The 115,343-nt window shown below is 35.0% G+C and carries 97 protein-coding genes, 5 pseudogenes, 2 riboswitches and 3 other annotated features (2 of these 107 running past the window's edge); of the genes and pseudogenes, 75 read left to right on the top strand and 27 right to left on the bottom strand.

Features of this window, described 5'->3' with window-relative positions:
• The 4 genes and pseudogenes from nhaC to fumC form a co-directional block, all read left to right on the top strand.
• Positions 1–136, top strand: the 3' portion of a protein-coding gene (gene nhaC, locus ACX5JI_RS12635; RefSeq protein WP_459501392.1) for a Na+/H+ antiporter NhaC. 1,268 nt of this gene lie to the left of the window's left edge; the window shows 136 of its 1,404 coding nt (coding positions 1,269–1,404); the start codon falls outside the window, past its left edge; the stop codon is at positions 134–136.
• Between the two features lie 373 nt (positions 137–509).
• The gene (locus ACX5JI_RS12630; protein ID WP_459501391.1) at positions 510–857 is read left to right on the top strand and encodes a hypothetical protein; all 348 of its coding nucleotides are present in this window, start codon (positions 510–512) and stop codon (positions 855–857) included.
• Between the two features lie 250 nt (positions 858–1,107).
• Positions 1,108–1,212 (top strand): annotated as a pseudogene (locus ACX5JI_RS12625) (TerC family protein); the annotation flags it as partial.
• A gap of 147 nt (positions 1,213–1,359) precedes the next feature.
• Positions 1,360–2,748, top strand: a complete 1,389-nt coding sequence (gene fumC, locus ACX5JI_RS12620) for a class II fumarate hydratase (RefSeq protein ID WP_459501390.1) — start codon at positions 1,360–1,362, stop codon at positions 2,746–2,748.
• 233 nt (positions 2,749–2,981) lie between these two features.
• Here fumC and ACX5JI_RS12615 read toward each other — a convergent pair whose 3' ends face one another.
• A complete protein-coding gene (locus ACX5JI_RS12615) occupies positions 2,982–3,602 on the bottom strand; it encodes a hypothetical protein (protein WP_459501388.1) in 621 nt (206 codons plus the stop codon).
• 274 nt (positions 3,603–3,876) lie between these two features.
• Between ACX5JI_RS12615 and ACX5JI_RS12610 the strand changes: the two genes are divergently transcribed.
• Complete coding sequence (locus ACX5JI_RS12610; RefSeq protein ID WP_459501387.1) at positions 3,877–4,641, top strand: DUF2087 domain-containing protein; 765 nt, start codon at positions 3,877–3,879, stop codon at positions 4,639–4,641.
• A gap of 92 nt (positions 4,642–4,733) precedes the next feature.
• Positions 4,734–6,143: an MATE family efflux transporter gene (locus tag ACX5JI_RS12605; RefSeq protein WP_459501386.1), complete on the top strand. Its 1,410-nt coding sequence runs from the start codon at positions 4,734–4,736 to the stop codon at positions 6,141–6,143.
• 66 nt (positions 6,144–6,209) lie between these two features.
• Here ACX5JI_RS12605 and ACX5JI_RS12600 read toward each other — a convergent pair whose 3' ends face one another.
• Positions 6,210–6,908 carry a Type 1 glutamine amidotransferase-like domain-containing protein gene (locus ACX5JI_RS12600; RefSeq protein ID WP_459501385.1) on the bottom strand — a complete coding sequence of 233 codons (699 nt, stop codon included), beginning with the start codon at positions 6,906–6,908 and terminating at the stop codon, positions 6,210–6,212.
• A gap of 198 nt (positions 6,909–7,106) precedes the next feature.
• Positions 7,107–7,250, top strand: a riboswitch (cyclic di-AMP (ydaO/yuaA leader).
• A gap of 109 nt (positions 7,251–7,359) precedes the next feature.
• Between ACX5JI_RS12600 and kdpA the strand changes: the two genes are divergently transcribed.
• The gene (gene kdpA / locus ACX5JI_RS12595) at positions 7,360–9,027 is read left to right on the top strand and encodes a potassium-transporting ATPase subunit KdpA (protein WP_459501384.1); all 1,668 of its coding nucleotides are present in this window, start codon (positions 7,360–7,362) and stop codon (positions 9,025–9,027) included.
• A 76-nt stretch (positions 9,028–9,103) separates the two neighbouring features.
• Here kdpA and ACX5JI_RS12590 read toward each other — a convergent pair whose 3' ends face one another.
• Positions 9,104–9,649 (bottom strand): helix-turn-helix domain-containing protein, encoded by a 546-nt coding sequence (locus ACX5JI_RS12590; protein WP_459501382.1) that lies wholly within the window; start codon positions 9,647–9,649, stop codon positions 9,104–9,106.
• A gap of 150 nt (positions 9,650–9,799) precedes the next feature.
• Between ACX5JI_RS12590 and dsdA the strand changes: the two genes are divergently transcribed.
• On the top strand, positions 9,800–11,146 hold the full coding sequence (gene dsdA, locus ACX5JI_RS12585) for a D-serine ammonia-lyase (protein ID WP_459501381.1): 1,347 nt from the start codon (positions 9,800–9,802) through the stop codon (positions 11,144–11,146).
• Positions 11,147–11,510: 364 nt separating this feature from the next.
• Positions 11,511–12,758, top strand: coding sequence for a DUF445 domain-containing protein (locus tag ACX5JI_RS12580; protein ID WP_459501379.1), 1,248 nt, complete (start codon positions 11,511–11,513; stop codon positions 12,756–12,758).
• Positions 12,759–12,802: 44 nt separating this feature from the next.
• On the opposite strand, the gene ACX5JI_RS12575 is transcribed toward ACX5JI_RS12580, so the two are convergent.
• The 4 genes from ACX5JI_RS12575 to ACX5JI_RS12560 are packed head-to-tail and all read right to left on the bottom strand — an operon-like array spanning position 12,803 to position 15,804.
• Entirely contained in the window at positions 12,803–13,759 is a 957-nt protein-coding gene (locus ACX5JI_RS12575; RefSeq protein ID WP_459501378.1) for a LiaF transmembrane domain-containing protein, read from the bottom strand.
• Positions 13,756–14,826 (bottom strand): hypothetical protein, encoded by a 1,071-nt coding sequence (locus ACX5JI_RS12570; protein WP_459501377.1) that lies wholly within the window; start codon positions 14,824–14,826, stop codon positions 13,756–13,758. The genes ACX5JI_RS12575 and ACX5JI_RS12570 overlap by 4 nt, the downstream gene beginning before the upstream one ends.
• On the bottom strand, positions 14,819–15,262 hold the full coding sequence (locus tag ACX5JI_RS12565; RefSeq protein WP_459501376.1) for a magnesium transporter CorA family protein: 444 nt from the start codon (positions 15,260–15,262) through the stop codon (positions 14,819–14,821). The genes ACX5JI_RS12570 and ACX5JI_RS12565 overlap by 8 nt, the downstream gene beginning before the upstream one ends.
• On the bottom strand, positions 15,259–15,804 hold the full coding sequence (locus tag ACX5JI_RS12560) for an RNA polymerase sigma factor (protein ID WP_459501602.1): 546 nt from the start codon (positions 15,802–15,804) through the stop codon (positions 15,259–15,261). Before ACX5JI_RS12560 ends, ACX5JI_RS12565 begins: the two co-directional genes overlap by 4 nt.
• 218 nt (positions 15,805–16,022) lie before the next feature.
• Here ACX5JI_RS12560 and ACX5JI_RS12555 point away from each other — a divergent pair, with 218 nt between their 5' ends.
• From ACX5JI_RS12555 to ACX5JI_RS12530, 6 genes are all read left to right on the top strand, one after another.
• Positions 16,023–16,661, top strand: coding sequence for a response regulator transcription factor (locus tag ACX5JI_RS12555; protein WP_459501601.1), 639 nt, complete (start codon positions 16,023–16,025; stop codon positions 16,659–16,661).
• A 4-nt stretch (positions 16,662–16,665) separates the two neighbouring features.
• Positions 16,666–17,769, top strand: a complete 1,104-nt coding sequence (locus ACX5JI_RS12550; protein ID WP_459501375.1) for a sensor histidine kinase — start codon at positions 16,666–16,668, stop codon at positions 17,767–17,769.
• Between the two features lie 272 nt (positions 17,770–18,041).
• Entirely contained in the window at positions 18,042–18,980 is a 939-nt protein-coding gene (locus ACX5JI_RS12545; protein ID WP_459501374.1) for an ABC transporter ATP-binding protein, read from the top strand.
• Positions 18,981–19,009: 29 nt separating this feature from the next.
• The gene (locus tag ACX5JI_RS12540) at positions 19,010–20,119 is read left to right on the top strand and encodes an ABC transporter permease (RefSeq protein WP_459501373.1); all 1,110 of its coding nucleotides are present in this window, start codon (positions 19,010–19,012) and stop codon (positions 20,117–20,119) included.
• A gap of 1 nt (position 20,120) precedes the next feature.
• Positions 20,121–21,266 carry an ABC transporter permease gene (locus ACX5JI_RS12535; protein ID WP_459501372.1) on the top strand — a complete coding sequence of 382 codons (1,146 nt, stop codon included), beginning with the start codon at positions 20,121–20,123 and terminating at the stop codon, positions 21,264–21,266.
• A 109-nt stretch (positions 21,267–21,375) separates the two neighbouring features.
• Positions 21,376–22,587 carry a phospholipase D-like domain-containing protein gene (locus ACX5JI_RS12530; protein ID WP_459501371.1) on the top strand — a complete coding sequence of 404 codons (1,212 nt, stop codon included), beginning with the start codon at positions 21,376–21,378 and terminating at the stop codon, positions 22,585–22,587.
• A gap of 90 nt (positions 22,588–22,677) precedes the next feature.
• Here ACX5JI_RS12530 and ACX5JI_RS12525 read toward each other — a convergent pair whose 3' ends face one another.
• Together ACX5JI_RS12525 and pyrH are read right to left on the bottom strand one after the other, a co-directional pair.
• Positions 22,678–23,109 (bottom strand): GNAT family N-acetyltransferase, encoded by a 432-nt coding sequence (locus ACX5JI_RS12525; protein ID WP_459501369.1) that lies wholly within the window; start codon positions 23,107–23,109, stop codon positions 22,678–22,680.
• Between the two features lie 220 nt (positions 23,110–23,329).
• Positions 23,330–24,073 (bottom strand): UMP kinase, encoded by a 744-nt coding sequence (gene pyrH, locus ACX5JI_RS12520; protein ID WP_459501368.1) that lies wholly within the window; start codon positions 24,071–24,073, stop codon positions 23,330–23,332.
• A gap of 515 nt (positions 24,074–24,588) precedes the next feature.
• On the opposite strand from pyrH, the gene ACX5JI_RS12515 reads away from it, so the two are divergent.
• The 8 genes and pseudogenes from ACX5JI_RS12515 to ACX5JI_RS12480 all read left to right on the top strand — a co-directional run bounded on the left by ACX5JI_RS12515 (position 24,589) and on the right by ACX5JI_RS12480 (position 37,204).
• Entirely contained in the window at positions 24,589–25,860 is a 1,272-nt protein-coding gene (locus ACX5JI_RS12515) for a cation:dicarboxylate symporter family transporter (protein WP_459501367.1), read from the top strand.
• Positions 25,861–25,883: 23 nt separating this feature from the next.
• The gene (gene aspA / locus ACX5JI_RS12510; RefSeq protein WP_459501365.1) at positions 25,884–27,323 is read left to right on the top strand and encodes an aspartate ammonia-lyase; all 1,440 of its coding nucleotides are present in this window, start codon (positions 25,884–25,886) and stop codon (positions 27,321–27,323) included.
• Positions 27,324–27,375: 52 nt separating this feature from the next.
• The gene (malS, locus tag ACX5JI_RS12505; RefSeq protein WP_459501600.1) at positions 27,376–29,109 is read left to right on the top strand and encodes an oxaloacetate-decarboxylating malate dehydrogenase; all 1,734 of its coding nucleotides are present in this window, start codon (positions 27,376–27,378) and stop codon (positions 29,107–29,109) included.
• Positions 29,110–29,186: 77 nt separating this feature from the next.
• A complete protein-coding gene (locus ACX5JI_RS12500; protein ID WP_459501364.1) occupies positions 29,187–30,488 on the top strand; it encodes an ATP-binding protein in 1,302 nt (433 codons plus the stop codon).
• A gap of 4 nt (positions 30,489–30,492) precedes the next feature.
• A complete protein-coding gene (locus ACX5JI_RS12495; protein ID WP_459501363.1) occupies positions 30,493–31,425 on the top strand; it encodes a response regulator in 933 nt (310 codons plus the stop codon).
• A 129-nt stretch (positions 31,426–31,554) separates the two neighbouring features.
• A pseudogene (locus ACX5JI_RS12490) lies at positions 31,555–31,731 on the top strand (LysE family transporter); the annotation flags it as partial.
• Between the two features lie 279 nt (positions 31,732–32,010).
• The gene (locus ACX5JI_RS12485) at positions 32,011–33,684 is read left to right on the top strand and encodes a ribonuclease J (RefSeq protein ID WP_459501362.1); all 1,674 of its coding nucleotides are present in this window, start codon (positions 32,011–32,013) and stop codon (positions 33,682–33,684) included.
• A 307-nt stretch (positions 33,685–33,991) separates the two neighbouring features.
• Positions 33,992–37,204, top strand: a complete 3,213-nt coding sequence (locus ACX5JI_RS12480; RefSeq protein ID WP_459501361.1) for an SNF2 helicase associated domain-containing protein — start codon at positions 33,992–33,994, stop codon at positions 37,202–37,204.
• Positions 37,205–37,496: 292 nt separating this feature from the next.
• Here the strand turns inward: ACX5JI_RS12480 and ACX5JI_RS12475 are convergent, their stop codons facing one another.
• A complete protein-coding gene (locus tag ACX5JI_RS12475) occupies positions 37,497–37,631 on the bottom strand; it encodes a DUF3934 family protein (protein WP_017152329.1) in 135 nt (44 codons plus the stop codon).
• Positions 37,632–38,107: 476 nt separating this feature from the next.
• Positions 38,108–38,369 (top strand) — a binding site (T-box leader).
• A gap of 71 nt (positions 38,370–38,440) precedes the next feature.
• Here ACX5JI_RS12475 and asnA point away from each other — a divergent pair.
• From asnA to cyoE, 7 genes are all read left to right on the top strand, one after another.
• A complete protein-coding gene (gene asnA / locus ACX5JI_RS12470) occupies positions 38,441–39,424 on the top strand; it encodes an aspartate--ammonia ligase (protein WP_459501360.1) in 984 nt (327 codons plus the stop codon).
• Between the two features lie 429 nt (positions 39,425–39,853).
• A complete protein-coding gene (locus ACX5JI_RS12465) occupies positions 39,854–41,326 on the top strand; it encodes a spore germination protein (protein WP_459501599.1) in 1,473 nt (490 codons plus the stop codon).
• Positions 41,313–42,416 (top strand): GerAB/ArcD/ProY family transporter, encoded by a 1,104-nt coding sequence (locus ACX5JI_RS12460; protein ID WP_459501359.1) that lies wholly within the window; start codon positions 41,313–41,315, stop codon positions 42,414–42,416. The genes ACX5JI_RS12465 and ACX5JI_RS12460 overlap by 14 nt, the downstream gene beginning before the upstream one ends.
• Positions 42,413–43,540: a Ger(x)C family spore germination protein gene (locus ACX5JI_RS12455; protein ID WP_459501358.1), complete on the top strand. Its 1,128-nt coding sequence runs from the start codon at positions 42,413–42,415 to the stop codon at positions 43,538–43,540. Before ACX5JI_RS12460 ends, ACX5JI_RS12455 begins: the two co-directional genes overlap by 4 nt.
• Before the next feature lie 432 nt (positions 43,541–43,972).
• Positions 43,973–44,863: an ABC transporter ATP-binding protein gene (locus ACX5JI_RS12450; RefSeq protein WP_459501357.1), complete on the top strand. Its 891-nt coding sequence runs from the start codon at positions 43,973–43,975 to the stop codon at positions 44,861–44,863.
• A gap of 37 nt (positions 44,864–44,900) precedes the next feature.
• Positions 44,901–46,421 (top strand): hypothetical protein, encoded by a 1,521-nt coding sequence (locus ACX5JI_RS12445; RefSeq protein WP_459501598.1) that lies wholly within the window; start codon positions 44,901–44,903, stop codon positions 46,419–46,421.
• A 274-nt stretch (positions 46,422–46,695) separates the two neighbouring features.
• Positions 46,696–47,613, top strand: coding sequence for a heme o synthase (cyoE, locus tag ACX5JI_RS12440; RefSeq protein ID WP_459501356.1), 918 nt, complete (start codon positions 46,696–46,698; stop codon positions 47,611–47,613).
• A gap of 153 nt (positions 47,614–47,766) precedes the next feature.
• Here the strand turns inward: cyoE and ACX5JI_RS12435 are convergent, their stop codons facing one another.
• The 3 genes and pseudogenes from ACX5JI_RS12435 to ACX5JI_RS12425 form a co-directional block, all read right to left on the bottom strand.
• Positions 47,767–48,855, bottom strand: a complete 1,089-nt coding sequence (locus tag ACX5JI_RS12435; protein WP_459501355.1) for a sensor histidine kinase — start codon at positions 48,853–48,855, stop codon at positions 47,767–47,769.
• Positions 48,852–49,571 (bottom strand): response regulator transcription factor, encoded by a 720-nt coding sequence (locus ACX5JI_RS12430; RefSeq protein WP_459501354.1) that lies wholly within the window; start codon positions 49,569–49,571, stop codon positions 48,852–48,854. The genes ACX5JI_RS12435 and ACX5JI_RS12430 overlap by 4 nt, the downstream gene beginning before the upstream one ends.
• Before the next feature lie 143 nt (positions 49,572–49,714).
• Positions 49,715–50,068: pseudogene (locus tag ACX5JI_RS12425) on the bottom strand (ACT domain-containing protein); the annotation flags it as partial.
• A gap of 99 nt (positions 50,069–50,167) precedes the next feature.
• Here ACX5JI_RS12425 and ACX5JI_RS12420 point away from each other — a divergent pair.
• Positions 50,168–51,430 carry an MFS transporter gene (locus tag ACX5JI_RS12420; RefSeq protein ID WP_459501352.1) on the top strand — a complete coding sequence of 421 codons (1,263 nt, stop codon included), beginning with the start codon at positions 50,168–50,170 and terminating at the stop codon, positions 51,428–51,430.
• Positions 51,431–51,474: 44 nt separating this feature from the next.
• Here ACX5JI_RS12420 and ACX5JI_RS12415 read toward each other — a convergent pair whose 3' ends face one another.
• Positions 51,475–51,936: a YozF family protein gene (locus ACX5JI_RS12415; protein WP_459501351.1), complete on the bottom strand. Its 462-nt coding sequence runs from the start codon at positions 51,934–51,936 to the stop codon at positions 51,475–51,477.
• A gap of 251 nt (positions 51,937–52,187) precedes the next feature.
• On the bottom strand, positions 52,188–52,517 hold the full coding sequence (locus ACX5JI_RS12410; RefSeq protein ID WP_459501349.1) for a hypothetical protein: 330 nt from the start codon (positions 52,515–52,517) through the stop codon (positions 52,188–52,190).
• Positions 52,518–53,031: 514 nt separating this feature from the next.
• On the opposite strand from ACX5JI_RS12410, the gene ACX5JI_RS12405 reads away from it, so the two are divergent.
• Positions 53,032–53,571, top strand: coding sequence for a PadR family transcriptional regulator (locus ACX5JI_RS12405; protein ID WP_459501348.1), 540 nt, complete (start codon positions 53,032–53,034; stop codon positions 53,569–53,571).
• A gap of 30 nt (positions 53,572–53,601) precedes the next feature.
• Complete coding sequence (locus tag ACX5JI_RS12400) at positions 53,602–55,350, top strand: MFS transporter (RefSeq protein WP_459501347.1); 1,749 nt, start codon at positions 53,602–53,604, stop codon at positions 55,348–55,350.
• A 74-nt stretch (positions 55,351–55,424) separates the two neighbouring features.
• On the opposite strand, the gene ACX5JI_RS12395 is transcribed toward ACX5JI_RS12400, so the two are convergent.
• Positions 55,425–56,264, bottom strand: coding sequence for an NAD-dependent epimerase/dehydratase family protein (locus tag ACX5JI_RS12395; RefSeq protein ID WP_459501597.1), 840 nt, complete (start codon positions 56,262–56,264; stop codon positions 55,425–55,427).
• Between the two features lie 112 nt (positions 56,265–56,376).
• On the opposite strand from ACX5JI_RS12395, the gene ACX5JI_RS12390 reads away from it, so the two are divergent.
• The 3 genes from ACX5JI_RS12390 (at position 56,377) to ACX5JI_RS12380 (ending at position 59,985) form a co-directional block, all read left to right on the top strand.
• Positions 56,377–57,726: an aminotransferase-like domain-containing protein gene (locus ACX5JI_RS12390; RefSeq protein WP_459501346.1), complete on the top strand. Its 1,350-nt coding sequence runs from the start codon at positions 56,377–56,379 to the stop codon at positions 57,724–57,726.
• Positions 57,727–57,957: 231 nt separating this feature from the next.
• Positions 57,958–58,521 carry an undecaprenyl-diphosphatase gene (locus tag ACX5JI_RS12385; protein WP_459501345.1) on the top strand — a complete coding sequence of 188 codons (564 nt, stop codon included), beginning with the start codon at positions 57,958–57,960 and terminating at the stop codon, positions 58,519–58,521.
• 180 nt (positions 58,522–58,701) lie between these two features.
• On the top strand, positions 58,702–59,985 hold the full coding sequence (locus ACX5JI_RS12380) for an MFS transporter (protein ID WP_459501344.1): 1,284 nt from the start codon (positions 58,702–58,704) through the stop codon (positions 59,983–59,985).
• A 227-nt stretch (positions 59,986–60,212) separates the two neighbouring features.
• Here ACX5JI_RS12380 and ACX5JI_RS12375 read toward each other — a convergent pair whose 3' ends face one another.
• From ACX5JI_RS12375 to ACX5JI_RS12365, 3 genes are all read right to left on the bottom strand, one after another.
• Positions 60,213–60,851, bottom strand: coding sequence for a LysE family transporter (locus ACX5JI_RS12375; RefSeq protein WP_459501343.1), 639 nt, complete (start codon positions 60,849–60,851; stop codon positions 60,213–60,215).
• Complete coding sequence (locus ACX5JI_RS12370) at positions 60,844–61,611, bottom strand: YqcI/YcgG family protein (RefSeq protein ID WP_459501341.1); 768 nt, start codon at positions 61,609–61,611, stop codon at positions 60,844–60,846. Before ACX5JI_RS12370 ends, ACX5JI_RS12375 begins: the two co-directional genes overlap by 8 nt.
• Before the next feature lie 579 nt (positions 61,612–62,190).
• Positions 62,191–63,012 (bottom strand): YwqG family protein, encoded by an 822-nt coding sequence (locus ACX5JI_RS12365; protein ID WP_459501340.1) that lies wholly within the window; start codon positions 63,010–63,012, stop codon positions 62,191–62,193.
• Positions 63,013–63,137: 125 nt separating this feature from the next.
• On the opposite strand from ACX5JI_RS12365, the gene ACX5JI_RS12360 reads away from it, so the two are divergent.
• The 7 genes from ACX5JI_RS12360 to ACX5JI_RS12330 all read left to right on the top strand — a co-directional run bounded on the left by ACX5JI_RS12360 (position 63,138) and on the right by ACX5JI_RS12330 (position 72,920).
• The gene (locus ACX5JI_RS12360; RefSeq protein WP_459501339.1) at positions 63,138–63,929 is read left to right on the top strand and encodes a polyphosphate kinase 2 family protein; all 792 of its coding nucleotides are present in this window, start codon (positions 63,138–63,140) and stop codon (positions 63,927–63,929) included.
• Positions 63,930–64,473: 544 nt separating this feature from the next.
• Entirely contained in the window at positions 64,474–65,733 is a 1,260-nt protein-coding gene (gene hflX / locus ACX5JI_RS12355) for a GTPase HflX (protein ID WP_459501338.1), read from the top strand.
• A 330-nt stretch (positions 65,734–66,063) separates the two neighbouring features.
• Positions 66,064–67,638, top strand: a complete 1,575-nt coding sequence (locus ACX5JI_RS12350) for a Vga family ABC-F type ribosomal protection protein (RefSeq protein WP_459501337.1) — start codon at positions 66,064–66,066, stop codon at positions 67,636–67,638.
• Between the two features lie 240 nt (positions 67,639–67,878).
• Entirely contained in the window at positions 67,879–69,087 is a 1,209-nt protein-coding gene (locus ACX5JI_RS12345) for an MFS transporter (RefSeq protein WP_459501336.1), read from the top strand.
• A gap of 15 nt (positions 69,088–69,102) precedes the next feature.
• Positions 69,103–70,020, top strand: coding sequence for a cysteine synthase A (cysK, locus tag ACX5JI_RS12340; RefSeq protein WP_459501335.1), 918 nt, complete (start codon positions 69,103–69,105; stop codon positions 70,018–70,020).
• 125 nt (positions 70,021–70,145) lie between these two features.
• Complete coding sequence (locus tag ACX5JI_RS12335) at positions 70,146–70,970, top strand: DUF4037 domain-containing protein (RefSeq protein ID WP_459501333.1); 825 nt, start codon at positions 70,146–70,148, stop codon at positions 70,968–70,970.
• Positions 70,971–71,059: 89 nt separating this feature from the next.
• Positions 71,060–71,281, top strand: a binding site (T-box leader).
• Between the two features lie 301 nt (positions 71,282–71,582).
• On the top strand, positions 71,583–72,920 hold the full coding sequence (locus tag ACX5JI_RS12330) for a sodium-dependent transporter (protein WP_459501332.1): 1,338 nt from the start codon (positions 71,583–71,585) through the stop codon (positions 72,918–72,920).
• Positions 72,921–72,976: 56 nt separating this feature from the next.
• Here ACX5JI_RS12330 and ACX5JI_RS12325 read toward each other — a convergent pair whose 3' ends face one another.
• The gene (locus tag ACX5JI_RS12325; protein ID WP_459501330.1) at positions 72,977–73,675 is read right to left on the bottom strand and encodes a polysaccharide deacetylase family protein; all 699 of its coding nucleotides are present in this window, start codon (positions 73,673–73,675) and stop codon (positions 72,977–72,979) included.
• Between the two features lie 327 nt (positions 73,676–74,002).
• Between ACX5JI_RS12325 and ACX5JI_RS12320 the strand changes: the two genes are divergently transcribed.
• From ACX5JI_RS12320 to speB, 3 genes are all read left to right on the top strand, one after another.
• Positions 74,003–74,266 carry a CD3324 family protein gene (locus ACX5JI_RS12320; RefSeq protein ID WP_459501329.1) on the top strand — a complete coding sequence of 88 codons (264 nt, stop codon included), beginning with the start codon at positions 74,003–74,005 and terminating at the stop codon, positions 74,264–74,266.
• Positions 74,267–74,409: 143 nt separating this feature from the next.
• A complete protein-coding gene (locus tag ACX5JI_RS12315) occupies positions 74,410–75,048 on the top strand; it encodes a FusB/FusC family EF-G-binding protein (protein WP_459501328.1) in 639 nt (212 codons plus the stop codon).
• A 217-nt stretch (positions 75,049–75,265) separates the two neighbouring features.
• Positions 75,266–76,210, top strand: a complete 945-nt coding sequence (gene speB / locus ACX5JI_RS12310) for an agmatinase (RefSeq protein ID WP_459501327.1) — start codon at positions 75,266–75,268, stop codon at positions 76,208–76,210.
• 72 nt (positions 76,211–76,282) lie between these two features.
• Here speB and msrA read toward each other — a convergent pair whose 3' ends face one another.
• Positions 76,283–76,822 (bottom strand): peptide-methionine (S)-S-oxide reductase MsrA, encoded by a 540-nt coding sequence (msrA, locus tag ACX5JI_RS12305; RefSeq protein WP_459501326.1) that lies wholly within the window; start codon positions 76,820–76,822, stop codon positions 76,283–76,285.
• A 482-nt stretch (positions 76,823–77,304) separates the two neighbouring features.
• Positions 77,305–77,550 (top strand) — a binding site (T-box leader).
• A 106-nt stretch (positions 77,551–77,656) separates the two neighbouring features.
• On the opposite strand from msrA, the gene ilvD reads away from it, so the two are divergent.
• Both ilvD and ilvA read left to right on the top strand, forming a co-directional pair.
• The gene (ilvD, locus tag ACX5JI_RS12300) at positions 77,657–79,330 is read left to right on the top strand and encodes a dihydroxy-acid dehydratase (protein ID WP_459501325.1); all 1,674 of its coding nucleotides are present in this window, start codon (positions 77,657–77,659) and stop codon (positions 79,328–79,330) included.
• A gap of 33 nt (positions 79,331–79,363) precedes the next feature.
• Positions 79,364–80,626: a threonine ammonia-lyase IlvA gene (ilvA, locus tag ACX5JI_RS12295; protein ID WP_459501324.1), complete on the top strand. Its 1,263-nt coding sequence runs from the start codon at positions 79,364–79,366 to the stop codon at positions 80,624–80,626.
• Positions 80,627–80,666: 40 nt separating this feature from the next.
• Here ilvA and ACX5JI_RS12290 read toward each other — a convergent pair whose 3' ends face one another.
• A complete protein-coding gene (locus ACX5JI_RS12290; RefSeq protein ID WP_459501323.1) occupies positions 80,667–81,737 on the bottom strand; it encodes a CapA family protein in 1,071 nt (356 codons plus the stop codon).
• A gap of 400 nt (positions 81,738–82,137) precedes the next feature.
• Here ACX5JI_RS12290 and ACX5JI_RS12285 point away from each other — a divergent pair, with 400 nt between their 5' ends.
• The 3 genes from ACX5JI_RS12285 (at position 82,138) to ACX5JI_RS12275 (ending at position 85,177) form a co-directional block, all read left to right on the top strand.
• Entirely contained in the window at positions 82,138–82,851 is a 714-nt protein-coding gene (locus ACX5JI_RS12285; protein ID WP_459501322.1) for a DUF554 domain-containing protein, read from the top strand.
• Positions 82,852–82,908: 57 nt separating this feature from the next.
• A complete protein-coding gene (locus ACX5JI_RS12280; RefSeq protein WP_459501321.1) occupies positions 82,909–83,778 on the top strand; it encodes a GNAT family N-acetyltransferase in 870 nt (289 codons plus the stop codon).
• 184 nt (positions 83,779–83,962) lie between these two features.
• A complete protein-coding gene (locus ACX5JI_RS12275; protein WP_459501320.1) occupies positions 83,963–85,177 on the top strand; it encodes a multidrug efflux MFS transporter in 1,215 nt (404 codons plus the stop codon).
• 80 nt (positions 85,178–85,257) lie between these two features.
• Here ACX5JI_RS12275 and ACX5JI_RS12270 read toward each other — a convergent pair whose 3' ends face one another.
• Entirely contained in the window at positions 85,258–86,019 is a 762-nt protein-coding gene (locus ACX5JI_RS12270) for a DODA-type extradiol aromatic ring-opening family dioxygenase (protein ID WP_459501319.1), read from the bottom strand.
• 201 nt (positions 86,020–86,220) lie between these two features.
• Between ACX5JI_RS12270 and ACX5JI_RS12265 the strand changes: the two genes are divergently transcribed.
• From ACX5JI_RS12265 to ACX5JI_RS12240, 6 genes and pseudogenes are all read left to right on the top strand, one after another.
• Entirely contained in the window at positions 86,221–87,144 is a 924-nt protein-coding gene (locus ACX5JI_RS12265; protein WP_459501318.1) for an alpha/beta hydrolase, read from the top strand.
• A gap of 61 nt (positions 87,145–87,205) precedes the next feature.
• Positions 87,206–87,808, top strand: coding sequence for a pentapeptide repeat-containing protein (locus ACX5JI_RS12260; RefSeq protein ID WP_459501317.1), 603 nt, complete (start codon positions 87,206–87,208; stop codon positions 87,806–87,808).
• A gap of 370 nt (positions 87,809–88,178) precedes the next feature.
• Positions 88,179–88,392, top strand: a pseudogene (locus ACX5JI_RS12255) (YunG family protein); the annotation flags it as partial.
• Between the two features lie 230 nt (positions 88,393–88,622).
• Entirely contained in the window at positions 88,623–89,948 is a 1,326-nt protein-coding gene (locus ACX5JI_RS12250; protein WP_459501316.1) for a bifunctional S-methyl-5'-thioadenosine deaminase/S-adenosylhomocysteine deaminase, read from the top strand.
• A gap of 183 nt (positions 89,949–90,131) precedes the next feature.
• Entirely contained in the window at positions 90,132–91,760 is a 1,629-nt protein-coding gene (locus tag ACX5JI_RS12245) for a peptide ABC transporter substrate-binding protein (RefSeq protein ID WP_459501315.1), read from the top strand.
• Positions 91,761–91,986: 226 nt separating this feature from the next.
• Positions 91,987–92,142 (top strand): annotated as a pseudogene (locus ACX5JI_RS12240) (M23 family peptidase); the annotation flags it as partial.
• A 248-nt stretch (positions 92,143–92,390) separates the two neighbouring features.
• Here ACX5JI_RS12240 and ACX5JI_RS12235 read toward each other — a convergent pair.
• The gene (locus ACX5JI_RS12235) at positions 92,391–93,689 is read right to left on the bottom strand and encodes an Nramp family divalent metal transporter (RefSeq protein ID WP_459501314.1); all 1,299 of its coding nucleotides are present in this window, start codon (positions 93,687–93,689) and stop codon (positions 92,391–92,393) included.
• Between the two features lie 613 nt (positions 93,690–94,302).
• Between ACX5JI_RS12235 and trhO the strand changes: the two genes are divergently transcribed.
• Positions 94,303–95,277, top strand: a complete 975-nt coding sequence (gene trhO / locus ACX5JI_RS12230; protein ID WP_459501313.1) for an oxygen-dependent tRNA uridine(34) hydroxylase TrhO — start codon at positions 94,303–94,305, stop codon at positions 95,275–95,277.
• Positions 95,278–95,340: 63 nt separating this feature from the next.
• Here trhO and ACX5JI_RS12225 read toward each other — a convergent pair whose 3' ends face one another.
• Positions 95,341–95,802, bottom strand: coding sequence for a YfbM family protein (locus tag ACX5JI_RS12225; RefSeq protein ID WP_459501312.1), 462 nt, complete (start codon positions 95,800–95,802; stop codon positions 95,341–95,343).
• A gap of 284 nt (positions 95,803–96,086) precedes the next feature.
• Here ACX5JI_RS12225 and panE point away from each other — a divergent pair, with 284 nt between their 5' ends.
• The 11 genes from panE to ACX5JI_RS12170 all read left to right on the top strand — a co-directional run bounded on the left by panE (position 96,087) and on the right by ACX5JI_RS12170 (position 109,463).
• Positions 96,087–97,001, top strand: a complete 915-nt coding sequence (panE, locus tag ACX5JI_RS12220) for a 2-dehydropantoate 2-reductase (RefSeq protein WP_459501311.1) — start codon at positions 96,087–96,089, stop codon at positions 96,999–97,001.
• A gap of 307 nt (positions 97,002–97,308) precedes the next feature.
• Positions 97,309–97,794 (top strand): GNAT family N-acetyltransferase, encoded by a 486-nt coding sequence (locus ACX5JI_RS12215; RefSeq protein WP_459501310.1) that lies wholly within the window; start codon positions 97,309–97,311, stop codon positions 97,792–97,794.
• A gap of 315 nt (positions 97,795–98,109) precedes the next feature.
• A riboswitch (cyclic di-AMP (ydaO/yuaA leader) is annotated at positions 98,110–98,255 on the top strand.
• A gap of 145 nt (positions 98,256–98,400) precedes the next feature.
• On the top strand, positions 98,401–100,227 hold the full coding sequence (kimA, locus tag ACX5JI_RS12210; RefSeq protein WP_459501309.1) for a potassium transporter KimA: 1,827 nt from the start codon (positions 98,401–98,403) through the stop codon (positions 100,225–100,227).
• 593 nt (positions 100,228–100,820) lie between these two features.
• Positions 100,821–101,969 carry a non-hemolytic enterotoxin subunit A gene (nheA, locus tag ACX5JI_RS12205; RefSeq protein ID WP_459501307.1) on the top strand — a complete coding sequence of 383 codons (1,149 nt, stop codon included), beginning with the start codon at positions 100,821–100,823 and terminating at the stop codon, positions 101,967–101,969.
• A 41-nt stretch (positions 101,970–102,010) separates the two neighbouring features.
• Entirely contained in the window at positions 102,011–103,222 is a 1,212-nt protein-coding gene (gene nheB / locus ACX5JI_RS12200) for a non-hemolytic enterotoxin subunit B (protein WP_459501306.1), read from the top strand.
• Positions 103,223–103,349: 127 nt separating this feature from the next.
• A complete protein-coding gene (nheC, locus tag ACX5JI_RS12195; RefSeq protein ID WP_459501305.1) occupies positions 103,350–104,429 on the top strand; it encodes a non-hemolytic enterotoxin subunit C in 1,080 nt (359 codons plus the stop codon).
• A gap of 178 nt (positions 104,430–104,607) precedes the next feature.
• Entirely contained in the window at positions 104,608–105,546 is a 939-nt protein-coding gene (gene deoR, locus ACX5JI_RS12190) for a DNA-binding transcriptional repressor DeoR (RefSeq protein WP_459501304.1), read from the top strand.
• A gap of 178 nt (positions 105,547–105,724) precedes the next feature.
• A complete protein-coding gene (gene deoC / locus ACX5JI_RS12185; protein ID WP_459501303.1) occupies positions 105,725–106,396 on the top strand; it encodes a deoxyribose-phosphate aldolase in 672 nt (223 codons plus the stop codon).
• 112 nt (positions 106,397–106,508) lie between these two features.
• On the top strand, positions 106,509–107,690 hold the full coding sequence (locus ACX5JI_RS12180) for a NupC/NupG family nucleoside CNT transporter (RefSeq protein WP_459501302.1): 1,182 nt from the start codon (positions 106,509–106,511) through the stop codon (positions 107,688–107,690).
• A 36-nt stretch (positions 107,691–107,726) separates the two neighbouring features.
• Complete coding sequence (locus ACX5JI_RS12175; RefSeq protein WP_459501301.1) at positions 107,727–109,028, top strand: pyrimidine-nucleoside phosphorylase; 1,302 nt, start codon at positions 107,727–107,729, stop codon at positions 109,026–109,028.
• A 39-nt stretch (positions 109,029–109,067) separates the two neighbouring features.
• The gene (locus tag ACX5JI_RS12170) at positions 109,068–109,463 is read left to right on the top strand and encodes a cytidine deaminase (RefSeq protein WP_459501300.1); all 396 of its coding nucleotides are present in this window, start codon (positions 109,068–109,070) and stop codon (positions 109,461–109,463) included.
• Between the two features lie 150 nt (positions 109,464–109,613).
• Here the strand turns inward: ACX5JI_RS12170 and ACX5JI_RS12165 are convergent, their stop codons facing one another.
• Positions 109,614–109,844: a DUF896 domain-containing protein gene (locus tag ACX5JI_RS12165; RefSeq protein ID WP_459501299.1), complete on the bottom strand. Its 231-nt coding sequence runs from the start codon at positions 109,842–109,844 to the stop codon at positions 109,614–109,616.
• A 507-nt stretch (positions 109,845–110,351) separates the two neighbouring features.
• Here ACX5JI_RS12165 and ACX5JI_RS12160 point away from each other — a divergent pair.
• The 6 genes from ACX5JI_RS12160 to ACX5JI_RS12135 all read left to right on the top strand — a co-directional run bounded on the left by ACX5JI_RS12160 (position 110,352) and on the right by ACX5JI_RS12135 (position 114,958).
• Positions 110,352–111,257: a LysR family transcriptional regulator gene (locus ACX5JI_RS12160; protein ID WP_459501298.1), complete on the top strand. Its 906-nt coding sequence runs from the start codon at positions 110,352–110,354 to the stop codon at positions 111,255–111,257.
• 43 nt (positions 111,258–111,300) lie between these two features.
• On the top strand, positions 111,301–112,134 hold the full coding sequence (locus tag ACX5JI_RS12155; RefSeq protein WP_459501297.1) for a YitT family protein: 834 nt from the start codon (positions 111,301–111,303) through the stop codon (positions 112,132–112,134).
• Between the two features lie 273 nt (positions 112,135–112,407).
• A complete protein-coding gene (locus tag ACX5JI_RS12150) occupies positions 112,408–113,487 on the top strand; it encodes a glycosyltransferase (RefSeq protein WP_459501596.1) in 1,080 nt (359 codons plus the stop codon).
• 74 nt (positions 113,488–113,561) lie between these two features.
• Complete coding sequence (locus tag ACX5JI_RS12145) at positions 113,562–113,876, top strand: alpha-helical endospore appendage domain-containing protein (RefSeq protein ID WP_459501296.1); 315 nt, start codon at positions 113,562–113,564, stop codon at positions 113,874–113,876.
• A gap of 225 nt (positions 113,877–114,101) precedes the next feature.
• On the top strand, positions 114,102–114,416 hold the full coding sequence (locus ACX5JI_RS12140) for an alpha-helical endospore appendage domain-containing protein (protein ID WP_459501295.1): 315 nt from the start codon (positions 114,102–114,104) through the stop codon (positions 114,414–114,416).
• A 227-nt stretch (positions 114,417–114,643) separates the two neighbouring features.
• Complete coding sequence (locus tag ACX5JI_RS12135; RefSeq protein WP_459501295.1) at positions 114,644–114,958, top strand: alpha-helical endospore appendage domain-containing protein; 315 nt, start codon at positions 114,644–114,646, stop codon at positions 114,956–114,958.
• Positions 114,959–115,268: 310 nt separating this feature from the next.
• Here ACX5JI_RS12135 and ACX5JI_RS12130 read toward each other — a convergent pair whose 3' ends face one another.
• Positions 115,269–115,343: the 3' end of a hypothetical protein gene (locus ACX5JI_RS12130; protein ID WP_459501294.1), read on the bottom strand. Its footprint extends 477 nt past the window's final position; 75 of the gene's 552 nt are visible here — the last part of the coding sequence; the start codon falls outside the window, past its right edge; it ends in the stop codon at positions 115,269–115,271.

Genomic DNA, 115,343 nt, shown 5'->3' with positions numbered 1-115,343 from the left:
AGGTGTTGCAACATTATCATATATTCCATTCATGTGGATGAGTTTTGTGTCATTAGCGCTAGCTGTTATATACGGATATACAGGGAAGTTCATTTGGTATGTGGATGATGCTGAAAAAGGAAAGCAAGCGTCATAATATAAGAAAAAATCATCCTTTGCGTATAGCAGAGGATGATTTTTTTATAAACTATATGATAGATAAACTGCTGAAAAAATAAAATTCCCATAATCGATGAAGTTAAATAAAAACCAAATGAGATATACGGATTGAAATAACAAATAAGATATGTTTTTTCAGCAAACCATTTTAATAGGATACACTATTGTAATTGATATGGTTGAATGTTTAGTGGTTTTATAGGAGGAATCATCGGTAAGCTATAAGAATTTCGCAGAAAAATCATCTTTTTTTATTTCTTCATTCGACAAAACATAACAAATTATTACGACTCAGTTTGTTATGTTTATTTGGAAATTATGCACTTTTTACGTATTGGAGGGCGTATAGGTTGAAAAGACGTACGGTTGAATTGGTAACAGGACTAGTTGCTTCTATAGTAGGAGCTTGTATATCAGTTTTGCTTTTTATTATGTATGGTTTTAGGTCAGTTATTGATGATTCTTGGAAAACTCAAGTCAATGGAGCGCTCGTGGTTGTTTTTATACAGATTTTAGCTATTGTTATTTCTTGTTGTGTCAATAAAATGAACAATAGGCTATATGGAAGTGTAATGATTATTATTGGTATTATCTCTGTATATTTTTCATTTGATGCATTGTTATTTCCAGGAGTTTTATATATTGTTTCTGGATGCTTAGCGTTTAGATCACTAGAAAATACATCAGATGAAAAATAAAATGTAAATAAAGGAATCAGGATATCTATTATGATGTTCGATAGTATTATGTAAGAAGATTGTGAGGTCTGAACACTTCGGCAAAATATAAAGCTATCCCTTTCGTTGATTGTTAGAAATTTTTATCTTATAGTACTAAGTCAACCCGTAAGTTCAATGCGAATTTACGGATTGTTTCGTTTCTGGTGATATTCGTATATTTCCCCTATCAAAAAGCAAAATATATAGTATCAAAAATAGGAGGAGAAATATGACTGAATCGCTACTGCTGGAGTATGGGGGAATTATATTAATTCTTATCGCACTAGAAGGAGTGTTATCTGCAGATAATGCTCTTGTACTAGCGATTGGTGTTTGTGGTTGTTTTTTATCCCCTGATCCATCTGAAACATAATTTTTTAAATATAGAATTATGAATAAATAATAATGAGAATCCTTATCGTTTGAAGAAAAGTCTGTTACAATAAAAATGTAGCGATTATATTTTCAAGGGGATGAAAACATGGAATACAGAATTGAGAAAGATACATTAGGAGAAATGCAAGTTCCAGCTGATAAATTATGGGCAGCACAAACGCAGCGCAGTAAAGAAAATTTTCCGATTGGAACAGAGCATATGCCGCTTGAAATTGTGCAAGCATTTGCAATTTTAAAGAAAAGCGCAGCCATTAGTAATCAAAAATTAGGAAAGTTATCAGACGAAAAGGCGACTGCAATTGTAGAAGCAGCTGATGAAATTTTAGCAGGAAAATGGAATGAACATTTCCCGCTTGTTGTATGGCAAACAGGTAGTGGTACACAATCGAATATGAACATAAATGAAGTAATTGCCAACCGTGGGAATCAAATTTTAAATAAAAAAGGACTTGATGTACATATTCATCCAAATGATGATGTGAATATGTCTCAAAGTTCAAATGACACATTCCCAACAGCGCTTCACGTTGCTTGTGTACTTGCAGTGGAAAATCACGTGCTACCGGCAATTACAACATTAAAAGTAACATTAGAGAAAAAAGTAAATGAGTTTCAAGATATTATTAAAATTGGCCGCACACATCTACAAGATGCAACGCCATTAACGTTAGGTCAAGAAATTAGCGGTTGGCACCGTATGCTTGAAAAAACAGAGCAGATGGTTGCAAATAGCAATACATATATGAAAGAACTTGCTATTGGTGGTACTGCAGTTGGAACGGGAATTAATGCCCACCCTAAATTTGGTGAGATGGTGACAGCGGAAATTAGTCAGTTTACAGGAAAACAATTTGTGTCTGCACCGAACAAGTTTCATGCGCTAACAAGCCATGATGAAGTTGTGTTTGCGCATGGTGCCTTAAAAGCGTTAGCAGCTGATTTAATGAAGATTGCAAATGATGTGCGCTGGCTTGCGAGCGGTCCACGTAGTGGTCTTGGTGAAATTATTATTCCGGCGAATGAGCCAGGAAGTTCTATTATGCCAGGTAAAGTAAATCCAACACAAAGTGAAGCGTTAACAATGGTTGCAGCGCAAGTTATGGGAAATGACGCAACAATTGGATTTGCAGCGAGTCAAGGTAACTTTGAGCTAAACGTATTTAAGCCAGTAATTGCATATAACTTCTTACAATCCGCTCGTTTATTAGCTGATGCAACAGTGTCGTTTAATGATAAATGTGCAGTTGGTATTGAAGCAAACGAAGAAGTGATTAATCAAAATGTAAATCGTTCTTTAATGCTTGTTACAGCATTAAATCCACATATTGGGTATGAAAACGCAGCGAAAATTGCGAAGCATGCTCATAAAGAAGGATGGACGTTAAAAGAAGCTGCATTACAATCAGGATTATTAACAGAAGAACAGTTTGATGAAATTGTAGATCCGAAGAAAATGATCGCTCCAAAAGAATAATGTGAATGATAGAAGCCAAGATTTCTAAGTTTAGAGTCTTGGCTTTTTATTTAGATTAAAGCTAGATTATAAATCTTGTAGCAGTTGAACCCACTCTTCATTAGGTAAAGATAAATTATCAGGTTTGTACACTCCTTTTTAATAAAAAAGTAACATTTCTTTTTATTTTTTGCTCTTTAATTCCTTCCCCATAAAAATAAGCTAACTCGAGATCAGTTAGCTTGAGGAAATCATCAATACTTAAATTGTGGTTCTGTTTGTAGATAATAGCCATTTCTTACATGGCCAGTCCAGTTCGCAAAAAACTGTCTCCATGAAACACTACTGAAAAATGAATCTATAGATTGCGTTTCAGAATTCCAGTCTAAAATTAAAAACGGTGCATTTCCTAACTGCCAAATTCCTCTGTTTACATCAGTACCAACTTCTCGGATTAGTAAGAGTGGGAGTCCGTATTGATATCCCATTGATGGTTCAATTTGAGAAAAAGGAGTTCCTTCCCAAAAAGGCTCTGTAGGCTGAAATGCCCCTACATTTGTTCTAATTCCTTGTACAAAAAATCGTTGGAAGTTTACTGCAACTAAACCATAGCTTGATAAAATCATTCTTCTTATACTCGTTAGCGGTGGCTCTGGGTATTGATCACTACGTGGTATTGTACGAGGGAAAAGAAGAGCTTGTTCAATTTCAAAGATGAGCCTGTCTAAAAATTGTTGTTGTAGTTGGTTTAAGGTATTTACGGTACTTAAAAATATCGGAATGCGAAACGCTTGGTCCATAGCAGTTTGAAGTTTTGCAGACGCAAATACACCCTGTTCACTGTTTACATAGGGGCTACTATTTGTATTTTCCATTAGCATGTCTCCTTTCTTAAGTAATAATAGTATATGTAACGTTAAAGTTGAGGATTGGACATTTCGATCGAACGCTAGTCATCCAGTTTTGCTAAGGAAAGATACAATTTTTCATTACGAATAATGGATGAACAAACATTTTTAAAATTGTTTGCTAATTGGGTAAACGAAATGTTGTAAAGTTTATTTTGTTTGTGGTAAGATGATGGGGGAATAATAAACGATGTTATAGTTTGTTTATATTTAAAATAAACTAGTTGGAGGTTTGTTTAGAATGAACGATATTTCGGAAAAGTTTTGGAATGCTTCAGTTGAAGAATTAAAAAAAGGTTATGTATTTGAAGAGAGTGCAGAAGAATACATTTGTTTAGCTTGTGGCGAAGCGTTTATGAAAGGTGTTATTTATCAAGATCATAATGTGTTATATGAAGCAGAGAAATTTACACAGTTGCATATTGAACAGGAACACACATCTATGTTTGATTATTTATTAAATCTTGATAAGAAATTCACAGGTTTAACGGACTTACAAAAGAAGATGGTACAGTTTTTTTATATGGGTTTAAATGATAAAGAAATTGTTAAAGAATTAGATGGCGGAAGCACATCAACAATTCGAAATCATCGCTTTACATTACGAGAGAAGATGAAACAGGCTAAGGTGTTTTTAGCGCTGATGGAGTTGTCAGAAGAAAAATCGAAGGTACAATCTAAGTTTTTGCCAATTCATCGAACAGCTACAATGGTTGATGACAGATATAATATTACAGAAGAAGAGAATCATGAAGTGTTGAAGCTGCACTTTACGGAAGGATTAGATGGACCGCTTGTTAAATTTCCGAAGAAACAGAAACGAAAGCTTATCATATTGAAGCATTTAGTGAAAAAGTTTGATAGTAATGAGAAGTATACAGAAAAAGAAGTGAATGAGATTTTAGAAAATGTGTATCCAGACTTTGTGACTTTGAGAAGATATTTAATTGAATATGGTTTTCTGGATCGAACAGCTGATGGAAGTAAATATTGGGTTAAGTTATAAGAAAAAGACTAAGGATAGGGGAAGAAATGCTTGGATGAATAGCAACTATATGGAGAGCGTGGATAAACTCTTAATAAAAGGAGAAGTGGAAAGTGAAAGAATCTATAGATAACAATAAAGAAGGTGTGGAACCACAGAATCAGGAGAAGGAACGGAAACCGATATGGAAAACAATGTCCATGTTTTTAGTTCCGTTGCTTTTAAGCAATGTATTACAGTCAGTTGGACAATTGTTCGGGATGGTAGTAGTAGGACGATGGCTCGGCGTAAATGACTTAGCTGCCATTTCTGCGTTTTTTCCGTTGTTCTTTTTGCTTATTTCCTTTGTAATTGGAATTGGATCGGGCAGTTCTATTTTAATCGGGCAGGCATTTGGTGCTCGTAATGAAGATCGTGTAAAAGCCGTTGTTGGTACAACACTTACATTTACATTTATAATGGGAACCATTTTAGCGATAGTTGGAAGTATATTTGCAATGGATATTATGCGTTTTATGGGGACACCAGAAAATATTATTGATATGAGTGTTCACTATGCGCGTATTTTATTTATTTCAATGCCAGTATTATTTTTGTATTTTGCATATACGACCTTTATGCGAGGTACAGGAGATTCCAAAACGCCATTTTACTTTTTAATTGTCAGTACAGTATTAAATATGGTATTATTACCGGTCCTGATTTTTGGTTGGTTAGGAGTTCCGAAGTTTGATGTTTACGGAGCAGCTTATGCTTCTGTCATATCAACGATTATAACGTTTGTTGTTATGCTTATTTATTTAAAGAAGAAAAATCATCCATTGCAATTGGATGAGGGAGTACGAAAATATCTTCGTATGGACTTGGAGTTATTAAAGTTATTACTACGCCTTGGTATTCCAGCGAGTATTAATATGATATTAGTTTCGCTATCTGAGATTGCAGTTATTGCATTTGTAAATCGTTTCGGTTCTGATGCGACTGCAGCGTATGGAGTTGTGAACCAAGTAGCAAGTTATGTCCAAATGCCCGCGGTGAGTCTTGGCATTACCGTATCTATCTTTGCTGCACAATCCATTGGTGCGAATCAATTTGATAGGCTGCAGAAGGTTGTTCGAGCAGGAATTGTGATGAACTATATTATCGGTGGTGTATTAATTTCTCTTATTTATTTGTTTTCACGAGAGATCTTGTCGTTATTCTTAACAAGTTCAAGTACAATCGAAATTGCACACAGTTTAGTAATGATTACACTGTGGAGTTATTTAATTTTCGGTCACGCACAAATTATTGGTGCGACAATGCGAGCAAGTGGAACCGTATTATGGCCGACTGTTATCGGTGTTGTTTCAATTTGGCTTGTGGAAGTTCCTGTTGCCTATTACCTTTCATATTACACAAGTCTTGGTATAAAAGGGATATGGATTGGATATCCGGCAGCATTTATTGTGAGCTTACTTTTACAATACGGATATTATAAACTTTCATGGAAGAAAAAACGGATTACGCGACTTGTGAGTTAAATAGGAAACAAATAAAAGTGTCCCTTAGCCTTCTAGTTTAGGGACACTTTTATTATATGTGCGTACTCATAAATAACTTTTTAAAGTTACATCAAAATGGTGTCTCATAAGTTTTCCATTATACATATAGAATTCCCATGCTTTCTCTGGATCTCCGATAATCTCAAAGGAATTTTCGGTTATATATAAAGCACAGTTATCTTCTAAAGCGATTCCTTCTATATTACGTGCATGGTTTTGTAAGAATAAATGGAAAGCAGTTGCTCGATCTGGTTGATTGTAGTGGGGACAAAAGTGTTTGTTTAGTGTATTCCAGCCATTGCTTTCTATATAGCCTTCTCCCTTATAGTTAGAACGAATTCCAGTTGTAAACCAGCACATAGCACCAGCGCTATATCCCGCAATGAACGTCCCGCCTTGCAGGGCTGCTATTAACTTCTCGTCTATTTTGTTTTCTTTCCACTTTTCCAGCATAGTGATATAATTTCCTCCGCCGAGATAGATGAAATCGGCAGAATGAATCATTTCACTTACTTCTACTTCGTTAACATTTTCTTTTATACAGCGCAGAATGTGAACATCACACCGTAACTGCTTTTCAAATGTTTCTCTAAAGTCTTTTATATACCCTTCATCGTCATTACTTGCTGTTGGGATAAATAATATTTTTGGAGATTGTTTTCCAGTTAACTCGATAAGTCGTTGATTAATATGGAAATGATCTGTTTGTTCAAAGTAACCTCCACCAATTACAGCTAACTTCATAATGAAGCACCACCTAATAGAGTTTTGTTACTTGTAGAATTTCGCTGTAGAAGAGTTTCATTCCTGCTGTAACAATTCATATTTACAGCAGGAATGAAGAAGTTTATATTATTTAAATATTTCATCTTTTCTTTCTTTACAACGATCATTTAGAAGAGTATATTAACAATCAGAATAGCTCAATATAGATTTTTCAGCCAAATATAATCGCTTAATCCACTTTAGGAGCGGGGGAACCGAATTTGTGCATGTGTCACTAGGGGTGAATCCTTTTTATAGGTAGGGCTACTCTCAAGGTCCGAATCCGACAGCTAACCTCGTCAGCGTTTTGAGAGGGGGGACTTGTGTGTAAAAAACACTAGGTGCAACCTGGTGTTTTCTTTTTATTCTCTTAAAGGTAAAAAATAACATTTTTTTATTGCGTGTAATAGAAAGAGAGAGGAGAAAAAGGATGAACTGGCTTACAAGTCTAATTACAATTGGCTTATTCGTAATTGTTGCAAAACCAATGGGAGATTATATATACAATGCTTTTCAGAGGAAGGAAGGGCTTCAAAGGGTATTTGGTCCCTTGGAAAAAATATTATTTAAAGTTGCTGGGATTAAAGGACATAATCAAAGCTTCAAGAAATATATGCTGTGTTTGATCATTACAAATTGTTTCTTTATTTTTTCTGTTTATTCTATATTTCGATTACAAGGGTTTCTGCCGTTAAACCCTAATCATTTTATGGGCTTAGAACCAACATTAGCTTTTCATACAGCAATTACATTTATGACAAACGCTAATTTACAGCACTATGGAGGAGAGAGTAGTTTATCCAATTTCTCTCAAATGGTGGGCGTAACGTTCATGATGTTTGCGGCACCTGCAACTTCAATGGCGGTTGGTATTACGTTTATTCGTGTGTTAGCGGGTAAAAGAATAGGTAACTTTTTTGTTGATTTTGTACAATCGATTACAAGAATATTATTGCCAATTTCATTTGTGGCATCGCTCATATTTATATTGTTAGGAATACCACAAACACTTGATTCAACAGTCATTGTGAAAACATTAGAAGAGGGAGTGCAAGCAATTCCTCGTGGCCCAGTAGCGTCTTTACTTTCTATTAAAGAACTTGGTGACAATGGAGGAGGTTTTTTTGGAACAGTTTCTGCACATCCTTTTGAAAACCCTAATATGATGAGTAACGTGCTGCAAATGATGTTACAAATGTTAATTCCAATGGCCTTTCCTTTTGTATATGGAAGAATGGTCGGCAATCGGAAACAAGGTAAAATATTTTTTGTAGCAATGCTTATTCTTTTCGTCATTGGATTTTGTACGCTTGCTATATCTGAATTAAAGGGGAACCCATTATTAAATCAATTAGGGTTAGAACATTCACAAGGAAATATGGAAGGGAAAGAAACACGGCTTGGTGTTATATCATCTGCTTTATATGCAACTGTTACAAGTGCTTCTGGAACAGGCGGTGTAAATACAACGCATGATACATTAACACCAATTGGCGGGATGGTTCCACTTATAAACATGCTGTTAGGTACTGTGTTTGGAGGAATTGGACTAGGGTTTATAAATATTATCATGTATGCGATGATTACTGTATTTTTAGCCGGACTCATGGTGGGGCGTACACCGGAGTTCCTTAATAAAAAATTAGAGGGAAAAGAAATGAAATTAATAGCGATTACAATTGTATCTCAGCCATTACTGATTCTTGGGGCTGCAGCGCTTGCATTTTCTACTCATCTTGGAACAGATGCAATTTCTAATCCTGGTTTTCATGGTTTGACACAAGTTATATATGAGTATACATCGTCTGCCGTTAACAATGGATCTGGATTTGAAGGACTAAAAGATAATACACCATTTTGGAATATCTCATCAGGAATTGTTATGTATATTGGTCGGTATTTCGGTGTAATTACAATGCTTGCTGTTGCAGTGGGGCTCAAAAAGAAAAAGATTGTACCTGAGACTATAGGAACATTCCGAACTGATAATCGGTTGTTTGGTGGGATTTTATTAGGCACTATATTTATAATCGGTGCACTCACATTTTTGCCAGTGCTCGTACTTGGACCAATCGCTGAATTTTTGACTATATCATAACTGCGTTGCATTAAAAAAGAAGGGCAATACATATTACGTATGTATCGCCCTTTTACTCTGTTTTTAGCTGGGTGTGTTAGAAGATAGGTGGAGTAACTGAAAATAAGACAATGGCATTTTGATTAAAATTATTTACCCATTTATGTTTGAAATACGCTGGTATTTTTACACTATCACCAGTTTCTAATATATACTCTTCTTCATCTAAATACACCGTAATTTTTCCTTCTAAAACAAATGCTAATTCTTCTCCTTTATGCTCTAGAAGACTTTCCGAGGAAGAATTGTTCGGAGGTACAGTCATAATTGTTGTTGCTAAAGTTCCTGTGAAATCTGGTGATAACAATTCATAGGATAAATTATCAATAATCATTTTTTTTCGTTTATTGGAACGTACGATGAGATCGTCTGTATTTGTTTCTTCTAGTAAAAAACTAAATGTCGGAACATCAAGCGCTTTAGCTAATACTTTCAATGTTTGGATGGAAGGATTAGCGGAACCACGTTCAATTTGACTTAGCATAGACGGTGTAATTTCAGCCATCTTTGCTAGTTCTTTACTACTTAAGCCTTTTTCTTTTCTTTGTTTTTCGATTTTTTTACCGATATCTATATTTTCCATAGTTTATTCTCCTTTATAACAATTTAATTATATTTAAAATAATTAAATTAAAATTAACATAAAGTTATTTTTTTGTGTTAAACTGTATTAAAATTAATTTAATTATAATTTATTATACAACTGGCTACAAGGAGATAAGGAGGAAGAGAAATGAAGGGGCTAGAGGAATTGAGAGAACAACATCCGCTATTAAACAATTTAATTGTATTGGATGAAACATTTTGGTTAAATCCAAATATTAGGAGGTTCCAAACAGCGATACAAGCTTCTCCGCTTACAAAGGACGATGTAAAAGATGCTGAAGAGAGATTAAAGCGTTTCGCACCATATATTGCAAAAGTGTTTCCAGAAACGAAAGGAACAAATGGAATTATAGAATCACCTTTAGTGAAAATACCGTCTATGAAACGTTCTTTAGAGAAAACTTATGAGCAATCTATATTAGGGGAATTATTACTAAAATGTGATAGTCACCTTCCGATATCGGGTTCAATCAAAGCTAGAGGTGGCATTTATGAAGTGTTGAAACACGCGGAAAAATTAGCTTTTCAGCACGAAATGTTAACGGAGCAAGATGATTATTCAATTTTAGATAGTGATAGATTTAGAGACTTTTTCGCAGCGTTCTCTATTGCGGTAGGATCAACTGGGAATTTAGGGCTTAGTATCGGTATTATGAGTGCTAAGTTAGGCTTTCATGTAACAGTTCACATGTCAGCTGATGCAAAGCGATGGAAAAAAGATTTACTAAGAAGTAAAAATGTAACGGTTATTGAATATGAAGCAGACTATAGTAAAGCAGTAGAAGAGGGGAGATTGCAAGCAGATGCAGATCCTCATTGTTACTTTGTTGATGATGAAAATTCTCATGATTTATTTTTAGGGTACGCAGTGGCAGCGTCTCGATTGCAAAAACAGTTAGAAGAGTTAGAGATTGTAGTAGATGAAGAACATCCTTTATTCGTTTACCTTCCGTGCGGAGTAGGTGGTGGACCTGGGGGAGTAGCATTTGGTTTAAAGTTATTGTATCAAGACAATGTCCATTGCTTCTTTGCCGAGCCTACTCATTCACCATGTATGTTACTTGGTTTAATGACTGGGCTTCATGATAAAATCGCGGTTCAAGATATTGGTATCGATAATGTAACAGATGCGGATGGTCTTGCGGTAGGAAGGCCATCTGGATTTGTTGGCAAAACGATGGAACCATTTTTAAGTGGGAATTATACAGTTAGTGATGAAGAGCTGTATAAGTTGTTAAAAGAGCTTGCTAATACAGAAAAAATTTACTTAGAACCTTCTGCACTAGCAGGGATGATAGGGCCGGTCAAATTATGTAAAGAAGGAAAAGAGTATTTGCAAAAGCATCATGTAACAGAAAAAGTAAGGCAAGGTACACATATCGTTTGGGGAACTGGTGGTAGTATGGTTCCTAAAGAAGTGATGATGCAATATTATCAAAAGGGTTTGCATGTAGCGTTAGAGGAACGAAAGTAATAAAAGCTGAGGCTTGTCGGGAAACAGGGGCTAGGGGGCTCCTGTTTTTTTGCGTTTTTTGCTGGTTAGTCGATATTCTGAATAACCGGCATATTTAAATTTGAGCCGATAAAATTTCATTCACCACTTCATACGAACAATTCTTGTCTTTTTCATTTTCATTTAAATAAGATTACCGCTAATATTGGATGGAAATCAGTTTAATTTACTGTATATTAAAAGAGCCATTCTAATAAAAGCTAAAATTCTTTGTTATTTTTAGCGCGGTTCATTATAGTATAAGTATAAGCTTTTCTAAAATATAAAGGATTACTAATATAATAAAGAAGCTTCATTTTACATAACAAGAGGATGTGTATAGACAATGTCACTACAGTCAAAATATTTAGCGGGTATTTCCCTTGGTGTAATGGGGGTAGGATTCGCAGCGACCATTCCATTCCAAGGTTCAATGATCGGTACAATTGCACAGGGGGGATTTGAAGCGGGATTAGTTGGTGGACTCGCCGATTGGTTTGCGGTTACGGCTTTATTCCGTCATCCGATGGGGATTCCAATTCCGCACACAGCGCTGCTTCCTAAAAACCGAAAGCGGGTTACAAAAGGGCTCATTTCGACACTGGAAAACGAGTGGCTAACGAAGGAAAGTATAACAAGTAAAGTGAAAGAAATGCAGTTATCGCAAATGGTGTTACAGATAGCAGAAAGAGAATTGCAATCTGATGCTGTGAGAAAAGGGATTGTTACAATTGCTGAAAAAGCGATTCTCCAAATTGATACCGAAAAATTAGCTATTGTCATTGAAAAAGAATTAAAAACATATTTACATACAGTCAATACAGGAAATATACTAAAAGTCCTGATTGACCAATTGGTTGTACAAGAATACGATGAAAAAACACTTGATTATATGTTAGTCAAAGCGAAAGAATGGACAGCGCAAGATGAAGCACGTTATCAGCTCGGAAGCTTAGGGATGAAAGCGATGGAAAATATAAAGGTAGATGGATTTTTACAGTTTACTCTTAAATCGTTCATGAATATTGTAGATGAAGATAAAATCGGAGGGATTTTGCAGAAGTTTGTAATTAGTAACATAAGTAGTTTGCAGGATCATGATAATAGTACGAGACAGCTTATATTAATGAAACTTCGTCAAGAGCTTATTCAGGTTAAGGAAAATGAAGCAGTATTACGAGAATTAGAAAAGTGGAAAGAAAACTGGATCACAAATTGGAATGCTGCTGAGAAAATAACAGAATTGCTAGGACAGGCACAAGAAAAAGCAGTTACTTTTATTAAAAAAGAAGAATTTGCAGATAGATACCTTCTTCCATTTTTAACGGAACAAATGAACAAAGTGAAAGAAGAGCCGGTAACTGTTCAAAAAATGGAAGACTGGTTACAAAAGCAAATTGTAAAACTTGTTGAAAACAATCATTCTAAGATCGGAAAGCTTGTACAAGAAAATCTTGATAAATTAGATGATAAAATGCTCATCGAAATGATTGAAAATAACGTTGGGAAAGATTTGCAATGGATTCGTGTGAATGGTGCGGTTTGTGGGTTTATGATTGGAATAGCTTTAGAGGGAATTAAAGCACTTATATGAAAAAAACTTCCACATGATATGAATGTGGAAGTTTTTTTCGACTTTTACTGTTCTAGAATGCTCATGTCTATATGATAAGCTTTTTGAATGTTTAGCTGGTATGTACCGTTACCAGTTTTTATTGTATTTTTGTACCATTGTTCTTTCTCGCTTGATTCGGGCTTCTCTTCTGAAGAATTATTTTCTCTTTTCGTTAGTTCTTCTACATGTTCCCAAGGTAGATTTCCATGCGCTTCTTTTTGATTTGTTACCGCAGATAGTGTGATATCGCTATCTTTTACAAGATGAACAGATACGTTTGAACGTTCTTGTACAGACCAATTATTTTGTAATTGGCCTGGGTAAAGAGAGAGTTCTCGTTCAGAACTGCGAATTTCCACATTTTTATTTTGCGGGAGGACAAGTGTTGCTGTCATTTTTGACTGTGACGCAAAGAATTTATGGTGAACAGGTAATGGTTTTACTGTTACATACATCGTTTCACCAACTGTTTGAACCGTCATGAAATCGTCTTGTTGTAATTTGTCCTTTTCATTTTCTTTCATAGTCATTTCATATGTTCCTAATAAATGTACTTTATTACTATTACTCCCTTCTATTGTAAGAGGATGATTACTCGTATTAACAACAACCTTTTTAATAGAGTCAGGAATGTCATGTTGTACTTCTGGGATGTTATTCGTTTGTTCGGTTGTATCGATAGAATAACGAATTTCTTCTAGTAATCCAGTGGATAACAAGAAAGAGAAGGCAATGCCAATCGTTCCTAACAGGCCAATAAAGAAAATGCTAAATATATCATATTTAATAATAGGCTGTTCTTTTTTAGAGAATGTAACATATAGTAAAATTTCGATGCCAAGTACAATGAATAAAATGGGCCACCATGCTGTTAAATGATCAAATGTTTGTGTACCCTTTATCGTTGAAAATAATAAGAAACAACCTAATGTAATAATTGAAATCCCCATAGATATCGTTCCAACACGCCATGTTCTCATTCTTTCGCACCGCCTTTTTTCTCTTTATTTCCTAGTAATAATTTAAAGCCACCACCAATTAAAAGAAGAGCAACGATAGATGTTTGGAAATAGCGATAATATAGTTCGCTAAGATGAACATGAAATATAGCAGCGAAATAATCATCTAAAATAGGAAGGAGAGTTTGATCTAATAAATAGTAGCTTCCTAATGCGACAAGTCCAATGCCGAGCCATTTTTGATGATTAATAAAATAGTCAATAATAGGTGTGTCTTGTAAGTCTTCTTTTCCGTATTTGGCGGTTTGCTGTAATGTATCAAAAAAACTATAAAACCAAATGATAGGTACTAAAAATAAGAAGGCTGATAACCTTAATAGATCAAGCAAATAAATAGAAAGTAAAAAGGCTGCCATGAGCTGAAGGCCACGGCGTTGTAACCCTAAGTACATATGGCCTGCGCCAGGGAACATCGCTAAAATAGAAGCGAAAGTTTTACTTTTTTTTCCTTGTTCTCGGTGCTCTTCAAACTCTTCAAAAATGGTGCGATCAATTAATAGTTCACCGCGTTCTTTTTTTTGTAGTTGCTGAACGGCATCGAAGAAATTATAAATCCATAAAACAGGTAATGTAGCGAGAAAAATAAGGAAGCTTTCTTGAGATGTTAATAGTGTAACGAATATAATCATGCTACCTAAACCTGTAAAAGCGACTAAAAATGTAAGTCCTCGCTGCATAAGTCCTAATTGGAAATGACCAAGTCCAGGGATAATGGACAAGAGAATGATGTAAAATCGTTCGCTTTCTCTATCCGCTTCTGGTGTGTGTTCCTTCTCTTGTTTCCGTGATTGATTCATGATAGAAATAATTAAGTCTATTAGATTTATTGCCCAGACAACCGCTAATAGAAATAGGAGAAGAAAAACAATTCCATGATTTCCAAGGAGGACCGTAAAACCTACCGCAGCGATAAATAATAATAAAGATCCTCCGGCATAGATAATAAAACGTCCAATCTTCTTTAAATATAAATGACCAAGCCCAGGAATTAGCCCTAAAACAAGTGCTAAAAAGGGATTTTTATTCATGTTTTGAACCTCCATTCGTTTTGGATGTATGCAAAGTTTTGTTCAAAAATTGTTGCGAGATTGAAGTCTCATTGTGTTTAGAAGATTTTTCAAAATTAGATGTTGCTGCGAAAATATAATGGAATAGACCACTTACCATAAAAATGAGTGTAGCTGCCGTTGCAATTATGTAGTGAATGAGCGTACGTTGTAGCTGTTTCGACGGTATTATTTCATCAGATTGTAAAGTTTCAAAATTAATTTGTTCCATAACGCCGTTTGTAAATGAATCATCATGTATCATTGGAAGGTTTTCAGTTTGCTCATCAATACTTTCCATGTAACGTGCTAAACAATGCTCGCATTCATAAAGGTGTTCTTCCATAGAATCACGTTCACTGTTTGATATAAGGTCTAAAGTATAATTGCGCCAATCTTCTTTTGAATAATGCGTCATAAAAAATCTTCCTCCTTCCAATGTTTTTTAATCCATTTTCTTGCCCGATACAGCTTCATTTCGACTGTTTTCACTTCGATATTTTGCTGAGCGGCAATTTCTTGATAACTTTTTTCTTCTAAGTAATGTGCAAGAACAACGTTACGATAATTCTCGGGCAATTCTCTTAGTTTTTGAGTAATCAGTACTTTTTGCTCTTTCGTCAGTAACAATGCCTCAATATTATGAGAAGACTTTATACTTTCCTGCGTTTCTTTTGATAAGGAGAGTGCTTCGTTTTCTCGTGCTTTCTTTCTCTTATAATCAATAGCGTGATTTGTGGCAATCCGCGTAATCCACGTTTTGAATCCGCGGAACTGATAATTAGGGAGAGAGGCATAAATTTTTACGAATACTTCTTGTGTGATATCTTGGGCGTCTTCCTCATGTCTTAAAATGGAAAAAATGACTTGAAAAATATAATGACGATATGTTTGCACAAGGATACGAAAGGCGTGCTCACTTCCTTGTTGTGCTTTTTCAATTAATTGTTTTTCCTCAATGGTTCTCTCCCTCCTTTTTGGCGCATTCTATTATATAGACGTAAGAAAGGGGAGGTCCCCCTACACATGATGTAAAAAAAGAATAATATATTTGAAGAGAAGAAGCTACTTCAAAAAGATGCGAAAAAATGTTGTAGAGAAGTATATAATGAGCAATAGGAAATGTTATGTGTAGAAAGGATGTGAATGGTAGTAAGGAAATTCCTCTACTAACAAACATGAAAATAAAAATATTAATAGCTGATGACAATTCGTTTATTAGAGAAGGCATGAAGATTATTTTAAGTACATATGAAGAATTTGTGGTAGTAGAAACAGTAAGTGATGGGAAAGAGGCTCTAAATTATTGTAAAAAAAATGATGTGGATATTGCACTTTTAGATGTTCGGATGCCGAATATGAATGGTGTAGAAGCAACGAAGCTTATTTGTGAAGAGACAAAAACAAAGCCGCTCATTTTAACGACATTTGATGATGATGAGTATATTTTAGAAGCAGTGAAGAATGGAGCGAAAGGTTATTTACTAAAAAATAACGATCCAGAGCGCATTCGAGATGCCATAAAAGGGGTGTACAACGGGCAGACTGTTATGCAAGACGTCGTGCTTGATAAAATTAAGTTCAATTTACTTGAAAGTAAAGAAGAAGAGTCCAAAATAGATAAGACCCTTTTTACAGAAAGAGAACTTAGTATTATTGCTTTAATCGCAAAAGGTTTCTCTAATAAAGAAATTTCAAAGAACCTTTTCATATCAGAAGGAACAATTGCAAACTATATTACATCTATTTTAGGGAAAACAGGTCTTGAGCACCGGACCCAAATTGCGATTTACTATTTAACAGGGAAAGTAGATTGATTGTATGGAGTTTTGGTTAACTGTAAGTAAATTAATTGTCTTTTTATATATAGTGTTCAGTTATATTCACTCAAATGTTACGAACTTACCGTGGGTTATATTTACTTTGCTTTCGTACTTTTGTGTAAACGTGGTAATTTCTATTTTAAAAAAAGATGCTTATAAGAAAATATTAATCGGGATATCAATTGGCATTATCATTTTGTTTACATGGCAGATTCATCCGCTATTCATTTTGTTTTTACCTTTGAACTCTTACGAAATCGTATCTTATTGTATGAAAAAGAAATGGCAGATCTATTTCATTATGATTCTCCCGATTGTTTTTGCTGATGAAAGTGTTCGAATGACATATGGACTTATTGCTACATTTTGTTTTCTTATTGTAACGATGGCAGATCTTTACATAGCACGCTTATTACAGTTTGAGATGCAAAATGATAAGATGCGAAAAGATATGCAACGGCTTACTAAAAGTTTACATGAAAATAAAGAGTATATAAGGCAATCAGAATACACATTTAAGTTAGAGGAGAGAAATCGATTATCGCAAGAAATTCATGATAAAATTGGTCACTCCATGACAGGCGCACTTATTCAGATGGAAGCAGCGAAGAGATTGATGGAACTAGATAAAGTGAAAGCTGCGGAGTTATTGCAAAATGCGATTCATATTTCTAAAGATGGAATTGAAAGTATTAGAATTACCCTTAAAAATATGAAACCACCAACTGAACAAATTGGCATTCATCGTATGAAATTATTCATAGATGAATTTGCGAGCAAGCATGAAATAAAAATTCCGTTTGTGTATAAAGGGAATTTAGATGTGATTTCTCCAATTCAATGGAAGGTCATTGGTGAAAATGTAACGGAAGCATTAACAAATGCAATGAAATATGCAGAAGCAACCGTTGTTTCAATAGATATTCATGTGCTTAACAAGATGGTGAAAGTACAAGTGAAGGATAATGGCAAAGGAGCACCTCTTGTAAAGAAAGGACTTGGGATTATTGGGATGGAGGAACGGACTGCATCCGTGAACGGGACGGTTATTGTAGATGGAACAAGTGGCTTTTCGGTAACGATGTTACTGCCAATTCAGTAATAGAATGGTTCATCACCGTAACATGAGGTTGATTTTTTGAAAATGATTCATTTTTAATATACGGAACGGAAAGAGTCCGCTCGGAGTGGAGTATACACCATCTCTATATGTCACCTCCGGCTTATGGTGATGAATCAATAGAATGAAAGAGATGAAGGATCTCATATGAAAAAAGTGAATATTCTCATGTGAAAAGAATGAACTTCTGCACTGAGCAGGTTCATTCTTTTTGCTTATAATAACAGCAGAGAAACCGAAATAGGGGTGAAATGATGAATACATTGGAAATAAAAAACTTAACGAAAAAATTTGGTGATTTCATCGCGGTAGATAATATGTCGTTAGCTATTAAAGAAGGAGAAATATTTGGATTTTTAGGATCAAATGGTGCTGGTAAAAGTACAACAATTAATATGGTTGCGGGACTGCTGAGAAGTAATGAAGGTGAGATTAGCATACTAGGAAAAAATATAAAGAAACATAGCCGTTTTGCAAAGATGAACATTGGAATTGTTCCGCAAGATATAGCAATTTACGAAGAACTAACTGCTTATGAAAATGTAAAGTTTTTTGCAGGATTGTATGGACTAAGAGGAGCTGAATTAAAGGCAAGAGTAGAAGAAGCTCTTCAGTTTGTAGGGCTTAGTGATAAACATAAAAGTTATCCGAAAAATTTTTCGGGAGGAATGAAGAGAAGGCTGAACATAGCTTGTGCGATTGCACATCGACCGAAGTTAATCATTATGGATGAGCCGACAGTTGGGATTGATCCGCAGTCCAGAAATTATATTCTCCAGTCTGTAAGGAAATTAAATGAGATGGGGAGCACGATTATTTATACGAGTCACTACATGGAAGAAGTAGAAGAGATTTGTACAAAAATTGCGATTGTGGATCACGGTAAAGTAATTGCAGAAGGAACGAAAGAACAATTAAAAGCGATTATTACGGATACGAAAGATATTTGGATTGAAGTGAAGTCAGTTGAAAATATGGACGTAGCTAAATTAAAAGAGATTAATGGTGTTAAGGCGGTTCAAGTTGAAGAAAATGTAATTAAAGTACATTCAGATGCAGGAGTAAATAATTTGAACAAAATGATACAACATTTTATTAATTATGATATTGAAATCCGCTCGTTAGAAGAGCAAGCGCCTAACTTAGAAACAGTATTTCTTACATTAACAGGAAGAAATTTACGGGATAAATAAATTTGGTCATAAAAAGGGAGGTTCATTAATTGAACATCTTCAATATTGCAATTACGCATATGAAAAGAGATTTTCGTGATATAAAAACACTAGTTTTTATGCTGGCATTCCCTATCGTACTTATGCTTATTTTAGGAACAGCGTTAACGAATGCGTTTAATGGTGACAGTCAGTCTATTAAAGATATACAGATATTATATAAAGATGAAGCGAGTAATACATTTTCTCAATCGTTTGAGACATTCGCAAAAGAAGTGAGTGAATCGGGTATTCACTTTAAGAAAGTTTCTAAAGGGATAGATGGAAAAGAAGAAGTGAAACAAAATAAATATGCTGGATATTTGGAAATGAATAAAGACGGTGCAAAATTATATGAGAATGATCGAAATAGCGTGAAAGGAAGTATTATTGAAGGAATGCTGCAGGCGTTTGTTGATAAGTACAATGTAGCAGTCGAAGTGGCGAAAGTGGATCCTAGCAAGGTTAGTACAGTTATTTCAAATGGAAATCATAACGATTATATAAAAGAAACATCTTTAGAAGCTGCTAAAAAACCAAGTTCTATGGATTACTATGCAATTGTAATGACGACAATGATAGCCTTATATGGAGCGCTGGGAGCGAGTCATTTAATTCGTGGAGAACGAATTAGAAAAACGGGAGATCGTTTAATTGCAGCACCTGTTAGTAAAGCGGAAATCTTCATCGGAAAAATACTTGGTAGTCTTGTAGCAAATGCACTTTGCATTTTCCTCGTAATTTTATTTAGTAAATTTGTTTTTAAAGCGAATTGGGGTGACCATCTTGGAATTGTATTGCTTATTTTACTAACAGAAGTATTACTCGCGATTAGTTTCGGATTAGGTATTGGATATATTACGAAGACAGGTGAGGCATCTAAGGCGGTTATTATGGTTGTCGTACAATTAGCTTCTATTTTTGGCGGGGCATATTTCGTAGTTGAAGAAAATATAGTTACAAATTTATCACCATTAACATGGGTGAATACAGCGCTTATGAAAATTATTTATGCGAATGAAGTAGGGGCCGCATTTCCAGTAATCTTTTTAAATCTTGGAATTTCAGCACTTTTCTTATTGATTGCGATTATCGTATTACGTAGACGGGAGGGGCTATAACATGAAAGATATTTTATGGCTCATACAAAAAACATTAACGGTTCTCTTGAAAAATAAAAAAGGGTTACTTATTATTATTGCATTACCGATAGCTGGAGCTCTCATTACTTTTTCGATGTATGGAAATGAAGGACAAAGGACGTTAAATATAGGGGTTGTAAATAAGGATAATCAGTATATAGCAAGTGATACTGTGAAGTTTTTAGAAGGATTAAATCACGTGGAAGTGACTAAAATTAAGGAATCAGAAGCGGCAGATAAGCTTACATCGAAAAAACTTGATGGAGTGATTACGTTAGATGCAGGGTTTTCCGAAAGTGTTCGAAAAGGGAAACCGATCCATATTGAGATTTCATCGATTAAAGGTGATCAAGTAACGGGGTTTATAAAGTCGTATTTGTATCATTATATCGATAATATTACTGCAATGAGTAAAGTAGCACAAAATGATCAAACATTGTTTGATCATATGTATGCAGGCTATCAAAAAAGTGCATTTAAGTTAAAAGCAGAGACACTAGAGGATGCTTCAAAAAACAAAGATATGACGAATCAAACAATTGGTTTCCTTATTATGTTTATGCTATTTTCAGCAGCAAATTTATCAGAACTTATTTTGAAAGAAAAAGAGAATAGAACGTATTTTAGATTACTATCTACACCGATAGATGGGAAGAAATTTATATTATCTAATATGGCTGTTAACATGCTTATTTTAATCGTTCAAATTGTTATCGCAGTATTATGTATGACTAGCGTCTTTCATACGAATATAAACATGCCTTTCATGGTTATGGTTGGTGTATTGATGCTATATGCTTTAGTAGCAATTGGTATGTCACTAGCAATTGTATCTTTTGCGAAAAATACAACTTCTGCAAATGCTATGCAAAATATTATTATTACACCAACATGTTTACTTGCTGGATGCTTCTTTCCGTTTGAGATCATGCCAAACACAGTGCAAAAAATAGCTGATTTTCTTCCACAGCGTTGGTTATTAGATACGATAGGGAAATTACAACAAGGAACACCATTTACAGATTTATATTTAAATATTTTAATTTTGTTTGCTTTTGCAATTGCCTTCTTCTTAATTGCGATTTATAAGTTTGGTCGTAATAATGACGCGAGGAATTTTATTTAATAGAAAGTGATGCGGTACCATGCCGCATCTTTTTTGTCATTTCTCATAAAACATAGTTTTTATTGAAATACTATCCGAAGACAATTATTTTCTACGGAAGGAAAAAGGAATGGTAAAAAAGGTATTACGTATTATTTTTATTATCATTAGCATAGTAATCTTTTTAGTTGTTTGGATGCATATTGATGTAACACTTGGTAGGAAAGTCGAAGCTGATAAAAACCAACAGAAAGAATATGCCGCTCATTATAGCGATTTTCAATTATATGTAGAGGGTAAACCGCTATATCGTCAACTGTTTTCTGATATAAAAGAAGCAAAGCACTCGATTTTTACGTATTTCTATATTATTTCGAATGATGAAAGTAGCCATGTTTTTTTAAATTTGTTAAAAGAAAAAGCAGAAGAAGGGGTAAAAGTATATTTATCGGTTGATTGGATTAATGATTTATCTTTTGAAAGAACATATAAAAAAGAGTTGCAGGCAAGTGGTGTTCATTTTACATATAGTAGGAAACCAGAGTTCCCATTTCTTTTTTATTCACTTCATCATCGCAATCATCGCCGTATTACAACAATAGATGGGAAGATAGGATATAGTGGTGGCTTTAATATAGGTGAGGAATACTTAGGGAAAGATAAGCGTTTTGGATATTGGCGAGATTATCATGTGCGATTGCAGGGAGAAGGAGTAACAGATTTAGAAAGGCAGTTTGCATTAGATTGGAAACGAGATACTTCAGAAGAAATTGTGAGAACAGCTAAGCCTGTGATGAGAGGAAAAACGTTACATACTATGTCTAGTTACAATGGACATGAAGTTGTTACGAAGTATATAGAATTAATAAAACAAGCAAAGCATTCTATCGTGATTGCCACGCCTTATTTTATACCGAGAGATAAAGAAATCATGAGCGCTTTAATTCAGGCACGAAAGCGGGGGGTATCGGTAAAAATACTTTGGTCTTACAAGCCGGACGTGCCGCTTATTAAAGAAGCAGCCTATCCGTATATTCGTCAGTCGATTGAAAATGGAATCGCTGTATATGGATATAAAAAGGGGATGTTTCATGGGAAAGTAATGGTGCTTGACAATGAAATAACGGTGATTGGTACAACAAATTTCACTTCGCGTAGTTTTCATATTAATGATGAAATGGATTTTTACGTATATGGTGGCTCGCTAATTCCTCAAATAAATCAAGCGTTAACAAAAGATTTTCAAGAGTCAAAGGAGATAACGTCATCATTTTTTGACCATTTATCAGTATTAGAGAAGTGCAAAGAAAAAATAGCGTCAGTGTTTAATTACTATTTATAATAAAGTAATTTGTAGTCAAAAACGCTTTGAGAATAAACTCGAAGCGTTTTACTTTTTATGTATAGTATTTTTAAGTCGAGTTCTTAAAAATTAAACCATTAATAAGTCTTTTTTTAAATAGTGATGCTTAAAATCTCTGCCGGCATTAGTAAGGACGCCAAATTCTTGATAACCGTGCTTTTTATAAAAATCTAATGCTTGAAAACTTAAAGTATCTACTTTTATGAAATCACAATTCTTTTCTAAAGCTATTTGTTCGACCTCTAATAAAAGTTTAGTTCCATAACCTAGTTTGCGTATGTCTTCATCAAGTATAAAAGTATGAATCTCTAACCAATTCCAGCAAATTTCACCTAATATTCCTCCGTGAATCGTGTTGTTTTTATCTTTAAGGAATACATGAATTTCCTGATATCTCCCTCTTAAATCTGATGGGAAATGTTTTAAATTATACTCATAAAGTTTAGTATTAACATTGTGTTTATTCGTTACATTTAATTCTTTCGTAATATGTAAATCCATTCATTTTTCCTCCTGCAATTTTTGTGAAATGATGGATAGGAACGAGTACTATCATCTCAATGTATTTATTTTAACATGAAATTTTTAATATTCTGTTTTAATTTAACGATTCAAACGATGTAATAATTAAAAAGTGAGAATACTTTCTAGAAAGTGTAAGGTGTGGTGAAATGCCACACCTATACAACCTAGTATTTCGTTTGAGTTATTGCTAAAATAGTTATTTTTCTTCTGCTAGTTCTGTCGATTCATGATTAATTAACGTGCCAATATGCTCGCCTAAGCATATTTTCTTCATAACCCCGGGTTCGTCGAAATTAAAAACATGAGTTGGTAAATGATAGTCACGAGCAAGTAATAAGGCTGATTGGTCCATTACTGTGATGTTGTTACGAACAACGTCATTATAATTTAAATAACGATACATTTTTGCTGATTTATTTCGTTTTGGATCACTTGTGAAGACGCCATTTACACCTTGTTTTGCGACTAAAATCGCGTCAGAATTCATTTCAATTGCCCGCTGGACACTTGGATAATCGGTGGTAACGAACGGTTGCCCGTTTCCACCGCCAAAGATGACAATATGTCCTTTTTCTAAATGGTGAACGGCTCGTAAGCGAATATAGGGTTCTGCCACCGCTGTAAATGGGATAGATGTCATAACACGCACTTCTTTATCTGTCTTACTTGTAAGTACGCCGCGTAGCATTAAACTATTCATAATTGTACCTAACGTCCCTATATTATCCGCTTCCACGCGGTCAATCCCCCATTCCTCAGCTAAATTGCCTCTGAAAATGTTACCTCCGCCAACGACAAGAGAGACTTCAATACCTAAATCGACAATTGATAAAATCTCAGTCGCGATATGTTCTAAACGTTTGGAACCGAAACTATTTCCATCCTGATCAGCTAGAGCGCCGCCGCTGAGTTTAATTAAAACACGATTATATGGATTCATAATCATCACTCCTTATTTCATGCAAAGTTTTTCTCAGTGGAGTCGGTAGCTATCACTGAGAATTAGTCCGCATCATATGGGGTTTTTATAGGTAGTGTATTCTTGATCTAATCGCTTTGCTCATGTGGAATTTTCTGTATGTTAGAAGCGTATGAGGTTGCAATAAAAAAGGAGCAGAGGCGAATGCCTTTGCTCCTTTACAGGAAAATGGAATGAAAAAGGAAGCACTAAAATGAAATCTTTTCTAAGATTCTTCATAGCGTCCACTCCTTTTCATTTCATTTATATTTGAATAAACTTTCTTTTTAGATTATACAAAATAATTTCACTCTTTATCAATGTTTATTTTTATTTTTCGTTTCTAAAAGGTGTCAATGAATAATTAAAGAAAAAAATACGAATTTTTTGTGACGGATCTGTAGGTTTTTGTCTGATTTTGTAGGTTTGCTTATATTATGTGGATATGCTTTTATAAATAAAAATTGAAAGCGTTCGCATGGAAGGAATGAAAGTATATGAAGAAATTCGGATTAGCAACACAGATTTTCGTTGCGCTTGTTTTAGGGATTGTAGTAGGGGCAATCTTTTATGGCAATAACACAGCGCTTTCTTATATCACACCAATTGGGGATATATTTATTCATTTAATTAAGATGATTGTAGTACCAATCGTTATTTCAGCACTGATTGTTGCAGTGGCTGGTGTAGGGGATATGAAAAAGCTTGGTAAATTAGGCGGTAAGACCATTCTTTATTTTGAAATTATTACGACAATCGCGATTTTAATGGGATTAATCGCAGCAAACGTGTTCCATCCAGGAACGGGCGTTGATATGAGTAACTTACAACAAAGTGACATTTCATCATATAAGGAGACGGCTGATACAACACAGAAAAAAGGCTTTGCAGAAACAATTGTTCATATTGTACCAACAAATATTATGCAATCGGTGGCACAAGGAGATTTATTACCGATTATTTTCTTCTCCGTTTTATTTGGTTTAGGGGTTGCAGCAATTGGGGAGAAAGGAAAGCCGGTGTTTAATTTCTTTGAAGGTGTACTTGAAGCGATGTTTTGGGTTACGAATCAAGTTATGAAGTTTGCTCCGTTCGGTGTGTTTGCATTAATTGCTGTGACGGTTGCAAAATTTGGAGTGGCAACGCTTCTTCCTTTAGGAAAATTAGTGCTAGCTGTGTATGTAACTGTTATACTATTCGTTATTGTGGTATTAGGTATTAATGCGCGAATGGTAGGGGTAAATATTTTTACATTAATGAAGATTTTAAAAGAAGAGCTTATCCTTGCGTTCACGACAGCGAGTTCAGAAGCTGTTTTACCAAATATAATGAGAAAAATGGAAGAGTTCGGTTGTCCGAAGGCAGTTGCTTCTTTCGTTATTCCAACGGGCTATACATTTAATTTAACAGGATCAGCCATTTATCAAGCATTAGCGGCATTATTCGTTGCGCAAATGTATGGTGTCCACATGTCATTAACGGAACAAGTTACATTGTTATTCGTTTTAATGTTAACGTCAAAAGGTATGGCAGGAGTTCCTGGCGCTTCATTTGTTGTGGTATTAGCAACATTAGGTTCAATGGGATTACCATTAGAAGGTATCGCATTAATTGCTGGAATTGATCGTATTTTAGACATGATTCGCTCAGCTGTCAATGTGTTAGGAAATGCATTAGCAGCTATCGTTATGTCGAAGTGGGAAGGCGAATTCGATCATGAGAAAGCAACACAATATGTAAAAACTGTTAAGCAAACAGAAGCAGCATAAGAAATAGATAAGGAGTGGTAATTATGGCAACATTAACTGAAACTACAAAAAATGTACGAGTTGAAAAAGACTTTTTAGGTGAAAAAGAAGTGCCAATGCATGCTTATTATGGAGTGCAAACAATGCGCGCTGTAGAGAACTTTCCAATTACAGGATATAAAATTCATGAAGGTTTAATTAAAGCATTGGCGATTGTTAAAAAAGCAGCAGCGCTTGCAAATACAGATGTAGGACGATTGGAACTAATAAAGGGTGGTGCGATTGTAGAGGCTGCGCAAGAAATTCTTGATGGAAAATGGCATGAACATTTTATTGTCGATCCAATCCAAGGCGGTGCAGGAACTTCTATGAATATGAATGCAAATGAAGTCATTGCCAATCGTGCTCTTGAATTATTAGAGAAGGAAAAGGGAGACTACAGTTATATTAGTCCAAATAGTCATGTGAATATGGCGCAGTCAACAAACGACGCATTCCCAACAGCGATTCATATTGCGACATTAAATGCGCTAGAAGTATTATTGCAAACAATGGGTTATATGCATGATGTATTTGAATTAAAAGCACAGCAATTTGATCATGTAATTAAAATGGGACGCACACATTTACAAGATGCTGTACCGATTCGTCTTGGACAAGAATTTAAAGCGTATGCTCGTGTAATTGAACGTGATATAAAACGAATTCAGCAATCTCGTCAACATTTATATGAAGTAAATATGGGGGCGACAGCAGTTGGTACAGGATTAAATGCAGATCCTGAGTACATTGAAGCGGTAGTGAAACATTTAGCTTCAATTAGTGGGTTGCCTCTTGTTGGAGCGGAAGATTTAGTAGATGCAACGCAAAATACAGATGCGTATACAGAAGTATCAGCGGCACTTAAAGTATGTATGATGAATATGTCTAAAATTGCAAATGATTTACGCTTAATGGCATCTGGCCCACGTGTTGGATTAGCAGAGATCATGCTTCCGTCTCGTCAACCTGGTTCATCTATTATGCCAGGGAAAGTAAATCCAGTTATGCCAGAAGTAATTAATCAAATTGCATTCCAAGTAATTGGTAACGATCATACAATTTGTCTTGCTTCAGAAGCTGGACAATTAGAGCTAAATGTTATGGAGCCTGTGCTTGTTTTCAATTTACTTCAGTCTATTAGCATTATGAATAATGGCTTCCGTGCCTTTACAGATAATTGCCTAAAAGGAATTGAAGCGAATGAAGAGCACTTGAAAGAATACGTTGAGAAAAGCGTAGGAATTATTACAGCTGTGAATCCGCATGTTGGATATGAGGCTGCGGCTCGCGTTGCGAAAGAAGCGATTGCAACTGGCCAATCTGTCAGAGCGCTTTGCTTAAAAAATGGTATCTTATCACAAGAAGAATTAGATTTAATTTTAGATCCATATGAAATGACACATCCGGGGATTGCGGGAGCAACTCTTTTAAAGAAAAATTAAAAGAGGAGGGGACATTCCCCTCTTTTTTGTTTACAATATAGAAATGGTATATATTAATAAAGGTAGGGATGGTATGAGTAAATTTACAGTTTCCTCTGATGGGACATTAGAAACAACATTAAGAGGAGTAGAAGTATTAGCAACACCGCTTTTAAATAAAGGTGTCGCTTTCACGCAAGAAGAAAGAGAAGAACTAGGATTAAAAGGGTTATTACCACCTGCGGTATTAACATTAGAAGAGCAAGCACGCCGCGCATATGAACAATTTTGTTCACAGCCGGATGATTTATTGAAGAATGTATATTTAACAGCGTTACATGATCGAAATGAAGTGTTATTTTATCGCTTACTAACAGATCATTTACGTGAGATGCTTCCAATTGTGTATACACCAACGGTTGGTGTAGCCATTCAAAGATATAGTCATGAGTATCGTAAACCGCGCGGAGTTTATTTATCTATTAATGATCCTTCTGGCATAGAAGAAGCGTTTTCTAATATTGGTGCAGCAGCTGACAATGTAGATTTAGTTGTTGTAACAGATGGTGAAGGAATACTAGGAATTGGTGACTGGGGCGTTGGCGGTATTAATATTGCTATCGGAAAGTTAGCAGTTTATACAGCAGCTGTTGGAATCGATCCTAGTCGTGTATTACCTGTTATTTTAGACGTAGGAACGAACCGAGAGGATCTATTAAATAATCCGTTTTATATCGGAAATCGTCATCCGCGTATAACAGGTGAAGCTTACGATACATTTATCGATACATTCGTAAAAGCAGTATGTAACAAGTTCCCGAAAGCATTGTTACACTGGGAAGATTTCAGTTCACATAATGCACGTAGAATTTTAGATAAATACCGCGATCATGTATGTACATTTAATGATGATATTCAAGGAACTGGTGCAGTTTCACTTGCAGCTGTATTATCGGCAGTAAAAGCTTCTCGTGTTCCTTTAGGTGAACATCGCGTTGTAGTATTTGGTGCTGGAACAGCTGGAATTGGGATTGCAGATCAAGTACGAGATGCGATGGTTCGTGCAGGATTATCAGAGAAAGAAGCTAATGAGCGTTTTTGGTGTATTGATCGTAACGGTTTAATTACAGATGATATGGAAGGTCTTCTTGATTTTCAGCTTCCATATACACGTAAGACATCTGAAGTGAGCGGATGGACAAACGGTGACACGATTGGGCTTGCAGAAGTTGTCAAGCATGTAAGGCCAACAATTTTAATTGGTACATCAACAGTAGCTGGTGCTTTTACAGAAGAAATTGTAAAAGAAATGGCTTCTCATACAGAAAGACCAATTATTTTACCGATGTCTAATCCAACACCGCTTGCAGAAGCGAAGCCGGTTGATTTGATACATTGGACAAAAGGAAGAGCACTTGTAGCAACTGGTAGTCCGTTTGAGCCAGTTACATATGATGGTGTTACGTATGTAATCGGACAATCAAATAATGCGCTTATCTTCCCAGGTCTTGGTCTTGGAACAATTGTTGTTCGCGCGAGTGTAATGACGGATGGAATGTTTGCAGCAGCGGCAGAAGCAGTGGCAAGCATGGTAGATACAAGTCAGCTAGGAGCACCTATTCTTCCGGAAGTTGAAGAATTGCGTAACATCTCAGAGATAGTAGCAATTGAAGTGGCGAAAGCAGCGGTTGCTGAAGGTGTTGCACGTGAGGAACTTAGTGAGAATGATATTAGAAAAGCTGTTCAGGAGGCAATGTGGGAACCTAAGTATCGCCAAGTAAAAGCAGCTAAACAGGTAACAATATAGAAAGAAAGCCCGTTTATATGATAAGCGGGCTTTCCTCGTTTCATTTTAATATATTTTATAAATGGGAAGTGGCGTCTTTGAACTGGAGTCAATTGTGGAAGAAAGATATGTCCCTTTTAATTATTTTAATGTTAATCGTTCCGATTGCTGGAGAACTAAATTTTCATCCGTTTAATGATACGTTTCGTGTTAGCTTTGGGACGCCGATTTTTTTCTTTTTGCTACTGTTTTTACGGAAAATACCGGCCGTTTTAGCAGGTACACTCGCTGGATTATCTGTAGTAGGGTTTCGAGTTTGTCTTGATTGGATCATGCAAGGTTCTTTTCATGTAACGGAGTCTTTTTATTTGCGTTATCCAGTCTTCTTTTATTATTTTGTTTATGGAAGTCTTTTTTCATTATGTAGAGTGAATAAATTTCATCAGAAGCCATTTATAATAGGGTGCTTTGGGATTACAATTGAGATAATAGCAAGCATGTCAGAACTAGCTTTTTATAACGTTTTAGTGCTTGGTACAACGATTACGAGTTCAGAAATAAATAAATTGATTATTATTGCTATTTTTCGCAGTTTCTTTGCTCTTGGTTTCTTAAATATGATGAGTTTATATGAAACGAAGTTAAAAGAAGCACAAGTTCGAAAAGAAAATGAAAAGATGTTAATGCATCTTTCTAATTTATATGTAGAATCTGTTCATTTAAAAAAGACACTTCAAAATGCAGAATTCATTACACAAGAAGCGTATCAATTATATCGAAATTTACAAGCTAGTAATGACGCAAGCAGTATCGAAATACATAGTAAGCAAGTATTAAAAGTTGCTGGGGAAGTACATGAAATAAAAAAAGATAATCAAAGAATTTTTGCTGGGTTATCAAAACTTTTATTGGACAAAAACGTATCTGAGTATATAAAAGGCCATGAATTGGTAGAGATGATTGTTAGAATAAACGAGAAGTACGCTCAGTTATTAGGGAAAGAAATAACATTTTCTAAACATATAGAAGGTGAGCACAATGAGTACCATGTGTACACTGTATTGTCGATTTTAAATAACTTAGTGGCGAATGCTGTAGAGGCAATAGAAGGTATCGGTACAGTTGTAATAAAAGTTCATAAACAAGCAGAAACTGTGGTTTTTGAAGTAATAGATAATGGTTCTGGCATTGCACCAAAATATAAAGAATTAGTATTTAAACCAGGATTTACTTCAAAGTATGATCAAACAGGGACACCATCAACAGGAATCGGTTTGTCCTACATAAAAGAGATGGTTGCAGAACTAGGTGGAGAAGTGAACCTTCAAGATGGAGAACGTGCAAGAGGGTGTAAGTTTATTGTGTGTTTACCTGAGTCTAGTTTAATCAGGGAAGGATGATAGAATGTTTTATTACATCGTAGATGATGATGAAGTATTTCGCTCTATGCTATCACAAATTATTGAAGACGGTGATCTTGGAGACGTAGTGGGGGAAGCTGAGGATGGTGCATTTGTAGAAGCAGATCGGCTCAATTTTAAGAAGATAGATATTTTATTTATTGATTTATTAATGCCAATTCGAGATGGGATTGAAACAGTGCGTCATATTTTGCCGGCGTTTACTGGAAAAGTAATTATGATTTCTCAAGTGGAGTCTAAACAGTTAATTGGAGAAGCTTATACACTTGGTGTAGAGTATTATATTACAAAACCACTAAATAAAATTGAAGTTGTATCTGTTGTGCGAAAAGTGATGGAACGGATTCGCTTAGAACGGTCGATACAAGATATTCAAAAGTCATTGAATAACGTCTTTCAATGGGAACAACCGCAAGTTCGAAATGAGTCCGTACAAGAAGAGAAAAAAATAGCGGACTCAGGTCGTTACTTATTATCAGAGCTCGGAATCGCTGGAGAGAATGGAAGTAAAGATTTACTTAGTATGCTTGAATATTTACTGATTCAAGAAAAAGACAAGACGTTTGAATATGGATTTCCAGCATTAAAAGATATTTTCCACCACATTACAGTTAAAAAATTAGGAGCAAATGCTTTGGAAGTAGAAATTGATAAAGAAAGAAAAGCTTCAGAACAAAGAGTACGCCGGGCGATTTATCAATCATTAAATCATTTAGCGTCTCTCGGTTTAACAGACTTTTCGAATCCTAAATTTGAAAGTTACGCTCCGAAATTTTTTGATTTTACCATTGTTCGTAAGCGGATGACAGAAATGACGAAGGAAGAACTAGCAACTCCAGGACATACGAGAATTAATACGAAAAAGTTCATTCAAGTGTTGTATTTTGAGGCGAAGAGGTTGATGGAGATGGAGTAGAAAAGAGGATGCTTATAAATGAGCGTCCTCTTTTCTATAATTGAAATTCTGAATGTTTATTGTTTTGTGGAAGTAAATGGATATGATTGAATGTAAATTTGTTTTAGAGTGCATATAAGAGGGGGTGAAATGCAATATGATAAGTGCTATTTTAGTTACTTACTACTTGGTATTTCTCTCTCAGCACCGGTTGGTCCAATTCATATTGCTCAAATTAATAAAGGAATAAAGAATGGATTTTTAAGTGCATGGCTTGTTGGAGTAGGGGCGATGTTTGCAGATGTGATTATGATGCTTTTCATTTATCATTTGTATCTTCCACTTTTTCAGGTGAATGCACTTTTGGAACTTTAGGATGATCCGCATATTCATTTGAAAACTCCACAGCATATTTATCATGATAATGTATGTTAGATGATGAACGTAAATCTTCACCTTCATGTAAAACCATTCTTTTCATATAAATATGAAAAAATATTGATTCAGCTATAAGTTAGAATAATCTTTAGTTAAATGGGTTAATCATAAAAGGAATTCCATATTTTTTTGAAGATATTTGAATGTTTTCTCAAAGGGGGATGAATTTTGAGTGCAGTAGAAAATACACTATCCATTTTTGCTTTAGGTGGAGTAAATGAAATAGGGAAAAATATGTATGTCATACAATATTCAAACGATATTGTGATAATTGATTGTGGTTCTAAGTTTCCGGATGAAAGTTTATTAGGAATTGATTTGATCATTCCGGACATTACGTACTTGCAAGAAAATAAGGATAAAATTAGAGGTTTAGTTGTTACACATGGACATGAAGATCATATTGGAGGGATCCCGTATCTATTAAAACAATTGAATGTACCCATTTATGCAACAAAATTAACAATAGGTTTAATAGGAATTAAATTACAAGAACATGGGCTTCAAAATGTAACGCAATTATTTGTTATTGATTCTGAATCGGTTATTGAATTTGGTTCAATAAATTTGACGTTTTTTAAAACAAATCATAGTATTCCTGACTGCCTTGGAATTGCTTTTCATACACCAGAAGGTACTGTAGTACATACAGGGGACTTCAAGTTTGATTTGACTCCTGTAAATAATCAATACCCAGATATTCATAAAATGGCTAAAATCGGAAGTGGTGGCGTTTTAGCTTTACTCTCTGAAAGTACGAATGCAGAACGTCCAGGATTTACTCCATCAGAACGATCTGTAGGTGAGCACATTGAAGAGGCATTCATGAAAGCTCGTAGAAAAGTCGTTATTTCTACCTTTGCTTCTAATGTAAATCGTGTACAGCAAGTGGTAGATGCGGCTATAAAAACGAATAGAAAGCTAGCTTTACTTGGGAGGAGTATGGTAAATGTAGTGTCTGTTGCTCTAGAGCAAGGTTATTTAAATATTCCTGAGGGAATGTTAATAGAAGCAAATGTGATTAATCAAATGGATCCAGAAAGGGTAGCGATTCTTTGTACTGGAAGTCAAGGTGAACCGATGGCTGCTTTATCCCGTTTAGCTAGTGGAAACTATCGACAGGTAGATATACTACCCGAAGATACTGTCATTTTAGCAGCAACTCCTATCCCAGGAAATGAGCGTAATGTTTCACGTATTATAGATAATTTATTTTTATTGGGAGCCAATGTTATTTATGGGTCAGGAAGTTCAACGGGAATGCATGTTTCAGGACATGCCTATCAAGAAGAATTAAAATTAATGCTTACTTTAATGAAGCCTAAATACTTCATTCCTATTCATGGTGAATTTAGAATGTTGCATCATCATAGTCTATTAGCAGAGTCCGTTGGCGTTAAAAAAGAGAATATTTATGTGATTCGTAATGGTGATGTTGTTGATATAAATAATCAAGTAGCTTGGAAATCCAGACGAATACCTGCAGGGGATATATATGTAGATGGATTGGGCATTGGAGATGTTGGAAACGCTATCTTACGTGATCGTAAACAGCTTTCTGAAGATGGTATGCTTGTGATAGTTATTACTCTTAGTAAAACAGAAGGGAAAATTATTTCTGGTCCTGACACGATTTCTCGTGGATTTGTATATGTTCGTGATTCGGAAGACTTTTTGCAAAGAATTAACCGACTGGTTATAACAACTATAAACAATTTACAAAAAGAGAATGTTAGTAGGTGGAATGTTCTTAAAAAAGAAATAAAAGAGGTACTTGGACAGTTTGTATACTCACATACAAAAAGAAAACCAATGATTCTCCCTATAATAATTGAAGTTTAAACTAACTGTTTTAAGCAATTGCTGTTTGATATTACTGTGTATACATGTAAAATGTTGTATAAGGGTAGATAAAAAACATTAGAAATGTTCGTATTCTAATGTTTTTTTATGTTAAGAAAGATAAAGTGAAACTTTAATCAGTGGGGGGTTCTTCATCCCCCACTGATTATTAGCCCTCACCAATCGGGCTTTTACGGGCAGCCCGCCCCCACCTATCTTCCTTGCTTCTCTCTCTGAATCTTGAGGTGGAGGTCTTATTGCCCGCGAATAGCGGGATAAACTTTTATTTTAGGGAAGGATCAAAGTAATGAGTTTTACATTAAATAAAACAATAATGAAACAGTTATGTGGTGAAACCTCATATAAAAAAGGTGAGGCTTATTATAGGGCGAACAAAGTTACGATTACGAATTATAATGCTGAGAGAAGTATTTGTGAGGCAACAGTGAAAGGAAATGAAGATTTCTTTATCACGATAGAAGCTGCTAATAATGGTGATATTGTTGGGAAGTGTAGCTGTCCTTCACTCGCTTCATTTCATACTTACTGTCAACATATTGCGGCCGTACTACTATATATCGATGAGTTCCAAAGAGCCGGACAATCACTGGAGTCTAGCGTTTCTATAAATAGTATGTCTCAAGATGTTCAATTAGCAAATGGAATGTTGAATTTATTTGATGAAAAGCCACTGCGGCCAAAAAGTAAGCAACATCGATTTGATACACGAAAGACACTGAGTGTGGAATTTATTTGTATTCCAGTTGCTTTAAAAAGTGGTGGAACGTTGTTTGGGATTCAGGTAAAGCTAGAGAAGTTATATCCTGTATATAAAATTAGGGAGTTTCTTAATAGAGTCGAACAAAGAGAGCCTTTCATATGTTCAAATGATTTTACTTATACACCAGAGGTCTACAGTTTTCAACAAGAAACAGATGATGTTATTCAATTTTTGATTCAAATGTATCGGAATGAAAAAATGTATGTAGAATCGTTACAAATGAGCGCTGAACAAAATGAAAGCATGATTTTAATTCCACCAGCTTCTTGGGAGCGGATGCTTTCTTTATTTTCTAAAACTTCATTTGTGAGACTTGAACATGATGGGAAATCATTTCATGGCGTACATGTCTTAAAAGGGTTACTACCTTTAGATTTTGATTTCAATAAAGGGAATAACGGAGGATATATACTTCAGATTGATGGATTACAGCTAGTTCAAGTAATGGATACATATGGTTATGCTCTTTTTGAGGGGAAGCTATACCATTTAAACGCGGACGATTGTAATCGACTTATTGAATTAAAAAGGATGATGAATCGGTCTCGAAGTAATCAATTTCATATTCCAGCTGAGAAAATGGAGCATTTTGTAGCGAAGGTAGTACCAGGCTTAATGAAACTAGGAAATGTTCGAATGGATGAGGTTATATCAGAGTGTGTTGAAACCCCTTCTTTGAAAGCAAAATTATTTTTAGACCGAGTTAAAAATCGATTATTAGCAGGGTTAGAATTTCAATATGGAAATGTTGTAATCAATCCGTTAGAGGAGGATGGACAACCTTCTGTCTTCAATCGGGATGAGAAAAAAGAACGGGAAATTTTAGAAATGATGAATGAGAGTGCCTTCGCGAAGACGGAAGGCGGCTATTTTATGCATAATGAGGAAGCTGAATATAACTTCTTATATCATGTTGTTCCAAAGTTAAACAATTTACTTGAAGTTTATGCAACTACAGCTATTAAGCTGCGCATTCATAGAGGAAACAATGCACCTATGATAAGGGTCAGACGGAAAGAACGAATGGATTGGTTAGCATTCCGGTTCGATATAAAGGGAATTCCTGAAGCTGAGATTAAAGGTGTACTAGCAGCGCTTGAAGAGAAACGTAAATATTATCGATTAGCGAATGGTTCTTTACTATCGCTAGAGAGTAAGGAATTTAATGAGATTAATCAGTTTATAAAGGAATCGGGTATTCGAAAGGAAATTTTACAAGGGGAAGAGGTGAATGTGCCCCTTATACGCAGTGTGAAATGGATGAGCTCACTTGAAGAAGGGAATGTGTTAAGTTTAGATCAATCTGTTCAACAATTAATGAAAAACATTCGAAATCCTGAAAGCCTGAAATTTGCTGTACCGGACGGTTTAGTTGGAGTACTTAGAGAATATCAAAAAGATGGATTTGAATGGATGAAAACAATGGCGTATTATCGTTTTGGTGGCATATTAGCTGATGATATGGGTCTTGGAAAAACGCTGCAAAGTATTACTTTTATTGCTTCTGTTTTGCCTGAAATTCGTGAGAAAAAATTACCTGTATTAGTCGTATCACCGTCTTCTTTAGTTTATAACTGGTTGAGTGAAATAAAGAAATTTGCTCCTCATATTCGAGCTGTTATTGTGGATGGAAGTCAAACGGAGCGCCGACGTATTTTAAAAGATACGACAAAGTATGACGTCGTTATTACGTCATATCCGCTATTAAGAAGAGATGTAAAGTTATATGCACAGCCATTCCATACGTTATTTCTTGATGAGGCACAAGCATTTAAAAATGATACGACGCAAACCGCAAGAGCAGTGAAAACGATTCAAGCAGAGTATCGCTTTGCACTAACTGGAACTCCAGTAGAGAATTCATTACAGGAACTTTGGTCTATTTTTTATGTAGTATTCCCAGAATTGCTTCCAGGAAAAAAAGAGTTTGGAGATTTGAGACGTGAAAATATTGCAAAACGAGTAAAGCCGTTTGTATTACGTCGTTTAAAAGAAGATGTCTTGCAAGAATTACCCGAAAAGATAGAGTACTTACAATCATCTGAACTACTACCAGATCAAAAAAAACTGTATGCAGCTTATTTAGCCAAGCTAAGAGAAGAAACGCTAAAACATTTAGACAAAGATACACTTCGTAAAAATAAAATTAGAATTTTGGCAGGTTTAACGAGACTTCGGCAAATTTGTTGTCACCCGGCTTTGTTTGTAGATGATTATAAGGGGAGCTCAGCAAAATTTGAACAGCTACTTGAAATCATCGAGGAGTGCAGAAGTACAGGGAAGAGAATCCTTATATTTTCACAATTTACGAAGATGCTTTCTATTATTGGTCGTGAATTAAATCGTCAAGCGGTACCGTATTTCTATTTAGACGGGAATACTCCATCAGCTGAGCGTGTAACTTTATGCAATTGGTTTAATGAAGGAGAAGGAGATTTGTTCCTTATCTCTTTAAAGGCTGGTGGAACTGGACTTAATTTAACGGGTGCTGATACCGTTATATTATATGATCTATGGTGGAATCCTGCGGTCGAACAGCAAGCAGCAGACAGGGCGTATCGAATGGGACAGAAGAACACTGTGCAAGTCATCAAGTTAGTAGCACATGGAACGATTGAAGAAAAAATGAATGAGTTGCAGGAAAGTAAGAAGAATTTAATTGCAGAAGTTATTGAGCCAGGACAAGAAAAATTCTCCTCCATGACAGAGGAAGAAATTAAAGAAATTCTTATGATATAACATATATAAATCCAAATTAAAAAACTAACATCAAACCATTCTTTTCAGATGGATGAGAGTATCCGGCCATGGATAAAAGCGGTCAGTGCCTTTTTTAGTCCCATTCCATGTGAAAACAGAAAGAGAAAATGAGTGAAGGTCTCTGTCTGTTCTTCATAACCATAATGTATCTGTTAGAAAATCAAATTGGATTTATATAGTAATAGAGGATTTTAAAGAAAGAAAAGCTATTTTTTCCTAAATGAGAAAGAATAGCTTTTTTCATTATGAATGTAATCATTCCATTTTTCCGTTATTTTTTTGTACCTTTACTTTTATAAGGTTTCGCATTTTTCTTCTTTTTAGCGCTAGATTGCCAGCGATTCCAACCCTTACTACCTGTGCCTTGACCGGTTCCTTTTTTAGCTTTTGCTTTTGTTTTACTCATATAATCACTCCGTTATGATAGAAAATCTACTTCGATAGTAGTTGGTGTCTTTGAAATATAATGACTGTGTTTATCCTTAACAATTGTTGATAAGAACAATAACTGAATGCTCTAGTATATCATAAAATCGTCATTAATTTGATGGGTTATGGAATCATTATCGAAATTTGTATAGATTCATTCAAATTGTAGAACGTTATTATATATGAAAAAAATTACAAAGGAAATGAAAATGATGAGAAATACGATGGATTCTGTTTTTCGGACAATAACACTCCTTGTTATATATGCGATAGTAACAATAAGAGCAACATTTTTTGGATTAAGGAAACAAAGAAAGGGATAATTTCTGTAAGGTTTAAAGAATCGATAAAGCCGTAAAATAAAGAATTGAAAAATATTTTTAAATTTTTGTTGACTTTCTTATTTTTTTGTATAGAATAATCATTAATAAAATGTTTCAGAGATGTGACAACAAAACGACTGTGAAAGGAAGAGTAGTAGTAGGACGTAGTTAAAGCGAGTCAGGGATGGTGTGAGCCTGATACGAAGCCTGTTATGAAGAACCTCCTGGAGTCGCTAACCGAAATCCTTTAGAGGAAAGTAGACTTAGCCGGGAACTTCGCCGTTACAAGAAGAACAGTATCGAGATTTCTCTAATCTCCGTACTGAAATAAGTGAGCAACCTCTGTTGCTAATTTGGGTGGTACCGCGGAACCAAAGCCTTTCGTCCCAGTTTTTTTGGGAAAGAAGGGCTTTTTTTGTTGGCTTCTTTCCACTACATCTAGACATTTTAGGAGGAAATAGACATGTATCAATCATTAATGACAGTAAGAGAGACACAAATCGCAATTAAGGATGTTAAAACATTTTTTGAGGATCAATTAGCAAAGCGTCTAGGACTATTCCGTGTATCTGCACCATTATTCGTAACGAAAAAATCTGGTTTAAACGATCATTTAAACGGTGTGGAACGTCCGATTGAATTTGATATGCTTCATTCAGGAGAAGAATTAGAAATTGTTCATTCACTAGCAAAATGGAAACGACTTGCCTTGCACGAATATGGTTATGAAGCTGGTGAAGGTTTATATACAAACATGAACGCGATTCGTCGTGATGAGGAACTTGATGCAACGCATTCCATTTATGTTGATCAATGGGATTGGGAAAAAATTGTTCAAAAAGAATGGCGTACAGTAGATTACTTACAAGAAACAGTACGTACAATTTATGGAATATTCAAAGAATTGGAAGATCATTTGTTTGAAAAATATCCGTTCCTTGGAAAGTATTTACCAGAAGATATCGTATTTATTACATCTCAAGAATTAGAAGATAAATATCCAGAATTAACGCCGAAAGATCGTGAGCACGCGATTGCAAAAGAGCATGGTGCAGTATTTATTATCGGAATTGGTGATGCACTTCGCTCTGGTGAAAAACATGATGGACGCGCATCTGACTATGACGATTGGAAATTAAACGGAGATATCTTATTCTGGCATCCAGTACTGCAATCTTCATTTGAATTATCATCAATGGGAATTCGCGTTGATAGTAAATCACTTGATGAACAGTTAACGAAGAAAGACGAAGATTTCAAACGTGATTACGATTTCCATAAAGGAATTTTAGAAGATGTACTTCCGCTTACAATTGGTGGCGGCATTGGACAATCCAGAATGTGCATGTACTTCTTACGTAAAGCGCATATCGGTGAGGTTCAAACTTCTGTATGGCCTGATGAAATGCGTGAAGCGTGTAAGAAGGAAAACATTCATTTGTTCTAATTCAGAACTTAATGTGTTAATTTCGAATCGTGCATTATATCAATAAAAAATAGTAAAAAAACACCCAAAATATTAAAGGAAATCTTTTTCTGTGGAAAGTAGAACAGGAGAGAAGAGATACTTAATATTTTAGGGTGTTTTTCGCTTTATTTCGTAATAACTCGATTAGTGGGCATACTATATGTTCCAGGCATCGTAGACATGTTAGTAGAGCAGCTGAACGAACAATTTATTCATAGTTATTTTAACTAGTTGATTTCTTATGAGATTAGTGTTTCATATACGCACTTCATTTGTTTAATTATGCGTATAATGCTGTGATTAGAGAAAATAATATATAAATATTGGATTGAAAATGGCGGGAAACGGGTGAATGTAATGTCAAAAACGCAAGAGAATCAAGGACAAAAAAACAGTGAAGCTTTCGGAATGATTCAAACGAATCATTTACAAGATCAAAAAACTAAAATGAAACAGATCTTTGATCAAAGTGTGGATTTGATTGAGCATCCTTTAATATTAAAAACAAAAACCAATGTATTATTATATTATTTTGAAGGCTTAACAGATGGTATATCATTAAAAGACAATGTCATTACCCCTCTATTACAACATGTTCATGAAGACATACAGGTATTTGAGTCTCATATTATTGCGTCCTATATCAAAAAGGTATTTACATGGGATGAAGTCGTAGATGGGCTGTTAGAAGGACAAAGCGTACTGTTTATGGAGGGAGAACAGAGGGCGCTTATTGTAAATACAAAAGGGTGGGCAGAAAGAGCTGTTCAAGAACCTATTTCAGAAACTACAATCAAGGGTTCTCATGATGGATTTATTGAGAACGCTTCTAAAAATATAGGTTTAATTCGAAGGTACATCTCGTCTACTCAATTGAAAATCAAAAAGTTAACAGTGGGAGAACGCGCTTCTACTTCGGTCTATTTAATGTATTTAGGGGATGTAGCAAATGAGCATGTTATTCAAGAAGCGGAGAAAAGAATAAGTAAGATTAAAACAGATACAATCTTAAGTATTGGAGAGTTATCAAATTTTACAGGAGAGAAGACTTGGACGCCTTTTCCGCAAGCTTATTTAAGTGAACGTCCAGATGCTGTTGCACACCACATTCTTGATGGGAAAGTAGCGGTATTGGTCGATCGCTCCCCTGGTGTAATGGTTATCCCTATGAATTTAGTTGGTTTTTTCCAGACACCAGATGATTATAATATGAATTGGTTGATTGCTTCATTTTTACGTTTGTTACGATTTTCAGGTTTTTTTATCGCGATGTTTTTACCGGCTATTTATATAGCGATGGTTTCATTTCATTTTGAAGTAATCCCTTTAGATCTTTACATGTCTATTGCAAAATCAAGAATTAAAGTCCCTTTCTCGCCATTAATGGAGGCACTTATTATGGAGGTTACGCTTGAAATGCTTCGTGAAGCTGGAATTCGTTTGCCACAGCCTATTGGACAGACGATTGGAATTGTTGGAGGGATTGTAATTGGACAAGCTGCTGTTCAAGCGGGTCTTGTAAGTAATGTGATGGTAATCATTGTATCTATTACGGCCATTGCATCATTTATCGTGTCGAATTATGATTTAGCGAGCAGTATCCGGCTGATTCGATTTCCGATGATGCTATTTGCTTATTTTTATGGAATTGTGGGTATTGTGTGCGGAATGATGGTTTTACTAGCGCATTTTGTTACATTAACCTCCTACGGTACACCGTATGGGATTCCAATCGCTCCATTTCGCTTACAAGATTTAAAAGATGCTTTTGTGCGGTTCCCTATTTCTATGCTCACAATGCGTTCTAGTACAGGTCATCCAAAACAAAAAAAGAGGAAAGAGGTAGAATCGAAAAAAGGTGGTTCTCATGACAAATCATAGTATTAGAAAGTTGAGTTTATTTGAATATATTGTTTTTGTTCACTCCCTACAAGTTGCATCAGGTGTTTTGACTATGCCAAGTCAAACGGCAAATATTGCAGGAACAGATGGATGGATTTCTGTAGTTTTAGGGTGGATCATTACTTCTATAATTGGAGTGATGATCGTTTGGGTATTGCAAAAAAATCCTAATATGAATTTCTTTCAAATCCTTACCTACTACTTTGGTAAATGGTTAGGAACAATACTTATTATGTTATATGCCTTTTATTTGTTTTTTGCTGGCTTTAATACGCTATTAAAAGCAATCGATATTGTTAAAGTATGGATTTTTCCTTCGACCCCTTCTTACCAAATTGTCATATTATTATTGCTTCCTTTTTATATTTTAGCACGGAATGGAGTAGAAGCAATTACTAGATATTCTATCGTTGTCTTCTTTTTTACTGCTTGGATGCCAATATGTCTCATGTTTGCGTTAAAACATAATTTTTATCCTATAAACCTTTTACCTGTATTAAAAGATGGAATATGGCCCATTTTAAAAGCAGTAAAAGATACTATTACTCCTTATTCTGGCTTGGAAATTGCCTATTTTATCTATCCTTTGTTACAAAAAAAAGAAAAGGCTATGATAGGAATTGTATTAGCAAATACAGGAACAATGTTTTTGTATTTGTATGTTACAATTATTTGTTACGTTTACTTTACTCCAGAAGGTATAAAAGAACTTATTTGGCCTTTATTTCTTTTGTTAAAGGGAATACGTTTCGCTTTTTTGGAAAGATTAGAGATTATTTATATTGCTTACTATTTAATTGTATTCACTACCACGGTATATCCGTATTTCTTTTTTAGTATAGGCTCTATTACCGAGGTGTTTAAAAGTTTTTCGTATAATTGGGTTGTCAGAAGTTTTATTTTCGGGGTCATTGGAATATTTGTGTTTCTTAATCCGAATCTTAACAAACTATTAACAATTTATTCATTTATGGATATGTTAAATGTTATTTTTTTTGTTACATTACCAGTTGTTTTTTTTCTGTACATCACTCTTTTTACCTGCTTTAAAAGGAGGAAGCAATTATGATTCGAAGAAAGCTAGGGATTGTAATCTGCTGTATGTGTTTAATCGGTTGCAGCCAAAGGGTACCTTTGGAAAATGCTTCTTTAATTTTATTAATCGCATTGGATCAGGCTTCTAATGGAGAGATCGTAGTAGGGGCAAGCGTACCCCTATTTCATCATGAAAAACAAAAGGATACTGTTGAACAACTGGTTACGGCGTCTTCTGTATACGATGGATTTAGTAAAATGAGTACGAAAATGACAGGCTATGTTACATCCTCTAAAGCTGAGATTATTTTAATCGGGAAAAAATTTGCGGAAAAGGAGAATTGGATGAAAGCTCTTGATTCCTCTTTTCGTGATCCTTCCAGTACGCTGAATACTAAAGTGTTGCTTGTCGATGGTTCTGTAGAAGAGATATTCAACATGAATAGGAAAGAGAATGCTTCTCTTTCTTCCTATGTAAATAACGTAATAGAATCTTCTATTCAAAATAACAAAGCTGTTTTTTCTACTATTCAGCAACTTATGAGAGAACAAAATGAACGAGGAATGACGCAAACAATTCCCATCATTAAGGAAAAAAATAATGAGATAGATACAGTGGGAATTGCTTTTTTAGATTATAAAGGAAAGTATGTAACTAGGTTTTTAAAAAAAGATGTAGGATTTTTTAATCTTATAAATAAACCTAAAGGAAAAGGACGTATGATATTGCATCTTTCCCTAGGGTCTTTACAGGAGAATCAACAACCAAATACTTCTATATTGGTGCAAAATGTAAAGCGGAAAATAAAGGTCGATTACCGTAATGGGCAATTTATATTTCGTATAAATTTGTACATGAACGTTGCCCTTAATGAAAGAGTGAATAGTAAAGTTATTCACTATACTCAAAAACAAAAGCAAGAAATTATAAAATTAGAAGCTGAGTTGAAACAAAAGCTCGATAAAAAATTGATGAGTATGTTTCGTTATATGCAAAAGAATGAGGTCGATCCAATCGGTTTATATTTATACGCTAGGGCATATCAATATAAAGGATGGAAAAAAGAACAGAAAAATTGGCACGATGCTATAGCTAAAGCAAAAATAGAAGTGAATACACATGTCCAAATCAACAATACGGGAACGAATAGAGGGTGAAATTCAATTTGTAAAGAATTATGTAAGTGGATATGATAACGAAGGATTTGGCTTATGAGTAAAAGATGCCTAATGAATGGAATAGAAAATAGGAAATAAAAAAATCTTGAGCAAAGTATATTTGCTCAAGATTTTTTTGTAGGTAAGAATAATGAACTGTAAAACTTTGATCAATGAGGGAGTGTTTCATTATTCACTGTTTGTTGGCCTTCACCAACGGGTAGTCTATCTTTTTTTGAGGGAAGCGGCCTAAAATAACGGGAGAAGTAGAGGGGGAACGCTCATCTACTTCAATGTTCTTCAAAATTTTTATAGATTTTAAGATGATTTTCCCCAGAGTTTACTTAGGTTTTACTTTTACCACCTACAATAAAAGCAAGAAAACCTAAATGATAACAGTATAAGTGGTATTTCAGTAGAGGAGGTAAAATAATGGAATTAGTAATTGACCATGTAACAAAAAAATACGGTGGGAAAGTAGCATTAAATGATTGCAGTTTGCACTTAAAGTCAGGGGTGTTAGGGCTTTTAGGACCGAACGGTGCAGGGAAGTCTACACTTATGAGGATTTTAGCGACAATTGAACAGTCGACAAATGGTAATGTGATGTGGAACGGAGAAAACATTCAAAAGAAGCCGAAGTTGTTACGTTCCATGCTCGGATATTTACCGCAAGATTTTGGCGTATATCCAAATATGAATGCGGTTGAGTTTTTAGAGTACATAGCAGCGATGAAAGGTTTATCCATGAGCTCTTCGAAAAAGAGAATTAATGAACTGCTGGAAGCGCTAAATTTAACGAATGATCGGAAACGATTACTAGGTGGATATTCTGGGGGAATGAGGCAAAGGGTTGGAATTGCACAGGCATTATTAAATGATCCGAAGTTATTAATAGTAGATGAACCGACGGTAGGGCTAGATCCTGAAGAAAGGATTAGATTTAGAAACCTATTATCTAGTCTCTCCACAGATAGAATTGTTATTTTATCGACGCATATTGTTACAGATATTGAATCAATTGCGACTGATATCGCTTTATTATCAAAAGGAAATGTATTAGCCCATATGAGTCCAGATCAGTTATTAAAGTGTGTCGAGGGGAAAGTATGGGAGTGGGTAATACCAGCTTCTGAGTTACATCATGTTCAAAGGAAATATATAGTAAGTAGTGCGGTGCACCGGAGTGATGGAATTCATGCGCGCATTGTTTCAAGTAATGCACCTAGTATTAAGGCGTATATGATAGAAGCCTCTCTTGAAGATGCTTATCTGTATTATGTTTCTTCGAGGGGAGGGAATCGAGTTGAACAATATATATAATTTATTTTATTTCATAAAAAACAATTTAATTAGACAAATGAGAAGTTATCCATTTTTAATTGTAATTGGATTAACCATTTTCTTTGGGTATGCTTGTGTTCCAGCAGCTTCAGCGGGATATGAAGTATTTTATCTTGGCGGAGTTAGAGGAGTGTATAATTCAAACTGGCTTGGTGGAATGGGAGCAATGACATCCGCTTTGTTTATTTGGCTACTTGGTTTCTATCTATTAAGAGGTCAAATTTCAGAAGATCACCGGTTAGGAGTAGGGCAATTAATTGCAGCTTCACCTATAAGTAAATTTCAATATATTTTTAGTAAAACGATTTCTAATTTTATTGTTTTAGTGGCTATTGAGACGGTATGTATCATTGCTTTTATAGTGATGCAATTTATTCGTGGAGAAGATTTTTCGTTTCAGTTAGGTGGTTATTTGTATCCGCTCCTTTATATTGTATTTCCTTCACTAGTTCTTCTTGCGGCATTGACAACTTTTTTTGATGTATTTCCTGGTTTGAAAGGTGTAATAGGTAATATTGTATTCTTTTTCTTATGGGTTTTATTATCGATTCTATCATTTGAAATGCCAAATCGTTATTTGGATGTATTTGGTTTAGGAATGATTCGCTCTCATATGATACAGGATGCGGTCAGTGAGTATGAATTTTTAAGAGGAAAGGGTGGCGGAGGTTTTGGTTATAATCCAGTAGAGGGAACAATAAAAATATTTTATTGGGATGGAGTGACTTGGAATACAGAAATACTCGTGGCAAGTTTGGTTTGGGTGGGAGTAGCGATGTTGCTAATTTGGATTACTTCCTTCATATTTAATAGATTTCATCCGCTTATTAAAGTAAAGGAAAATGTTAGGTTGTTGGAGGGGATGAGTACAAAAATCGCTGTGAATGAACAAAGTCAAAACTCTTTTGCCTTCACTTCTATAATACGAGTAAAAAGCATTAGTATGTTTCGCCTCATTAAAGCTGAGCTGTCTATTATGCTAAAAGGCTTTACGATTTGGTGGTATGTAATTGCAATTGGGCTGATCGCATTAGGATTAATATGTCCGGTAGATATAGCAAGAGGGTGGCTCTCTATCATTATGATTTGGCCAATTGCGATTTGGTCACAGATGATGACGAGAGAAAGATATTATAGTACAGAGCAAATCATTATTTCGAGTTGTTCGCCATTTTATAAGTTTTTTGCAACGTGGATTTCAGGTATTGCAGTGGGGCTCATTATTTCCAGTGGTGTTATCATTCAATTTATATTAATTGACGATATTTCATTTTTGCTTTCTTGGCTTAGTGGTATCGTATTTATTTCAACGCTAGCATTAGCATTAGGGGTATGGAGCAGGACACGTAAGTTGTTTGAAGTATTATATATAATTTTATGGTATGTAGGACCAGTAAATCATCTGCCTTATATAGACTTTTTAGGAGTATCAACATCATATGCGATTTTGTATATTACGTTATCTGTTGTATTCCTATGTATTGCGCTAATCGGACAGTTGCAGCAAATGGGAAGATTACGGTTAATATTCAGGTAAGGAGTTAAGAAGGGAATGTAATGACAATAGGAACTAGTTGAAAAATACAATCTGAATGGATATTTGTAATCTGTTCAGGTTGTGTTTTTGTTTTGTAAATTTCTTTTGAATTTGTTTATTTGAGGGTTTTTTTATCTTTCAAAGTTAGCCTTTACCGGTGTACTGTATCCTATCTGCTCTTGACATGTATACCATATGGTATTAATATACCGAGGAGTACATTAATACTATATACATTGTGAGAAACGTTGGATGAAAAGGAGTACAGGGTGTCATGCGCAGGAAAAAAGAATTAACAAATTCGAAACGACAGTTATCGGATATTTTAGCCCAAACGGTTAAAACCGGGATTATTAAATCGAATTTGGTTCCAATGTTTGCAGGGTTAACATTGGCTTTATATAAATATCAAATTAGCCCATTTGAAAAAATTCCAGAGATTATATTTGCTTTAATCGGTTCGATTTTAATAATAGGAGCAGCCGGAGCTTTTAATAATCTGTATGATCGTGATATCGATTTGATTATGGAAAGAACAAAAAATAGACCGACTGTAACTGGAGAAATCAGTCCTAAAGCTGTATTATGGCTTGGAATATTGATGACAATTTCCGGGTTAGTGTTTCTTGCTCTAACCACGTATTTAGCTGCACTATTAGGATTTTTAGGTTTATTTTTGTACGTTGTACCGTATACAATATGGAGTAAAAGAAGAACGATTTATAATACAGAGATTGGAAGTATTTCAGGGGCAATGCCGCCGCTCATCGGTTGGGCTGCTATGTATCCAGATATAACGCATCCGGCTATTATCGGTCTTTTTATTATTATGATCATTTGGCAAATGCCTCATTTTTATGCGATAGCGATTCGCAAACATGACGAATATAAAGCAGCAAATGTCCCGATGCTTCCAGTAGTGAAGGGGATTAAAAGAACATATATACAAACGAATGTGTATTTAATGATTTTAATTATCATAAGTGTTCTTTTAGGTTCATTGAGTATTGGTCTTATGTTAGTATCACTTCTTTTAAGCATTTTATGGCTTGCTTTAAGTATTTATGGTTATAAAAAAATGGATTCAGAGAAATGGGCAAAATCTTTGTTTATTTTTTCACTTTTCCATATGACAATTTTATTTTCAACAATTATTATTTATTCCCTTATCGGTGTGTTTTTCGGGCGCTAAATATAGGGGATCGATTGATTCAATTTCTAAAAACAAAAAGCCAAATTCTCTTTCTTATGTATAAAAAAGAGAATTTGGTTTTTTTCATGCTATTAAATGAAACGAAAAGAATCCTCACTTTAATCAAACTATATTTTTGATCGATAAGAAGTATTATAGAATGGGCAGGATAATATGAATGGTCGTCCCATTCTTTATTTTACTGTCTACATGAATGGTTCCACTATGTGCTGTAATGATTTTATGAGTGATAGCCATTCCAAGACCAGTTCCTTCACTTGAAACATTTGTAGTTGTACCTCGGTAGTATTGTTTGAAAAGATTTTGAACTGTCATTTCATCCATGCCAATTCCAGTATCTTCTATTATAATATGTATATCGTTCTGTAATGAGATAGTAGTGTGGATTTTCGTCCCTTCATGGTTATGTAAAACAGCGTTCATAAATAAGTTTTGTAAAGAACGGTGGAGTAATTTTGTATCAATGGGAATCATTATTTTTGTTTCGTCTGATTGAAAACTAAAATGATAGTGTTCCGACCGCGGATCGTTTGTTATATCAGCTATAAGCCTTCTTGTAAATTCAACGATGTTAATTTCTTCTTTTTTTAATGGAATCTGTAAATCTTGAAGACGAAAGGAGAGGTTTAAATCTTCAATTAATTCTTTCATATGATCTCCTTTTTGCCGGATTTCTTGTAAAAACGTCTCTTTTTCTTTCTGACTCCATTCATGGTCTGGTGATAGCATAAGCGCACTGTAACCTGTAATATACGTCAGAGGTGTTTTTAAATCGTGAGAGATTCCCGCCATCCATTCGCGCTTCATTTTTTCTAATTGTTCGCGTTCCGTCTCTATTTCTCTAAGTCTTCTTGCCAAATTTTCGATGTTAACAAAGACGTCTTGATATAAACGATACGAACCTTTGAGTTTTTGCGTTTTCTTATTGTACATGTGTTTTGTGTTTTCTGGTATAACGTAAGAACCTCCTGCTAGGTGATTAATCCATGAAATCATCTGGAATATCGGCTTTCCTATATACCACCCATAAAGAATCGCGCCAAAAATAAGTGTGAAAATAAAAAGACAAAAAACAATAAGAGCAGCCATATCGGTTTCTTCGTTTACACCAATAAAAGGTAATATAATTTCCATTGTAATTGCCATAGCGATTCCCATACAAATAGCACCGATAAATAGACTAAGAATAAAATGAAGACCTAATCGGAAGCGTGTTATCATTTGAGTTTCTCCTTCGCATCTGGAATAAATTTGTAGCCAATTCCTCTTAAATTAATAATATATTTAGGTGCCTTCGGATCTGCCTCTATCTTTTTACGTAATTTAGAGATATGCATGACTACAGTTTTATCGTCACCTATAGAAGTCAATCCCCATACTTGTTCATACAACTGTTCAGCAGTAAAGATTCGATTTGGGTGTTTGCATAAGAAAGTAAGCAATTCGAGTTCTTTGGCAGTGCAATGTACAGATTTCCCGTTTACTGTTATCAGTCCCTCGCTTGGATATATAGAAAAAGATTGGAAATGTAGGTTTGAATTTTCGTCATAGCGATTTTCTTGTATCATACTTTGTCTACGTAATTGGACATTAATTCGGGCAGCGACTTCTAAAGGGTTAAATGGCTTTGTTATGTAATCATCTCCACCAATTCCTAGACCTGTCAATTTATCTAAATCGCTAGAGCGTGCTGTTACAAATAAAATCGGAGTATTTGTGTAATTGCGGATTTGTCTACATAGTTCAAATCCATCTATATCGGGTAGCATTACATCGAGTAAGATAATATCGAATGGATGACTTTTAATGAAGTTTAACGTTTCAGCTCCATTGATAGCTGTTGTTATATGCGTAAAGTTTTCTTTTCTTAGCGTAAGTACTAACATATCTAATATGCCTTGTTCATCATCTACTAATAGAATTTTTTCTGTTCTCATTATGGAGCCACCCTTACATGTTTTTTGAATTTGTTAGAAAATGATTTGGAAAATATTTCACATGTACTAGTGTAACATAATACTATTTTGTTAGAAAAAATAACAACAAAGAAATATTCCTTGTTGTTATTTTAATAACTATTTTAATTCATTTGTACAAATGGCTCAATTTTAGCCATAGATGATTGATGGAGTGCCTCTACACCATCTACTAAATGGAGGTAATCGATGACAACAGCTATTTTAATTTCAGATGTACTTACCATTTTAATGGGAATGTTTTCATCTGTTAATGTCGAGAACATACTAGCAGCAACACCTGGATTGGATTCCATGCCAGACCCAACAATCAATACGTTTGCTAGATGATTTTCATATTCTACAGATTCATAGTGAAGAACTTTTTGATTTCGTTCTAATATTTCCAAAGTCTCTCTTAAATCACCTGAATGAATGGAGAAGGATATTGTAATACTTTGAATAATAATATCAACATTTTTTGATGTAGATAAAAACTAAATTGTTCAAAAAAACAGTAAATTAAATGCTATAATAAAAGGAAAAAGAAGGAAGATGTTTAGAGGAAGGGGATACATATGCAAGGAGAGGTGCAAACGGAAAATAAGGGGAGTTATGTAAGTAATATATTGTTACCTGTTACAAAATCACGACAGTTTACTTTTTTATGGATTGGTCAACTACTTTCAGTACTTGGAAGCTCCATCACAATGGTAATTCTTCCGGTAGTCGTATATACATTAACAGGCTCAACGGTTGTTATGGGAACGACGATGGCTATGTATATGCTACCGAACATTCTTGTTTTACCGTTTTCTGGGCTAATCGTTGATCGGATAAACCGAGTAAAGTTAATGTTATTTACGGATATTGTTCGATGCATAGTGATGATCACACTTGCGGTGCTTATGTTTACAAATACTTTAACAATCACGATTTTATATGTACTAGTAGCAATATATGGACTCATGGAAGGGGTATTTCAACCAGCATATGCAGCAGTGCGAGCGAGGGTATTTGTACCAGAAATTCGTAATGCAGCTAACGCATTAACACAAATGAGTAATCAAGGCGTTCGTTTAATAGGTCCAGCACTTGGTGGTCTTATTGTTTCGGTTGCATCGGCGGGAATTGGATTTGGTTTAGATGCATTAACTTATTTGCTATCTTTTATTTGTTTATTATTTTTAAAAGATGTAACAACTAAAAAAGTACAGAAATCAGCAGATCATAAAATAAATTTTAAAAAAGATTTTACAGAAGGAATTGTTGTATTAAAAAGCCATCCGTGGTTATGGATTACAATTTTAGCATTTTCATTTATTAATATTTGTTACGCTGGAATTATCGTTGTATTAATCCCTTGGCTATTTAATGTACATCATCAGTTTGAACCGTTTGTGTATGGAATGGGAATGGCATGCTCTGGAGCTGGGGCTGTTGTGGCAGCTCTTATTTTTGGTGGGAGACAGAGATGGCATAAACGAGGATTACTTGCCTATGGAGGTGTCCTCATTAGTGGTATAGCTTTATTATTGATGCCGTTTGTTTCATGGGCTCCGGGATTAATAGGATTAATGGCACTCGAAGGGGTTGGAATCATGATTTTCGGTTTAATATGGGAAACGAGCTTGCAAGAACTCGTGCCAGAAGAAGCGTTTGGAAGAGTAGCGAGTCTTGATATGTTAGGGTCTTTTGCTTTATTACCGTTAGGATATATCGTTGTTGGCTGGTTAGCGAATATAATTGGTGGTACTGTAACAATTATGATTTTAGCTGTTGCAGCACTTGTAGTAGTAGCGATTGCACTGCTTGTTCCGAGTATTCGCCAATTTGATTAATATATGGTTACAGAAAATAAGTAAGCTCTGCTAAACGGCAGAGCTTACTGTTCGTGGAATACGAATGTTTGTGTAAATTGCTTTTCTGCTTTTTCTGGGTGACCGTTATAACTAAAGTGATTTTCCTCCCAGCTAATTACTACATCAAATGAGTTAACGTCTTCATATAATGGGAATTTCATTTTTGTAAAACTTGTTTGGCTATATGACACACTCATATCAGACTTGTTGAAAGGTTTGAAAGTAGCCTTTGATTTTGGGTTATTGTGCCGTATTTCAACTGATATATTAAATACGTCTTTACCGATATTTTTGATAAGCAAGCTGTATGCACGAAACATATCTTCTTTTGATTGCGACATTTGAGGGGTTTTAGCTTTATCAACTTCAATATACCACTGCTTAGATTTTGATGTAGCAGGAAGCTCTGTAAAAGTAAAAGCGCTTGTTTGAAGTGGAACTGTAAAACATATGAGAGTAAGTAAGAATAATAATTTTCTTTTCATGTAGCATTCTCCGATTCGCTATAGCCAATTATTTTGATTTTGTTAGCATGTTCTAAAGGTAAAAAAGTTATGCATATATATTTGGTTTAGCAGTGATAGAAACGTGATGGTACACATTTCACCTTATATACCATAGTAACTATTTGCTTCTTGTTTTTAAGAGATAGGTTTATCTTTTGTGGTAAATAGAAAAAGAATGGGGACGATTTTTTTTACAATCTGATAGCTGTCCCCGTTACTTTACAATATATTTATTTTTCATTGTTTGTGGATGTTTTGTTGCATTTTTTCTTTTTTGTTTTTATTTTTATTGCTTCCTGTCCACCTTGTTCATCGTTTCTTTTTCCAGCAACTCCACTTCTTCCATTTCCATTAGCGAACTGTGATTTATTATTTGAGCTTTTGCTACCATTTAGAGCATTTTGTCCACCTTGATTTGCGTTTGTTCCAACATCTTTATTAATTTGTCCGCCGCCTTCTGCCCTTTGCTCAATGTTGCCAGCACTACTGCCTCGGTCTGCAAAATTATAGATGTTGTATATAGTAATGTGAATTGAACAATTATTTTTATCGCTTTTCATAGAGTTTGTCCTTCTTTCTTCTTTGATTTGGTATATCTCTTAGTATTAATATATTAAATTTGGTTTGTTTTTCTTGTATGCTTGTCTAATAAAATACATGATGTATATAAATCCAATTTGATTTTCTAACAGATGCATTATGGTTATGAAGAACAGGTGGAGGTCTTTACTCGTTTTCTCCTTCTGTTTTCACATGGAATGGGGCTAAAAAAGCACTGACCGCTTCTATGCATGGCCGGATGCTCTCTCCCTCCTAAAAAGAATACTTTTATGTCATTTTTTCAATTTGTATTTATATAGTTGGGAACTGTGTAGATGTTCGATGTATAAGCTTAATATTAGGGGGTATGTGCAGGAGGGCTATTATAGATAGCTCTTTTTTTATATCTAAATTCTTGAAAGAGTGTGAAATGAATTGGTTGCATTTTACAAATTTAAAAATATATTATATAATCAACAATCATATTAACATTGTTAATATGATTGTTGATTATATAATTGTGAGGTGTTTTTAATGAAAGGGAGAGACGTTGTTTTAGGGTTATTGATGGAAAAAGAGTTGTCTGGCTATGACATAAAAATCGTATTTGAAGATGTGTTCACTCATTTCTTTGATGGCAGCTTTGGGATGATTTATCCAACTTTAAGACAGTTAGAGAAGGAAGGGAAAATAAAAAAAGAGGTTATTATGCAAGAGGGGAAGCCAAATAAGAAAATGTACTTCATAACGGATGAAGGAAGAGAAGAGTTTTATCAATATATGAAGACGGATGTAGAGAAGGATGTTTTACGGTCTGACTTTTTAATGCGGATGTACTTTGGGAATTATAGCGATACAGCTACGGTGAAAAAATGGATTGAAGAAGAAATTGAAAGAAAAGAAGCGTATATTGCCGATCTTCGCTTGAAATATGAAAAATGGAGAGAGGGTATAACATTCGTAGAGGAGATTTCGCTTGATGTTGGTATTGCATCGTATACGGCACAAGTTGAGACATTAAAGAAGAAATTAGCGCAGATCACACTGAAAGAAGAACGGGGAAATAAGGGATAGAAGCGTTAATTTATAAAGGGAGGGATTACAATGGAGCAAGCAAAGGGTCTTAAGATAGTGTTTTTAATGTGTCTAGGTATCTTTCTTTGCATGATTGATACGACCATTATGAACATTGCTTTACCGGCAATACAATCTAGTATAAATACATCGCTAGAAAAAATGTCGTGGATATTAAATGTGTATACAATGACGATTGCGGTGCTAGCAATTCCGCTTGGACGTATTGCAGATATTTTTGGTAAAGCAAAAATGTATATCATTGGTTTACTTGTTTTTGGAGCTGGTTCGATATTATGTGCATTAGCAAATACAGGAGATTTTCTTATTTTTTCTCGTTTTATGCAAAGTATAGGAGCGGCGATTTTATTCCCGACAAGTATGGTCATTGGAGTATCGGCAGTTCCGTTAGCTAAGAGGCATGTGGCCCTTAGTATTTTAGGGGTGACACAAGGATTATCAGCTGCGATTGGTCCTGTAATAGGCGGTGTGATTACAGAACATTTAGGTTGGAGATGGGTGTTCTTTGTTAATATTCCGTTTTGTGTAATTGGAGTTGTTTTATGCTTTGTTATGCTGCAATTTAAACATGAAGAACGTATTCAATCTAAAATTGATTGGCTCGGATTGGTATTAAGCAGCTCTGCAATTTTCTTCTTCACTCTTGTATTAGTGAAGGGGAACACATGGGGATGGCTGAGTAGCTTAGCCTGGATTTGCTATATTACTAGTATTATTTCTTTTTTATTATTTATTTTAGTCGAAAGAAAAGTCGCGGCGCCTATGGTGAATTTACAACTATTTAAAGATCGAACGTTTGTTGGAGCTTCTATCGTTGTCATATTAAGCAATTTGTTTTTAATTGGAGTGACTGTCTTACTCCCAACATTTCTTACAAAAATACAACATCGAACAGAACTGGAAGCTGCTTTTCTAGTTACGCCTATTTCAGCAATGATATTTTTTGTCTCTCCGTTATCTGCAACATTAATGAAAAAACTTGGGAAAGTTTTTATTATTCTATCTGGTTTCACAGTGATGAGTGTAGCGTATTACTGGTTACAAAGAATTGGAGTAGATGCAACAAGTACAAATATTATCATTCCTTGCATGATATTAGGTGCTGGCTATGGTTTAGTCGTAGGTCCTATTACAATGTTAAGTGCGTCTTCATTTGAAGGGGAGTTATTAACTGCTTCCCAAAGTGTCATATCAATGCTGAGACAGGTAGGGATTGTACTTGCTGTTGCGATATTTGTATCAACCTTGACTCATAATCTGTCTGTCAATAAAGATAAGATTTATCGTTATGCTGAAGAGAAGATTCAGAATGTCCACGTAGATAAAGCTGAACAAGATAAAATATTACAAATAACGAAAGAAAACATCCAAAAGAAAAGTGTAGAATCAAGTGTTGAAATAGAACGAAGTGAAGAGAAATTCGGCTTAAGTAAGGAGCAAAAAGAGAACTTGATTCATGAAAAAGTGAATGAAGCTTTAAACGGAGTTCCAGTGGAATATAGAGAATTAAAAAGAGAAGAGGTTACAAAGCAAGTAACAAAAGGGGTTGAAGAAAAAGAGGAGAGTATAAAGAAAGAGATTCTTGTATTTTTAAATGATGTAAGTCACTATGCAGAAAACAAGCTGGCAATGAGTTTTACAGATTTATATAAAGTAAGTGCGCCAATTATTTTAATTTGTGGTTTCGTAAGTTTTGTATTTTGGGAGGGGAGATTAGGATTTGGTAGAAGAAAAAAGAATGTGATGGAAAATATGTAAGTAACTATGCATAAAATAGGATGATATTCGAACGAGTTTTGAATATCATCCTATGTAAATGTTATATGTTTTTATCACGTAATCAAAAATCCATCTCTCCAAGAGGGATATAATAACTCCCAACCTTCTTTTTTTGCCTTTTGATTCGATGCACCTCTTTCCCATGGCATTCCTCCATGTATATAATTTGGATTTGGCGCATGGAGTTGCTTGGCGTAATACGATCCCCAGACAGCGCTTTTGACTGGCTCGTCATCGACAATGTTATAGATTCCGTCTGTCCAATTTATTGCTTGAACTGTAGCATGTACTGCATCTTTCACATGAATAAATGATAGTATGCTATCATTTACCGTCATGTCACCGTATATGCACTGTTTTCCAATCATGCCCGTTTTATCATACCAAGTTTCGGGTCCATACAGTGAACCATATCTTAAGATGATAGAATTAAGAAGCTCTTGTACAGCGTTTTCTAACGCTACAATACCATCAATTGTAATTTTTCTCTTGTCGATCGCTTCAATATGCAAAGAATCTTCTTCGGTTGCGATTGTTTCGCCTGGTTCATATGCCCAGGCAATACTTTGAGCAATCATTCGTTTTATGTCCATTTCTTTTACTACATCAATGAGATGACGTGTTCCAATTGCACGTACTTTGGCGTTGTCTAATACACTTCCGTTACTAAGTGCAGTTACTTGATGTATTACAATATCTGGCTGAAAGTCTTGTAATGTTTTTTGGATTTGTTCTTTTTTTAACACATTCCCCACATAAGCGACTGCTCCTAATGACTGTAACAATTCAACTTTGTTATTACTCGTTGTTAATCCACCAACTATATGTCCTTTTTCAATTAAGGCTTGTATAAGATTCACGCCAATAACGCCTGTTGCACCTGTAACAAAAATTTTCAGATGAATCCCTTCTTTCTTTTAGACTGTCAACAACTTCATTGTAGAGCGCTCGATTATCCTATACAATGACAATAAATCTAAACTGTACCGGTAAAGGGGTATATACATGCTGAAATATCAACAAATTATGGCTGATTTAATTCAGGAAATGGAACGAGGCGTATTAACAGAAGGATCTAAACTCCCTTCCATACGTGAGTTGAAAAATCGATATGTTTGTAGTTCAGAAACAGTACTAAAGGCACTACATGAATTAAAGTATCAACATAGAATCTTTTCGGTTCCTAAGAGCGGTTTTTATGTGTTATCTACATCTAATTATCAAAATACTGAACAAACTACAATGATAGATTTTGCTACTGTGACACCAGATAAGACTGTATTTCCGTATACAGAGTTTCAACATTGTTTAAATCAAGCGATTGAAATTCAACAAGGTGGGCTTTTTTCTTATGGTATGACAGTGAGTGGGTTACCTTCGTTAATTCAGGAGGTAAAAAAATTACTTATGCAATACCAAGTATTCACAGAGTATGAAAACATTGTGATTACAACAGGTACACAACAAGCGCTTTATATATTGACACAAATTCATTTTCCAAATGAAGGGGATACGATTCTCGTTGAACAGCCCACATATCATCTTTTTAATAGATTAGTTGAAACTACAGGTGTAAAGTGTATCGGTATTAAGCGAGATGCGAATGGGATTGATTTCGATCAATTAGAGCATATTTTTTCGAATCATTCTATTACATTTTTCTATACGATGCCGAGATTTCATAATCCACTCGGGACTTCGTACAGTAAGCGGGAAAAATTAAAGATGTTATCTTTGGCTAAAAAATATAATGTTTATATTGTTGAAGATGATTATTTAGCTGACTTTGATCTGAATACAAAAACAGACCCTTTATTTGCTTACGATGTAGATGATCGAGTTATTTATGTAAAGAGTTTTTCAAAAATTATTTTTCCAGGATTAAGAATTGGAATAACCGTTCTTCCTAAAAGTATTCTCAATCCTTTTTTGACTTTGAAACGAGTCATTGATTATGATACAAGTCTTATTACACAAGGGGCGCTAGAACTTTATTTGAAAAGTAGTATGTTTCATACGCACAGAAAGTTACTTGCAAACAAATATGCAAAAAAATCGGTATTATTACATCAGGAAATAAAAAAACACCTCAATAATTGTGAAGTGAACATTCACTATAAAAAGCCGATCTCGCTTGATACAAAGTTACATCTAGCCTTACCTAAAAGTATAAATGCAACGGAATTAATTAGGCGCTTACAAGCTGAACATGTGTTAATAAAGCCAATCGATGAAAATTATTTATCCATTTTTTATAAAGAAAATATGATTAAAATAGATGCAAGAAATATAGATGCTTCTCTTATTTCAACTGGAATTCAAATTATATTTCAAACGATAGCTAGAATGAGTTAAGTAGTTGACTTTGAAACGATCAAAATGAAAAAAGAACCTTACAAAAATGTAATGTTAATGTCACAAAATAAGATAGTACATTGTTAGTACTCCTTTTAAAATGGAATAGATTATGATTTATAGGTGGGAGCCAATGAAAAAACATAATAAAAATGTATGAGAGTTCCATGAGAAATCGTTTCGTAAAGTAGACTTTATTGAAATGGAGCGTGGGTTAAAGGAGATTATGTAATGAGTGTTAAAGATTTAGATTATGAATGGTTCAGCTTTATAAATGATAAAGTACAGCAATATCCATTAATAGATCATGTAATGATTGTATTTGCAGAATATGTCCAATACGCTTTCGTGTTATTACTTATACTGTTATGGATAAAGAATAAACCACATTTCCGTGTGATAGCTTTTCAAGCGATGGTTGCGTTTACTTTAGCGTATTCGATCAATAGAATCATCGAGATATTTATTTATAGAGATCGTCCTTTTGTCTCGCATAACATCACACAACTCGTAGAGCATGCTGCCAATTCTTCTTTTCCAAGTGATCATGCAACATCAGCTGTTGTAATTGCGGCTACACTATTGCTATCTGGATATCGTTTTAAATATACTTGGTTTTTCTTAGCGCTTGTTGTAGCTTTTTCAAGAGTATGGGTAGGCGTACATTATCCGTTTGATGTAATTGCAGGGTGTATACATGGAGTATTACTAGCTTTATTTACGAAGTATGTTGTATTTAAAATACGTCCTGTTACTTTATTAATTAAAAAACCTATTTTTCAAGGCGGAAACTAGTTTTATTAAATAATAGAAAATATTTGTTTCTAAGAAAAAACTGTTCTAAATCAAAGGATTTGGGCAGTTTTTTTGTTTTGTTCTTTTAGAATTATAAGGATGGCTGGAAATGCTGTTGAATAGGACACATGAATCATAGTACATTTAAAAAAGGAGATTCTTTATAAAGAAGGTGAGAAAATGTTTAATAAAGCTGATAGTTCAATAAGGAGTCATATGTATACAGAAGAAGAACGAAAACTGTTATATAAACGAACGTTAGTAATCGTAAGTATTTCACAAATGTTTGGTGGTGCAGGGTTAGCCGCTGGAATTACGGTAGGCGCACTCCTTGCACAGCAAATGCTTGGGACAGATGCATTCGCAGGATTACCAACTGCTATATTTACAATGGGTTCGGCAGGGGCTGCCTTAATAGTAGGTAGACTTTCTCAACGCTATGGACGCCGAATCGGACTTGCGACAGGATTTATGGTAGGGGGGGTTGGGGCTATTGGCGTTGTAATAGCAGCTTTAATGAATAGTATTCTTCTCTTACTTGCTTCCCTACTCATTTATGGTGCAGGGACGGCCACAAATTTACAAGCTCGTTATGCCGGTACAGACTTAGCGAATAAGGAGCAACGGGCAACAGCTATTAGTACGACAATGGTTATGACGACCTTTGGTGCGGTAGCGGGGCCGAACTTAGTGGGGGTCATGGGGAGTTTTGCCCTTTCTATCGGTATTCCTGAACTAGCTGGTCCGTTCATATTATCAGCAGCGGCATTTTTGTTAGCAGGTCTCGTACTTTTCATTATGCTGCGCCCGGATCCATTACTTATAGCGAGCATGATAGAAACATATAAACAGAAGAATGCAATTAAAGGCCATGCGACAACTAACAAATCGATAGTAAATAAACGAGGTGTTACAGTTGGGGCAATCGTCATGATACTCACTCAAATTGTAATGGTTGCGATTATGACGATGACTCCCGTACATATGGAACACCATGGTCATGGATTAAATGAAGTGGGTCTTGTCATAGGATTTCATGTAGGTGCAATGTACCTTCCGTCACTCGTTACAGGAATTCTTGTTGATAAAGTTGGCCGAATAGCGATGAGCATTGCTTCTGGAGTGATACTACTTAGTGCGGGCGTGGTGGCTGCTATTGCACCGAGTGATTCTCTAATTCTCTTAGTCGTTGCTTTAGTTTTACTTGGATTAGGATGGAACCTTGGTTTAATAAGTAGTACGGCGCTAATTGTTGATGCAACAGAACCTTTAACACGCGCAAAGACACAAGGAAAAGTCGACGTTTTAATTGCATTGGCGGGAGCTGCTGGGGGAGCGATGTCTGGTATGGTAGTGGCGAATTCAAGCTATGCAGCACTATCATTAGCTGGAGGGGCGTTAGCTTTATTACTCATTCCGGTTGTGATTTGGTCTCGAAAAGGAGAAGGACGTGAAATGAAATAGAGGTCCAGAAAGTTTTATAAATTGATTTGTACTGACGGAGAAAAGGGGAAGTACTAATTGTTTTGAAAAAACAATACAATTCTCCGTAAGAGTTTAGAGGAGCATATGCAGAATGAGTTGAGAGTTCAAGCTCAAATCATATATGTAAGGAGAAAAAACACCTCCTGAATTCGTATACGAATTCAGGAGGTGTTTTTTCATGTACCACTATTCGGGTTCACTTCAAATTACATTATATTTTGAAATTCTAGTATTGCTTGATATCCAAAATAAATCCCAAAACTAATTAAAATAATACCTGCAAAAATAGAAACCCATTTCATAACGACATGATTGACAAATTTTCTACCAAAATGGATAGATGTAGCCATAAATAAATCCCATAACATGATACCTGCAAAAATAGCTGTACTGTACCATAAAGCCTGTTCTTTTCCAATCGTATTTATTGCACTCGTAAGAACTGAACCGTAAATACCTATCCAAAATACGATATTGAGTGGGTTTGAAATAGCGATTGCAAACCCAGCTAGGAAAGATTTGATAGGATGTTCTTTTTCACTTGTTATAGAGTGTTGCGCTTGTTTAGGGGCGTCCTTAATACTTTCATACCCTAAATAAAGCATTGTAACAAAACCAAAGATCCAAATACAGAGTTGGGCAACTGGAGTCGTTAAATAAGTAGAAATGCCGAAATAAATGAGTAGCATCATAATTACGTCGGCAATCATTGCACCGACCCCAACTAACCAAGCACTCCAAAAGCCATTCTTTACTCCTTTATTTATTTGAGCCACATTAATTGGACCTACAGGGGCAGAAAGCGAAATACCTAACAGTATATAGCTACATATCATGCTAATCATGCTTCTTCACTCCTGTAATAGGGCATCTTATTACACTTTCTTCGTTCGTCTCAGGTAACATGTATTGTTTCCATTCATGTATATTCCCCGCGCCGTAATCACCTATATCGGGATGCATTGAAATGCTATCATATGCTAATAAACGTTTTCTAATAATGTTACGAACTTGTTTTCCTTGCTTTGTATCCCCTGTAATGTCATCTAGCGTTCCTCGAGGTTGTAAAGTAATTTCAAGCCCAGTCTCTGTGTATCGGCTTTTTCTCTCAGAATAGATAGGAGCCCTACAGACTACAAATATAGGCTCGCCAGCAAAACAAAATTCCCATTTCGTGTGATAAGGATCCATTGGTATTTCAGGATTCCATGGTTCGGGATCATTTTTTATTAAAAATTGTAGTACGTTCCAAAATTGCTTTTTATATTCTTCAGCCATCAATTGCTCACTTGAAGGTTTGAAAAATATGACTAGTGTAGTTCGTTTTGCAATTTGCTGGTAAGTTTTTATATACTCATAAATCCCATCTCTCAGTTTCATGAGCTCTTTTTCATCATAAGCAGAATCAGCGAATAGATATCTAGACCACCCGTGTTTTTCAGAGTCTACTGCGAAGTAACAAGGGAAGGGCTTAGAATTATCCATAATGCTACTATGAAAATTATGGAAAGAATGTATTTTCCAATCTTCCAATAATGCTTTGTTTTTGTCTTCTAAAATTTTTTCCTGATCATATAAAAAAGATTTTGTAGAGTGTATGGCCACTTTAAATCCTCCTTTTAAATTTTGTTTCCCAAAAAATACATCTTATTTTTTCAAAGTGAAGAATTCGATAGTATTTTTAAATGAAGAAACAACTTTAAAAATCTGTTAATAATGGTAATTTAATACTGAATATTTTATATGAGGATTTTATCATAATTTTAAAAATATTTTCACTTGTATTAGGTTTTCTCTTTGTGAAAAATATTGATAAATATTTATCTGACTGTTTTTAGGATTTAGTATTTTTAAGTGGATCCTCAAATCCTCAACCAAAATGCAATCTATGGCTAATGTATATAAATATGTTACGAAGAAAAGAACGGAGAATAAATGGGCTAGATAACAAAAGGAAAAAATAGATTAGCGATTAAAAAAATTGTCTGTAGTCATGTGGGCAATGTGATGCGAAAACTTAGTACTAAATCGACAAACAGTTATCATGTTTTTCGTATAGTAAAATTCAAATTATATTGACTAGGCCAACTTTGTAGAAAAAGTTGGCCTTATTTGTCGCTGTACACGAATTACAGCAATATATAAGAACAAAGGAGAGGGAAATGTTGCAATTGTATGATTGATTTAGCAACATTGTAAAATCAACCAAGTATTTTCAAAGTTTCTTCGCAATACATCTTCTTTTTTGATCCAGAAATACAATAGCCCAGTGTCTCCCCAATCCATTTCAGACTCATCGTTAGTATCAAGTTGTAACAGTAACATCCAATCCTGAGGGCTACCAGGCAAATGTTTTATTTTTTCATCTGAAGGGTATCCATTTCCTAAATCAATTCCGTTTGTAACAAGATGACACTCTTCTGCCATTTCTTCTGATTGTATAGCTTGTGCAGAGCCGAGTAAGTGATGTAATCCATCGAGATATAAATCTTCTATTTCTTTATAAAGATCCCATTCATCATCATCTGATAAACCTGTTTCTCTGACTTTTTCTTTTGCTAATGTCCACGTTTCTTGAAAGGAGATGATGGAAGGAGGAAACACTTCTGTTTGAAGTTCTCGTCGTATTAGATTTTCTATATTTTCCGTATACAGAACGTGATGTCCTCCGGTATCTCTTGGATCAAATCCCCATGGTTGTTCTTCTGCGTCATAAAAGAAATATAACATGCCCTTCGTAGGTAGGAGGTTTCCTTTGTGAAAAGGTTGTACTTCTTCTAAATTCAGCTGCCCAATAAAGTGTAACGGTATGTCGTTGCACGTTGGAATCTTTAATTTATTAGGTAAATCTGGAAACCCTCCTAATTTTGACGCTCCTACTGCTATTTTCTCATCAGATCCTTTACGTATACGAATTTGAATTGTTGGCTCAAGAGAATTTAAAATGTGTTGTTCTAAATGCAGGGCACTATATTTTTGGAGCAAACTTTGTAAAGTTTGTTTCACTATGTATCACCTCATTCTTAATTGTACAACAATTTTTAGTTTTACTAGTGTTATTTTTGAATAAAATAAAAAATAATGAAAATTATGTTAAAATAGAATTAGTATAGGAAAAGGAGGATTATTTTATGACAAAAGATCGTCTTGTCCGAGTAGATTTAACAAAAAGAATGGAATCAAAATCAAAGTATAATAAGAAACTTGAAAAATATCAAAAGCGTTTATTGGCACTGCAGCAAATGTTACAAAAAGAAAAAATAGCCGTTATTATGGCGATGGAAGGTTGGGATGCGGCTGGAAAAGGGGGAGCAATTAAACGGATTACGGAGCACCTTGATCCGCGTGGGTTCCAAGTGAATCCAATTGGTGCGCCTGCTCCTCATGAACAACGTTATCATTATTTGCAACGTTTTTGGCGGAAAATTCCCCAGTATGGTCAAATTACTATTTTTGATCGCTCTTGGTACGGTCGTGTCTTGGTTGAGCGTGTAGAGGGATTTGCTACAAAAGAAGAATGGACGAGAGCGTACGATGAGATCAATGATTTTGAAAAACAGTTAACAGATGATCATTATATAGTAGCAAAATTCTTCTATCATATTAGTAAAGATGAACAGTTGGAACGTTTTAAAGATCGGGAGAAAAATCCTTTGAAGAGATGGAAAATTACAGATGAAGATTGGCGCAATCGTGAAAAATGGGATGAATACGCCATAGCAATGGAAGACATGTTTGAGAAAACAGATAAGCCGAATACAAGATGGAACATTATCGCTAGTAACGATAAATTGTATGCGCGTGTGCAAACGTTGAAAGTGATTATTTCGTTAATTGAGGATTATTTTGTAGAGCATGGAATAGAATTTCCATCCTATTATCATGAAATGAAAGAGGAGAACGAACAAGTGCAAGAAGTATAAACCATTAAATTTTCAAGGGGATGGACGCTATTCACAATAGGAAGTATAAATAAAAAATGAAGAATGCATGAGAAAATTAGTGATTTGGTTTACGTCCATAATTGAAGTTTATTCTTGTGAAACTGGCATAGTTATGCTAAAATTTATGTAACTTTTAATGAACGGAGGGGTCTCCTTTGATCTTAATCAGATTACGTCTCAATACTTTGTGCCGATAATTGAATAGCGCTCAAAGGCTCTGTCTGTGTGCAGAGTGAACGGGATTGGTCTGCCTATTTTAAAGGAACCCTTTATTGAACTGATATGTGAAAAGAGGGAGGGACGAATACACCCTCTTTTTGTTTTGCCTTTATAATAGAATGATGTGATATATGTGTATGCTTTTTAGGGATACGTATATCATTTGTGACGTATTGACCATGTAGCAATTTGGAAGCAATGATGCTTTCTTTTGTTTATTTGTAGTACGCTCATCCGTTTACGAAAAACACAGGCAGTGACCTGTGTTTTTTATTTTGCGTAATCGAAATGGAGGAATCAATATATGGAAGAACTAGTACAAAAAGCGATAGTAGTTGGAGTTAATTTAAATAATGAAAGTGATTTTGAATATTCAATGGAGGAGTTAACAAATCTTGCGGAAGCTTGTGATGTGGAAGTTATAGGGCAAGTTACGCAAAATTTACACCGCGTAAATCCATCACATTATATTGGGAAAGGAAAAATTGAAGAAGTGGCGGCTTTTGTGAAGGAAGCTGATGCGAATATGGTTATTTTTAATGATGAATTATCACCTTCACAAATTCGAAATTTAGAAGCGGACTTAGATTGTAAAGTCATTGATCGTACGATTTTGATTTTAGACATTTTTGCGCAACGTGCGAAGACGAAAGAAGCACAGCTGCAAGTTGAAGTAGCGCACCTGCAATATATGATGCCACGTTTAATTGGTCTTCGTGAATCTTTAGGGAGACAGAGCGGCGGCGTTGGTACGAAAAATAAAGGTGTCGGCGAGAAGAAATTAGAACTAGACCGTCGTAAAATTGAAGAGCAAATTGCGGTGTTAAATAAAGAGTTAGAAGCACTTGTTGCGCAGCGTCAAACGCAGCGAAAGCAACGTAAGAAAAACGAAATTCCTGTTGTTTCATTAGTAGGATATACAAATGCGGGTAAATCTACAATTATGAATACGATGCTTGAAATCTTTAACGGTTCTACTGAGAAACAAGTATTTGAAAAGGATATGTTATTTGCGACGCTGGAAACATCAGTGCGCAATATTGAACTGCCAGATAACAAATCATTTTTATTAACTGATACTGTTGGTTTTGTGAGTAAATTACCGCATCACCTTGTGAAAGCGTTCCGTTCAACATTAGAAGAAGTGGCGGAAGCAGATTTATTGATTCATGTGGTCGATTATGCAAATCCTAATTATGAACAATTAATTGAAATTACAAATGAAACATTAAAGAAAATTGGTGTTGAAAATATTCCTACGATTTATGCGTATAATAAATCAGATATGATGGATGTTGAAATTCCCAAAGTGCAGGATAATCGTGTGTATGTATCAGCAAAACAACAAATTGGGATTGAAGAGCTTGTAGGCATGATTCGTTCACACATTTACAAAGAGTATACAAAGTGCGAAATGCTCATTCCTTATGACCAAGGGCAAGTTGTATCCTATTTCAATGATCACGCACATGTTGTATCTACGAGTTATGAAAATGAAGGTACGAAAATTTCTCTTGAATGTAAGACGAGTGATTTTGAAAAGTATAAGCGTTTTGTTATTTAAAACGAAAATATTCTGGTTTTATTTGGAATTTTCAGTTATACTAAAAGTAGTGTTAATAAAATTGAAAGAACGGAAGGGTGACCCAATTACATGAAGTACTAATCCTATTTACGAAAGCAAATAATTGAAGGTTTTTTAGCAGACGATCACGTTGTTATTTGTGATGCCTTCAATTTGCGTTTTTCAGAATAGGATTGGCTTTCTATAGTTGGCTCTAAAAGGGATAGTCTCTTTTGGTGTACACCTATATAATGCTTTATGCCTCCTATTCTGAATGGATATAGGGGGCATTTTTTTGTCTCCTACACTTGATAAAAAGGAGATGTTACTATGTTTTTATTAGAAGCTAATCATATAAAGTACTATGTACAGGATCGTTTGTTGCTAGATGTGGAGCACCTGCAGATTCATCAAAATGCTCGAATTGGGTTAGTTGGGAGAAATGGAAGTGGAAAAACGACGTTACTTCAAATTCTAGCTGAAAAAATTTCTCCAGAAGAAGGAAAAGTAGTCCAACATACTCGTTGTGAACTTTTACCGCAGCTGAAACGAACAGATACAACAAAAAGTGGTGGTGAAGTGACGCAAGAATATATTCAAAAAGCTCTTATGAAAGATCCAGAGCTTTTATTTGCAGATGAACCGACGACCAACCTTGATACGGAGCATATTGAATGGTTGGAGAAAAAACTGAATATGTGGCAAGGAGCATTTATCATTATTTCACATGACCGCGCATTTTTAGATGCTCTTTGTACAACGATATGGGAATTGGATGAAGGAAAGATAAAAGAGTATACAGGTAACTATAGCGATTATATAAAGCAAAAGGAAGTAGAGTTAAGTCAAGAACAACTAGCATATGAAAAGTATGAAAAAAAGAAAAAACAGTTGGAAGATGCCTTAAAGTTAAAAGAGAAAAAAGCGGAAAGAGCAACAAAGACTCCGAAAAAGGTGAGTAGGTCAGAAGCGAGCATCACAGGGGCAAAGCCATACTTTGCAAAGAAACAAAAGAAATTACAAAAAACTGCAAAGGCTATGGAAACGAGATTAGAAAAGCTTGAAAAAGTAGAGAAAGTAAAAGAGATCCCAGCGCTTAAGATGGATTTACCGAATGCAGAAACATTTAAAAATCGAATTATTCTTCGAGTAAGTGACGTAGCAGGAAAAGTTGATAAACGTGTACTTTGGAACAAAGTAAGTTTTCATATTCGGGGCGGGGAGAAATTAGCAATTATCGGTTCAAATGGGAGCGGAAAGACGACACTTGTAAAAAAAATCATGAATCAAGAGTATGGCATTAAGCTTTCTCCCGCTGTAAAGGTTGGCTATTTTAGTCAAAATTTAAATATATTAGATACGGAAAAATCCATTATCGAAAATGTCCAGTCTTCTTCAAAGCAGGATGAAACACTGATTCGAACTGTGCTTGCAAGGATGCATTTCTTTAGAGATGATGTGTATAAACTTGTGGGAGTTTTAAGCGGCGGTGAACGAGTGAAAGTAGCATTAACAAAGCTATTTTTAAGCGATATTAATACGTTAGTTTTAGATGAACCGACGAACTTTCTTGATATGAAAGCTGTTGAAGCGTTAGAGTCACTTTTAAAAGAGTACGAAGGAAGTGTAATCTTTGTTTCACATGATCGCCGGTTCATTGAAAATATTGCTACAAAAATTTTAACAATTCATGATCAAGAGATTAAGTTATTTGATGGCACTTATCAGCAATATAAAGTAGATCAAGTACAACAAACCCGAGATATGAAGCAAGATAAACGCCTCTTACTTGAAACAAAATTATCAGAAGTAGTAAGCCGCTTAAGTATTGAACCGTCAGCAGAATTAGAAAGGGAATTTCAAGAGCTGTTAAAAGAAAAGAGAGCTTTGGATATGGCTGAATAATTTTGAACAGTATGTAAAGAGAAAAAGTACATCACGATTCATTGCGTGATGTACTTTTTATATAAGGAGATCAGTGTGTATAAGTTTCTTTTTATATTACTTTGAAATTGAAGTTGAGTTACTGGAAAAAGAGATAAAACCATTATAAAATAGGAAATGTTTCAAAAATCAGAAATTATTACAGTAAGTGTACTGTTAATAAGTTGTATTTTCGGTTTTTAAGGAAGGAGAGAGTGAAATATGCAGGCAGTTTCACAGGAAAATAAAATAGCCTCACCGACGATTTATCGCATTTTATTCGCGATTAGTTTCGGTCATTTTTTAAATGACTCGATGCAGGCTGTTGTACCAGCGCTATTCCCTATTTTGGAAAAGTCGATGAATTTGTCCTATATGCAAGTCGGATGGATTGCATTTGCACTGAACATGACGTCATCGATTATGCAGCCGGTATTTGGGATGTATTCAGATAAGAAACCGTCACCGTTTTTACTACCACTAGGTATGTTTTCAAGTATGCTTGGGATGATTGGGCTTGCGTTCGCACCAAACTTTATTATCGTTATTATTTCTGTTCTATTTATTGGATTAGGATCAGCGGTCTTCCATCCTGAAGGAGCGCGCGTTGCTTATATGGCAGCTGGTGCGAAGCGTGGTTTGGCACAGTCGATTTATCAAGTAGGAGGAAATACTGGGAATTCTCTTGCACCCATTTTTACAGCGTTAATTTTTGTGCCGTTTGGGCAAATTGGATCACTGGGATTCACAGCTTTTGCAGTAGTAGGTATTGTGCTATTAATATTTGTTTCAAACTGGTACAAAAATGAGTTAGTAAATGGTGCAGTGCGAAGAAAGAAACGAGCTGCACTTGAGGCTGAGAATGCAATTGTTAGTACGCATATTAAATTTGTAATTGTTCTTCTTGTTTTCTTAACTTTTGTTCGTTCTTGGTATGGAGCTGGAATTGGGAATTTCTATCAGTTTTATTTAATCGAACATTACGGTTTGTCTATTAAAAATGCGCAGTACTTCGTATTTGCATTTATGATAGCTGGGGTGCTTGGGACATTCTTTGGTGGACCCTTGGCCGACCGATTTGGTAAGAAAAATATTATCGTATTTTCAATGCTAGGTTCTGCACCCCTTGCACTTTTATTACCGCATGTTTCTCTAGCGTGGGTTGTTCCATTATTTTTATGTATTGGTTTTATTAGTTCAAGTAGCTTTAGTGTCATTGTGGTATATGCACAAGAACTCGTTCCTGGAAAAGTTGGGATGGTGTCAGGCTTAATTGTAGGACTTGCGTTTGGTCTTGGAGCATTAGGAGCCGTTGTTCTTGGGAAATTAGCAGATGTGTATAGCTTACAATTTATTATGGTAGTATGTAGTTGTTTACCATTAATTGGGTTGACGTCATGTTTACTGCCAAGCGATCGAAAATTACAATAGAATAGGAGACACGCTATGAAACGATGTCACAATGTTACAGAATTAATTGGAGAGACACCAGTCGTACGATTATCAAAATTTGTTCCAGCAGATGCAGCTGATGTATATGTGAAATTAGAAATGTTTAATCCGTCTCGTAGTGTGAAAGACCGCGCTGCGTACAATTTAATTCATATGGCAGAAGAGCAAGGTCTCATTAATCCAGGTGATACGATTATTGAACCAACGAGTGGAAATACGGGAATTGGCTTAGCGATGAATGCGGCTGCGAAAGGGTATAAAGCGATTTTAATTATGCCAGATAATATGTCAAAGGAACGGATTAACTTACTTAAGGCATACGGGGCAGAAGTTGTTTTGACGCCAGCAGAACAAAGGATGCCAGGAGCAATCGCAAAAGCGGTAGAACTGCAAAAGAAAATTCCAAATAGTTTTATTCCGCAGCAATTTGAAAACCCAGCAAACCCGAATATTCATCGCTATACAACAGCTCTTGAAATTTATGAACAAATGGATGGAGAGTTAGATGCCTTTGTAGCAACTGCTGGAACTGGTGGAACGATTACAGGGACAGGGGAAACATTGAAGGAGAAACTACCAAATTTATATATTGCAGTAGTTGAACCGAAAGGATCTCCTGTGTTATCTGGCGGGGTGCCGGGGCCTCATAAGTTAGTAGGAACAAGCCCAGGGTTTATTCCGAAAAACTTAAATACGGAAATATATAATGAAATCATTCAAATCGCGGATGAGGAAGCACTTAGTACAATGAGAAATCTAGCAAAACAAGAAGGGATATTAGTAGGACCATCTTCAGGTGCTTCAGTCTATGCTGCAATCATGATAGCAAAACGATTAGGCGCTGGAAAGAAAGTGTTATGTATTGCGCCTGATACCGGAGAGCGTTACTTGAGTATGGGGTTGTTTGAATAATATATTTAAAAGAGAGGATATTGTACATGCTCTCTTTCTGTATTGCGAAAGGTAAAGTAGGGTTTAATATAGAAATAGATAAATATAGGCAAAGAGGAAGAGAGTTGTTTTAGGGAGGAAATGGAATGCAGTTAATAGATAAAGCAATAGCAATGGCAGCGATTTATAAGGAGAATCCAAAAATAGAAGCGGTTATTTTAGCAGGATCTGTAGCAAGGAATTTACAAGATGAACATTCAGATATTGAATTACATATTTTATGGTCATCATCGCCAACAGATAATGATCGTCAACATCCGATTACAAGTATTGGTGGAACAATTTTGTCATATCATCCTTACGAGGAGGAAGAATGGTCAGAAACATATTTGACGACAGAAGGGATTAAACTAGAAATTAGTAACTTTTTAACGAAAACAGTTGAACAGTTTATTTCTGATGTAGTAGATAAATATGAGACGGATTATGAGAAACAATGCATCGTATCATCAGTTCATGATGGTGTGAGTTTATATGGGGAAATGAAAATAAATCAGCTAAAGGATAGAGTTACAGAATATCCGGAAGAATTGGCGAAACGAATGGTTACGGAAAACCTTTGGTTAAGCAATCGCTGGCATAATCGTGAGGCGCTTTTGAAACGGAAAGATTGGCTTATGCTTTATGATGTTATTTGTGAAGTGCAAAGAGATATATTCGGTGTTTTGTTTGGCTTAAATAAACTGTATGTGCATCACCCGGCTTTTAAGTGGATGTTTTATAATATTGAACGTATGAAAGTGAAGCCTGAAAACTTGTATGAGCGCTTAACGGATACGTTATTAGGAAATCCTGAGTATAGTGTGAAAGAATTAGAATTGTTAATTCAAGAAGTAGCACATTTAGTTCACATATATGTTCCAAAATTAAATATTGATGAACAACAAAAGCTTATTCAGTATGTAAAGTAGACAGAATAATATACATAAATATTCAAAAAATAAGTTGACACTATTTTTAATGTATGATAAAAATGATAGTAATCAATTCGGAAAATAATATTTGGGCAATGAAAGGGTAAAGTAGTGAAAATCTCCCTATATCAGAGAGCTGATGGTTGGTGTGAATCAGTATATAGATTATTCATGAAGTTCGTCCTGGAGCATCTTTCATAAATCTTGTAATGAGGAAATGAAAGACGGTAGTGTATACCGTTATCAAATAAAGTGGTGAAGAATTTTTTCATAACTAGGGTGGTACCGCGATATATATCGTCCCTACGTATTTACGTAGGGGCGTTTTTTATTTTGGTGTTATTCTTGCTATATCTTTATAACTAGGGTGGTACCGCGATATTTTATCGTCCCTACGTATTTGCGTAGGGGCATTTTTTATTTTGGTAGTTTCCTAGTATTCTTCACAACTAGGGTGGTACCGCGATATTTTTATCGTCCCTACGTATTTGCGTAGGGACGATTTTTATTTTTGAAAGGAAGTGGTTGTATTAGAAAGGGCAACTGATAGAACAATACGAGTAGGAATGACGTGTAATAAAAAAGCGAGAGAAGAGAGGAGATAGAAAAATGGATTCACAGCAATGGACATCGAAATTAGGTTTCGTTTTAGCCGCAGCAGGTTCAGCAATTGGTCTTGGTGCAATTTGGAAGTTTCCGTACATGGCCGGTATTGGAGGGGGCGGTGCGTTCTTTCTTATTTTCATCGGTTTTACTTTATTAATTGGTTTACCTTTATTATTAGCGGAATTTGTAATTGGGAGAAGTACGCAAAAAGAGGCTGTTGATGCGTATAGAGAAATCGCTCCTAAAACATTATGGCCATGGGTTGGTAAATTAGGAATTGTAACATGTTTTATATTACTTTCTTTCTACAGCGTTGTAGGCGGTTGGATTTTATTATATTTATGGAATGCAGTTACAGGTAGATTATGGGAAGGGAATGGCGCATACGAAGCAACATTTGGTGAAATCATTTCTAATCCATATTTAGCAGTTGGTTCGCAGCTATTATTTATTCTTATTACTATTTTTATCGTAAGTAAAGGCGTGCAAAACGGTGTTGAAAAAGTAAATAAATACTTTATGCCAGCACTATTCGTTTTATTCTTTGTGTTAATTGTTCGTGCACTTACATTAGATGGAGCAGGGGAAGGTGTTCGCTTCTTTTTACAACCAGATTTTTCGCATGTAACATCTGAAATTGTTTTATATGCGATGGGACAATCTTTCTTCTCGTTATCTGTCGGTGTAGCCGTAATGGTCACGTATAGCTCGTATTTGCCGAAAGAAGAAAGTTTACCACGTTCGGCGTTTTCAATTGTTGCTTTGACACTCGTTATTACATTGCTTGCTGGACTAGCAATTTTCCCAGTTGTATTCGCATTTGGCATGGAACCGTCTCAAGGACCAGGGTTATTGTTTATTGTATTACCAGCTATTTTCAGTAAAATGGCATTCGGAAAACTATTTTTCATTGTTTTCTTATTACTATTTTTCTTCGCTACTGTAACATCAGCAATTTCTATGTTAGAAATTAGCGTCGCTTCTTTAACAACAAAAGGTAAAGGGAAGCGTGAGAAGATGGCACTGATTGTTGGTCTACTCATTTTTGTTGTTGGGATTCCATCGGCATTATCATTCGGTATGTTAAGTGACGTAAAACTATTTGGGAAAACAGTCTTCGATTTCGCAGACTTTGCGGTAAGTAACGTACTTATGCCGCTTGGCGTATTATTGGTTGCAATCTTCGTTCCGTTAAAAATGAAGAAGGATGTATTAATGAAAGAACTGGGTGTAAGTGAAAACAAAGGGTATAAACTATTTGTTTTATGGCTCTGTTTACTTCGTTATGTAGCACCAATCGCAATTATTATTGTATTTTTAGATGTAATTGGAATTATATAGAAAGAGAAAAAAGGATCTAGTATATTAGATCCTTTTTTTGAATGGATAATTTAAAATTATTTTTTCTGCAATTCATTTACTGTAACAAATTGATACCCTTTTTTAGATAAAGAGTCTAAAATACCTTCAAGAGTCTGTAAATACTTTTCAGAATCATCATACATGGAATGTAATAAGATGATAGATCCAGGTTTTACATTTTTATTTACATAGTTTACTTTGTCAGAAGGCGAAGTGTAATACGTATCAGGTTCCAGATCCCATGTAATGGTTTCAATGTGATGTTTGTTTAAATAATAAGGTAAACCAATTAGTTTCTTTCCGTTAGGTGGTCGAAAATCAATTTGGTCTGGATACCCTGTTTTACGAATAAGTGCATTCGTCTTTTCAATTTCATCTTTAATAAAAGAAGGTGTTTTGAGAACCATTCGGTTATGAGAGTACGTATGATTTCCAAGCTGATGTCCAGACTGTACGATTGTTTGTCCGATTTGTAAGTTTTTCTCTAATTCATTTCCAATCACAAAAAAAGTAGCTTTCGCATTATATTTCTGTAAAAGTGGTAATATTTGTTCTACATTTTTTGTAGGCCCATCATCAAAGGTTAGTGCTACAACCTTTTGCTGTGTTTCTACTCGATTTGTTAATTCACCAAATAATTGATACGACCGTGAATTCATGAGTTTATAAGCTCCAAAGAGTAGAAGGAAAAGAGTAATTAGTATAATCATTGCTGTAATAATTCTTTGTTTCATAAAACGACCTCACAATATCTTTAATTCCAATTCGTATTATAGCATAACGAATAAATTGCTGCTTGTTTCAGAATAATCAGGATGCAAGAAAGAAAAAGTTGTCATATAATAAAAATCAAAAGGTATATTAGGAGGTGTTCATATGGCGATTACAATACAATTGCCAGACACTGCAGCGTCTCATGCAAAGCCAAGTATGGAAATGGCGATACTTTGCGTGAGGTAGACAAGTAATATACAATCGCCAAAATGAGTTCGTATCATTTTTCTATATTTGGCTTTGCACCTTATTGAAATGAACCATAAAAAAATAAGGAGCGAGCAGAAATGGGATACGTAAAAGCAGCGACGGTTTTACCAGAAAGCTTAATTATAGAAATCCAAAAATATGTGCAAGGTGAAACAATCTATATTCCAAAACAAGAAACGGCACATGATAAATGGGGTACACGATCTGGTGGAAGAAAGCAAATCGATATGCGGAATAGAGAAATCAAATATGCTTTTAAAAATGGGATTTCCATTCACCAATTAGCAGAGGAGTATTTCCTTTCTATAGAAACGATAAAAAAAATCGTGTATTCAAAATAAAAAATAAAAAGCACTGATTATTCGATTAGAAATAATCAGTGCTTTTTATGTATACTTTGTTTATGAATCGTTTTCGGTATTTTATCAAATCAGTGTATTGTATACAATAAAAAGAGATTAACAATTTGTATGGAGTGATAACAATGGAAGCATTTATTAGAAGTGATCAATATAATTTTATAAAATCACAAACACATATTTTAGTGAATGGACATGCGACGGCGAATGATAGGGGGGTTATTGCTGCCCTAAAATCTCTTGCGATAGAAAAAGTATTACATGTTTTTGAAAATCTATCTAGTGAACAAAAAGAATTAATAGATACGATTTTGACGGTTGAAAATAGAGAGGATGCGGAAGCATTTTTATTCAAGTTAAACCCATATGTCATTCCGTTTCAGGAAATTACACTACAGACGTTAAAAAAATTATTTCCGAAGGCTAAAAAACTGAAGCTTCCTGAAATGGGAGATATGAATATGAAAGAAACGTCTTATTTAGGCTGGATTGATAAAGGAACAAGCAGAAAGTTTATTATAGCGAGAAATGGTAATAAGTTTGTTGGCTTACAAGGAACGTTTCAAAGTATAAATAAAAAAAGCATTTGTGCATTGTGCCATGGTCATGAAGAAGTAGGGATGTTTCTAGTTGAAATAAAAGGAGATGTGCCGGGTACTTTTGTTAAAAAAGGAAATTATATTTGCAAAGATAGTATAGCGTGTAATCAAAATATGAAATCGCTTGATAAGCTCTATGATTTTATTAAGAGATTGAAAAAGTAACTTATAGTTGAAGTGATAAATATAGAAAACAAAAGGGACGAATGTTTTTCGTCTTTTTTTATGCGTTATCGCATGAGTTATTCAAACTTGCATAAGTGAAAAAGGGATAAGGAGAGACAGGAATCGCTTTTTAGTATGGCACGGTTTTTGCGTTGTAATAAAAGAAAAGGGAAGTTTCTTTTATGTGAAAATCATGTTGATAAAGGGGAAATAAGGAATGAAATATCCACTAACGCCAGATGTAAAACCAGAATTTTGTACGACAGGTACATTTATGAGATTACCATCAAGTAATGAGCAAGCAAAAATTGCTATTTTAGGAATGCCTTTTGATACCGCTGCTTCGTTTCGCGTTGGTGCGCGTTTTGCTCCGCAAGCGATTCGGCAAGCATCCATGACGTTGTTTCCTTATCATCCAACTCATCATGTATACCCATTCGATGACACAAATGCAATTGATATTGGAGATGTTTCTGTTATCCCGCATAATATTCACCGTAGCTATGATTTAATTGAAGAAGCTGTTTTTGGATTAATGAAGCAAGGAATCATTCCAATAGGCCTCGGAGGAGATCACTCTGTTACATTAGCAAGTCTGCGTGCAGCAGCGAAAGTTCATGGACCTGTAGCGATGATTCATTTTGATTCGCACACAGATACATGGGATACGTATTATGAGGAAAAATATTGGCACGGTTCGCCGTTTATACGTGCACATGAGGAAGGATTATTACAACCGGATAAAGTATTCCAAATTGGAATTCGTGGAACATTGAATCATCCTGGTGATATAGAAGCTAGTCATGACTTAGGATATAACGTCATTACAACAGCTGAATTATGCGATCGTGGTTTTGAAAGTGTTCTTCAGCAAATGCGAGAAACGATTGGTGATACACCATGTTTCTTAACATTTGATATTGATTTTGTCGATCCATCTTGTGCGCCTGGTACAGGAACGATAGAAGTTGGGGGATTTAACAGTCGCGAGACATTAAATATGGTACGTTCTCTGAGTGGTTTTAATTATATAGGCTTTGATTTGGTAGAAGTATTGCCACCGTATGATCAAGCTCAAATTACTTCTCTTTTAGCCGCTACACTTGTACATGATTTTGCTAGTTTAATTGCTTTGCAGTTGAAAAATGAAGTGAATAAGTAAGGTGTTAATGATTATACTGAAATATAAAAAAGGCCTATGAAATAATTTTTCATAGGCCTTAAAGATGTTCATTTATTCCTTCTGTTTCCAATTTTCCTTAATGAAATCTTCCCGGCCAGATTCTTTCCGCTCTTGATCATATTTCTCAGGATTTTTTTTATAAAAATGTTGATGGTATTCTTCCGCTTCATAAAAAGGAGCGGCTGGACGAACCTCTGTTACGATTGGATCTTTAAACATACCACTTTCTGCTATTGCTAGCTTTGATTTTTCAGCTAGTTCTTTTTGCGTTTCATTATGATAAAAAATTGCGGTGCGATAGGATGGACCGCGGTCAAAAAATTGTCCGCCATCATCAGTTGGATCAATTTGTGGCCAATATAAATCTAGTAATTTTTGATACGGAAAAATAGAAGGAGCGAATGTAATTTGAACGACTTCTAAATGTCCAGATGTTCCAGTCTTTACTTGTTCATATGTTGGGTTTGGGATGTGGCCACCCGCATAACCAGAGACGACTTTTTGAATGCCTGGAAGTTCATCAAATGGTTTTACCATGCACCAAAAGCAGCCGCCTGCAAAGGTTGCGAGTTCGTATGTTTTTTCTGTCATTGCTGTAATCCTCCTAAATAGATATGTTTTATCTAGTATTATATAAATTGTTTTATTGCGCAATAAAAAAGATTTAAAACTATATGTTTTTTGAAGTAAGAATCACCGCTAACATGAATGATTCCGTAGCTTGCTCCAGTAACTCATGTAACGTTAATAAGTTTAAATCATAATGTAACTAAAATTTGAATGTTAATTTTCAAAAAACTTATTGACAACGAAAAGAACAAAGTCCTATAATACGTGTAATAACTTCTTGTTAATTAAGAATTTTCTGATTTTTATATATAAATCCATTTTGATTTTTCGACACATAACCCGCTGCTAGGAAGAACAAAAAGTGAACTACACTCATTTTCTCTCTTTGGTTTAACTTGGCATGGGGCAGGAAGAGGGGCTGACCGCTTCTAGGCATGGCCGGATGCTCTCTCCCACCTAAAAAGAATGGTTTTATGTTATTTTTCAATTTATTTTTATATACGGTATATGCAAAGAAGAGGAAAGTAGATGATTATGAAAGTTTCAGAGAGCTACCTCTTGGCTGGGAGGGTGGCAACGATCGAATCATTGAAGATCACCTTGGAGCATCGCTTGCGAAAGGGAAACTGAGTAGAGAGCGGCGGTATCGTCTCCGGTACATGGACGATGGTCTGACAGGACCTACAGAGCTTATATTTCGTGAGAAGTATAAGGAAGCTGAGTGGTAACGCGGAACTCTCGCCTCAGCAATCAAAGCTACTATGATGTAGTAATTGATTGTTGGGGCGAGAGTTTTTATTTTAGAAAATATTAGACGATGAATAAGGAAAAATGAATAGGAAAGGATTTGGAAAAATGAGAAGTGACATGATTAAAAAGGGATTTGATAAAGCGCCACACCGTAGTTTATTAAAAGCTACAGGTTTAAAGGATGAGGATTTTGATAAGCCGTTTGTAGCGATTTGTAATTCTTTTATCGAAATTATTCCAGGACATAAACATTTAAATGAATTTGGACGTCTTGTAAAAGAAGCAGTACGTGCAGCGGGAATGGTTCCGTTTGAGTTTAATACAATTGGGGTAGATGACGGGATTGCGATGGGGCATATCGGTATGCGTTATTCGCTCCCAAGCCGCGAAATCATTGCTGATTCGGTGGAAACAGTAGTAAATGCACATTGGTTTGATGGGATGATTTGTATTCCAAACTGTGACAAAATCACACCGGGGATGATGATGGCAGCATTACGTGTTAACATTCCGACTGTATTTGTTTCAGGCGGACCGATGGCAGCTGGAAAAACATCAAAAGGTGATGTAGTCGACTTAAGCTCTGTCTTTGAAGGAGTAGGAGCTTATCAATCTGGGAAGATTTCAGAAGAGGAATTAAAGGACATTGAAGATCATGGTTGTCCATCTTGTGGTTCTTGTTCAGGTATGTTTACTGCAAATTCAATGAACTGTTTGTGCGAAGTATTAGGCCTTGCGCTTCCTGGAAACGGTAGTATTTTAGCAACAGATTCAAGGCGTGAGAAACTCATTAAGCAAGCAGCTGAGAAATTAAAAGTGTTAATTGAACGGGATATTAAACCTCGTGATATTGTGACAGAAGAAGCAATTGATGATGCTTTTGCGCTAGATATGGCGATGGGAGGATCAACCAATACAGTATTACATACACTAGCAATTGCGCAGGAAGCAGGGCTTGATTATGATATGAACCGAATTGATGCCATTTCAAGGCGCGTTCCCCATTTATGTAAAGTGAGTCCAGCTTCTAATTGGCATATGGAAGATATCGATCGTGCAGGTGGCATTAGTGCTATTTTAAAAGAGTTAAGTCGAAAAGAAGGCATACTCCATCTGGACCGTATGACAGCGACTGGACAGACACTACGAGAAAATATTGCTCATGCAGAAATTCAGGATAAAGAAGTTATCCATTCTCTTGAAAATCCTCATAGTGAAGAAGGGGGATTGCGTATATTAAAAGGAAACCTAGCCAAAGATGGTGCTGTTATTAAAAGTGGTGCAACAGAAGTAAAACGTTTTGAAGGACCATGTGTTATTTTTGAATCGCAAGATGAAGCACTTGCGGGAATTATGTTAGGTAAAGTAAAAAAAGGAGATGTTGTTGTGATTCGTTATGAAGGGCCAAGAGGTGGACCCGGTATGCCGGAAATGTTAGCTCCAACCTCAGCGATTGCAGGGATGGGATTAGGTGCAGATGTTGCACTATTAACGGATGGCCGGTTTTCAGGCGCATCACGGGGCATTTCGGTAGGGCATATTTCACCAGAGGCTGCTGCTGGCGGGGAGATCGCTCTTCTAGAACACGGTGATATTGTATGTATTGATGTAGAAGAGCGTTTACTTGAGGTGAGAGTAAGTGATGAAGAATTAGAAAAACGCCGAAAAGAATGGAAAAAACCAGAGTTGAAAGTAAAGACAGGGTGGCTTGGGCGTTATGCACAAATGGTAACATCGGCGAACACAGGTGCAGTATTGAAAATGCAAAATTTTAATTAAATTTATATAAAAAGAGATGAGGAATGATACGAGATGGTGCAAAATGTAAGGGAGAGAGTGAAAATTGAAGATATCCTTGTCGCTCATAATCATATGAAGGATATCGTCAATAAAACACCGCTTCAGCGGGATTCGATTTTATCTGAGAAGTATGAATGTGATGTATATGTAAAGCGGGAAGATTTACAAGTGATTCGTTCGTTCAAAATTCGTGGTGCCTACAATTTAATTCACAGTTTGTCAAAAGAGCAATTACAAAATGGGGTTGTGTGTGCGAGTGCTGGTAATCATGCACAAGGGGTTGCATACACGTGTAGACTACTGAATATTCACTCTAAAATTTTCATGCCAACAACAACACCTAAGCAAAAAGTATCGCAAGTACAATTCTTTGGAGGTGTTTATGCGGAGATTGTGTTAGTTGGAGATACATTTGATAGCTCTTTCCAAGAAGCACAGCGCTATTGTGAGGAAAATAGGATGACGTTTGTTCATCCATTTGATGATCCATATGTAATCGCAGGTCAAGGGACAGTCGCTGTTGAAATATTACATGATATGGAGAAACCTGTTGACTATGTTTTCACGGCAATTGGTGGAGGCGGCTTAGCATCAGGTATTGGTACATATGTAAAAGGAGTAAGTCCTGGAACAAAAGTAATCGGTGTAGAACCGAAGGGAGCGGCATCGATGAAAGAAGCTTTTTTACAAAATAAAAACGTCGCTCTAGAAAAAATCGATAGTTTTGTCGATGGGGCGGCAGTAAAAAAAGTTGGAAAATTAACTTTTGAAACTTGTAAGGAAGTACTGGATGATATTGTGTTAATTCCTGAGGGGAAAATTTGTACAACAATTTTAGAGTTGTATAAGAAACATGCGATTGTTGCGGAGCCAGCTGGTGCCCTTTCTATTGCAGCACTTGACTTTTATAAAGATGAAATTAAAGGGAAAACTGTTGTTTGTACGTTAAGTGGTGGCAACAACGATATTGATAGAATGCAAGAAATGAAAGAACGTTCTCTTATTTATGAAGGGTTAAAACATTATTTTATCATTGAATTTCCGCAGCGCTCAGGGGCGTTGCGAGAATTTCTTGATCAAGGTTTAGGACCAGAGGACGACATCACTCGTTTTGAGTATATTAAAAAACACAATAAAGAAAATGGGCCTGCACTTGTTGGGGTGGAGCTTAAACATAAAGAAGATTATGAAGCGTTGATTACTCGTTTTCAAGAAAATAATATTCAATTTATGGAGCTAAACAAAAATCCTGTTCTGTTTGATTTGCTAATCTAATAGACAAAAAGGAAGCTTTTCATTAAAAAGCTTCCTTTTTTTAACTTTGTTTGTTTTTAATGATTCCAGTCTCATCAATTTCTACATTAGTTGAAATGGTTTGTAAATATTGTAATGTTTTTTTCTTTTCCTCAGGAGTGGCTGGTGAAATTTGATCATTACGCATGATATAAGGGTTAAATGACATTTGTACATTTTTTCCTTTAAAGGTAAGGGTTAATATACCTGTTTCAGCACCTTTTCCTTTTACATAGTTAGGGAATAAGAAGTTTCCTAACGAATAAGCGACAGGGACGTTGTTATAGTATTCAAATCCTTGTAATCTTGGTGGATGACTTCCAACAATCGCGTCAGCACCAGCCTCGACGATTTTCGGTACATATTGTTTTTGATAGTCTACAGGTCTATTTGATTTTTCAACACCCCAATGCATATACACAATGAGATAATCAGCGTTTTTCTTTTGTTCTTGAATTGTTTTTGTTACTAGATTGATATCATATCCATTTGCAACACCTGGCTTATCTTTCTCTGCTATCCAAGTAAAATTAGGCATAAAGCGTACAAAGGACAGAAATTTAACCTTTTTACCCTTTACAGTGATTTCTTTTGCAGTATATGCATCAGTTTCATTTTTACCGGCGCCAATATAAGGGAGCTTTAGTTTTTCGACATAAGATATCGTATCTAGCAGCCCATCTTGTCCATAATCAAGTGTATGGTTGTTACCGATATTTACAATATCGTATCCTGTATCTTTAATCGCTTGCAATGTTGAAGGGTCGCTTTTAATCCAAAATGGTTGCCCAGAGATTTTTTTCTCACGGGTTGTAAAGGCGGATTCTAAGTTGATAAAGGAAATATCAGCTTTTGTTATTTCATCTTTTACATGTTGGAATGGATAACCAGCTCCGTTTTTTTGAATAACCGGGCGTAATTGCCGATCAAACATTGTATCACCAGAGAAAGTAAGTGTAATTTCAGGATCTTCTTTTTTCTTTTCTACTCCGGTTGTGGTTTTGTTTTTTGATGTAAAGGAATTATTTACCAATAAAACAATCGGTGTAATAAGAATTACTATTAAAATAAATCGTTTAAATAAAGTTGTCATAACTATCTTTCCTTTTTGATTTTTATCCTGTTTTCTCTACCTAAAAATTTAATAAGCAAAGAAGATTGGTGAGAACGAATAATTAGCAAGAGAGGAAGCTCTACTAATTAAAGTGTATATAATATGTAACAAAAGTAGTAAACGCCCAGGAGTCTATGGATGCTAGAAATGGTATGTATGGTATGTATGGTGAGCGGAGACTATCAAAGATTATGAAAATGACTGAAGTATGCATCTCATAATCTTGCAATATTACGGTAACATGAAACGATGAAAAAATACAATACATAAGTCAATTTTACTTATGTAGTTTTGAAAATCCCGTTAAAACTTTTGTGTTTTGTTGTATGGTAGATATAAAAATTAAAAAATAATGATTGAAGAGGATGGAGAAGGAATAATGGTTATATTAGGAGCAGTAGTGAATGGGATTTGTATCATAATTGGTACTATATTAGGTAAATTATTGAGCAATATTCCAGAAAGTATGAAGGGGACAGTTATGCATACAATCGGTTTAGCTGTTACTGTGCTTGGCCTTCAAATGGGATTGAAAAGTGAAAACTTTCTTGTTGTAATTATCAGTCTTGTCATTGGCGCAGTGGTTGGAGAATGGTTAAAGCTTGAAGAAAAGTTAAAAAGTTTAGGAGATTGGTTAGAAAAAAAGGTGGGTTCAAAAGGGGAAGGTAGTATCTCTATCGGATTTGTAACAGCTACATTAATTTTTGCTATCGGAGCAATGGGGATACTTGGAGCTTTAGATAGCGGTATTCGTGGAAATCATGATGTGCTATTTACAAAAGCAATTATTGATGGGTTCATTTCGCTTATTTTAACGACAACGCTCGGAATTGGTGTACTATTTTCAGCAATACCAGTTTTGTTATATGAGGGAAGTATTGCAATTTTCGCGACGCAAATTAATGGCTTTGTACCAGAGGGGCTAATGAACCAGTTTATCGTTGAAATGACTGCAACTGGCGGGATTATGATTTTTGCAATCGGATTAAATTTGCTTGGTGTTATTAAAATTAAAGTGGCAAACTTATTGCCAGGGATACTTGTAGTTGGAATAATTGTGTCTATTATGTATGGATATAATTTGTATGTTTAATTAGGTTAAATAGCTCAAAACGGTATTGAAACAGTTACTATAAAAAGGAGACTACATATGCGAGAATTCCAGTTCACAAAACGAGTACATAGAATGTTTCAAATTGCAAGCAAAGAATGTAAAGAGAATGAGGATATCATTCGCCCGTTAGATTTATTTATTGGAGCGTATAAAGAAGGAACGGGTGTTTGTAGTGAGTTATATATGTATTTATTTCATAATATCGGGATAGATTTTGTAACGAAATTTGTACAATTACAACAGACGGGATTTCGAGATAGAAGATATATAGAAGTACAGGGATATAAAGTGTCTTATCAGACGATGGAAGTATTACATGTAGCTAAACGTAAGATGGAAAGATTTAATCAAATATATGTGAATGAAGGACATATTTTAAGCGTGATCCTTCAGCAAGATGAGACAATTGCAAGTCTAATAGACGAAGGTATGAAACAAAGTATTTTACAGATTGTTTCAGTACCAAGAGATATGATTGTAAATTTGAATAGTTATGAAATACCAGCAAGTACGAAATACGCCGTTTGCCATGTTAGACGAGCTGTTCAATCTGATTTAGAAGAACTTCTGCAATTTGTTATGTTTGAATTTGGGGAAAGATGGGTTAAAACCGTGAATAAAGGTTTTCAAGAATATAAAGAACTGCCAATTTATATCGCGAAGCAAAATGAAAAGATGAGTGGTTTTGCTTGTTATGATATTGTAAGAGGAAAAAAAGGACTGTTTGGACCAATGGGAATTGCAAAAAATAATCGTGTAAAAGGTATGGGAAAAGAACTATTACATCGATGCTTGGCTGAAATGAAGCAAATTGGTTATGAATATGCAGTGATTGGTCAAGCAGGTCCGATTGAATTTTATGAAAGAATGTGTAATGCGCAGTTAATTCCTAATATAAAGCGGTAAATGGAATAAAATGCATAATTAATGGGAGCATGATCCTTATTGATTATGCATTTTATTATTTTACTAATAAGCTTCCTCCTTAAAATGAAGCGAAGATGGAGGAACTCAATTTGTTTAAAATCATATTACTAAACTTTTTTGAAGGAAGGGTGTAGAATGGGTATTTAAGAAAGAAGGTGCAAAAATGGCCAGCTGGAAAAGAAATTTAATGATTTGTTGGCTTGGTTGTTTTACTACTGCCGCGGGTATGAGTTTAGTCATACCGTTCTTATCCTTTTATATTGAGGATTTAGGAGTAACGGGGACATCTGAAATTGCACAGTGGTCAGGAATCGCGTTCGGTGTAACGTTTCTAATGGGTGCAATTGTATCACCAATATGGGGGAAACTCGGTGATATACATGGCCGGAAATTGATGCTGATTCGTGCGAGTCTTGGTATGGCAATTATTATGACGCTGATGGGATTTGTGACAAATGTATATCAATTAGTCGCACTTCGTTTTTTAATGGGGGCAGTGTCAGGTTTTCTTTCGACTGCAGTGACATTTATTGCAGCAGAAACACCGAAAGAACATTCAGGTTGGGCGATTTCTACTATATCAACAGGTGGTGTAAGTGGTTCATTACTTGGACCCATGCTCGGTGGGTATTTAACTGAATTAATTGGAATGCGTCACGTATTTTTAGTTACGGGTGCTTTTTTATTTCTTTCATTTTTAATTGTTTTTTTCTTCTTACACGAATCGAATCGATCTGTTCAAGCGAGAAAAGAGCAACCAAATAAAGTATGGATGATGGTTCCAGCAAAACATTTTGTTATGAGCTTGTTTGTAGCAACTTTTATGATTCAGCTTGCCAATATGTCAATACAGCCTATTATTACGTTATATGTAAAACATTTGGCGGGTCCCCATACAGATCATATTGAGATGATTGCAGGAGCAGTCATGTCTGCGACAGGTTTAGCAGTCGTTTTAGCAGCTCCTAAACTAGGAAGATTATCAGATCATATTGGACCTCAAAAAACTTTAGTTGTAGCATTGTTCGTTGCAGGAATTGTTTTTATCCCACAAGCATTTGTAACGGCTGCATGGCAATTATTAATATTACGTTTTCTATTAGGAATTGCACAAGCGGGATTGTTACCTTCCGTACAAACTCTACTGAAACAGCATACACCACATCATGTAACTGGACGTATCTTTGGTTATAATCAATCCTTTCAGTTTTTAGGAAATATGATTGGACCAGTACTCGGTGGCCAAATTGCCGCACATGCCGGATTTCAATATGTATTTCTCTCTACATCATTGCTTTTATTCATAGCTTGTATTTGGGTATATTTTAATAGTAAAAGCGCGGAATTATCAGAAAAAGAGCATTTGGAAGTTAGTTAACTATATGAAATATGTAGGTTGTGAATATTGAATAAAAAGGATGGAGCGAACGGCGCTTCATCCTTTTTATTTTAAATCAATTAAAACTGAAAGCAAAGATAGCTTAATGTTCCAAGTTCATAACTACGGTGAATTACTTTCCCAGCAGTATTCCCGCTCCCCATCGCAATGAAAAGAGGGACAAAATGCTCTGCTCTTGGAACGGCTAAATGTGCATGAGGAGCAGCGGTTTCCCAATTGAACAAGGAATCTCTATCGCCATTTTGCATATGGTTTATAATCCAATCATCAAACTCGACAGCCCATTGTTCAGGTGTTGTTTGATCCCATTTGAGTGCACGTAAATTATGCACAGTAACACCGCTGCCGATTACTAAAATATCCTCTTGTCCAAGCTCACTAATTGCTTGTCCAATTTCATATTGTTCTTTTGCAGAAAGGAATGGATTTACGGATATTTGAACGACAGGTATATTAGCTTTTGGATACATACGATGTAATAATGTCCATGAACCGTGATCTAATCCTCGCGTTGTATTTTTGTGAACTGGAATTTCTTTATTTTTAAATTTTGTTTCGAGCATCGTTGCAATAGCTGAAGAGCCTTTTGCTTTATATTGTATTTCGTATAATTCGGGAGGGAAACCGCCGAAGTCATAAATTGTTTCATATTCATCATCAGAAGATGAAATGGTTAATACTTCACTTTCCCAGTGTGCTGTAAAAATAACAATCGCTTTCGGTTTATATGTGTCTCCAAGCGTTTTTAAAAAACGTGTATAGTCTGTATCTTGAATAGCAAGCATTGGCGAACCGTGTGCTAAAAATAATGATGGCATCATAGGTGAAACCCCCTTAAATATATTAATTACTTTATGTAAGTAACTATATAATTTTATTTAATTTTCGTCAAGAAAATTATTTGATGAATACAAAATACCGTGTTTGTCATAACTGAAGCAATTGCATATAATACATAGTAAGAATAATGAATACTCATTCATTTTATAAAGAGATACATAATGGATTTGGAGGGTGTGAAAATGAACATACAGGAAAGCTTTGTTACGGCACTTGATGGATCGGAAATTTATTTGCGTAAGTGGTTGCCGGAAAGTGAACCTCGCGGAATTGTACAGATTGCACATGGTATGACGGAACATGCTGGGGTTTATACAGAATGCATTGATGCTTTGTTGAAAGCTGGATATGGTGTGTATGCGCATGATCATAGGGGACATGGGAAAACAGCAAAGCAGGAAGAAGATTATGGTCATTTTGAACCGAATGTTGGCTGGGATCAAGCTGTCTCTGACGTGATTTTTGTATCGGAATATATTCGAAAGCAGCACACTAGCTCGCTTTTTTTATTAGGACATAGTATGGGTTCTTTTTTATCAAGACGTGCAGTGCAGCTTCGTGGTGAGTTATATGATGGATTTCTCATTTCTGGAACGGGTGGAAATCCTGGGTTTTTAGGTGTAGTAGGTCACAAAGTGGCAACGATTGAAATGAAGCTTCGCGGCGTGAAAACGAAAAGTCCGCTGTTGAACTTTTTATCCTTTGGGAATTTTAATTCGCATTTTAAACCAAATCGGACAAAGTTTGATTGGCTATCTTCAGATACAAACCAAGTTGATAGATATATAGAAGATCCATTATGTGGTTTTATTTGCTCAACGAGTTTTTATCGTGAATTATTTAGCGGTGTGCTAGAAGTGAATAAACTAGAGGAATATAAAAAAACGCCTAAAGACCTTCCAATACATATTTTTTCTGGTGATCGTGATCCAGTGGGAGATATGGGAAAAGGTGTAAGAGAAGTGTATGATATGTATAAGAAATGCGGTGTAAAAGATGTAACGCTTCGTTTGTATGAAAATGGAAGGCATGAAATGTTTCATGAAGTGAATAGAAATGAAGTGTTCCAGGATTTGATTAATTGGTTACATGAGCATAATGTATAAAAAGACATCTCACTTCCACGTGGAGTGAGGCTTCTTTTTGGGAAAGTGGAGGTTCAGGTAGATGCAGTTTGTAGATACAGAGTATGTAGAAATAGACTTTCGAGATATTGTTATAAAAGAAGAGGAATTAAAAAATTGTACATTCATTAAATGCCGTTTCAGAGGTGTAGATGCATCAGAGATTGTAACGCAAAATTGTAATTTTATAGAATGTGACTTTACAGGTGTTCTTTTTAATGCGTCTATCCATCAAGGAACTACTTTTGCTAATTGTAATTTTTCTGGAGCAAATTTATTTGTTTCTAAGTTTGAAGAATGTAAAATGACAGGGTCTGATTTTGAAGAGGCGAATTTAGATGGGATAACAATTGTAGCGGGTGATTGGTCATATACAAATTTAAGATTCGTGAATTTAAGTAAACAAAAGTTAAAAGGGATTCGCTTAGTTGAAGCTGACTTGTATGAATGTAATTTAGAAAAAACAGATTTACGTGATGCTGATTTGACAGGTGTGCAATTCGGGAAAGCAAAGCTAGCTGGTGCAGATTTAAGAGGAGCAATCGTTGATAGAATTGACTTTAGAGCATTTGATTTGAAAAATGTAAAGTTGGATATTGAGCAGGCAGTTGCTGTGGTAAGGTGTTATGGAGCGAAGGTAAATTAAATGAGTTTTGATACTTGTCTTGTTACGAGAGGAGGAAAACCCCTCACCGATTAAATCTTCACTTCAAAAAAACTTTAACGCAGTTCAAATTTTTGAACGGTGTTAAAATTTTTTATTGTCAGATCTAGTAAATGTCAATCACCCTTTTTAGAACTTCTTCATAAGAAACGCCGCTTATTACCTCAATAATTATTCCTAACAATTTATCTTAAATTAGAATGATTAAATATTTTGCTTGAATTAGATTCAAATATACCGGCTAATTTGTGCTTTCCAGAGGGGTTATGCAATCTTTAATGAATATAGCAAAGCGAAGAGAGATTTACGAGACCGCTTTTTACTGATGGCGAATGGAGGGATATCGTTGATAATTAGAGAGGCTTGGCATTTTTATAATGTGATAGATGGTAAACGATATGATTTTACAGCATCGCAATTTTTTTTTTTGAATAACATATATGAATATTCCTTCTAATCGAGAAGAAGCATTTGTGGATACCAATGAAAAACAATATGATGTTTTAAAACAAAAAGTATGTACAGCTATCCAGTTTGATTTTCTAACATCTAAATTGCGGTTATGAAAACAAAAGGAAATCCCCACTTATTTCTTCTGTTTGTTTTTACATGGCATGGGGCTAAAAAAGGGAACTGACCGCTACTACAATCGGCCGGATGCTCTCATCCATCTAAAAAGAATGGTTTGATGTTCGTTTTTTAATTTGGATTTATATATAAATTATCTTTTGACTCTTCATGTTTAATAAGTTACTATAATGGTGGTAACTTATTAAAGGGAATAGACTTCATAGAGTTGAGAGGAGAAATACTTTTGAAAACAGCTTATGTAAGCGCTACGATTGCAACTTTAAATGAACAGAATGAAGTGTTACAAAACGGATATATCATTGTAGAAGATGGTAAAATTATAGAAGTGAAAAATGGTGAATTCTCTAATGAAAATCAAGTAGATGAAGTAGTGGATCTGAAAGGGAAATGGGTATTACCAGGTCTTGTGAATACACATACACATGTTGTGATGAGCCTTTTACGTGGCATTGGTGATGACATGTTGTTACAGCCGTGGCTTGAAACGAGAATTTGGCCACTTGAGGGGCAATTTACGCCAGAGCTTGCGGTTGCTAGTACAGAACTTGGTTTATTAGAAATGGTGAAAAGCGGGACGACAACATTTTCTGATATGTTCAATCCAATTGGTGTAGACCAAGACGCGATTATGGAAGCGGTTCGTAATAGTGGAATGCGAGCGGCCGTTTCAAGAACTTTATTTAGTTTTGGAACGAAAGAGGATGAAAAGAAAGCGATTCAAGATGCTGAAAAATATGTAAAACGCTATTATAGTGAAAACGGCATGTTAACAACGATGGTTGCACCTCATAGTCCATATACATGCTCTACTGAAATGTTAGAAGAGTGTGCGAGAATTGCGGTGGAAAATCAGACGATGGTTCATATTCATCTTTCAGAAACAGAACGTGAAGTACATGATATTGAAGCGCAATATGGCAAACGTCCCGTAGAATATGCAGCGAGCTGTGGTTTATTTAAGAGACCGACAGTGATTGCTCATGGTGTTGTGTTAAACGAATATGAGCGTACTTTCTTAGCAGAGCATGATGTTCGTGTAGCACACAATCCAAATAGCAATTTAAAATTAGGATCTGGTATAGCGAATGTTAAGGCGATGTTAGAAGCTGGAATTAAAGTTGGTATTGCAACAGATAGCGTTGCATCTAACAATAATTTAGATATGTTTGAAGAACTACGCGTTGCAACGTTATTGCAAAAAGGAATTCATAAAGATGCAACTGCCTTACCTGTTGAAACGGCTCTTCTACTGGCGACAAAAGGAGCAGCAGAAGTCATTGGAATGAAACAAACGGGTTCACTTGAGGTAGGAAAGTGTGCTGACTTTATTACAATTGATCCATCTAATAAGCCGCACTTACAGCCAGCAGAAGAAGTGTTGTCACACCTTGTTTATGCTGCGAGTGGAAAAGACGTATCAGATGTTGTCATTAACGGGCAGCGCATTGTGTGGGACGGTGAATGTAAAACATTGGATGAGGAACGAATTATTTTTGAAGCGAGTCGCTATAAACGAGGATTGAAGATGTAATTGAAATGGAAAAATTAATAAAAAACGCTATCCTTTTTAATGGAATACATGAGGAGAGCGTTTTTTTTGTGAATTTTATGTGAAATGAATAAATAGTAGATAGAATATCACGCCTTTATACTAGCCTTTCTGTTATAATATAAAACGTTTTATAAAATTATTTGAATTTAAGGAGAAACATGCATGAAGCAGAAAAAAAGCCGCTTACTAGTAATTACACTTATCGTACCTTTGATTTTATCGGCTTGTAGTAGTACAGCAAATAAAGTTAATAAAGAGGATGGGAAACAAGTGTTAAACGTAACAGTATCAGAGGAAATCCCTTCTCTTGATACAGCGAAAGCGATGGATGGTACATCATCACATGTGATGCAAAATATATTTGAAGGATTGTATGTGCTAGATGATCAAGATAAGCCCATACCTGGTGTGGCGAAGTCATTTGAGAAAAGCGAGGATGGGAAAAAGTATATATTCCATTTGCGTAAAGACGCAAAATGGTCAAATGGGGAATTAGTAACAGCACATGATTTTATTTTTTCTTGGAAACGGACATTGAGTCCTGAAACGGTATCTCAATATGCATACATGCTATTTGATATAAAGAATGCAAAGGAAATAAATAAAGGTACATTGGTTGCTGATCAGTTAGGTGTAAAAGCATTAGATAATTATACGTTAGAAGTACAATTAGAGAATCCTGTCCCATATTTCCTGCAATTATTAGCATTACCTATTTATTTACCGCAGTCCGAATCATTTGTGAAGGAACAAGGGAGTCGGTATGCTTTAGAGCCGAATCACCTTATATACAATGGCGCATTTGTATTAGAGAAATGGGAGCATGAACAAGAGTTTCAATTAAAGAAAAATAGTGCATATTGGGATAAGGAAAAAGTAAAGTTAGATGAAATAAACTTCCATATTGTAAAAGATACAATGGCAGCTGTAAATTTATATGAATCTGGCACTCTTGACCGTGTGCCGCTAAATTCTACATTTGTAGAACGATACAAAAATAATAAAGAGCTACATGTATCAAATGAGTCTGCCGTAGCGATGCTTCGATTTAACGAAAAAAATGTTTCACTAGCAAATAAAAAACTTCGTCAATCTATTTCTTTAGCACTAAATAAAGAAGCGTTTGTAAGTCATTTTATGAACAATGGGGCAGCTCCTGCGCAAGGTCTTATACCGAGAGGATATACGAATGAAACAAATGGAAAAGATTTTCGAAAGGAAAATGGAAATATCGCTAACTATGATTTACCAAAAGCAAAAACACTTTGGGAAGATGCGAAAAAAGAGCTTGGCACGGAAAGTGTCACAGTAGAATTCTTAACCTTTGAACAAGATAATGCGAAACGTATAGCTGAATACATAAAAGGAGATTTAGAAAAGCATTTACAAGGTTTAACAGTGCAAATTAAACAGCAACCATTTAAGCAAAAATTACAGCTAGAACAAACAGGACAATATGATATATCTATGGTAGTATGGGGGCCAGATTATAAAGACCCGATAAGTTACTTAGAAGTATTTACGACAGATAATCCGAATAATAGGATGGAGTACTCGAATTCTTATTATGACGATCTTATCAAGCAAGCAAAATATGATATTGTATTAGACCAACAGAAAAGGTGGAAAGCCTTACAAGAAGCGGAACAAATCGTATTGGAAGATGCTGCAATTGCTCCGCTTTATCATACTGGCTCATCATATATACAAAAGAAGCATATAAAGGGCATTGAGAAGCATCAATTTGGCGGTGTGTACACGTATAAACATGCTTTTATAGCTGAAAAGTAGAAATACTGAGATGGAAAAGAGCTAATTGCTTGATATAGAAGCATTAGCTCTTTTTTTAGTTAAAGTAAAGAAACGGGCTAAAAAGAAATGATGATTCTCTTTTGCTACATGTTAATATAGTTTTATGGAATATATTTCAAATGATCATGGAAGAGGATGGGTTATGAAACAACAGTCTATATTAATCGTAGATGATGACGCGGATATTGTTCAATTAATTGAAGTACATCAACGACAAGATCCATCTAAGACGAGCATGTTTCTTTCGGAAGGTTTACCGTTGTATTTTCGAGAGATAGAGGGCACGGCTATGCCAAATGGATGGGGCCATTTGAAGGACGGTAAAGAGTCACCAATAGGGGATGTCATTTCACCTAAATGAAATAAAAAGAATGTGATACAAATATGGATCACATTCTTTAGCGTGTTGGGAAAGAAGAACTAGTGAGCTCTTGTTTTTGTCGTATTTTGTTAGTTAGTCGATATCCTTTGTCGAATCGCCGATATATGATGAGAAACGATCGATATATTTGAAAAATCGCTGATAAAATTTCATTCACCTTTTTATACGAGCCCACCTGGTCAGATTACTATGTTTCTCTTTATAGTTTTGTATCACATGCCTTTTTATTATTTCCCACTAAATGTCTGATACAGTAAGAAAATATTTAAAGCGATAACGAGCCCAGCAATTAACCAAGCAATTGCGCTTGTAATACGATGATTTACGAGCACGCCCATAATCTTTTTACTACTTGTAAACATAATAAGAGGTACTAGTGCAAATGCGATACCAAATGATAATACGACTTGACTCATAACAAGAGCGTAAGTTGGGTTCACACCTAAAGCGATAATAACAAGAGGCGGAATCATTGTAATAAACCGTCTTACATATAACGGAATATGCATGCGGATAAATCCTTGCATAATAATATCACCAGACATTGTACCGACAGAAGAACTAGATAAGCCTGCAGCTAACAAGCCAATTCCGAAGAGACTTGCTGATGCAGGCCCAACTAAATTGCTAAATTCATGAAAAGCAACGTCTAAGTCTTCAACATGTAATCCATTTTTGAAGAACAAGGCAGCTGCTACGATTAGCATACTTGCGTTAATTGCTCCAGCAATCACCATTGCAATAATGATATCAATGAATTCAAAGCGAAAAATCTTTTTGCGCTGTTCATCTGTTGTTCCGACTACGCGGCGCTGGGTTAAAGCGGAATGTAAATAAATCGCATGTGGCATGACTGTTGCACCTAAAATTCCAGCTGCAAGTAAAATACTATCTACACCTTGAAATTTAGGAATAAATAGTCCTGAAAGAAGAGGACTCAGTTCTGGTTTGGCATAAAATACTTGTACACCAAATGCAACAACGACGATAAAGACCATTCCTGTAATAATAGCTTCTAATGGGCGGAAGCCCCTGCGTTGAAATTCAAGAATAATGAATGATCCAACTGCGGTAATTAAGGCAGCCGGTAACATTGGAATACCGAACAGTAAATATAATCCTAAAGCAGCACCGATAAATTCAGCTAAATCAGTAGCCATAATAACGAGTTCGCCTTGTATCCATAATCCAATTGAAACAGGTTTTGAAAAATGTTCACGAGCGACTTCAGGAAGGTTCTTTCCAGTAGCAATACCAAGTTTTGCTGATAGAGACTGAATTAATACAGCCATTAAATTGGAAGCTAGAATCACCCAAAGTAATAAATAACCGTATTGTGATCCTGCTGCAATATTTGTAGCGAAATTCCCTGGATCAATATAAGCAACGGATGCGATAAAAGCAGGTCCGAGAAAAGGTAATAATTTTTTAAACCCTTTTGTCTCGCCGCTTAGAGCTAGATGAGCAGATTGAACAGTTGTGCTTTGAGAAGGGACGTGTTCATCTTTTGTTATATCTTTATTCATAGTAGTTTTCCCCTTTAGTTTCTTAACTTGCTGCAATTATTGTATTTATTCTTCTTGTCTAATTCAATATATTTAGATGATTTAGTTGATATTTTTATTTGAGCATAAATGTTTCCTTAATGCAAATTATATGACTGTATACAATAAAAGGTGTGCTAGAAATAGCTATATAACAAAAATAAATAATATAGAATTGTAACTTTTGGAGGAGAAAGGTCCATCACCGTAACATGGGGTTGATTTTTTGAAAATGGATCAACTTTAACACACGGAACGGAGAGTGGCGACTCCCGCAGAAAGCGCCCATTCAGAGGTGACGCATAATATGGAATGGAAAAGCAGTTTTTAAAATTGTAAAATATAGCACATAGCATATTAATTGCTGGAAATCCATTTGTATGTTATATAATATATTGGGATTACATTACAGCCGTATTGGTTTGTTATGTAATCTCGTTTTTCATTTGCGTTAACTTCTGGGAAAATATTGTAAATAGGGGAAAGTTATTTGAACAATCGTTAACAAATTCTTTCTTATTCTTATATGTTCCGATATGATCGTTAACTTATACATGATTTTAAAATATTGAATTAGATAGGTGGTAAAAATAAAATGTTAAATACAAAGCCATATAGAGTGTTGCTGTACTATATGTACACTACAATTGAGAATCCTGAAGAATTTGCTGCTCAGCATTTAGAATTTTGTAATTCACTTGAATTAAAAGGAAGAATTCTTGTTGCAGAAGAGGGAATCAACGGAACTGCTTCAGGTACTGTCCAACAAACAGAGAAATATATGGAAGCAATGAAGAACGACCCACGTTTTGCTGGAATCGTTTTTAAAGTAGATGAGGCAGATGAGCATGCGTTCAAAAAAATGCACGTACGTTCTCGTCCAGAGCTTGTTACACTTCGTTTAGAAGATGATATCAATCCGAAAGAAACGACAGGTAAGTATCTTGAGCCAAAAGAGTTTTATGAAGCAATGCAAGAAGAAAATACAGTTATCATTGATGCGAGAAATGATTATGAATTTGATTTAGGCCATTTTAGAGGCGCAATTAAACCTGATATTAAATCATTCCGTGAATTACCAGATTGGATTGATGAAAATAAAGAAATGTTCGAAGGCAAAAAGATTTTAACGTATTGTACAGGTGGTATTCGCTGTGAGAAATTTTCTGGCTGGTTAGTCAAGGAAGGTTTTGAAGATGTAAGTCAGCTTCATGGCGGGATTGTAACATACGGAAAAGACCCTGAAGTACAAGGGGAACTATGGGATGGACAATGTTACGTATTCGATGAACGTATTGGTGTGCCAGTGAACCAAAAAGAACATGTTATCGTTGGTAAAGATCACTTTACAAATGAACCGTGTGAGCGCTATGTAAATTGTGCAAACCCAGAATGTAACAAACAAATCTTATGTTCTGAAGAAAATGAAGCGAAATATTTACGTGCATGTTCTCATGAATGCCGTGTACATCCACGCAATCGTTATGTAAAAGAACATGAATTAACAGAAGAGCAAGTAGCAATCGCATTAGCAAAAATTGAAGAAGAAAATCAAGTGAAATTAGGATAATATTTCACTTTAATAAAAAACGGATCTTCTCGTAAAAGAGAGGATCCGTTTTTTTATTTCTATTTAGATAATAAAAAAGATTGTACATTGCTTGTTTGAAACAGCTTGCTTATATAAATCTTTAATTTCTAAAAAATAACTATAAGTATATTCGAATATTTCATCAGAATCATCATCTTCAACAAGTGGATAAAGTTGCTCGTCCATTAATTCTTGAAAGTTGTACATGTTGTTGAAATCAGATTTACTTAAATCTTTTATTGCAGAATATGCTTCTTCTACTTGACTAGCTGTAAGGTAAAACGTACCGAGCGAATCGTTATCTATGATGGAATCATTTAAGGGTACGACATGTCCAAGAGGTGGTTCGCCTCCGCCAATTTCCCCACATAGTATAAAATGAAGTAACTGCCATGATTTATCAATATCTAAATCGGATTCTTTAAAATAAATATCCAACTCTTTATTTTTGATTTTACTTAATTCCTCATCTGTAACGAGTATATACTGTCCAATCATCCCCATAATAGTCAGCTCCTCTAAAGGTTTTGCATTTAGTATATCATTTTTTGGTATGTATTTATTAAGGGGGGATAGAATAGGTACTTTATAAGTAGTTATTAAGTTTATAATCCATAATTTTAAAAATTGAAATGCTACTAATCTATTCATTAATAAAATGATGAATTCTATTATATAAAAAAAGTTGAAAGTTGAATTTTCTGTTTGTTTAATGAATCGGATATATAATATAGTTATGCTACAAGGAAGTAAAATTTTCATGTTTGGAAAAGGGGGGAGTTCTCTATATGCGTATTTTAGTATTAGGAGCTGGAGGAATCGGAGGATATTTTGGGGGCCGTTTAGTAGAAAAAGGGGAGGACGTTACTTTTCTCGTTCGTAGTGGCCGGAAACAACAGCTTGAGAAAAATGGTCTTGTTATTCGTAGTATAAAGGAAGATTTCTCCTTTACACCACAATTAATCATAAAAACTGAATCCGTAGATCCATTCGATTTAATTTTATTTTCAACAAAAACTTATCATTTAGAAGAAGCTATAAACGATTTGAAGCCATTTGTTGGTGAGAACACAATTATTATACCGCTACTGAATGGTATAGCCCATCTATCCGCACTACAACAAGTATTTGGTGAGGATAAAGTTATTGGAGGTTTGTGTTTTATTGAAACAACATTAAACGACGAGGGAGATGTTGTTCAAACTAGCGCTGCTGACCAACTTGTATTTGGGGAAATTAAAAATCTACATACAGAACGCATACATAGGGTTGTCGATACCTTAAAGGGTACAAAAGCAAGTTTTGTTTTGAGTAATCATATTGTGCAAGATATGTGGCATAAATATTTATTTATTACTGTTATGTCAGGCGTGACTACGCTAATGCGTGCACCAATAGGACCGATCCGTGAAAGTGACGGGGGCCGGGACTTGATTCGAAATTTATTTGAAGAAGTAGCGCAGATTATGAAAGTATCTGGAGCCCCAATTCAGGATCATATTGTTGACGAACATATGAAGACGATTGATAAGATTTCATATGATATGAAATCTTCCATGCAGCGGGATATGGAAAAAGGTTCATCTATCGAAGGGGAGTACTTACAAGGATATTTGTTGAAATTAGCAAAACAATTGCATATAGATGCGCCATTGTTAAAAATTATTTATCAAAATTTAAAAGTTTACGAAGAGATGCTGTAAGAGAACGTTCAAACGGCCTCTATTATCCTGCTATTTGCTGATAGTAAGACTCTAACCTCAAAATTCACCGGAAGAAAAGAAGTTATGTGTGTGGGACAACTGCCTACAAAAGTCCGATTAGTGTAGGGTAATAATTAGTGAGGGATGAAGACCACCCTATGGATTGAATTTTTACATTATAATTCTGACATGTATGAACAATTAAATTGAAAGGCGATATTATAAAAATAGTATCGGCTTTTTCTGATTAACTTAAAATAATAATGATAATTTCTATTTGATAAAGTGGAAAGCTTGGAGGAATAAAATGCAGCGACTAAACTTTAAGAAATTTGAAGTGACAGATTTTAAGGATTACTTCCAATTAGTATCTAATGAACAAGTTATGGTACAAATTACAGAACGAGCGATTCCGTTGAAAGAGGCCAAAGTTAACTATCAAAAGTTATTAGAATGTAATGGAAAATATAAGTTGTATGGTTCATATAAAGTTTATGATAGTGTAACGAATGAATTTATTGGTCTTGGGCATTTAACTTTAAATGAAAAAGAAAGAGAAGAAGCTGAAATTGGCTATATGATATTGCCTATTTATTGGGGGAAAGGATATGGTACCACAATTGCAAAACAATTAATTGAACTAGCTAAGCAAACAAAATTGAACGTACTGAAAGCAATTATTGATCCGGAAAATATCCCTTCTAGAAAAATTTTAATAAAACAAGGATTTACATCAGAGAAAATTTGTGAGATTGATGGATTACCTGGAGAAATATTAAGTAGGTCTATATAAGGAAACGTCCTTTTGTTCGGAAATAAATTATGCATTACCTTTATTTGTGCGTACATCATTTTATTCCTTTGTGAGTTAGCGTATAGTTGAGTAGGCTCTTCAATTATTTCATCTAAGAATTTATCAGACAAAAAACGATTTTATGTAAATCTATTATCCTTTTTATTCAAACTTGATATGACGTATTATGTTCGTTCATGAAGTAATACCCTACATAATCATCGCGATTTTTCTATTTCTAAAAATTTAAGCTATTGTTTTAAAAAAATTATTTACTTTTTTAAAATAAAGGAGTATTATAATCCACAGTTTCAAATTTCTAAATCGCTGAAACCGCATGGTACGGGGGACCCGTTTTGATGGATTAGTGCATAATCCAAGGGGTGAATCCTTGAAAAAGGTAGGGCTACTCATAGGCCCGAATCCGACAGCTAACCTCGTAAGCGTTATATTGAGAAGGAAGGTGGAGCTTGTGCGACAAAAAAATTGATGTCTACAAGTCTATTTGTTATAGCTTGTAGACATTTTTTGTTTTCTGAGAAGGTAGTTTATTAGCTTTAACTAGCAGAGAATTGTTCGTACAAAATTATTGGAGAGTGGACAACAGTGGTTTCATCTATAAAGAGATTTTTAATTGGAAGACCGTTAAAATCAACCGAATTAGGGGAACAAAAGCTTAATAAAACAAAAGCGTTAGCAATTTTATCCTCTGACGCATTATCGTCGGTTGCCTATGGTCCAGAGCAAATTTTGATCGCTTTAGCAGGCCTTGGTGCAATAGCGTTTTGGTATTCTATTCCAATTGCGATGGGAGTATTAGTGTTATTAACAGCGCTTATATTATCTTATCGACAAATTATTTTTGCCTATCCTCATGGAGGAGGAGCATATGTTGTATCTAAAGAAAACTTAGGGGTGAATCCAGGATTAATAGCTGGAGGATCCTTATTAGTAGACTATATTTTAACTGTAGCAGTTAGTGTATCGGCAGGTACAGATGCGATTACATCTGCCTTTCCTAGCTTACATGAGCATAATGTGATTATCGCGATTATATTTGTAATATTTATTACAATTTTGAACTTAAGAGGTGTCACGGAGTCCGCTTCTGTTTTAGCTTATCCCGTTTATTTATTTGTTTTAGCACTATTTATATTAATCGGTGTAGGTATATATAACATTGTAACAGGTGAAGTTTCACCTCAGTTGCATACACCAATTGGTACGCCAGTAGCAGGGATTAGTTTATTTTTACTTTTAAGAGCATTTGCATCAGGTAGCTCTGCTTTAACAGGTGTTGAAGCGATTTCTAATGCAATTCCAAATTTTAAAGATCCAGCTCCTAATAATGCTGCTAAAACGTTACTTGCGATGGGATCTTTACTTGCAGTACTATTTTCAGGGATTGTATATTTAGCGTATTATTATGGAATTACTCCAAGTAAAGAGGTAACGGTTGTTTCACAAATTGCTGAACAAACATTTGGACGGAACTTCATGTATTTCTTTATTCAAGGAACAACAGCGTTAATATTAATCCTAGCTGCTAACACTGGTTATTCTGCTTTTCCTTTATTAGCAGTTAATCTTGCGAAAGATAAGTTTATACCCAGAATGTTTACAGTTAGGGGAGACAGATTAGGGTATTCAAATGGAATTATCATACTTGGAGTTGCTTCAATTCTTTTAATTATTGCTTTCCAAGGACAAACCGAACATCTTATCCCGCTTTATGCAGTAGGTGTGTTTATTCCATTTACGCTGTCCCAGTCTGGAATGGTAGTGAAATGGATTCGTGAAAAGCCAAAAGGATGGATTTTAAAATTAACGATTAACTTAACGGGTGCAATTATTAGTTTTATCGTTATGAGTATGTTCTTTTTAACCAAGTTTTCACAAGTTTGGACAGTCTTAATTTTCTTACCTGCCATCATTTTTGTTTTCCATCGAATTAGAAGGCATTATGAAGCAGTAGGCGATCAATTAAGTCTTAAAACTTGTGAACCAATTGTGCCGATTGAAGGAAATGTAATCATCGTTCCTGTAGCTGGTATGACGCATGTAGTAGAAAACTCATTAAATTATGCTAAATCCCTTTCACCAGATCAAATCATTGCTGTTTACGTTTCTTTTGAAAGAGAAGAAGAGAAGAAATTTGAAGAGAAGTGGGAGAAATGGCAGCCTGAGGTAAGGCTTGTTACGCTACATTCCAATTATCGAAGTATTATACAACCGCTAACAAAGTTTATTGATACAGTGCAATATAAAGCAAGTGAATCGAATTATCGAGTTACGGTAGTTATACCACAGTTTATCCCGAAGAAAGGTTGGCATAACATTCTGCATAATCAGTCGAGCTTGTTGATTCGTGCATATTTACTTTATCGAAGAAATGTCGTGATCACAACTGTGCCTTATCACTTGAAAAAATAAAGAATAATAGATTTTTTGGTGGCTTTACTTAGGTAAAGCTACCTTTTTTATTTGCCGAATCATGTATATATGCATTATTGCATATCTGCAAAATAATTATATTGAAATAATTTTATCTCGGATTAATAATTCATATTTTCTATTGTTATTTATGGATATTTAAAGTGGATGAACCTATTTGATTTTATTTTAAAATAAGGACAGGAACCATTGAAAATAAAGGGAATTAAAATACTTCTTTACGATAAAAAATTGCTGTGTTTAAATTACATTACAGTACAAAGCTTGGATATAAACAAAGTTACTTTTGCATATTTCGACAAATTTCGGATGAAAATGAATAATATTTTTATGTAATAATCTTTGTGAATAGTAAAAATTATACAAGTTCATTCATTGTTTAAAAGTATGATGAATATGATATTTCTTACATTCAAGCAAGTACTGCAATTTAATTTTATTAAATTGAGAGAGGTGGGTATTTAGCGAATTACTATGAGAACGTTCTCTATTTTGATCTAGTATAACGTATTTTAAAAGTAGAATATAAAAATGAAATATAAATAGTTACTAATACATTAGGGGGAGTTAAAGTGAAGAAGACTTTAATTACAGGGTTATTGGTTACAGCGGTATCTACAAGTTGCTTTATTCCTGCAAGCGCTTACGCGGAGGGAGGGAAGCCAGTATACACACAAAATGTAATTGCTCCAAATACATTGTCAAACTCAATTAGAATGTTAGGATCACAGTCTCCACTTATACAAGCATATGGATTGGTTATTTTACAGCAACCAGATATTAAAGTGAACACTATGAGCAGTTTGACGAATCATCAAAAGTTTGCAAAGACAAATGTTCGAGAGTGGATTGATGAATATAATCCAATGTTAATTGATTTAAATCAAGAGATGATGAGATATAGTACAAGGTTTAATAACTATTATAGTAAGTTATATGAACTAGCAGGAGCAATAAATGAAGACGGGCAAGCAAAAGAAGATTTTACAAGTACATATGGAAAGTTACAAGTACAAGTGCAAACGATTCAAGAAAGTATGGAACAAACTTTGTTGGAGTTAAACCGTTATAAGGCTGGATTAGATAAAGATACTCAAAGCTTATCGCAAAAGGCTGACGAGGCTATCCAATCATTACAAGGCTCAAATGGAGATATTGTTAAGTTAAGAGCAGATATTAAAAGAATCCAGGAAGAAATTCAAAAAGAGCTTACAAATATTTTAAATAGGCCACAAGAGATTATTAAAGGTTCCATTAATATTGGTAAACAAGTATTTACAATAACAAATCAAACCGCACAAACGAAAACAATAGACTTTGTTTCTATCGGTTCTTTAAGTAATGAAATTGTAAATGCTGCGGATAGTCAAACGAGGGAAGCAGCTCTACGTATTCAACAAAAACAAAAAGAGTTAATACCACTTATTCAAAAATTATCACAAACGGAGACAGAAGCGACTCAAATTACTTTTGTTGAAGATCAAGTGAGTAGTTTTACCGAATTAATTAGTCGACAAATTACAACGTTAGAGTACTTACTAAATGATTGGAAAGTATTAAATAATAATATGATCCAAATTCAAACAAATCTTGAAACGGGAACATATACAGATAGTCATTTGCTTCCAAAGCATTTCAATCAGCTTAAAAAGTTAAGTGATGAGATGGGGAAACAAACGAAGCAATTTGAAGATTACGTATCGAATGTAGAAGTGCATTAATGAGGAAATTATCAATATATAAATGCGGGGAGAGAAGAAAAATGACAAAAAAACCTTATAAAGTAATGGCTCTATCGGCAATCATGGCGGTAGTTGCAGCGGGGAATATCCTGCCAGCACATACATATGCAGCAGAAAGCATAGCAAAACCAACTCCGATTTATGCTAGTGTACCAGATGCATCTGATACATACTCTGAGTATTCACTAGGGCCAGATGGTCTAAGAGCTGCAATGGAACGAACGGGATCCAATGCTTTAGTAATGGACTTGTATGCGTTAACGATTATTAAGCAAGCTAATGTTAATTTTAACGGTATAACGACTGTTGATGACTCTTTAAAAACAAAAGTCGTTTATCATCAAGATGTTGCTAGAGGAAATGCAAATCAGTGGTTGGATACAATTAAACCACAATTAATTTCTACAAACCAAAATATTATTAATTATAATACGAAATTCCAAAACTATTATGATACGTTAGTGACAGCCGTAGATAATAAAGACAAAGCAACATTAACAAAAGGACTTACGAGATTGTCTACTAGCATTACAGAGAATAAAGAAAAAGTAGATAAGTTAGTGGAAGACTTAAAAAAATTCCGAAATAAAATGACAGCAGATACACAAAACTTTAAAGGGGATGCAAATCAATTAACATCTATTTTAGCAAGTCAAGATGCTGGAATCCCGCTCTTGCAAAATCAAATTACGACCTATAATGAGGCGATTGGTAAATATAACGCAATTATCATTGGATCATCAGTTGCAACAGCTTTAGGGCCAATTGCAATTATTGGCGGAGCAGTTGTAATTGCTACTGGTGCAGGGACCCCGTTAGGAGTTGGACTTATTGCAGGTGGAGCAGCAGCAATAGGAGGAGGAACAGCTGGTATTGTTTTAGCGAAGAAAGAACTTGACAATGCACAGGCAGAAATCCAAAAGATAACAGGACAAATTTCTCAAGCGCAATTACAGGTAGCGGGCTTAACGAATATTAAAAACCAAACTGAATATTTAACAAATACGATCGATGTAGCTATTACTGCACTACAAAATATTTCAAACCAATGGTATACGATGGGATCAAAATATAATTCTTTACTTCAAAATGTTGAATCTATTAGCCCTAACGATCTCGTTTTCATCAAAGAGGATTTAAATATCGCTAAAGATAGCTGGAAAAATATCAAAGATTATGCAGAGAAAATTTATGCAGAGGACATTAAAGTAGTTGATACGAAAAAAGCATAATATAAATAAAATTGTTATAGCTTTATGTACAGATTATTAGTTTTAATAAAGAGCCCTTGTTCACAAGTGAGCAAGGGCTCTTTACCTCTTACGTTTTATATCCTCGTAAACAGAATAGGTGATAGGTATGCGTAGTAATTTTTATAAAAAATGTCTTTTAACGATAATGATTGCTGGAGTAGCAACAAGTAATGCGTTTCCTTTACATCCTCTTGCAGCAGAACAAAACATAAAGATATTACAAGAAAATGCGAAAAATTATTCTCTCGGGCCTGCAGGGTTTCAAGATGTAATGGCACAAACAACATCTAGCCTATTTGCAATGGATTCGTATGCAAAACAAATTCAAAATCAACAAGAGACAGATTTGAATAAAATAAGCTCAATTCATAGTGACTTAAGAGGGAACATGATTCAGCATCAAAAAGATGCAAAAATTAACGCAACATACTGGCTAAATCAAATGAAACCTCAGATTATGAAAACGGATCAAAATATTATTGAGTTTAATAATACTTTTCAAACATATTACAACAACATGCTATTGGCAGTAGATCAAAAGGATAGTAGTACATTAAAATCAGATTTAGAAAAATTGTATGCAGGCATTTTGAAAAATCAAAATGAAGTAGATGTTTTATTAGGAGATTTAAAAATGTTTCGCGATAGAATGGCGAAAGATACAAGTAGCTTTAAAGATGATGCCAATCAATTAACGGCAATTTTAGCAAGTGCAAATGCTGGTATTCCAGCTTTAGAGCAACAAATTAATACGTATAATGAATCAATTAAAAAGAGTAATGATATGGTAATTGCTGGCGGTGTACTTTGTGTAGCTTTAATTACTTGTCTTGCCGGGGGACCAATGATTGCTGTTGCGAAGAAAGATATTGCGAATGCAGAGCGAGAAATAGCGAATTTAAAAGCGAGAATTTCTGGAGTACAGGAAGAAGTAGTTATTTTGACAGATATTAAAAATAAAACAACGAATATGACAGAGACCATTGATGCGGCAATTACTGCGCTTCAAAATATATCAAATCAGTGGTATACGGTAGGAGCAAAATATAATAATTTGCTGCAAAATGTAAAGGGAATTAGTCCGGAAGAATTTACCTTTATAAAAGAAGATTTAAACACGGCAAAAGATAGCTGGAAAGATGTAAAGAATTATACAGAAAAATTGTATGAAGGTGTAACGAAATGAAAAACAGTGGATTAGATCCATTGTTTTTTTCTTTTACTGTAAGAAAACTAAAGAAGAGAGGGAAAATAAATGAATAGAAAAAGTTTCTATTCATTTAGATAGTCGAAATTTCTAGCATAAAGCTGTATAATGCTTGTAATGAAAGGGAAATACAGGAAAGGATATGTAATAAGTTACTATGGATAAAGAGAAACAACAATTAAGCGTTGAAGTTGCAAGGTTATATTATCAATCGGATTATAGTCAACAAGAAATTGCTAATAAATTGAATATTTCCAGACCAACCATTTCAAGACTGTTAAAATATGCGAAAGAAAAAGGATTTGTTCAAATTAATATAGCTGATCCATTCGCTGATTTAGATAATGTAGGAAACTTACTAAAAGAAAAATATAATTTATTAGAAGCGCATGTTGTGTTTTCACCAGTACCAGAGTATGCGGCCATTACAGAGTATATTAGCAAGTATGCTGCTGAATATATGGAGAAGGTAGTTACAAATGGTGATATTGTCGGGGTGAGCTGGGGAACGACGATGTATGAAATTGCTCGAAAAATGGCACCACAACCTGTAAAGGGAGTAGAGGTTGTTCAATTAAAAGGAGGTATTAGCCATTCAAGTGTTAATACGTATGCGAATGAAACGATTGCTTTATTTGCTGACGCCTTTCAAACAACCCCACGAAATTTACCACTTCCGGTTATATTTGATAACGCAGTGACAAAGGAATTAGTGGAACAAGATCGACATATTCATCATATTATTGAAATGGGAAAGCAAGCGAACATTGCAATTTTTACAGTCGGTACTGTTAGGGATGAAGCGCTACTATTTCGTTTAGGTTATTTAGATAATCAGGAAATGAGTTTATTAAAAGAACAAGCAGTAGGAGATATTTGTTCGCGCTTTTTTGATGGAGATGGCAACATTTGCAGCGAAGAGATTAACCAGCGAACAATTGGTATTGATTTGGAGGAACTGCGATTAAAGCAACGCTCTGTTCTCGTTGCTGGAGGTTCTAGAAAAGTAAAAGCAATTGATGGTGCGTTAAGCGGAGGGTATGCGAATGTGTTGATTATCGATCAGCATACCGCGAAAGAACTTTTAAATTATTAAAGGTTAAAAAAGAAGGTTTCTCAAAAGCATAAATTTGAGAAACCTTCTTTTTGTGTCAATTTTTTAAAAATTATTTCATAATCTCAATAAAATGTTGAACAAAATTTCGAATGCGTGTTTACATTTGTTCAAAGTGGAGTTAGAATGAAGTTGTTAAAAGATATGAGGAGTGAAGAAAATGAACATTGCAAAATTAATTGATCATACAGTTTTAAAACCAAATACGACAAAAGAAGATGTGATGAAAGTTTTAGAAGAGGCAAAGAAATATAATTTCGCTTCTGTTTGTATTAATCCTACATGGGTAAAATTAGCTGCTGAAGAATTAGCGGGATATGATGTAGATGTTTGTACAGTAATTGGTTTTCCTTTAGGTGCAAATACAACTGAGACAAAAGTATTTGAAACAAAAGATGTAATTGCAAAAGGCGCAACTGAAGTTGATATGGTAATCAATGTTGGTGCTTTAAAAGATGGCGAAAATGAATTTGTTGAAAATGATATTCGTGAAGTGGTACAAGCAGCAAAAGGAAAAGCGCTTGTAAAAGTTATTATTGAAACTTGCTTATTAACAGATGAAGAAAAAGTTCGTGCTTGTGAATTATCTGTAAAAGCTGGTGCTGACTTTGTGAAAACGTCAACTGGATTTTCAACTGGTGGGGCAACTGCTGAAGATATCGCATTAATGCGCAAAACTGTTGGAGCAAACGTTGGTGTGAAAGCATCAGGTGGCGTTCGTACACGTGAAGATGCAGAAAAGATGATTGAAGCTGGTGCTTCTCGAATCGGTGCAAGTGCAAGTGTTGCAATTGTATTAAATGATCAAGAAGGCGCGTCAGATAACTACTAATTTATAAGAAATGGGAAGTAATAGATACACAAACTGTGAAAGTGCATGATGTATCTATTACTTTAATAATTGAAAAATATGTAAGCGGATACGAAAAAGGAGGGAGAATGTTATGAAATATGTAATCGGTATCATAGGCTTGATTATTGTGTTAGGTATTGCATGGCTTGCTAGTAATAATAGAAGAAAAGTGAAATATCGCCCTATTATAACGATGATTGTGCTTCAGTTTATTTTAGGTTTCTTACTATTAAATACGAGCATCGGGAACGTATTAATTGCTGGGATTGCAGATGGTTTTGGGCAATTGTTAAAGTATGCTGGTGATGGTGTTAATTTCGTATTTGGTGGTTTAGTAAATCAAAAAGAATTTTCGTTCTTTTTAGGGGTATTAATGCCAATTGTTTTCATATCAGCTTTAATCGGTATTCTGCAGCATATTAAAGTATTACCGTTCATTGTGAAATATATCGGTTTAGCTTTAAGTAAAATAAATGGAATGGGGAAACTTGAATCGTATAATGCAGTAGCTTCAGCCATTTTAGGACAATCAGAAGTGTTTATTTCTGTTAAGAAGCAACTCGGTTTACTATCGGAAAGAAGATTATATACATTGTGCGCATCTGCAATGTCAACAGTTTCTATGTCAATTGTTGGATCATACATGGTGTTATTAAAACCGCAGTATGTTGTAACCGCTTTAGTACTTAACTTATTTGGCGGATTTATTATCGCTTCGATCATTAATCCATATGAGGTTACTGAAGAAGAAGATATGTTAGAAGTACAAGAGGAAGAGAAAAAGACCTTTTTCGAAGTATTAGGGGAGTATATAATTGATGGCTTTAAAGTTGCTATTACAGTAGCGGCTATGTTAATTGGATTTGTTGCTTTAATTGCTTTCATTAATGCGGTGTTTAAAGGCGTAATTGGTATCTCATTCCAAGAAATTCTTGGCTATGTATTTGCGCCGTTTGCATTTATTATGGGGGTTCCTTGGCATGAAGCTGTTAACGCAGGTAACATCATGGCAACAAAACTTGTATCAAATGAATTTGTGGCAATGACAGATTTAGCACAAGGGAACTTTAATTTCTCTGGAAGAACAACAGCTATTATATCCGTGTTCCTTGTTTCATTTGCGAACTTCTCTTCAATTGGAATTATTGCAGGGGCTGTTAAGAGCTTAAATGAAAAACAAGGGAATGTAGTAGCAAGATTCGGTTTGAAATTACTTTTCGGTGCAACGTTAGTAAGTTTCTTATCAGCAACGATTGTTGGTTTAATATATTAAAAATTTCATAGAATATAAAAAGGAATGGTGATTAAGATGAGAATGGTAGATATTATTGCGAAAAAACGTGACGGAAAAGAATTAACAACAGAGGAGATTCAGTTCTTTATTACAGGGTATACAGATGGATCAATACCTGACTATCAAGTGAGTGCACTGGCAATGGCTATCTTTTTCAAAGACATGTCTGACCGTGAACGTGCTGATTTAACGATGGCTATGGTGAATTCTGGAGAAACAATTGATTTATCAGAGATTGCAGGCGTTAAAGTAGATAAACATTCAACTGGTGGTGTTGGTGATACAACAACATTAGTTTTAGGACCATTAGTAGCGGCTTTAGATGTACCGGTTGCAAAAATGTCTGGTCGTGGTTTAGGTCATACAGGTGGTACGATTGATAAATTAGAAGCGGTAGAAGGCTTCCATGTTGAAATTACGAAAGAACAATTCATTGATTTAGTGAATCGTGATAAGGTAGCGGTTATTGGACAAACAGGAAATTTAACACCTGCTGATAAAAAAATATATGCACTACGTGATGTTACGGGAACAGTGAATTCAATTCCGTTAATTGCAAGTTCAATTATGAGTAAAAAAATTGCAGCTGGTGCCGATGCAATCGTTCTTGATGTTAAGACAGGTGCAGGGGCATTTATGAAAACAGAAGAAGATGCAAAAGAATTAGCACATGCGATGGTTCGAATTGGAAATAATGTTGGACGTCAAACGATGGCTGTTATTTCAGATATGTCACAACCTCTTGGTTTTGCGATTGGTAATGCTCTTGAAGTAAAAGAAGCAATTGATACGCTAAAAGGAGAAGGACCAGAGGATTTAACGGAATTGGTTCTTGTGTTAGGTAGTCAAATGGTTGTGCTAGGTAAAAAAGCAAATACATTAGAAGAAGCACGTGAAATGTTAATAGAAGTTATGAAGAACGGAAAAGCGATTGAGAAATTCAAAGAGTTTTTAAGTAATCAAGGCGGAGATAGCTCGATTGTAGATCATCCAGAAAAATTACCACAAGCCAAATATGTAATTGATGTGCCAGCCAAAGTTTCAGGTGTAGTCTCTAACATTGTGGCAGATGAAATTGGTATTGCAGCAATGCTTCTAGGAGCAGGTCGTGCAACAAAAGAAGATGAAATTGATTTGGCTGTTGGTTTAATGTTACGCAAAAAAGTTGGTGAAGCTGTAAAAGAGGGAGAAGCACTTGTTACGATTTATGCAAATCGTGAAAATGTGGAAGATGTAAAAGCAAAAATTTATGAAAACATTTCTGTAGCAGAAAAGGCTGAAACGCCTAAATTAATTCATACAATTATAACTGATTAATTACTCATAAGATTAAATTGACTTTGAGGGGGAAATAACATGGATAAAAAAAGATACATTGAAGAAGCAACAAAGATGTTAGAGAAAGCTTATATTCCATATTCTAAATTTCCTGTTGGTGCAGCATTAGTTACGAAAGAAGGAAAAATCTATACAGGTTGTAATATAGAAAATGCTTCTTACGGTTTATGTAATTGTGCTGAGAGAACAGCAATCTTCAAGGCAGTATCAGAAGGGGAACGAGAGTTTTGCTATTTAGTGATTACAGGTAAAACAGATGGACCGATTTCACCATGCGGTGCTTGTAGACAAGTTATCGCAGAATTTTGTGAACCTAAAATGCCGGTGTTATTGACAAATCAAAAAGGTGATGAGAAAGAAGTGACGGTCGAACAATTATTGCCAGGTGCTTTTACAATAGCGGATTTATCTTGAGTGTAAAAGTATTTTAAATTATGACGTTATAAGAATTAGAGATAATGAGATGACATGCTAAAAAGAGCCAGGATTTCTAAATATAGAAATTTGGCTCTTTTTATGTTGCTGTTATTTTGTGAAATTGTTTGTTTAAATTAATTGTAGACTTCATTTTTTAAGGTTCATACGATTTTGTGCATACTGTAAAGCAGGTGGAGTAACGTTTTCTCCGCTAGGATCTACAATTGTTGTATTTAATAAAATGGAATCTAAACTCCCGCGAAATTCTCTCATATAGCTTTGTCTTAACATTTGTTGTTCATGCTTTTCCAGTTCTTTTAGTCCTGAAGTTCTTTCTTTTTTTGCTAGTTCATTAATGCGAAATAATATATCTTTCATTTTCTTCACCTCTTTTTAATAACTATAAATTAGCAGCTTACTAAATTATAGTTATTTTAATATTTCTTTTCGATTATGTCAATGGTTGTAAATGAAAAAGGCATCCTTTTCTCAAAGAAGGGTGTCTAATTGTACTATATTAGGTATATCCATCATTTTTATTAATGATTTCTATTAAAATAATTCATTTTCTTTATTTATATTCTAAATATATAATAGCGATTAGGTGAGTGCAAAGAAACGGATATGTAGTGCGTGATTAGGATAGAGTAATGAAAATTTTTAGATGATTTATTAAATTAGAAATATGAAAGGCTATGATTACAGGTAACTCATTTCATGAGAAGGATACTTTTTATTTGTGTTTCATTCAATAATGGACTGCAGTTTTGCTTAAGAAGAAAATAATATAACTAACATATTTGTTTTTTTTCATTATTATGGATGTACGATTATAATAAGAAAAACATCAAGAAATTATAGGGTAGTACAACAGGAGGAGTAAGTATGGAGCTGCGCCATTTGAAAACTTTTATTATTGTAGCAGAAAGCGGCGGTTTTACACGGGCTGGGGAACGACTTGGATATACGCAATCGACAATCACTAATCATATTCGATCATTAGAAGAAGAGATTGGGAGTCCGTTATTTGACCGTCTTGGCAAAAAGGTAATTTTAACTGAGGTAGGAGAGCATATGCTTTCTTATGCACATAAAATATTAGAATTGTCAAATGAAGCATTGGAATCATCTCAAATGAACGGAAAATCGTCAGGAACAATACGTATTGGAGCGAATGAGTCTTTAATGATTTATCGATTACCTGCTGTTTTATATGAATTTAAAAGGAAGTATCCGCAAGTACATATCATTTTACAACCATCAGAGAGTCAAGAATTGCATAATGAATTAAAATCAGGGAAATTTGATTTTGCTTTATTTACACATCCGGAACAACTTGGTGCAGACATCGTTACTCATTCTCTTGTTCAAGAGAAGATTGTACTGATTGCTCCGCCGAAACATCCCTTAACAAAAAAAGTGAGCGTTAGTCCTGCTGATTTAGAAGGCGAAATGTTGTTGCTCACAGAGCCAGGGAGCTATCGAGATTTGCTAGAAAGACGGATTAAAGAAGATGGAATTAATTGTTCTCATATTCATTTTTGGAGTATTGAAGCGATTAAGCAAACGGTCATGTGTGGGCTAGGAATATCTTATTTACCGTTTATAACGGTTAAAGAAGAGGTTGAGCAAGGGAAGTTAAGTGTACTGCCATGGACGTATAGTGAAGATTTCGTTACAACTGAATTAGCATACCATAAAAGTAAATGGTTAACTCCTGCAATGAAGAAATTAATTGAAATGATAGAAAAGCATGCAGCGAAATGGAATTCGTTTCATTCTTTGCGATGAAATTAGGCTGAAAAATATATTGCGGTAGATAGGGGGAAAAGTAATGAACGAAAGAGTAAAAGAAATAGCACTTGTTGTCATTGGATCATTGTTGTTTGCGATTGGAATTAACTTTTTTGCGATTCCAAATCGATTATCTGAAGGTGGAATTATTGGACTTACAGTGATTACATATTATTTGTTTGAATGGTCACCTGGCACTGTAAATCTTTTAATAAATGCGGCGTTACTTGCGATTGGGTATAAATTTTTTGACAGAAAAACAATGATATATACAATACTTGGTATAGTCTCTTCATCTTTCTTTTTATATATTACAGAAGATATTGCGACGCCAGTAAATCATGATACGTTATTAGCAGCTCTTTTCGCGGGTGTTTTCGTTGGCGTTGGCTTAGGCTTTATGTTCCGTGCAGGTGGTACATCAGGTGGATCGGCAATTATAGCAAGGTTAGCAAACCAGTATTGGGGATGGAGCGTTGGAAAAGGCGTATTCATTATTGATATCGTAGTTATTGCGGGATCAGTATTTATTATTGGACAGGAAAAGGCTATGTATACGCTTGTAGCTGTATTTGTAGGAGCTAAAGTGATTGATTTCATTGTAGAGGGATTAAATACAAAGACTGCCGTTACCATTATTTCAAACTACCCAGATATGATTCGAGAATCAATTATGAAACATATGACGCGTGGTGTAACTGTATTAGAAGGACGAGGGGGTTACACAGGAGATAATAAAGAAGTATTATATATTGTTATCAATAAACAAGAGCTCGTTCACTTAAAGAAAGTTGTGAGTCAAAAGGATGAACAGGCATTTGTTGTGATCCACGATGTCCGTGATGTGTTAGGTGGTGGTTTTAAAGCGAGTTAAAGGGGAGAATTACTTAAAAACTTTGAACGTGATGCACATATGAAAACATAAGAACCACTTATTTTTTCACATATTTTAGGTGATCGTTATGTGGTGCTACTGAGCATAAAAAAATTTAATATGCCTCTAAAAAGAAAGTTGTGTTTTAAGAATACATCTTTCTTTTTTTATTAAAATCGTTATGTTTTAATACTTCCTAACATAAAGTCATTATGAATATACGTATGATAAAAGGAGGCATTTTCATTGAAGGACCCGACTATCTCTTTATGTATGATTGTGAAAGACGAGGAGAGACATATTTTAACTTGTCTAGAAAGTGTGAAAGACATCATCGATGAAATCATTATTGTTGATACAGGATCTACGGATAAGACGGTGGAAATTTGCCAAACATTTAATGCGAAAGTTTTCCATTTTAAATGGAATAACAGCTTTGCAGAGGCTAGGAATTTTGGTTTAGAACAGGCAACAGGAGATTGGATATTATGGTTAGATGCTGATGAAGAAATGGATTTGAAGGATGGAAAAACACTCAAAAACCTTCTAAAGGAATTGAAAGATGAGAAAGTGGTTTCCATTCATTTAATTAATTACATTGGTAAAGAGAAAGATATCAATAATACATTCCGCATTGCACATACTCGTTTATTTAAAAATTATGAAGGTATTAAGTTTAAATATAATATACATGAGACATTAAATGTAGAAGATATTTTAGAAGAAACGAAAGAGATTAAAATGATGCCAGTAAAAGTATATCATTACGGATACTTGGACTCTGAAGTGCTTCGAAAAAAGAAAACCCTTCGTAATTTAACTTTATTAAAAGAAGAATTAAAAATAGAAAATCATAGTCCTTGGATAGAGTATCATATTGCTAGTGAGTATTATAAGGAAGAAAAATACGAAGAGGCATTTGAGTATGTTAATAAATCCATCGTAAATTTTATAAACAATAAGCAATTGCCTCCCTCCTACTTATATAAATTAAAATATTCAATACTTATAAATTTGGGGAGCATTGAAGGAGCTTGGCCTGGCATAAATTCTGCAATTACTTTATATCCTGATTATGTCGATTTACACTTTTTTAAAGGGGTTATATTATTTTTGAAAGAACAATACAATGAGGCTATATCAACTTTTGAACATTGTATTAAGATGGGAGATGGAAATTTAGACCACCTCACTTTATATGGTGTAGGTGGACATTTATCTTTGTTTTATAAGGGAACTTGTTTAGAAAAAATGAATGATTTAGAAGGTGCTAAAATGGCATATGAAGCAGCTATTTCGTTAGTTCCAAATTATGCTCCTGCTGCGGAAGCTCTAAAAAAATTAAAGATATAAATGGATAGGCTCTAAAGTTTGTCGAGAAACATATAGTGTACAGAAGTAAAAAAAACAGTGAAAGGGTGTTGAAGATGTCACAAGCGAATATCCCTAATATTACCCCAATGATATCAATTACTGCTGGGCAGTCGGTATCGTTAATTTTGGCTTCTATTGCACTTGAAGAATTGGCATTAGCTCATATCATTAATAGTGAGGCGGAAAAAATTCAATTTATATTAGGAACACTAGATACAGGTGTTACCCCTCCACCAGCAACGTTATCAGATTTACTTACAATAAATAATAGTGTGCGCCAAACGTTACAAGCAGCGATTAAGCAAGAAATGCTTCTACAATTTAAATTAGAAAATGTATTGGATGTAATTGAGGGAACACAACCATAACTTAAAAACGATTGAGTCCCCCTATTTGGCTGTCTCCTAGAGGCGCGAATAGGGGGATTTATTATGAAAAAAGAAAGGGTTATTAATTCGTATAAGAAGTAATAGTAATTGGCAATGCAAAGCAAATGAAGCCTAAAAAAATAAAGGTAGAGATGGATAAGCTCTAAAGTTTGTCGAGAAACATATAGTGTACAGAAATAAAAAAACAGTGAAAGGGTGTTGAAGATGTCACAAGCGAATATCCCTAATATTACCCCACTAATATCAATTACTACGGGGCAGTCAGTATCATTAATTTTGGCTTCTATCGCACTTGAAGAATTAGCATTAGCTCATATCATTAATAGTGAGGCAGAAAAGATTCAATTTATATTAGGAACACTAGATACAGGTGTTACCCCTCCACCAGCAACGTTATCAGATTTACTTACAATAAATAATAGTGTGCGCCAAACGTTACAAGCAGCGATTAAGCAAGAAATGCTTCTACAATTTAAATTAGAAAATGTATTAGATGTAATTGAGGGAACGCAACCATAACTTAAAAACGATTGAGTCCCCCTATTTGGCTGTCTCCTAGAGGTAGCTAATAGGGGGATTTATTACGAAAATAAGAAAGCGTTATCAAGTGGTATAAGAAGTAATAGCAACTGGCAATGCAAAGCAAATGAAGCCTAAAAAAATAAAGGTAGAGATGGATAAGCTCTAAAATTTGTCGAGAAACATATAGTGTACAGAAGTAAAAAAACAGTGAAAGGGTGTTGAAGATGTCACAAGCGAATATCCCTAATATTACCCCACTAATATCAATTACTACGGGACAGTCGGTATCGTTAATTTTGGCTTCTATTGCACTTGAAGAATTGGCATTAGCTCATATCATTAATAGTGAGGCAGAAAAGATTCAATTTATATTAGGAACACTAGATACAGGTGTTACCCCTCCACCAGCAACGTTATCAGATTTACTTACAATAAATAATAGTGTGCGCCAAACGTTACAAGCAGCGATTAAGCAAGAAATGCTTCTACAATTTAAATTGGAAAATGTATTGGATGTAATTGAGGGAACACAACCATAACTTAAAAACGATTGAGTCCCCCTATTTCGATGTCTCTTTGTAGACATAAAATAGGGGGATTTATTATAAACATAAGTATAAGAAGTAATAGCAATTGCCAATGCAACATGATTAGGTATAATCATAGTCCGAATTTACTGTACAGATGGATACAAGCTTTCTAAGAGGATAAGGGATGGGGCGTTAGGAATTGGCTTCAACAGCTAAAGTATAAGTGAGGAAGAGGATATATGAAACATTAGGGGAATGATCTGAAAATACGATATAAGTATCCATTTTAAAGAGGATTACTTATATCGTATTCGATCTTTTACAATGTTCTTTTGTTTCGCTTAGCATTAGAGATTTTTCGTTTTTTAGTTCTTTTACGTTTGGATGATTTTAA

Source organism: Bacillus sp. C1 (assembly GCF_054570475.1).
This window is presented reverse-complemented; position numbering and strand designations above follow the sequence as displayed.

Coding starts and splice junctions, on each gene's coding strand:
- ACX5JI_RS12245 (WP_459501315.1), top strand. CDS start 90,132: ATGAAGCAGAAAAAAAGCCGCTTACTAGTAATTACACTTATCGTACCT.
- ACX5JI_RS12320 (WP_459501329.1), top strand. CDS start 74,003: ATGGGATACGTAAAAGCAGCGACGGTTTTACCAGAAAGCTTAATTATA.
- ACX5JI_RS12325 (WP_459501330.1), bottom strand. CDS start 73,675: ATGAAACAAAGAATTATTACAGCAATGATTATACTAATTACTCTTTTC.
- aspA (WP_459501365.1), top strand. CDS start 25,884: ATGGCAACATTAACTGAAACTACAAAAAATGTACGAGTTGAAAAAGAC.
- hflX (WP_459501338.1), top strand. CDS start 64,474: ATGGAAGAACTAGTACAAAAAGCGATAGTAGTTGGAGTTAATTTAAAT.
- deoR (WP_459501304.1), top strand. CDS start 104,608: ATGGATAAAGAGAAACAACAATTAAGCGTTGAAGTTGCAAGGTTATAT.
- ilvD (WP_459501325.1), top strand. CDS start 77,657: ATGAGAAGTGACATGATTAAAAAGGGATTTGATAAAGCGCCACACCGT.
- ACX5JI_RS12385 (WP_459501345.1), top strand. CDS start 57,958: ATGAGTGTTAAAGATTTAGATTATGAATGGTTCAGCTTTATAAATGAT.
- ACX5JI_RS12270 (WP_459501319.1), bottom strand. CDS start 86,019: ATGATGCCATCATTATTTTTAGCACACGGTTCGCCAATGCTTGCTATT.
- ACX5JI_RS12170 (WP_459501300.1), top strand. CDS start 109,068: ATGGATAAAAAAAGATACATTGAAGAAGCAACAAAGATGTTAGAGAAA.
- ACX5JI_RS12455 (WP_459501358.1), top strand. CDS start 42,413: ATGATTCGAAGAAAGCTAGGGATTGTAATCTGCTGTATGTGTTTAATC.
- ACX5JI_RS12410 (WP_459501349.1), bottom strand. CDS start 52,517: ATGAAAAGCGATAAAAATAATTGTTCAATTCACATTACTATATACAAC.
- ACX5JI_RS12390 (WP_459501346.1), top strand. CDS start 56,377: ATGCTGAAATATCAACAAATTATGGCTGATTTAATTCAGGAAATGGAA.
- ACX5JI_RS12335 (WP_459501333.1), top strand. CDS start 70,146: ATGCAGTTAATAGATAAAGCAATAGCAATGGCAGCGATTTATAAGGAG.
- ACX5JI_RS12360 (WP_459501339.1), top strand. CDS start 63,138: ATGACAAAAGATCGTCTTGTCCGAGTAGATTTAACAAAAAGAATGGAA.
- ACX5JI_RS12535 (WP_459501372.1), top strand. CDS start 20,121: ATGAAAGATATTTTATGGCTCATACAAAAAACATTAACGGTTCTCTTG.
- ACX5JI_RS12155 (WP_459501297.1), top strand. CDS start 111,301: ATGAACGAAAGAGTAAAAGAAATAGCACTTGTTGTCATTGGATCATTG.
- ACX5JI_RS12525 (WP_459501369.1), bottom strand. CDS start 23,109: ATGGATTTACATATTACGAAAGAATTAAATGTAACGAATAAACACAAT.
- ACX5JI_RS12450 (WP_459501357.1), top strand. CDS start 43,973: ATGGAATTAGTAATTGACCATGTAACAAAAAAATACGGTGGGAAAGTA.
- ACX5JI_RS12405 (WP_459501348.1), top strand. CDS start 53,032: ATGAAAGGGAGAGACGTTGTTTTAGGGTTATTGATGGAAAAAGAGTTG.
- trhO (WP_459501313.1), top strand. CDS start 94,303: ATGTTAAATACAAAGCCATATAGAGTGTTGCTGTACTATATGTACACT.
- ACX5JI_RS12570 (WP_459501377.1), bottom strand. CDS start 14,826: ATGAATAAAAATCCCTTTTTAGCACTTGTTTTAGGGCTAATTCCTGGG.
- ACX5JI_RS12435 (WP_459501355.1), bottom strand. CDS start 48,855: ATGATAACACGCTTCCGATTAGGTCTTCATTTTATTCTTAGTCTATTT.
- ACX5JI_RS12315 (WP_459501328.1), top strand. CDS start 74,410: ATGGAAGCATTTATTAGAAGTGATCAATATAATTTTATAAAATCACAA.
- ACX5JI_RS12345 (WP_459501336.1), top strand. CDS start 67,879: ATGCAGGCAGTTTCACAGGAAAATAAAATAGCCTCACCGACGATTTAT.
- ACX5JI_RS12555 (WP_459501601.1), top strand. CDS start 16,023: ATGAAAATAAAAATATTAATAGCTGATGACAATTCGTTTATTAGAGAA.
- ACX5JI_RS12545 (WP_459501374.1), top strand. CDS start 18,042: ATGAATACATTGGAAATAAAAAACTTAACGAAAAAATTTGGTGATTTC.
- ACX5JI_RS12480 (WP_459501361.1), top strand. CDS start 33,992: ATGAGTTTTACATTAAATAAAACAATAATGAAACAGTTATGTGGTGAA.
- ACX5JI_RS12280 (WP_459501321.1), top strand. CDS start 82,909: ATGCGAGAATTCCAGTTCACAAAACGAGTACATAGAATGTTTCAAATT.
- ACX5JI_RS12140 (WP_459501295.1), top strand. CDS start 114,102: ATGTCACAAGCGAATATCCCTAATATTACCCCACTAATATCAATTACT.
- ACX5JI_RS12265 (WP_459501318.1), top strand. CDS start 86,221: ATGAACATACAGGAAAGCTTTGTTACGGCACTTGATGGATCGGAAATT.
- ACX5JI_RS12180 (WP_459501302.1), top strand. CDS start 106,509: ATGAAATATGTAATCGGTATCATAGGCTTGATTATTGTGTTAGGTATT.
- ACX5JI_RS12350 (WP_459501337.1), top strand. CDS start 66,064: ATGTTTTTATTAGAAGCTAATCATATAAAGTACTATGTACAGGATCGT.
- ACX5JI_RS12225 (WP_459501312.1), bottom strand. CDS start 95,802: ATGGGGATGATTGGACAGTATATACTCGTTACAGATGAGGAATTAAGT.
- nheC (WP_459501305.1), top strand. CDS start 103,350: ATGCGTAGTAATTTTTATAAAAAATGTCTTTTAACGATAATGATTGCT.
- msrA (WP_459501326.1), bottom strand. CDS start 76,822: ATGACAGAAAAAACATACGAACTCGCAACCTTTGCAGGCGGCTGCTTT.
- ACX5JI_RS12430 (WP_459501354.1), bottom strand. CDS start 49,571: ATGAGAACAGAAAAAATTCTATTAGTAGATGATGAACAAGGCATATTA.
- ACX5JI_RS12615 (WP_459501388.1), bottom strand. CDS start 3,602: ATGGAAAATACAAATAGTAGCCCCTATGTAAACAGTGAACAGGGTGTA.
- ACX5JI_RS12145 (WP_459501296.1), top strand. CDS start 113,562: ATGTCACAAGCGAATATCCCTAATATTACCCCAATGATATCAATTACT.
- nheB (WP_459501306.1), top strand. CDS start 102,011: ATGACAAAAAAACCTTATAAAGTAATGGCTCTATCGGCAATCATGGCG.
- kdpA (WP_459501384.1), top strand. CDS start 7,360: ATGAACTGGCTTACAAGTCTAATTACAATTGGCTTATTCGTAATTGTT.
- ACX5JI_RS12175 (WP_459501301.1), top strand. CDS start 107,727: ATGAGAATGGTAGATATTATTGCGAAAAAACGTGACGGAAAAGAATTA.
- panE (WP_459501311.1), top strand. CDS start 96,087: ATGCGTATTTTAGTATTAGGAGCTGGAGGAATCGGAGGATATTTTGGG.
- ACX5JI_RS12575 (WP_459501378.1), bottom strand. CDS start 13,759: ATGAGAACATGGCGTGTTGGAACGATATCTATGGGGATTTCAATTATT.
- ACX5JI_RS12515 (WP_459501367.1), top strand. CDS start 24,589: ATGAAGAAATTCGGATTAGCAACACAGATTTTCGTTGCGCTTGTTTTA.
- fumC (WP_459501390.1), top strand. CDS start 1,360: ATGGAATACAGAATTGAGAAAGATACATTAGGAGAAATGCAAGTTCCA.
- ACX5JI_RS12420 (WP_459501352.1), top strand. CDS start 50,168: ATGCAAGGAGAGGTGCAAACGGAAAATAAGGGGAGTTATGTAAGTAAT.
- ACX5JI_RS12460 (WP_459501359.1), top strand. CDS start 41,313: ATGACAAATCATAGTATTAGAAAGTTGAGTTTATTTGAATATATTGTT.
- cyoE (WP_459501356.1), top strand. CDS start 46,696: ATGCGCAGGAAAAAAGAATTAACAAATTCGAAACGACAGTTATCGGAT.
- ACX5JI_RS12580 (WP_459501379.1), top strand. CDS start 11,511: ATGTCACTACAGTCAAAATATTTAGCGGGTATTTCCCTTGGTGTAATG.
- ACX5JI_RS12235 (WP_459501314.1), bottom strand. CDS start 93,689: ATGAATAAAGATATAACAAAAGATGAACACGTCCCTTCTCAAAGCACA.
- ilvA (WP_459501324.1), top strand. CDS start 79,364: ATGGTGCAAAATGTAAGGGAGAGAGTGAAAATTGAAGATATCCTTGTC.
- cysK (WP_459501335.1), top strand. CDS start 69,103: ATGAAACGATGTCACAATGTTACAGAATTAATTGGAGAGACACCAGTC.
- deoC (WP_459501303.1), top strand. CDS start 105,725: ATGAACATTGCAAAATTAATTGATCATACAGTTTTAAAACCAAATACG.
- ACX5JI_RS12380 (WP_459501344.1), top strand. CDS start 58,702: ATGTTTAATAAAGCTGATAGTTCAATAAGGAGTCATATGTATACAGAA.
- ACX5JI_RS12475 (WP_017152329.1), bottom strand. CDS start 37,631: ATGAGTAAAACAAAAGCAAAAGCTAAAAAAGGAACCGGTCAAGGCACA.
- ACX5JI_RS12610 (WP_459501387.1), top strand. CDS start 3,877: ATGAACGATATTTCGGAAAAGTTTTGGAATGCTTCAGTTGAAGAATTA.
- ACX5JI_RS12290 (WP_459501323.1), bottom strand. CDS start 81,737: ATGACAACTTTATTTAAACGATTTATTTTAATAGTAATTCTTATTACA.
- ACX5JI_RS12150 (WP_459501596.1), top strand. CDS start 112,408: ATGATTGTGAAAGACGAGGAGAGACATATTTTAACTTGTCTAGAAAGT.
- ACX5JI_RS12530 (WP_459501371.1), top strand. CDS start 21,376: ATGGTAAAAAAGGTATTACGTATTATTTTTATTATCATTAGCATAGTA.
- ACX5JI_RS12495 (WP_459501363.1), top strand. CDS start 30,493: ATGTTTTATTACATCGTAGATGATGATGAAGTATTTCGCTCTATGCTA.
- ACX5JI_RS12275 (WP_459501320.1), top strand. CDS start 83,963: ATGGCCAGCTGGAAAAGAAATTTAATGATTTGTTGGCTTGGTTGTTTT.
- ACX5JI_RS12135 (WP_459501295.1), top strand. CDS start 114,644: ATGTCACAAGCGAATATCCCTAATATTACCCCACTAATATCAATTACT.
- ACX5JI_RS12215 (WP_459501310.1), top strand. CDS start 97,309: ATGCAGCGACTAAACTTTAAGAAATTTGAAGTGACAGATTTTAAGGAT.
- ACX5JI_RS12285 (WP_459501322.1), top strand. CDS start 82,138: ATGGTTATATTAGGAGCAGTAGTGAATGGGATTTGTATCATAATTGGT.
- ACX5JI_RS12375 (WP_459501343.1), bottom strand. CDS start 60,851: ATGATTAGCATGATATGTAGCTATATACTGTTAGGTATTTCGCTTTCT.
- ACX5JI_RS12415 (WP_459501351.1), bottom strand. CDS start 51,936: ATGAAAAGAAAATTATTATTCTTACTTACTCTCATATGTTTTACAGTT.
- ACX5JI_RS12400 (WP_459501347.1), top strand. CDS start 53,602: ATGGAGCAAGCAAAGGGTCTTAAGATAGTGTTTTTAATGTGTCTAGGT.
- ACX5JI_RS12565 (WP_459501376.1), bottom strand. CDS start 15,262: ATGACGCATTATTCAAAAGAAGATTGGCGCAATTATACTTTAGACCTT.
- ACX5JI_RS12445 (WP_459501598.1), top strand. CDS start 44,901: ATGAGAAGTTATCCATTTTTAATTGTAATTGGATTAACCATTTTCTTT.
- ACX5JI_RS12160 (WP_459501298.1), top strand. CDS start 110,352: ATGGAGCTGCGCCATTTGAAAACTTTTATTATTGTAGCAGAAAGCGGC.
- dsdA (WP_459501381.1), top strand. CDS start 9,800: ATGAAGGGGCTAGAGGAATTGAGAGAACAACATCCGCTATTAAACAAT.
- ACX5JI_RS12465 (WP_459501599.1), top strand. CDS start 39,854: ATGATTCAAACGAATCATTTACAAGATCAAAAAACTAAAATGAAACAG.
- asnA (WP_459501360.1), top strand. CDS start 38,441: ATGTATCAATCATTAATGACAGTAAGAGAGACACAAATCGCAATTAAG.
- pyrH (WP_459501368.1), bottom strand. CDS start 24,073: ATGAATCCATATAATCGTGTTTTAATTAAACTCAGCGGCGGCGCTCTA.
- ACX5JI_RS12330 (WP_459501332.1), top strand. CDS start 71,583: ATGGATTCACAGCAATGGACATCGAAATTAGGTTTCGTTTTAGCCGCA.
- ACX5JI_RS12600 (WP_459501385.1), bottom strand. CDS start 6,908: ATGAAGTTAGCTGTAATTGGTGGAGGTTACTTTGAACAAACAGATCAT.
- ACX5JI_RS12550 (WP_459501375.1), top strand. CDS start 16,666: ATGGAGTTTTGGTTAACTGTAAGTAAATTAATTGTCTTTTTATATATA.
- ACX5JI_RS12165 (WP_459501299.1), bottom strand. CDS start 109,844: ATGAAAGATATATTATTTCGCATTAATGAACTAGCAAAAAAAGAAAGA.
- ACX5JI_RS12590 (WP_459501382.1), bottom strand. CDS start 9,649: ATGGAAAATATAGATATCGGTAAAAAAATCGAAAAACAAAGAAAAGAA.
- ACX5JI_RS12260 (WP_459501317.1), top strand. CDS start 87,206: ATGCAGTTTGTAGATACAGAGTATGTAGAAATAGACTTTCGAGATATT.
- speB (WP_459501327.1), top strand. CDS start 75,266: ATGAAATATCCACTAACGCCAGATGTAAAACCAGAATTTTGTACGACA.